Here is an 87,003-nt window from a genome sequence, read left to right as displayed (position 1 = left end):
CATCAAAAACGCCGGAACACGATTCGTGTTCCGGCGTCGGGTCTTTCATAAGGGGCAATCAGCCACACACAGGGGCAATCAGCTGTCGCCAGCGTCGCTCGCGTCGTCCTTCTGAGCGTCGTCGGGGTTGATCGCCAGCAGCTCGACCTTGAACTGGAGTGCCTGGTTCGGACCGATCGGGCCGCCGGTACCGGCTGAGCCATAGGCCAGGTCGGCGGGGACGTAGAGCATCCAGGTGTCGCCGACGTGCATCTTCTTCAGCGCTTCCTGCCAGCCGGGAATCACCTGACCGACCTTGAACGAGATCGGCTCGCCGCGCTTGTAGGAGCTATCGAAGACGGTGCCATCCGGCAGCTTGCCTTCGTAGTTCACCTTGACGGTATCGTCATCGCTCGGCGACTCGCCATCGCCGGATTTCAGCACCTTGTATTGCAGACCGGAATCCGTCGTCTTGACGCCATCTTCCTTGGCAGTCTTGGCGAGGAAGGCCGCACTCTTCTTCTGATTCTCGTCGGCGACTTTCTTCTGCTCGGCTTTCTGCTCGGCGACCTTCTTCTGCTGGTACTGCTGCAGCGTGGTGCGAATGTCGTCCTGGCTCATCTGCATGTCGTTGTCTTCGTAGACATCCTTGATGGCCGCGGAGAACGCATCGACGTCGAGATCCTTGATGTCCTGAGACAGGCCCTGACCGAGCGTGGCGCCGATGCTGTAGCTCAGCTTCGCCTGATCGCCATCGAGGTCGACCTTGTCCTGGGCGACGGCCGTCAGCGGCAGAGTCATGATGCTGCCGAGTGCGACGGCGGTTACCAAACGTTTCATGCAATCTCCTGAATAGCGTGTTGTCTTTCGGGGGTGAATCCGATGCTGGCAGTCGAGCGAAAACGCCTCAAACATCGGTATGGACTCGGTATTAGGACTCTAACAGGTGGGGTTGGGTTCCGCACCCGATGCATCCGGCTCCCAGCGCGCGAACAGCTGGCGTAACAGCGGGTAATCCGGTGCGGTAGATTCGATGGCGCGACCGTCGGTCAGAAATCGGCAAGCTTCGAGCGCGATCTGCCATCGGGGCCTCACTCTTTTGGCTGCCGGCCGGAGTCGCGAGGCGAGAATCTCCAGGCGCGCCAGCGCTTCCCGCTCGCTCTCCAACTCGGCCTGCTTCAGGGCCTGGCGCAGTGCCTGCAGCCTTGGCTCGGCTGCGACCTGTGCCTTGAGCGCACGCCTTCGTTCGCGCAGCGGCCAGGTCATATCTCGTTGCCAGGATCGCACCGGTGCCAGTGCCAGTGCCGGGGCGTCCGGCTCCCTTCCGCGCCCCGTAAGCCAGGCGATCCACAGCAGTTCACAGATATCCCAGCCATGGTCATCCTGCAGCGCCAGGCAGAGCGGCTCGATGCCGGGCCGGGCGTAGCGCGCCAGCGCGTACTCCCACAGTGAGGTCGGACGGTCGATATCGCACATGCTGGCGCGCCGGTGTCGGGATGGCTGGTAGAATGCGCCTCTGTTCGATGCGCGCTTCGGAGCCTAACATGATCGCATTCCGCCAACTCGCCCTGCAACGCGGCACTCGGCGCCTGATCGAAGATGCCGACCTGATGCTGCACGAAGGCCACAAGGTCGGTCTGATCGGCGCCAACGGTGCGGGTAAATCCAGTCTCTTCGCGCTGCTGCGCGGCGAGCTCAGCGCCGACGCCGGCAGCGTCGAGATCGCCGGCGGCAAACGGATCGCGCACATGGCCCAGGAAGTCTCCGCGATCGATCGCGCCCTGGTCGAATTCGTGCTCGACGGCGACGTGGCGTTGCGCGAGGCGGAGCGCGCGCTGTCCGATGCCCAGCGCGCTGGTGACATGGCGCGAGAGGCCGAGCTGCACGGCCAGATCGAGGCACTGGATGGTTACACGGCGCGGGCGCGGGCGGAGCAGCTGCTCGCCGGGCTGGGTTTTGCGCAGCAGGATCTGTATCGGCCGCTGGCGGATTTCTCCGGCGGCTGGCGCATGCGCGTCGGGCTGGCGCGGACGCTGTTCACGCCGTCGGAGATCCTGCTGCTCGACGAGCCCACCAACCACCTCGATCTCGACGCCCTGGTCTGGCTCGAACAGTGGCTCACGCGCTATCCCGGCACTCTGATGCTGATCTCCCACGATCGCGATTTTCTCGACGCCGTGTGCGACCACATTTTGCACATCGATCAGGGCAGGCTCACGCTCTACCGCGGACACTACAGCGCGTTCGAGCGCGCCCGCGCCGAGCGCCAGGCACAGCAGCAGGCGCAGTTCGAGAAGCAGCAGGCGCGGCGCGCCGAGATCGAGAGCTTCGTCGCGCGCTTTCGCGCCAAGGCGACCAAGGCGCGGCAGGCGCAGAGCCGGCTGAAGATGCTGGAACGCATGGAGAATATCGCTGCCGCCCGCGCCGACTCGCCGTTCCGCTTCCGTCTGCCGTGCGCCGACAAGACTTCATCACCGCTGCTGTCATTGAATCAGGCGACGCTGGGTTATCCCGAGCGGGCGATTCTCGAGGGCGTCAATGTCTCGCTGCTACCCGGTGAACGCATCGGCCTGCTGGGGCCCAACGGCGCCGGCAAATCAACGCTGATCAAGACCCTGATCGGCGAATTGCCGCCGCGCGAGGGTGAGCGGGTTGCCGGCGAAAACCTGGCGGTCGGCTATTTTGCCCAGCATCAGCTCGAATATCTCGACTTGCACGCGACGCCCTTCACTCACGTGCAGCGGCTCTCGCCGAGCGCGAGCGATCAGTCGATTCGCGACTTCCTGGGCGGTTTCGGCTTTCGGGGCGACGATGCGTTTGGCGATGTGGCGCTCTTTTCGGGCGGCGAGAAGGCGCGTCTGGCGCTGGCGCTGGTCGCGTGGGAAAAGCCGAACCTCATGCTGCTCGACGAGCCGACCAACCATCTCGACCTCGATATGCGTGAGGCGCTTGCCGAAGCGCTCGCCGAGTACGAAGGCGCGGTGGTGATCGTCTCGCACGACCGCCACCTGCTGCGGGCCACCGTCGACGGTTTTTGGCGGGTCGTCGACGGCAGGGTCGAGCCGTTCGATGGCGATCTCGATGACTATCATCAATGGCTCAAGCAGCGAGAGGCGGCCTCTCGCCAGGCCGCGCGCGAGGAGAAGCGGCCAGCAGGATCGGGCGACAGCGGCGATCGCAAGGCTGCCCGGCGAGCCGCCGCGGAACTGCGGGAACGAACCAAGCCGCTGCGCCGGGAGCGCGATACGCTCGAGAAGAAGCTCGAGAAGGCGCAGGCGACGCTGTCGGGTATCGAGACTCAGCTTGCCGACCCCGAGCTTTACGACGCCGCGCGCAAGGATGAGTTGACTCGTCTGGTCCGCGAGCAGGGCGAATGCCAGGCCGAAGTGGAGTCGCTGGAGAGCGAATGGCTGAAGGCAGAGGAGGCGCTTGAAGCGCTGGAGGCGGAATTGAGTGCGGCAACCTGAGCCGCGGAGGCTACACTGAAAGCGTTTCTTGACGCTCAGGGAGAGAGCCATGCCTTACGATAACCGCGACGATATTCCCGATAGCGCCCGCAAGGTGCTTCCGCCGCATGCTCGCACTATCTACAAGGACGCTTTCAACAGCGCCTGGGAAGAGTACAAGAAGCCCGAAGACCGGCGCGGCGACAGCTCCCGCGAGGAGGTCGCCCACGCCGTCGCCTGGAAAGCCGTCGAAGGCAAATACGCCAAGGGCGACGACGGCAAGTGGCATCCGAAAGACTGAGCTACGAGCTACGAGCTACGAGCTACGAGCTACGAGCTACGAGCTACGAGCTACGAGCTACGAGCTACGAGCTACGAGCTACGAGCTACGAGATTCGAGCTACGAGATTCGAGCTACGAGCTCTGCACTGCCAGATCGGGGCCAGGGTTTAGGCGGAAAACTAGACTCTGGCAGGAATGAGGCGAGCGAAGATCAGACAAGGCAAAAAGCACCGAAGAAGCGGAGTTTACGGGGTGTAAATGAGCATTCTAAGGTGCTTTTTAACGCTGTTTGGTCGAGCGCAGTCCATTACTGGTGAGTCTAGTCGGCGTAGATCATCTTTTTGGTCATCCCCCCATCGACGCTGATGTGCTGGCCGGTGATGAAGCCGGCCTTGTCGCTGGCGAGAAAGGCCACGGTGGCGGCGACGTCGGCGGGTTCGCCGATACGCCCGACCGGATGCTGGCGCCGGTCGATGTCGCGATGCTCGGGCTCGGCGCGCGACTGGGCCTTCTGCCAGGGGCCGGTTTCGATCCACCCCGGGCAGATGGCGTTCACGCGAATCTCCGGGCCCAGGCTGACCGCCAGCGCATGGGTCATCGACAGCAGTCCGCCCTTGGCGGCGGCGTAGGACTCGCAGTGCGGTTCCGACTGCAGCGCTCGGGTCGAGGCGATGTTGACGATCGCACCACGCCGCTCTCGAAGGCCGGGAACGGCCGCGCGCGTGCACAGGAAGGCGCCGGTCAGGTGACTCTCCTGCCAGCGTCTCCAATCCTTCAGCGAGAGGTTCTCGATCGGCCCGCACTCCGGATCGGCGAGGCCGGCATTGTTCACCAGCAGGTCGAACCCTGTCGTCTTGTAATTCTCCTGCTGCCAGCCGGTCAGATGGTGAAACGCCTCCTTCACCTGTAGTTCGTCGCTGACATCCACCACCATGGCCAGCAACGTGGCGTCGGGGAACGCCTCGTCGAGCTCGGCCACGGCCTCGGCGTCTCGGTCCAGGGCGGCGACGCGCCATCCCTCGTTCAACAGCAGTTCGGTGGTGGCGCGCCCGATTCCCTGGGCGCCTCCCGTGATGATGGCAAGCGGTGTCGTCATCTATCGTTCCTTGTCTGGCGGCGGCGAGCCGCGCTTTCCCTGTCGTCATTGCCGTGGTGACGGCATCTATCGTGTCTGATTCACGTCTCGAGCAAGAAAGTCACGGGACCATCGTTGGTCAGCGAAACCTGCATATTGGCGCCGAATCGACCGGTCGCAACATTCGTCCAGGTTGCCTTGGCGGCGGTGACCAGATGATCGTAGATCGCCCTGCCATGCTCGGGCGAAGCGGCACTGGAAAAACTCGGGCGTAGCCCCTTGGTCGTCGAGGCAACGAGGGTGAACTGCGATACCAGCAGCAGGCCACCGTCGACCTGCTTCAAACTGCAGTTCATGCGTCCATCGTCGTCGGCGAAGATCCGGTAATTCAGCAGTTTCTGCAGCAAACGGTCGGCGCGTGCGGTGTCGTCGCCGGCCTCGACGCCGATCAGCGCCAGTATTCCATGGTCGATGCCGCCCACGCGTTCGTCGTCCACATGAACGGCAGCCTGAGACACACGTTGAATCAGCGCTCGCATCGCGTTACCACTCCCTCGCTTTCGTTCGACTCGTCCTGCCCGGCCCAGGGCCGCCAGCGGCGGCTTCTCGATGGATGCGCCGAATGCTCGGCGGCTGTCCGTCCTGGTGGCCAAAAGCGTATCACTTCCTCGGATCGGGATCGCCCAATGAATCGCTAGCAAGCAAACGATTATTGAAAAGGCCCACACCTAGAACGTATGTTTATGTTAACGGCGCGGTCCTGATGGCCTTTTCGCTGGGCGAGGGGGGCATCTCGAGGTCGCTCGGCGCTCGACTGAGCAAGCGCAAGCGCGATTGTCATGATCCAATAAAGGCTTTGACGCCCGCTCTGTGGCGGGTGCTACTATCCTGGCGATAGCGAAAGTCCTTATTGTCATGAGTGCAGAATAATAAATCATGACAATCTTGCCGGAATACGTCAGCCGGATCATGCGCAAGACTGCCAGTTGAGGGCGATTGATAACGCGACAGTTCCGCCCGTCACCGAAACTCGACTCAATGGGCCCGTTCACGGGGCCGAATCTTGCAGACGGAGATCAAGATCGATGCGACACAACACCAATAAAGGCTTCATCAACAAAGCACTGGTTAACAAAGCCCTGGTCGGCAAGGGCGTCAGCCTGATGATCGCCGGTTCCGTGCTTTCATGCCTGACGATCAGCGCCGCTCAGGCCGCGAGCCTCCAGGAGATCAAGGATTCCGGCTCGGTGCGAATCGCCGTGGCCAACGAGATCCCCTACGGCTACATGGACATGAGCGGCGAAGCCAAGGGCGCGGGCCCGGACGTCATTCGCCACATCATGAACGAAATGGGTGTTGACGATATCGAGTGGGTCACCACCAACTTCAGTTCGCTGATCCCGGGGCTCCAGGCCGACCGCTTCGATATTGCCGCAGCCGAGATGGCCGTGCTGCCGGATCGCTGCAATCAGGTGATCTTCTCCGAGCCCAACTCCTCCTACGGTGAAGGCCTGCTGGTCGCCGACGGCAATCCGAAAGATCTGCACGCCTTCTCCGACTTCGTCGACGGCGATGCCAAGGTCGCGATCATGGCCGGCGCCGATCAGCTCGACATGCTGCAGTCGCTTGGCGTGCCGCAGGAGAACATGGTCACGATCTCCAGCAACGCCGATGCCATCTCCACCGTCTCCACCGGGCGTGCCGATGCCTACGCCGCGACCAGCCTGACGGTGAGCGAGCTGGCCGGCAAGAGCGACGATGTCGAATCGGCTGCTCAGTTCAAGGACCCGGTCATCGATGGCGAGGAGGTGCGTAGCTGGGGCGCCTTCGCCTTCAACAGCGACAACACCGAGCTGCGTGATGCCGTCAACGAGGCGCTTGAAGAGTACAAGCAGAGTGACGACTGGAGCCAGACACTGATGGACTACGGTTTCAGCCAGGCCGACGTCGATGGCTCGACGATGCACACCACCGAAGAGCTATGCACCGCGGATTCCTGATCGAATCCCGATAGCGCCGCCGCGCCGGTACTCCGGCGTCGGCGGTCGTGATCGTCGAGGCGGTGACTTCGTTCGACGTGTGAGTCGCCGCCTTTCGTAGACGGTGTCGGTCTGCCCGGCACCGTTTCTCGATTCAAGCGGAGCCTTTTCGATGGAATGGACGAGCTATCTCGCGCCGCTTTCGCAAGGGGCGTGGGTGACCGTGCAGCTCACGGTCTATTCGACGATTCTTGGCGGTCTGTTCGCCTTTCTCTTCGGTCTCGGCAAGCTTTCGCACAACCCGCTCGTCAAAGGGTTCAGCGTTGCTTACATCGAGATCTTTCGCGGCACCTCGCTGCTGGTGCAGCTGTTCTGGATCTATTTCGCCCTGCCGTTGATCGGTCAGGCGATCGGCATTGATCTGCGTTTTCCGCCGGTGGCGGCGGGCGTCGCGGCGCTTGCACTCAACATCGGCGCCTACGGGGCGGAGGTCGTACGCGGCGCGGTTCAGGCAGTGCCCAAGGAGCAGTACGAAGCGGCCACGGCGCTCAACTTCACCTCGCGCAAGCGGCTGTGGCGCATCACGCTGCCACAGGCGATTCCCGAAATGATGCCGACCTTCGGCAACCTCGCCGTACAGAACCTCAAGGACACCGCACTGGTGTCGCTCATCTCGCTGGGCGACATGGCTTTCCGGGCCGAACAGATTCGTAACTTCACCCAGGACAGCGTGACCGTCTATACCCTGGTGCTGTTCATGTACTTCGGCATGGCGCTGGTGGTGACCGCGATCATGAAGCTGCTCGAACGCTACGTTGGCCGCTGGCGCGCGGCGGGGAGATAACGCATGTTTTTCGGCATCGAATGGGACACCAGCAGTCAGTGGGCCTTTGCGGTATCGATCTTCCCGATCCTGCTGCACGGGCTGGTCGTCACCCTGGAGGCGACCGTCGTCGGCTTCTTCATCGCACTCTTGCTGGGGCTGGTGCTGGCGGCGCTTAAGAGCGCGCCGACTCGTTTCGTCCGCTGGCCGGCCAAGGTGGTCACGGAGTTCATCCGCGATACACCGCTGCTGATCCAGCTCTTCTTTCTGTTTTACGTGCTGCCGGAGTTCGGCCTCACGCTGCCGGCCTTCCTGACTGGCGCGCTGGCACTCGGCGTGCAGTACAGCGCCTATACCTCCGAGGTCTATCGTGGCGGCCTTGAAGCTGTCGCCAAAGGTCAGCGCGAGGCGGCTCGCGCGCTCAATCTGGCGCCGGCTCGCACCTTCACGCACGTCATCCTGCCCCAGGCGATTCCGCGCATCATCCCGGCACTCGGCAACTATCTCGTGTCGATCATGAAAGACGTTCCGGTGCTGTCGGTCGTCACGGTCCTGGAAATGCTCGGCGTGGCCAAGATTATCGGTGATCGTACCGGCGGCTATCTGATTCCGATCTCGATGGTCGGCGGTCTCTATTTGATCATGACGATCGTTGCGTCGCTCGGCGTGCGCTACCTGGATACCCACTTGCCCAAGCGAGGCCTCTCCCTCAAATGAACGACGCCAACCCCGATCGTGACACGCATAATGGTCGCGACGTCAACAAAGGCCGCGACCCCATCATCAAGTTCGATAAGGTGGTCAAACGCTTCGGTGACCATGTCGTTCTCGACGAGCTCGATTTCGAGGTCAAGCGCGGCGAGAAGGTCACCATCATCGGCCCTTCCGGTTCCGGCAAGTCGACGGTGCTGCGCATCCTGATGACTCTGGAAGAGATCAACGATGGCGTCGTCTACGTCGGCGGGCAGCCCCTATGGCATCAGTGGCGCCGGGAGCAGCTGATTCCGGCCAGCGAGCAGCATCTGCGGCAGATGCGCAGCCAGCTCGGCATGGTGTTCCAGCAGTTCAACCTGTTCCCGCACATGACGGTGCTGCGCAACCTGACCGAAGCGCCGGTGCAGGTTGGCGGTGTCGCCAAGGCGGAAGCCAGGAAGCGCGGCATGGAGCTTCTCGAGATGGTCGGGCTGGCCGATCAGGCCAACAAGTATCCCCATCAGCTCTCCGGCGGTCAGCAACAGCGCGTGGGCATCGCCCGGGCGCTGGCCATGCGTCCGAAGATCATGCTGTTCGACGAGCCGACCTCCGCGCTCGACCCGGAGCTGGTCGGCGAGGTGCTCAACGTCATCCGGACGCTGGCCGACGAACATGATCTGACCATGCTGCTGGTGACGCACGAGATGCACTTCGCGCGCCAGGTCTCCGACCGAATCTGCTTTTTCGACAAGGGGCGGATCAAGGAGCAGGGCACGCCGGAGGAGATTTTCACCGCGCCCAAGGAAGAGCGCACCCGTGCCTTTCTCAAAGCCGTGCTCGACCCGGACGATTGAGCTACGAGCTACGAGCTACGAGCTACGAGCTACGAGCTACGAGCTACTATCGCGCCGGGTTCGGGGCGCGAATAGGGCAGCTACGATCGCGCCGGTTTCGGGGCGCGGTATAAAGCAGCTATGGAGGGCGTCAGGGGCGTGCGTCACCCGGCGTTCTGGTGACGGGCGTGCTCTCGACGGTGGTCGAGCCACGCCATGGCGATGCCGGAGGTCGTACCGTGCATGAGAATCGAGACCAGCACCACGAACGCGGTTAGCGTCCAGGCGGTATCGATGCCGCCGAACTCCGCCGCCGCGGTGGCGTACGCCAGGTAGTAGAACGAGCCCACGCCCCGGATGCCGAAGAAGCTGACGATCGCCTGCTCGCGCAGCGGCATCGCCGAGCCGAACAGCCCGATCATGCCGGCAAGCGGGCGGATCACCAGCAGGATGACTGCGCCTGCTGCCACTAGCGGCCAGGTCAGCCCGTCGAGCAGCGGTCCGGCCAGACTGCCGCCGAACAGCACCAGCAGCGTCATCATCAGTAGCCGCTCGATCTCCTCGCTGAAGTCGTGCAGGCGGATATGGTAATCGTGTACCTCACGCTGCGTGGTGCGAAGCGCGAGCCCGCCGACGAAGACGGCGATGAAGCCGTAACCATGTATCAGCTCGGCGCTGGCATAGGTGACGAAAGTGCCGCCCAGCGCGACGAATCCTTGCCCCGTGCTGGCAAGCGACAGTCGCCCGGAGCGGAACATCAACAGACCCGAAAGCCAGCCGAGAATCCAGCCGGCGGCAATGCCGGCGACGATGCGCCAGATCACATCCACGGTAAACCAGTGCCAGGTCCAGTCGCCGAGCTCGGTGCCGTTGGCGGCGACCGCGAGGGCGAGAAAAGTGAACGGGAACGCGAGCCCATCGTTGAGCCCCGCTTCCGAGGTCAGGCTGAGCCGTACCTTGTCGGCAGGGCCGGTCCGCGGCGGGCCGACCTGAACCTCGGCCGCCAGAACGGGGTCGGTGGGGGCGAGCACCGCGCCGAGCAGGATCGCGGTCGCCCAGGGCAGATCCAGAAACCCAGCACCCAGCGCGGCAATGGCCGCGATCGTCAGTGGCATGGTGATGCCGAGCAGTCGGCCGGTATCTTTCCACACCGACCACTTGAGCGGGTCGTCGATGCGCAGTCCGGCACCTGCCAGCGAAATGATCACGGTGAGCTCGGTCAGGATCTCGGTCGTCGACGGATAGTCGCGCGGCTGAAGTCCACCCTCATCGAGCCAATAGAAAAGCCCCGCCCCGATGCCGATGCAGATGATCGGCAGCGACAGCGGCAGGCGGTCGATCAGTACCGGAATCCAGGCGACCAGCAGGATCAGCAGCCCAAAGCCACCCAGAAAGATGATGTGCGGTTCCATCCGCCAAGCTCCCTGTATCGGTGCTCTCTCTTCTGTCGTGATGCCCTGTCGGTCGCGGCGAACCGGGGCCGCGTCAGCCAGTGCCCACGCACAGCGCAACCGCAGCCGATCGATACGGCCGCGAAAGCTCAAGGAAGAGAATTAATGGTTCAGTGACAGAAGGTTAGTGGAATAACGTCCGATCGGCGACTGGGGCTCGTCGACAGGCTCTCGAGCGCGTCACCACCAGGCATGAAAATGATGAGGGGGGCCCATTCCATGACCGACACTGAGTCGCTCACCCGCTGCGAGCGCCTGATGCAGCCAGGTTTTTGCCTCGACGATAGCGGTGGCAATGCCGGCTTCCATCTCCCTGGGCGAGGCTTTCACGCGGGCAGAGGCCGAGAACGAGAAATGCGCCAGTTTGGCGGCGATGGCCGAGGAGAGCGCGCAGCCGGCGCCATGCAGGTTACGGTTCGACAGGCGTGGTGCGTCCAGCCAGCGCTCTCCGCTGGGTGTCCAGAGAAGATCCGGGCAGCGCGCGAACGCCAGGTGGCCGCCCTTCAGCAGGCCATTGGGAGATCCGAGCCGGCCGAGCTCGGCCACCGCGCTCTTCATCGTCTCCAGACTTTGGGGCATGTCGCTGTTCAGCAGGGCCGCGGCCTCCGGCAGATTGGGCGTGATCACGTCGGCAAGCGGCACCAAGATATCACGCACGGCGCGTAGCCCCTCGTCGTCGACCAGCCGGTCACCGCTCTTCGCGACCATGACCGGATCGAGCACGACCCAGCGGGGCCGCCGCCGGCTCAGCGCCTCGGCGATAGCTTCCGCGACGTCGCGGCTGGCGACCATGCCGATCTTGACCGCCTCGATCTCGACGTCCTCGAGCAAATTGTCGAGCTGCGTGCGGATCATCGCCGGCGTCACCGGTTCGACTGCGACGACGCCTTGCGTGTTCTGGGCGATGACGGCTGTGATGACGTTGGTGGCATAAGTGCCAAGCGCGGAAAACGTCTTGAGATCTGCCTGCAGGCCGGCGCCGCCGGACGGGTCGGAGCCGGCGATGGTCAGTACGTTGGGGATGGGAGCGGAATCCATGGAATCGACATTGCGTGCGACGAGAAAGCGTCTAGCCTAAAACAAGGTGATGTCTTTACCCAACAGAATGACGTCGGAATCCTGTCCATTGTGATGTGCCGCGACCTGCTGAAGGTGCCGCGCCTTGCCGACGGTTGCAGAGCCAGCGGACATGGCCTGTGCCACGGGTGGAACGGATTCCTCGACAGAGCGCAATTGCACCATTTAGTAAGCTTGCGAACGGCGTGATAAGGCGTAAACTTACGAAATCGTCAGTTCGGATTGTCGACAAGACCCGACTCATTCATACGCGTCGCGAGGGAATGCATGTCCGATCAGGTCTCTGCATGGATCGCCAGCTACTGGGCCACCGGCTTGTTCGTCGTGGCAGTCGTTGCGCTCTGCGGAATCATGATCGGCGCCGCCAGCCTGCTGGGCGGCAAGAGTCGCGGACGCAGCAAATCACTCCCTTTCGAATCCGGCATCGTCGGTGCGGGAACCGCTCGACAGCGGTTCTCGGTCAAGTTCTATCTCGTCGCCATGCTCTTCGTCATCTTCGATATCGAAGCCGTCTATCTGTTCGGCTGGGCCGTCTCCGTGCGTGAGGTGGGCTGGACGGGGTTTGCGGCGGCGGCAGTCTTCATCCTCATTCTACTGGCGGGTCTGGTTTATGACGCGCGCGTCGGTGCTCTGGACTGGGCGCCACGCAAGCGAGGGCGCGAAGACGCCTCGCGCGCTCGTGAACTGGCCGCCGTACCCGGTGTCGGGCGCGATGGGCGCTGAAGCGCCAGCGCTGGCGACGCCGGCCATGCACGACCGCTTGAACGGTCGGCAACAAGATAACGACGAGGGTCCGTCTTCCGTGACGCGGCAGGGCTCTCGCGACCGATTTTCGATCTGGTTTGTTGAGGCTCACTATGCAGTACACCCTGACCCGGGCGGAGGGAGGCGAATCCGCAGCTGATCGTTATCCCCTCGATCAACGCCAACGCGTCGACGACCCCATGAGCGAACAGGTTCACCGCAACCTGTTCATGGGCAAGCTCGAGGACGTGCTCAGCTCTGCCGTGAACTGGGGACGCAAGAATTCGTTGTGGCCCTACAATTTCGGCCTCTCCTGCTGCTATGTGGAGATGACGACGGCGTTTACCGCGCCGCACGACGTGGCGCGCTTCGGCGCCGAGGTCATTCGTGCCTCCCCGCGCCAGGCCGATTTCATGGTCATCGCCGGTACCTGCTTCATCAAGATGGCGCCCGTCATCCAGCAGCTCTACGACCAGATGCTCGAGCCCAAATGGGTCATTTCGATGGGCTCTTGCGCCAACTCCGGCGGCATGTACGACATCTACTCCGTGGTCCAGGGCGTCGACAAGTTCCTGCCTATCGACGTCTACGTGCCCGGTTGCCCGCCGCGTCCCGAAGCGTTCCTGCAGGGTCTTCAGCTGTTGCAGGACTCGATTCAGGAAGAGCGGCGGCCGCTCTCGTGGGTCGTCGGCGATCAGGGCGTCTATCGTGCGGAAATGCCTTCGCAGCGAGAGAAACACCGCGACAGACGCATTGCGGCCACCGAGTTGCGAACTCCGGACAGCATCTAGGGCGTGGTCGACACGCGCCTGATCGAATCGCTGTTTCAGCCGGCCGTTGCCGAGTCGGCCAACTTTTCACCACCGGGGTCGCCTGAATGACCGCAGCCGATGAGTCGTTAATTTCCAACGCTGGCGCCGCCGAGACGCCGGCGGCCTCCAGTGCCGATGTCGTCGCCGAGCTGGCACGTCAGTTCGGCGACGGTGCCGTGACGCCGCAGACGACACTGACCGGCATGCCGGTCATCTGGGTGCCACGGGATCGCCTACGCGACGTCCTCGTCTATCTGCGAGATGTCTCGCGGCCGTTTTCGATGCTTTATGACCTGTCCGCCGTCGATGAACGTCTGCGCACGCATCGCCGAGGCTTGCCTCCGTCGGACTTCACCGTCTTCTATCAGCTGCTGTCGGTCGAGCGTAACGCCGACATCCTGCTCAAGGTGGCACTGGCCGAGCGTGATCTGTCGCTGCCCTCGGTGAGTGACATCTTCGTCAACGCCAACTGGTACGAGCGCGAGGTCTTCGACCTGTTCGGCATCGATTTCGCCGGCCATCCGCACCTGACCCGCATCATGATGCCGCCGACCTGGCACGGCCACCCGCTGCGCAAGGATTATTCCGCCAGAGCGACCGAATTCGACCCCTACACGCTGACGGTGAAAGGGCAGGAGGTCGAGCAGGAAGCGCTGCGCTTCGATCCCGAAGCCTGGGGCATGCAGCGTCAGGGCGAAGAGACCGAGTTCATGTTCCTGAACCTCGGCCCCAATCACCCTTCGGCGCATGGCGCGTTTCGCATCGTGCTGCAGCTCGACGGCGAGGAGGTCGTCGACTGCGTGCCGGACATCGGCTATCACCATCGCGGCGCAGAAAAGATGGCCGAGCGCCAGTCCTGGCACAGCTTCATTCCCTATACCGACCGCATCGACTACACCGGCGGGGTGATGAACAACCTGCCTTATGTGATGGCGGTGGAGAAGCTCGCCGGTATCACGGTGACCGATCGTGCCAAGACGATTCGCGTCATGATGGCGGAGATGTTCCGCATTAACAGTCATCTGCTGTTCCTGGGTACCTACCTGCAGGATCTTGGCGCGATGACCCCGGTCTTCTTCACCTTTACCGATCGTCAGAAGGCCTACGAGGTGATCGAGGCGATTACTGGTTTCCGCATGCACCCGGCGTGGTATCGCATCGGCGGGACCGCCCACGATCTGCCGAAGGGGTGGGACAAGCTGGTGCAGGGATTCGTCGACTGGATGCCCAAGCGGCTGGCCGAGTACGAGAAGGCGATGATGGACAACGCCATCGTCCGCGACCGTACCAAGCACGTGGCGGCGTTCACCACGCAGGAAGCGCTCGACTGGGGCGTCACCGGGCCGAATCTGCGCGCCACCGGGCTCGATTTCGACCTGCGCAAGAAGCGTCCCTACTCCGGCTACGAGAATTTCGACTTCGAGGTGCCCACCGCCGTCAATGGCGACGCCTTCGACCGCGGCATGATGCGTATCGAAGAGATGCGTCAGAGCGTGCGCATTCTGCAGCAGTGCGTCGATCACATGCCCGCCGGCGATTACAAGGCGGACCATCCGCTGACCACGCCGCCGCCGCGCGAGAAGATGCTCCAGCACATCGAGACCCTGATTACCCACTTTCTGCAGGTCTCCTGGGGGCCGGTGCTGCCGGCCAACGAGTCGCTACAGATGGTCGAGGCGACCAAGGGCATCAACAGTTACTACCTGACCAGCGACGGCAGCACCATGAGCTACCGCACGCGCATTCGCACGCCGAGCTTCCCCCATCTGCAGCAGATTCCCGCGGTCATGCGCGGCGGCTTCGTGCCGGATCTGATCGCGCATCTGGGCAGCATCGACTTCGTCATGGCCGACGTGGACCGCTGAGGAGAGATGACGGGATGACTACGACCACCACCATCGCCAGCGACGCCTTCGTGCTCGACCCTGCCGACCGCGAGATGATTCTCGAAGAGCGCGCGCACTATCCCTATCCGCAGGCGGCGAGCATCGAAGCGCTGAAGATCGTGCAGAAGCGCCTCGGCTACGTACCGGATGGCGCCATCCCGGCGATCGCCGAGACGCTGGGCATCCGCCCCGCCGACGTGGAGGGCGTCGCCACCTTCTACAGCCTGATCTTCCGCCAGCCGGTCGGGCGCCACGTCATTCTGATCTGCGACAGCAGCTCCTGCTTTCTGACCGACTATGAAGCACTGCGCGATGCCTTCACCGCGCACCTCGGCATCGGCCTGGGCCAGACCACGGCGGACGGTCGCTTCACCCTGCTGCCGGTCTGCTGCCTCGGCGCCTGCGATCGCGGCCCGGCGATCCTGATCGGCGAGGATCTGCACGGCCCGGTAATGCCGGACGAGATCCCGAGACTGCTGGAGGCCTACGCATGATGTCGATGTCAGAGCCAATGCCAGCGCCGATGCGGACGATACGGGGGAGAGAGACATGAGTCGCATTCTGCAATCGGCCAGCGAACGCCGCGCCGAGACGCATCCGCTCACCTGGCGCCTGCATGACGACCAGAGCCCGGTGCTTTACGACGAGTACCGCAAGACCGAAGGCTATGAGTCGGTGGTCAAGGCGCTGTCGAACTACACGCCGGAGTCGCTGACCGACGAGGTGAAAGAGGCGAATCTGCGCGGGCGCGGCGGCGCGGGATTTTCGGCCGGCTTCAAGTGGAGCCTGACCATGAAAGGCGAGGGCGTGCCGCGGGGCTATGTCGTCTGCAACGCCGATGAGATGGAGCCGGGTACGTTCAAGGATCGTTTGCTGATGGAGCAGCAGCCGCATCTATTGATCGAAGGCATGATCCTTTCCGGCTTCGCCAACCGCGCCAAGCAGGGCTACATCTTTTTGCGTGGCGAGTACCATCTCGCCGCCGAGTCGATTCGTCGAGCGCTCGCGGATGCCCGCGCCAACGGCTGGCTGGGCGCAAGCGTCAACGGCAGCGGCTGGGATTTCGACATTGCCCTGCACACCGGCGCCGGTCGCTACATCTGCGGTGAAGAGACCGCGCTGATCAACTCGCTCGAGGGCAAGCGCGCCAATCCGCGCGCCAAGCCGCCGTTTCCGGGGCAGTCCGGTGCCTGGGGCCTGCCGACCGTGGTCAACAACGTCGAGACGCTCTGCAGTGTGCCCGGCATCATCAATCACGGCGTCGCCTGGTTCCAGAATTTCTCCGGTGGTGCGAGTGCCGACGGCGGCAGCAAGATTTTCGGCGTCTCCGGCAAGGTCAAGAATCCTGGCCTGTGGGAGCTGCCGATGGGCACCACCGGGCGCGAGATTCTCGAGCGCGCCGGTGGCATGCGCGATGGACTGAGTCTGAAAAGTTGGCTGCCCGGCGGCGGCAGCACGGGGTTCCTGCTACCCGAGCACCTGGATCTCGGCATCGATTTCGACACCATCGGCAAGGCCGGTAGCCGCATGGGGACAGGCCTTCTGACCGTCGTTGCCGACAACCAGAGCATGGTGTCGCTTGCGCGCAACCTCGAGGAGTTCTTCGCCCGCGAGTCCTGCGGCTGGTGCACGCCCTGCCGCGATGGCCTGCCGTGGAGCGTCAAGATTCTGCGGGCCCTCGAAGCCGGCGAGGGCGAGCCGGGCGATATCGAACTGCTCGAGCAGATGACCCTCGATCTTGGCCCCGGTCGGACCTTCTGTGCCCATGCACCGGGCGCGGCGATGCCGCTGGCATCGGCCATTCACCATTTCCGTGACGAGTTCGAGCGCGGCATCACCCGGCCGAAGGGTGAAGCGCACGCGGACCCGATTCCGGTCGGCAGCGTGTAGGAGACGTCTCATGGCTACCATTCACGTCGACGGTCAGGACTACGAAGTCGAGAACGGCGACAACCTGCTCCATGCCTGCCTCTCGCTCGGTCTCGACGTGCCCTATTTCTGCTGGCATCCGGCGATGGGCAGCGTCGGCGCCTGCCGCCAGTGCGCGGTGAAGCAGTACAAGGATGCCGACGACGAGCGCGGCATGCTGGTGATGTCCTGCATGGCGCCGGTGAAGGACGATGCCTATATCTCGATCGCCGACGAGGAAGCCAAGGCGTTTCGCGAGCAGGTCATCGAATTTCTGATGGTCAATCATCCGCACGACTGCCCGGTCTGCGAGGAGGGCGGCCACTGCCATCTGCAGGACATGACGGTGATGACCGGACACGATCGGCGCCGTTACCGTTTTCGCAAGCGCACTCACCGTAACCAGAATCTGGGGCCGTTCATCGCTCACGAGATGAACCGCTGCATCACCTGCTACCGCTGCACGCGTTTCTATCAGGATTACGCCGGCGGCGAGGATCTCGGGGCGTTCGGCGCGCATGACAACGTCTACTTCGGCCGCTATGAAGAGGGCACGCTGGAGAGCGAGTTCTCCGGCAATTTGACCGAGGTCTGCCCTACCGGCGTCTTCACCGATCAGACCCATTCGGATCACTACACCCGCAAGTGGGACCTGCAGTTCGCGCCCAGCGTCTGCCATCAGTGCGCCAGCGGCTGCAACATCAGCCCCGGCGAGCGCTATGGCGATATTCGGCGGATCGAGAACCGCTACAACGGCGACGTCAACGGCTACTTCCTGTGCGACCGCGGTCGCTTCGGCTACGGCTACGTCAATCGCAAGGATCGTCCCACGCGGCCTGAACTGAATGTCCGGGATCAGAGCGGGGGGCGCGACATCGAACCGACCGTGCTGGAGGTCGACGATGCGCTCGATCGCGCGGCCGATAGCCTGCGCGAGGCGACGAGGATCATCGGCATCGGCTCGCCCCGGGCCAGCCTCGAGAGCAACCACATGCTGCGGTCCTTGGTGGGCGCCGAGAACTTCTCGACCGGCATCGAGGCCGGCGAGCTCGAGCGTCTGCGGCGCATGGAGACACTCAACCGCGAGAGCGGGTTATCCACACCCAGTCTGCGCGAGATCGAGAAGTGCGACGCCATCTTCGTACTCGGCGAAGACCTGATCCAGAGCGCGGCGCGCGTTGCGCTGTCGGTCCGTCAGGCGGTGCGTGGCAAGGGCATCGAGCTTGGCGCGGAGCGCGGCATCCCGCCCTGGAACGCCGAGGCGGTGAAGACGATCGCCCAGGACGCCGGGCACCCGCTCTATATCGCGACGCCAGAGTCGACCAAACTCGACGGTATTGCCGCCCATGCGAGTCGCCTGGCGCCGGACGATATCGCCCGGCTCGGCTTCGCCGTGGCCAGCGCGCTCGATCCGACCGCGCCGGCAGTCGATGATCTCGATCGCGAGACGCGAGACCTGGCTGGCGGCATCGCCGATGCGCTGATGGCGGCGAAGAAGCCGCTGGTGATCGCCGGCGAATCCCTCGGCTCGATGGCGATTCTCGAAGCCGCCGGCAATGTCGCCCGAGCGCTGGCGCGGCGCCAGAAGCACGAGGCCGGTCTGACGCTGGTGCGCCGTGAGGCGAATTCGACCGGGCTCGGTCTGCTGGGTGGCGAGTCGCTCGACTGGGCGGTGGACGCGCTGGCGAACGGCGAAGCCGACGGTGTCGTCATCCTCGAGAACGATCTCTTCGAGCGGCTGCCGGCCGCGCGAATCGACGCCGCGCTGGCCAAGGCGAGTTCTGTCGTCGTCATCGACCATCAGCGTACGCGGACCTGGGCGAGTGCCGATCTCGGCCTGCCGGCGGGTGCGTTCACCGAGAGCGACGGTACGCTGGTCAGTCTTGAGGGCCGCGCGCAGCGTTTCTATCAGGTATTCGACCCGAGCTACATGCGCCCGGACACCCGCATCCGTGAAAGCTGGCGCTGGCTACACGCGCTCCAGGCGACGCTCGAACGCCTGCCGGTGGAGACGATCCTGCTCGACGATCTTACCGAGGCGGTGGCAACCGACGTCGCCGCGTTCGCGCCGCTGCACCGGACGACGCCCGAGGCGATGTTCCGCATTCATGGGCTCAAGCTCGCCCGCGAGCCGCATCGCTACAGCGGGCGCACCGCGATGCGGGCCAATCTCAACGTCAACGAGCCGCGGGCGCCGGTCGATCTGGACACGCCGTTCGCCTTTTCCATGGAGGGGTATGCCGGCTTCCAGGAGCCGCGTCGCGAGGTCGCCTTCGCATGGGCGCCGGGCTGGAACTCGCCGCAGGCGTGGAACAAGTTTCAGGATGAGGTCGGCGGTCATCTGCGCGCCGGCGATCCCGGTATTCGACTGTTCGCGACGGCATCGGCCGCTGGCGACGATGACTACTGCCGCGACGTACCTGCGCCGTTTACCGCGAGCGACGGCGAATGGCTGGCGGTTCAGCTCCCTCAACTCTTCGGCGGCGATGAGATGTCGCGCCGGGCCGAGCCGATCCAGGCACGAATGACGGCGGCCACGGTCACGCTCAACCGGTCGGATGCCGCCCACCTTGGCATCGCCGAAGGTGCGTCGGTCTCCGTGGCGCTCGATGACCACGCGCGCTTTTCGCTGCCGGCACGCCTGAGCGCCAGTCTGCCGGCGGGGCTGCTCGGCCTGCCATCGGGGACGGTGAACGACGTGACCGATGCGCTCGTGCCGGGCGCCAGCCGTCGGGTGCGGATCGCGTTGCTCGACGGGGCGCCCGATACCAACGAGGAGGGGCGCCCATGAGCTGGTGGACGCCGCAGGTGACGGCAACGCTGATCGCCATGATCCAGGCCGTGGTCATTCTACTCGCGGTCGTCGTGTCCGGTGCGCTTCTGAGCATGATCGAGCGGCGCCTGCTGGCGCTGTGGCAGGATCGCTACGGCCCCAACCGCGTCGGGCCCTTCGGGCTCATGCAGATCGCGGCGGACATGCTCAAGATCTTCTTCAAGGAGGACTGGATACCGCCGTTCGCTGATCGCACTTTCTTCGTGCTGGCGCCGGCGATTGCTATGGCCTCGCTGCTGCTCTCGTTCATGGTGATTCCGATCACGCCGAGCTGGGGCGTGGCGGATCTCAATATCGGCATCCTGTTCTTTTTCGCCATGGCCGGCATCAATGTCTATGCGGTGCTGTTCGCTGGCTGGGCGAGCGGCAACAAGTACGCCCTGCTCGGCGCGCTGCGCGCCTCGGCGCAGACGCTCTCGTATGAAGTCTTCATGGGTCTTGCGCTGATGGGCATCGTCGCCATGACCGGCTCGTTCAACATGCGCGATATCGTCAACGCGCAGGAGAATCTGTGGTTCATCGTGCCGCAGTTCTTTGGCTTCTGTACCTTCGTCATCGCCGGCATCGCGGTCACCCACCGCCACCCGTTCGATCAGCCGGAGGCCGAGCAGGAGCTCGCCGACGGTTATCACATCGAATATTCCGGCATGAAGTGGGGCATGTTCTTCGTCGGCGAGTACATCGGCATCGTGCTGATCTCGGCGCTGCTGGTCACGCTGTTCCTGGGCGGCTGGCAGGGGCCGCTGCTGCCGCCGATCGTCTGGTTCCTGCTCAAGACGGCGTTCTTCGTCATCCTGTTCGTGCTCTTGCGTGCGGCGCTGCCGCGGCCGCGCTACGACAAGGTGATGAGCTTCGGCTGGAAGGTGTGTCTGCCGCTGACGCTGGTCAATCTACTGGTTACCGGGGCGATGATTCTGCTCATCGACCCGGGTGCGTAAGGGGGATCCTCGATGCTCGACACGATCCGCAAGATCATCAATGGCACCGGCACGCAGCTGCGCACGCTGTGGATGGTGTTCAGTCACGCCTGGCGCAAGCGCGAGACGCTCTCGTACCCGGAAGAGGAAGTCTACCTGCCGCCGCGCTACCGCGGCCGCATCGTGCTCACCCGCGACCCGGACGGTGAAGAGCGCTGCGTTGCCTGCAATCTGTGCGCCGTGGCCTGTCCAGTGGCGTGCATTTCGCTGCAGAAGGGCGAGAAGGAGGACGGGCGCTGGTATCCGGAGTTCTTCCGTATCAACTTCTCGCGCTGCATCTTCTGCGGCATGTGCGAGGAGGCCTGCCCCACCTCGGCGATTCAGCTCACGCCGGATTTCGAACTTGGCGAGTACCGCCGCCAGGAGCTGGTCTACGAGAAGCAGGATCTACTAATCGATGGTCCCGGCAAGGACCACAACACCAATTTCTATCGTGTGGCGGGGCTTTCGATCGCTGGCAAGGACAAGGGCGAGGCGCAGAACGAGGCCGAACCGATCGATGTGAAATCCTTGATGCCTTGAATGCCGGGATCGACGTCCTGACGCGTCGGCGACAAAACCCTCCGCTGGTGGGAGTGAAGCATGGAAATCGCGTTTTATCTGAGTGGCCTGGTCGCGATCCTCGCCACCTTGCGGGTGGTGACCGGCACGCATCCGGTGCATGCGCTGCTTTACCTGATCGTCTCGTTGATCGCGGTGGCGATGGTGTTCTTCGCGCTCGGTGCGCCATTCGCCGGGGCGCTCGAGATCATCGTCTACGCCGGCGCGATCATGGTGCTGTTCGTCTTCGTGGTGATGATGCTCAACCTCGGCGAGTCTGCGGTAGAGCAGGAGCGCGCCTGGCTGGCGCCGAAACTGTGGCGCGGGCCGGCAGTGTTGACTGCCGTGCTGCTGGTTCTGATGGTCGTAACACTCTTCGGTGGCCAATACGACGGCACCATCACCGGTGACACCCTGACCGCCAAGCTGGTCGGGACCTCGCTGTTCGGGCCCTATCTGGTGATCGTCGAACTGGCGGCCATGCTGCTGCTGGCGGCGCTGGTGGCGGCTTCCCATCTCGGTCGCAGCGAAGCGCACGAACAGGCAGATCTGGCACGGGAGCAGCAGCACGAGAGCGCTATCGAGGCCGCGACGCCGAAACGCCCGCGTGCCTCTCGGCACGACTCCTCACCCGACAACGACGCGCAGGGGGGCCAGGTATGAACGGGATACCCATGGAGCACGGGCTGATTCTGGCAGCGATCCTGTTCGTGCTTGGGCTAGGGGGACTGATGACGCGGCGCAACATGGTGTTCGTGCTGATGAGCCTGGAGATCATGATGAATGCGGCGGGGCTGGCCTTCATCGTCGGCGGCACGCACTGGCAGCAGGCCGATGGCCAGGTCATGTTCCTGATGATCATCACGCTGGCGGCAGCGGAAGCGAGCGTCGGTTTGGCGCTGCTGATGCAGCTCTATCGCCGCTTCAAGACTCTCGATATCGATGCGGCTAGCAGGTTGCGCGGATGAGCACATTCTACGATTGCCTGTTGACGGGCACCTTCGTCTTTCCGCTGCTGGGATCGCTGGTTCTAGCGCTCTCCTACGGCCGCCTGTCGGAGCGTGCCAGCGCCACCGTCGGCGTCGCTTCCATCGGTCTGGCGGCGCTGTGCACGCTGTGGGTGGGATTCGCCTTCGTCGATCAGGGCAAGGCGGCACAGACGCTGACGCTATGGCACTGGATTTCGGTCGGCGATTTTCAGCCGACCGTCGGGCTGATGCTGGATGGTCTGTCGATGACGATGCTCGGCGTGATCACCGGCGTCGGCTTCTTCATCCATCTGTTCGCGGCCTGGTATATGCGTGGCGAAGAGGGCATCACGCGCTTCTTCTGCCACATGAACCTGTTCGTGTTCAGCATGATTCTGCTGGTGCTGGGCGACAACCTGCTGCTGCTCTACTTCGGCTGGGAGGGCGTCGGGCTCTGCAGCTATCTGCTGATCGGCTACTACTACCGCACGCCGGCCAACGGCTGGGCGGCGTTCAAGGCATTCGTGATCACCCGCACCGGTGATGTCTTTCTTGCCATCGGCATGTTCCTGCTGTTTACCCAGCTCGGCTCGCTCAATATCCAGACGCTGCTGGCGCGCGCGCCGGAGTGGTGGAGCGACGGCGGTCTGATGCCACAGCTGACCGCGCTGATGCTGCTCGGCGGGGCTGTCGGCAAATCGGCCCAGCTGCCGCTGCAGACCTGGCTCGCCGACGCGATGGCAGGTCCCACGCCGGTATCGGCGCTGATTCATGCCGCAACCATGGTGACCGCCGGCGTCTATTTGATTGCACGCATGAATGGCATCTTCCTGATGGCGCCGGACGTGCTGCTGCTGGTCGGTATCGTCGGCGCGGTCACGCTCGTCATCGCCGGTTTCGCGGCGCTGGCGCAGACCGACATCAAACGCGTGCTGGCTTATTCGACCATGAGCCAGATCGGCTACATGTTCTTGGCACTCGGCATCGGTGCCTTTGACGCTGCGATCTTTCACCTGATGATTCATGCCTTCTTCAAGGCGCTGCTGTTCCTCTCCGCCGGCTCGGTCATCGTCTGCACGCACCACGAACAGGACATGCGCAAGCTGGGTGGTCTGTGGAAGAAGCTGCCGCTCACTTACGCCGGCTTTGTCGTCGGCGGGGCGGCGCTGGCGGCGCTGCCGCTGGTGACGGCGGGTTTCTACAGCAAGGATGCGATTCTCGTCTCGGCGCTGGTGTCCGGTCACGATGTGCTGATGCTTGCGGGGCTGCTCGGGGCGCTGCTGACGTCGGTCTACACCATGCGCCTGATTCTCGGCACCTTCCACGGCGCGCCCAAGAGCGATCACGCCCGTGAGGCAGAGGCCGGGAAGGGGCTGGTTCACGGCCTGCCGCTGATCGTGCTGATCGTGATGTCGACGGCCATCGGCGCGCAGATTCACCCACCGCTCGACGAAGTGTTGCCGCCGAGCGTGCACGGGGAAGGATTCGGCGTCGACCTGGTCGAGGGCGTGGCGATGATCGTTGCCGTGGGCGGTGTGCTCTTCGCACTGTGGCTGTTCACTCGCCAGCGCGGGCTGGTGCGACGTGCGGTTGCCGACCCGCGCGGCGCCAGGCTGTGGCAGTTCTGGCACAACGCCTGGGGCTTCGATGCGCTCTACGACTGGCTCTTCGTGCGACCTTACCGCGAGCTGGTGCGCGTCAATCGTGGCGACTGGATCAACACGATCTGCAACGTGGCGCCTTGGCTCGCCAGGCTCTCGCACGATGGGCTGCGGCGCACGCAGACGGGCCGATTGAGACACTACGCGTTCTCGATGGTGCTTGGCTCGACGCTGCTGCTGCTCTTTCTTCTGGTCGGTTGAGGCGGACAGGGATGATACGACGCGCGATACATTCAGCGAGATCTCCCGTCGGGCTTCGGCCGTGGAGGGCAGGTCGCACGCTCTCGGATTTCACACAACCGCGGATGGCTGATTCATGATTCTGGTCTGGCTGATTCTGATTCCTTTCATCGGCGGATTGCTGTGCTGGCAGGCCGAACGCTTCAATGATCAGGCGCCGCGCTGGATCGCACTGGGCACGATGCTGCTGGAGCTGGTCATGGTGCTCGGCGTGTGGGCGGGCAGTGACTTCTCGCTGCCGGCAGAAGGCGCCCGCGAGGCCTGGACGCTCGAATGGCAGATGAGCTGGATTCCGCGCTTTGGCATTCAGCTGCATCTCGCGCTCGACGGTCTGTCGCTGCTGATGATCGCGCTGACCGGTCTGCTCGGCGCGATGGCCGTGGTCTGCTCCTGGCACGAGATCGTGCGTCGGGTCGGTTTCTTCCATCTCAACCTGCTGTGGATTCTGGGCGGCGTGGTCGGCGTCTTCCTCGCCATCGATCTGTTCCTGTTCTTCCTGTTCTGGGAAATGATGCTGGTGCCGATGTATTTTCTCATCGCGCTCTGGGGTCACAGCGGCTCCAAGGGCAGTTCCCGGATCGGCGCGGCGACCAAGTTCTTCATCTATACCCAGGCCAGCGGGCTGCTGATGCTGATCGCGATTCTGGGACTGGTCTTCGCCCACCACGCGGCGACCGGCACCTACACCTTCGCCTACGCCGACCTGCTCGATACGCCGCTGCCGGAAAACGTCGCCTGGTGGCTGATGCTCGGCTTCTTCGTGGCCTTCGCGGTCAAGCTACCGGTCGTGCCGCTGCACGGGTGGCTGCCGGATGCCCACGCTCAGGCGCCCACAGCGGGCAGCGTCGACCTCGCCGGTATCCTGCTCAAGACGGCGGCCTACGGTATGCTGCGCTTTGCCCTGCCGCTGTTTCCGGAGGCCTCTCATGCCTTCGCGCCGGTCGCGATGATCCTCGGTCTGATCGGCATCTTCTATGGGGCGATCCTCGCCTGCGGCCAGCAGGATCTGAAACGACTGATCGCCTACACCAGTATCTCGCACATGGGCTTCGTGTTGATCGGCATCTACGCCGGCACGGAGCTGGCGCTGCAGGGCGTGGTGGCGCTGATGGTGGCCCACGCTTTCTCCGCCGCGGGTCTGTTCATTCTCTCCGGTCAGCTCTATGAGCGTCTGAAGACGCGCGACATGCGCGAGATGGGCGGTCTCTGGGGGCGGATTCGCGGGTTGCCAGGCTTCGCGCTGGTCTTCGTTGCCGCCTCGCTGGGCTTGCCCGGTACCGCGAACTTCGTCGGCGAATTCATGGTGATGTTCGGTAGTTTCGGCGTCGCGCCATGGACGGTATCCATCGCCAGTATCGGCCTGATTCTGGCCGCGATCTATTCGCTGTTCATCATGCAGCGGGTCTATTACGGCCCGCCGAAGGAGGAGAGTTCGTTGGGGGGATTGGATCGACGTGAAACGCTGCTGCTGTTCGGTATCGTGGCGCTGGTGATCTTCTTCGGCGTCTATCCCCAGCCGCTGCTGGAGACTTCTGCCGGCGCCATGCAGGTGGTGCAGCATGCCTTCGCAGCTGGTGCGACCGCGGGAGGTGCACAATGATGCCGGCATTCGTGGCCATCGGCCCGCTGATCATTGTCTGTCTCACCGTCATCGTGGTGATGCTGGCGGTCGCGTGGCAGCGCGATCATGCCATGAGCGCCATTCTCTCCGCGATCGGGCTCAATCTTGCGCTACTGGCGCTGCTCTTTGGCTGGATCGATGGTGACGTCGGCGTCACTTCGCTGCTGGTCGTCGACGATCTGTCGCGCTTCGGCGCTGTGCTGGTGCTGATATCGACTCTCGCCTGCGTGACGCTTGCCCATCACTATCTCGAAGGTTACGACGGGCCGCGGGACGAGTTCTATCTGCTGCTGTTGAGCGCCTGCGCCGGTGGGCTGGTGCTGGTCTCGGCGCGCAACATGGCAACGCTGTTCTTTGGCATCGAGCTGCTGTCGATGCCGCTGTTCGGAATGTTGGCCTATACCTTCCGTGACCGTGGGGCGCTGGAGAGCGGCATCAAGTACATGGTGCTGTCGGCGGCCGCGACCGCGTTTCTGCTGTTCGGCATGGCGTTGCTCTATGCGGTGACCGGCACGCTGGATTTCGCCGAGCTGGGCTCCAAGCTGGCGGACTACGGCAGCGACCCCTGGCTGCTCGCCGGCGCGGGCCTGCTATTGGTCGGGCTCGCGTTCAAGCTCTCCATCGTGCCGTTCCATCTGTGGACGCCGGACGTCTACCAGGGCGGGCCCGGGCCGGCGACGACCTTTCTCGCCACGGCCAGCAAGGTCGCCGTGTTCATCGTGCTGCTACGTCTCTTTCAGTCGACCCTGGCGCTGCACCAGAACTGGTGGCACGACCTGCTCGGATTCATCGCCGTCATCACGATGCTCGTGGGGAATCTCCTGGCGCTGACGCAGAACGATCTCAAGCGGCTGCTCGGGTACTCATCGATCGCCCATTTTGGCTATCTGCTGGTGGCGCTCGTGGTCAACCAGGGGCTGGCGGTCGAGACGGTGGGTATCTACCTGATCACCTACGTGCTGACGACACTCGGCGCCTTCGGCGTGGTCACGCTGGTCTCGAGTCCTTACGTCGCCACCGGCGGCACCGCGGACGCGAGCCCCTTGCACCACTATCGTGGCCTGTTCTGGCGCCGGCCCTATCTGACCGCAGTGATGACGGTCTCGATGCTGTCATTGGCGGGAATTCCTTTCACTGCGGGCTTCATCGGCAAGTTCTACATCATTGCCGTGGGCGTCGAGGCACACCGCTGGTGGCTGGTCGGCAGCGTCGTTCTCGGCAGCGCCATCGGCCTCTACTACTACCTGCGCGTGATGGTCACGCTGTTTCTCCACGAGCCCGGCATGCAGCGCCGTGATGCCACCCACGACTGGGCGGAGCGCGCCGGGGGCATGGTCGTACTAGGCGTGGCGACGCTGATCATCGTGCTGGGGCTTTATCCGACGCCGATGATCAACTGGATGCACTGGGTGGCGTCTTGAGTGCCGACGAGCCTGAGGCCCCCATGCTGGCCGGCAATCAGGTACGCCATACGGCACGCTGGCCAGCGTGCGTCGGGGGCTGTCAGCAGGCAGTGTTTAGTCAGTGCGGGCGCCGGTCAGGCCGAGGCTGAGACGGCAGGCAGCGGGGAGGTGGATGTTGACCGCCACCGGCAGATGATCGGAGAACATCGCGTCGAGCACGCGCGGCTCGCCCGCCTCGAGCGTGGAGGAGAGCAGAATGTGATCCAGCGCGCGTCGGGGCTGCCAGGCGGGGTAGCTGAGTAGCGGCTTGAGAGGATTGAAGTCGAGCGCCTTGAAGAAGTGCGGGTGGCTCAGGAGCTGTTCTGGCGTGGCGTTGAGATCGCCCATGACCACCACATGATTGAGCGGTGCGATGATCTCGCTCAGGTAGTCGAGCTGGCGGGCGCGGCCGCGCTGACTCAGTGCCAGATGCGCGACAAAAACGTGCAGCGCATCCGGACCCTCGCCATAGCGTGCGTGAATCGCACCGCGCCCACGCATGCCCGGCAGACGATGCTCGTCGATCTGGCTGGGCGTCAGGCGCGACAGCAGGCCGTTGCTGTGCTGCGCCATCTTGCCCATGTCACGGTTGAGCTGCTGGAAGTGGAAGCCGAAGGCGGAGCGCCTGGCCAGGTATTCGACCTGATTGACGTGGTTGGAGCGAAAGCTGCCGCCGTCCACCTCCTGCAGGCCGACGATGTCGAAGCCCGCCAGCGTGCTGGCGACGGCATCGAGACGAGAGCTGCGTTTGGGGTGCGGCAGCAGGTGCTGCCAGCTTCGCGTCACGTAGTGATGGTAGGCCGACGTATGAATGCCGACCTGCAGGTTGCAGGTCAGCAGACGAAGCGTCGGCGATATCTCGCTGGCGGGCGTCGAGGCGGCGCGAGCCATGGGGGTTACTCCGCGTCGGCGCGCTCTTGACGGACCTTCTCGATCAGGGCACTGGCGATCTTGGGCATGTTCTCCAGCGAACCGGCAGTGTTCGGCGTCACCACGTAGTGGTTATCGACGATCAGATCCGGCACACCCATCAGCTGGTAGGCGCGCATCTTGGCGCTGGCCTGCTGCAGCTCGCTCTGGACGCCGAAGGAGTTGAGCGCCTTCTTGGCATCGTCTTCGCTCACACCGTAATGGGTGAAGAATTCGGCGATCTCGTCCTCGTCGGTCAGACGTTTGCCTTGCTTGTGGATGGCGTCCATGAAGTCCTGGCGCATGTCGTGTTCGATGCCCAGCTCACGCGCGGCGTAAAACGCCTTGGCGTGCTGTTCCCAGACCTGGCCCAGCGGCGCCGCCATGCGGTCGAACGTCACGTCGTCCGGCAACTGATCGACCCATTCGTTGAGCGGTTTCTCCAGTGCGTAGCAGTGCGGGCAGCCGTACCAGAAAACTTCGGTGACCTCGATCTGGTCGGCGGGAACTTCGGATTTCATCGGGTTGTCGATGACCTGATAATCCTGCCCCTCGACGATATCTGCGGCCATGACGGCGCCGGAAAAGGTGATGCCGGCCAATAGCGCCACTAACGACTTGATCATGCGTTACTGCTCCTGAAGGTTCTCGAAGGCTTGCGATGCGTGCAAAGCGTGTTGATGACAGACTACACGCTTTGGAGTGTCATTGGGCACTCCGGTTCCCCGCCTGACAGGCAGCGCCACGACGCGCGGGAATGACTAGCCTGCTATCGGCTCCTTCGAGGCTAGCGTGCCGCCACGCGCTTGAAAAGCGTTGAAGTGCTCACAGCCTTCGTCATCCCGCCTGGCGCGGTCATTGGATGGCGCGTGCTACACTGCGGCCCGTCCCGCTCCCCATCGCTCAATCGAGTTTGCCATGACCTCGACATCTCCCCGCCTCAACTATCAGACGGCGCGTTTCGTGATCAGCGCACCCAAACTGGCTCAGTGCCCCGCGGATGACGGTGTCGAGATCGCGTTCGCCGGGCGTTCCAATGCGGGTAAATCCAGCGCGATCAACGCGCTGACACAGCAGAAGGCGTTAGCCCGAACCTCGAAGACGCCGGGGCGCACCCAGCTGATCAACTTCTTTGCGCTGGAGAACGACGAGCGCCGGCGCCTGGTCGACCTGCCGGGCTACGGCTATGCCAAGGTGCCGGAGGCGATGAAGAAGGAGTGGCAGAGCCACCTCGCCGACTATCTGAGACGCCGTTACAGCCTTGCCGGGCTGATTCTGCTGATGGATGTGCGTCATCCGCTGAGCGACTTCGACGTGCAGCTGCTCGAGCTTGCCGATGATCGCCAGCTACCGGTCCACATCCTGCTGACCAAGGCAGACAAGCTGAAACAGGGACCGGCCAAGGCCTCGCTGCAGCAGGTCAAGCGTCAGCTGGCCGAGTGGGAGGATCTCGTCAGCGTGCAGCTCTTCTCGTCGCTCAAGCGTCAGGGGCTGGATCAGGCCTACGCGGTGATGGATCGGTGGATGGCCTCGCGTTGAGCCTCGACGCCAGGACTTGTGACGCAACGCTTGTTGCAGTGCTACTCGCTGAATGCGGAGCCGCTCATGGCGGAGGCCATTCGATATAGCATTTGCCAGCTATCGGGAGGATTGCCACTAGCCAGCATCTTGGCAAAAGTCGCGTAAGCATCGTGTTTACTCTCGAACGCGCGCTTCGTGCTTTCATCATTGACCCAAGCGTAAATGATGACCCTGCTTTTGAGATCGTAGCGGAAAAACAGCCGATACTGCTGATAGAACTTGGCTCTGCGCCAGTGCGTGTAATCTGAGCCCAACGTTTTTCCCTGCCGATAGTCCGGACTGGCCGGGTCGTGGGGAATATCTCGAGTTGCCAATTTGATGATCGCTGCCAAGCGTTTGGCTGCCGGCCGACTGTGGTATTCGGCAGGATGTTTATTCGCCAATCGCGCAACGCGATCGGTGAGCGTTGCGACTTGGTCGAGAAATAGCGGGTGGGCAAGAAGGGTCCAACCGTTAACGACCAGCGGGTTAGACGTCATCGTCGTCCTCTGGCAGCTTCTCATCGAGGTCGACTTCGATATTCGCTGTCAGTCGCTGAGCTTCTGCCAGGGTCGCGGTCGTCAAGAATCGCAGATTCTCCGGGTTTTTTTGCATGTCGCTTTGCAGAAAATGGAGAAAACTGGTGATGACGGGATCGGCAGCCGGCGGTTCCTCAGCGCGAGTAAGTACCACTTCACCGTTACTACGGATCGAATAATGGATGCGGTCTCGACGCTTGAGCTGCAGGGCCTTGCGCACTGGAGCCGGTACTGTCGTCTGATATCGTTCCGTCAGCGTGGAGTCGGCTTCATTGGGCATGAATTCGATAGTCATGGTGACGCCCTCTTATCGAGCAATGCGTAGCGCGGACTCCAAAGTAATGCAATTGCATTACTAAGGCAAGGGCCGGCTAATTCAGGTGGCGACAACTTGTACAGGGTAACTGCTATCGACCGTCCAGCCACGCCACGATCTCCGGCAGCTCCCGCACATGCGTGACGCGGTGTACACGCGGCGGTAGTTCGCGCTCGCCTTCGTTCTTGGCGTCGATCCAGACGGCATGCATCCCGAGTCGATGGGCGCCGAGCACGTCCTCTTCCCAGTTGTCGCCAACGTGGAGGGCGCGATGAGGTACGGTGCCGAGCTGAAAGACGGCGGAGAGGAAGGGGCGTGTGTCGGGCTTCGGCGCGTGCATCTCGCCGGCGAGGATGATCGCGTCGAAATGATGATCGAGCGCCAGCCGGCCGACATCGACGTTGCCGTTCGTAATCACGCCGAGTCGATAGCGCCGCGCCCAGGCATCGAACATCGGGGCGACTTCGGGGTGGACGTCGATGGCGTGGCGCAGGCTCATGAACTGCTCGAAGCCGAGCGTAGCCCAGCGCGTCGCCTCGGTCTCACTCAGGCCATGCTCGCGCAAAAGCTCGAACATCGCGCGTTCGCGAATCCAGCTATGATCGCCGCGACTTAAGGGGAAGCGCTGCATCAGCGAGGCCCGCACCTGCTGATAGGCCTCCAGCGGAAACGCCTGGGCCAGCGAGCGGCCGTCGGCATCGGGGCGCGCGTCGATCTGCTCCACCAGCCAGCGATAGTGACCGGGCTCGGCTTCGGCCATCACCGGGCCGTTGTGCCACAGCGTGTCGTCGAGGTCGAAGGTGATCGCATCGAGCGGCATGTCACTTTCTCCGTTCCTGGGCAGAGCCTAGCTCTCGTCGGTTGAGGATGCCGGCTTGCGCCGGGCGCGAGGGTGGGCCTTGTCGTAGACCTCGGCGAGCTGCTGCCAGTCGAGCCGGGTGTAGACCTGCGTCGTGGCGAGGTTGGCGTGGCCGAGCAGCTCCTGGACCGCGCGCAGATCCTGGCTGGATTCCAGCAGATGACTGGCAAATGAGTGGCGCAGCCGGTGCGGGTGCAGGTGCTCCGGCAGCCCGCGCCGCCTGGCGGTGTCGGCCAGGCGCAGCTGGATCGCCCGATGACCGAGCCGGCGTCCGTGTTGACCGACGAACAGGGCCTTCTCGTCGCCGCCTGTCAGCGCGCTGCGAACGCCGAGCCAGTCGTGAATCGCGCTCGCCGCGCGCCGCCCCAACGGCACCTGACGTGGTTTGCCCCCCTTGCCGAGCACGCGCACGTGATGGGCGTCCAGGTTTCCGAGATCCATGGCGGCGAGTTCGGCCAGCCGCAGCCCGCAGGAGTAGAAGAGTTCCAGCATTGCCTGATCGCGCAGGTCGAGCGGCTCGCCGTCGTGGGGCGTGTCGAGAAAACGGCCGAGCTGGTCGACATCCACGGGGCTCGGCAGGTGGCGTGGCTGACGCGGTGCCTGGGTCAACTGCACGGGGTTGTGATCGAGTTCGCCGACATTGACCAGTGAATCGGCGAAGCGCGACAGCGCCGCCCGGCGCCGGGCGAGCGTGCGCGGCGCCAGTCCGCGCGTACGCTCATGGGCCAGGAAGCGTCTGAGCAGGGTGACATCGAGTTCGTGCCAGGCGACGACCTCCTGCGTCTGCAGATAGTCGATCAGCGTCTGGATGTCGCGCCGATAGGCGTCCACGGTCGCCGGGCTGGCGCGCTGCGCCAGTCGACGAAGAAAGGCGTCAAGCGCGGCCTGCACGGGGGCCCTCGGCACGCTTGAGCAGGCGGCTGACCACCTCGCCCAGATACTCGGTAAACAGCGTATCCAGCGTGGCCCGGAAGTGCTCGCCATCATGGCTGGCGAGAATCAGGTAGCCCAGCGACTCCCCCTGCGTGAGCCGGGTGATGGCACAGGAGCCTGAGGCTGCCGGTGCCTCGCACTGGGGCAGCAGCGCCTGCCACTCGTCACGATCGAGCGTCGTGCAGCGACTGGTCTGCTCGTTGAGCAGCAGTTCCAGGCGCTGGCGGGCGTCGTCGGTGAGCACGAACCGTGGCGGCTGCCAGTCGGCCGGGTGACGCGGTGCGGCGTGGCTTTCGGGTTCCGCCTCCAGCCACAGGCCGATGGCCTGCGTGCGGAAGCGTTCCGAGAGCTGCGTCGCCAGCGCCTGGGCGAGAGAGTCGGCATCTTCGGCCTCGATCAGGCCGAGCACCAGCTCCCGCGTGCGTCGGTACTGGGCTTCGTTGTAGCGCGCCGACTCGAGCAGATTCTCGAGGCGCCATTCCGCATCTTCGGCGCGTCGACGCAGGTCGAGCACCAGCCGCTCGAGCAGCGAGACGGCGCCAGGAATGTGGGGATGTGGCACCTTCAGCTGCTGCAGCAGCCCCTCACGCCCGACGAAGAAATCGGTGTGCTGTGCCAGCCACTCGGCAACCCGATCGGGGTCGAGTGTCTGGCGCGGCTCGGGAGCCCGGGCACTAGGCATGATGTGATTCTCCTGGTTGTCCCTGGGAGGCCGTTCACGATGCCGCGTGGGAGATCGTGAGCGGACTCCTGTCGATCCTGGCTTCGCGACTTGTCAGTCGTCGCGTTTAGGAAACGCTGCATAAATGTCTGCGCTAGCGAATCGCTGCGTTGCGTGGTGCTGGGGCGCCAGTCCGATCGACACTCGCCTAACCTCATGTTATGTCTCGTGTTCTGTGCTCCATGCGCCTTGCGGCGGAACGCCGCCCCGGTTATCTCTCTCGTCGATTTATTCAGCGTTTCCTTTATTGTGGTCGGTCGGCTGGCCGCCGGCTGACTTTCTCTGGTAGTTCAGTTTCAGTCTCTGGTGATCCGGTTGTCAGCTCAGCGCGATGCGTCCTTCGAAGACGCGCTCCGCCGGGCCGGTCATGATCATTGGCGTTTCGCCGCCCGGCCATTCCAGAGTCAGTCGTCCGCCACGCAGCTCGACCTCCACCGGGCTCTGCAGCAGCCCGCGGCGGATGCCGCAGGCAACTGCCGCACAAGCGCCGGTGCCGCAGGCGAGCGTCTCGCCGCTGCCGCGTTCGAACACGCGCAGGCGAATGGCGTGGGGCGAGTCGATCTGCATGAAGCCGACGTTGGCCTGACGCGGAAAACTCGGGTGCTGCTGAATCCGCGGCCCCAGTGTCTCGACCGGCGCCATATCGACATCGTCGACCTGCAGCACGGCGTGCGGATTGCCCATCGAGGCGACGGAGAGCTCGAGCGCCTGGCCGTCGAGATCGATGCGATGCAGTGGCTGGTCACGGTCGGCGACGAATGGAATCGCCGCCGGGCCGAAACGGGGCGCCCCCATATCGACGCGCACCCGATCGTCCTCATCGACCTTGAGCGTCAGCGGCCCGCCCAGCGTCTCGACCTTGAACTCGCGCTTGTGGGTCAGGCGCTGATCGATCACGAAACGCGCGAAGCAGCGCGCGCCGTTGCCGCAGTTCTCGACCTCGCCGCCATCGGCGTTGAAGATCCGGTAGCGGAAGTCCATGTCAGGCTGACGCGGCGGTTCGACCAGCAGTAGCTGATCGAAACCGATGCCGAAATGGCGATCGGCGAGCTGACGGATCTGGTCGTCGCGCAGATGCGCGCGCTGGCTGATAAGGTCGACGACCATGAAGTCATTGCCGAGGCCGTGCATCTTGGTGAAGTTCAGCAGCATCAGCCGTGCTCCGTCTGGCTCGACGCTGTCGGTAGACGCGATTCGAGTGCCCACAGCGAGGCGACCGATTCGCGCTGGCGCACCAGATGGCTGACATCGCCGTCGACCAGCACTTCAGGCGGCCGACCGCGGCTATTGTAGTTCGAGGCCATGGCGAAACCGTAGGCGCCGGCGGATCGCACCGCCAGAAGATCGCCTTCCGCTACCGCCAGCTCGCGCGCCTGCCCGAGGAAATCGCCGCTTTCGCAGATTGGACCGACCACATCGTAGAGGGCGCTCTGTCGCAGTTCGCGGGTGTCGACGCGCTCGATCCGCTGCCACGCCTGGTAGAGCGAGGGGCGAATCAGATCGTTCATGCCGGCATCGACGATGGCGAAATTCTTGGTCTCGCCCGGTTTGAGGTACTCGATCCGCGTCAGCAGCAGGCCGGCATTGGCGGCGATCGAGCGTCCCGGTTCCAGCAGCAGGGTCAGCTCACGCCCGGCCAGGCGCTCACGCACCGCACTAACGAAATCGCCGGCGGCCGGTGGCTTCTCGTCGGCGTAGGTGACGCCCAGGCCGCCGCCGAGATCGAGATGCTCGATGGCGATGCCGTGATCGGCAAGCCGGTCGATCAGCGCCAGCAGGCGGTCGAGGGCATCGAGGTAGGGCGACAGCTCGGTCAACTGGGAGCCGATGTGGCAGTCCAGCCCCACGACCTTGAGGTTGGGACGTTCGGCGGCCCAGGCGTAAAGTTCGAACACCTCGTCGGCGGCGACGCCGAACTTGTTGGCCTTGAGTCCGGTGGAGATGTACGGATGTGTTTTGGCATCGACATCCGGATTGACGCGGATGGAGACGTTGGCGACCTGGCCTCGCTCGGCGGCGACCCGGTCAAGGCGTTCGAGCTCCGGGCGTGACTCGACGTTGAAGCACTTGATGCCGACCTCGAGTGCGCGTGCCATCTCGTCGGCCTGCTTGGCAACGCCGGAGAAGACGATCTTGGCGGGGTCGCCGCCAGCGGCGATCACCCGCTCCAGCTCACCGACGGAGACGATGTCGAAACCGGCGCCGAGTCGTGCCAGCACGTCGAGCACGGCCAGATTGGAGTTGGCCTTCAGCGCGTAGCAGATCAGATGCGGCATCTCGCCGAGCGCATCGCGGTAGGCGAGAAAGTGGCGCGTCAACGCGGCCCGGGAGTAGACGTAGCAAGGCGTACCGTACTCACGCGCCAGGCGGTCGAGCGGAATGGCTTCGGCGTGGAGCACGCCGTCGCGTTCGGGAAAGGCGTCGAACGTCACGGTAGCTCCTCGGCGTTCGGCTGCTCGGCAGCGGGCATCGGTGTCGACTGCGGCGCGCCGGCATCGGAAGATGTCGCCGAGTCCGACGAGTCATCCTGTCCCGTGGTGCCGCGTTCCTCGTAGGCGCCTTGAGGGTCGTAAGCCTTGGCCGACTGGCTATCGCCCGGTTCGTAGAGCGGTCCCTTCTGGCCGCAGCCGCCGAGCGACAGTGCCATTAGCGCGCAGAGCGAAAGCCCTGCGGCAAGCCGAATGGCCGGCGTGCGAAAGTTCTCAGACATGGTCGCCTCCCGAACGATTGTCTCCATTCAGCGCTGCGAGCGCTTCGCGAGCGCGTTGTGCCGCGGCGCGAACCTGATCCGGCGCGGTGCCGCCGATGTGATTGCGGGCGGCAACGGAGCCCTCCAGCGTCAGGACGTCGAAGACGTCCGCATCGATGACAGTGGAGAAGCGCTTGAGCTCGTCGAGCGACATCTCGGAGAGATCCTTCTTCTGCTCGATACCGTAGGCAACAGCCTTGCCGACGACTTCATGCGCATCGCGGAAGGCGACACCGGCCCTGACCAGGTAGTCGGCCAGGTCGGTGGCGGTGGAGAAGCCCCGGCGCGCCGCTTCGAGCATGCTGTCCGGCTTGGCCACCAGCGCCGGTGCCATGTCGGCGAAGGCGCGCAGGCAGCCCTTGACCGTATCGAGCGTATCGAACAGCGGCTCCTTGTCCTCCTGGTTGTCCTTGTTATAGGCCAGCGGCTGGGATTTCATCAGCGTCAGCAGGCTCATCAAATGACCATAGACACGGCCGGTCTTGCCGCGTACCAGTTCCGGCACGTCCGGATTCTTCTTCTGCGGCATGATCGAGGAGCCGGTGCAGAAGCGATCCGGCAGATCGACGAAGTCGAACTGGGCGCTGGCCCACAGCACCATCTCTTCGCTCATGCGCGAGAGGTGCATTAGGAGAATGCTGGCAAACGCCGTGAATTCGATCGCGAAGTCGCGATCGCTGACGGCATCCAGCGAGTTTTCGGCCGGACGCGAGAAGCCGAGCATCTCGGCGGTGACGTGGCGGTCGATCGGATAGGTGGTGCCGGCCAGCGCCGCGGCGCCGAGCGGCAGCACGTTGACGCGTTTGCGACAGTCGTAGAGGCGTTCGTGGTCGCGCGCGAGCATCTCCTGCCAGGCTAGCAGGTGATGGCCGAAGGTGACCGGCTGCGCCGTCTGCAGATGCGTGAAGCCGGGCATGATGGTATCGGCTTCGCGATCGGCGAGCTCGATGAGGCCGCTTCTCAGTCGGGCGAGTTCGGCGGCGACCGCGTCGATCTCGTCACGCAGGTAAAGGCGGATATCTGTGGCGATCTGATCGTTGCGCGAACGCCCGGTGTGAAGCTTCTTGCCGGTGATGCCGATCTTGTCGGTCAGGCGCGCTTCCACGTTCATGTGGATGTCTTCCAGCGCGACCGACCACTCGACCTCACCGCGTTCGATCTCGGCCTCGATCTCGGTCAGGCCCTCGATGATGCGATCACGCTCCTCCTCGGTCAGCACGCCGACGCGTGCCAGCATCGTCGCGTGGGCGATCGAGCCGCGAATGTCGTGATGATAGAGACGCTTGTCGAAGTCAATCGAAGCGGTGAATGCGGCGACGAATGCGTCGGTGGGTTCGCTGAAGCGTCCGCCCCAGGATTGATTGGTAGCCTGCGTCATCGAAAATCGAACTCTGCCAAGGGTTGCGAAGGGGTTGTCAAACGATGCGTCGAGTGTATCAGAGTCCGCCAGGGGATAGAGACGCTCTCTGGCGGCGGCGGTGGAGCGGTTTTTCCTCGCTCGGCGACTGCTTTATCATGCTTGGCAAGGTTCGCGAACCGCGAACATTCATTCGGCTGGGCGTGCAGCGATCGAGAACACCGCCGCACGCGCCGCCCTCGACCCGGAGATCGGCGTGCTCGACGCTAACAGATTGAGAATCGCAACCCGCAAGAGCGCGCTGGCGCTGTGGCAGGCAGAACACGTCAAGGCGCTGCTCGAGCGCCATCATCCGCATCTGCAGGTCGAGCTGGTACCGCTGTCCACCCGCGGCGACAAGATTCTCGATACGCCGCTGGCGAAGATCGGCGGCAAGGCGCTGTTCGTCAAGGAGCTAGAGGAAGCGATGCTCGACGGGCGCGCTGATCTCGCCGTGCATTCGATGAAGGATGTGCCGATGCAGTTTCCGGAAGGGTTGGGGCTGTCGGTCATTCTGGAAAGCGGGGCGCCGACTGACGCCTTCGTCTCCAACACCTATTCGAGTTTCGACGAGCTCCCGCAGGGGGCGCGCGTCGGCACCTCGAGCCTGCGACGAGGGCTGCAGGTGAGCGCGCGGCGGCCGGATCTGGAAGTGCTGTCGCTGCGCGGCAATGTCCAGACCCGCCTGGGCAAGCTCGACGCGGGCGACTTCGAGGCGATCATTCTGGCCACGACCGGTCTGCAGCGGCTGAAGCTGGCCGATCGCATCACTGTCGAGCTGACGCCGGAAGAGAGCCTGCCGGCTTGCGGGCAAGGCGCGCTGGGCATCGAATGTCGTCATGACGACGCCGAGCTGGTGGCGTTGTTGGCGCCGCTCGACCACGCGGCCTCGGCGACTCGCGTGCGCGCAGAACGGGCGATGAACACTCGCCTCGATGGTGGCTGTCAGGTGCCGATCGGCGGCTATGCCGTGCTCGAGAACGGTGGCGACACGCTCTGGCTGCGTGGTCTGGTCGGCCACCCTGACGGCTCACGCGTGCTGAGAGCGGAGAGTCGCGGCTCGGCGATGGAGCCGGAAGCGCTCGGTATCCGGGTGGCGGAGTCGCTGCTGGATCAGGGGGCCGGCGAAATTCTGGCCGAGGTCTACGGCGAGGCGTGAAGGCCACCCCGGTACTGCTGACCCGCCCCGGACCGAGAGGCGAGGTGCTGGCCGCGGTCGTTGCCGCCGCTGGCCACGCGGTCGAGCGGCTCGATCTCGTGGATCTCGAGCCATTGGCACTCTCTCCGGCCGCGCGAACCGCCCTGCTCGATCTCGATCTTTTTCAAGGCATTATCGTCATCAGTCCGCAGGCAGCGACGTGTCTTGCCGAGGCCATTGCGTCATACTGGCCGCAGCTACCTCGCGGCATGCGCTTCTATGCGGTCGGCGAGGCGACCGCACAGGCGCTGCATGAGGAATTGGGCGTACCGGCGGTGCTTCCCGGGAAAGGCGCCGGCGAACACAGCGAGGGGCTTCTGCAGGTGGCATCGCTGCGCGCGGTCGCCGGCAAACGGCTGCTGCTGGCGCGGGGCGAGACGGGGCGCGAAGTTCTCGGCGAGACGCTCACGGCTCGCGGGGCCGAGGTCGTTTCGTTGCCGCTCTATCGGCGCCGTTTTTTGCCGCTCGCCGAGGCGGCAAGCGCCAGGCTCACCGCCGGCAACTATGCGGCACTGGTGGTGAGTAGCGGCGAAATATTGCAACATTTGATCACAGTATGCGGGTCGTCAGCGTTGCACCAACCGCTAATCGTCTCGAGCCGGCGGTTGGCTACACTGGCGGAGTCTCTGGGATTTGGCTCGATTCATGTGGCATCGGGCGCGTCGCCGACGGCACTTAGCGCGGCGGTCGATGCGGCTCTCGAGGCGCGGAGCGCCACTTTCGATCAGGGCGATCACGACAAGGGCAAGCGTAGATGAGCAAGCAACGCAAAGATCAACAACCGCAGTCGGCTGCCGACGCCGGCACGTCAGGGGCCGGTGACGACAGCTCGCGGGCGACATCATCGCCGGCGGCATCGAGCGCGAAGTCGAGCGAGGGCGATAGCCAGAAGTCGCCCACTCCCGGCAACACCGATCCGATCAAGCCCGACGTGACTCAACCTGCCGGCAGCAGCGAGCCTGATGCCAAATCAAACTCTGCCAAGCCCGTGACTTCGGACTCGGGAGACGCAGGCGCGAAAACGCCGAGCGCCGATCAGCGCGGCAACGCCGGCGCCGGCAAGAAGGAAACAGCCGGCGTGAAGGCATCAGGTGGAACGAGCGGGGCATCTCGAAGCGGCAACGAGAAGAAGTCCGGAAGCCGTGACGGCAAGCCCAGTGCGGCTGCTACGACGGTCACTGCAAACGCCTCGAGCAGCACGGCAGGATCTTCTCGCAGCGATAAGGGCGCCGGCACCTCCTCGCCGGGCGGTGGCGGCGCTGCTGGCAGCGGTGGCTCAGGCGGGTCAAGTGGCTCGTCCGGGAGAGGTGGCTCATCCGGCAAAGGCGGCAAGCTGGGGCTGCTCGCGCTACTGCTGGTCATCGTTCTGGCAATTCTCTGTGCCATCGGCGGTTACTGGGGCTGGCAGAAGCTGCAGCGCCAGCAGGCTCAGCTGGATCAGGTCAACGCCAATCGCGCTTCGCTCAACGATCTCGAATCCCGCGTCGGGGATCTCGATCAGGATCGTCAGCAGTCGCTGAAGATGATGCGCGGCGAGTTCGACCAGTACCGTCAGAACCTCGACAAGACGCTCGACAAGGTGCTGAAGGAGTTGGCTCAGCAGCAGCAGGCCGACCCACGTGAATGGCTGCACGCCGAGGCCGAGTATCTGTTGAGACTGGCGAATCAGCGGTTGCAGCTCGAGCGTGACGTCAAGGGCGCGAAAGCGCTGTTGAACGCCGCCGACGATCGCCTGCGCGAGGCGGATAACCCGGCGCTGGTGCCCGTGCGCCGTGCGATTCAGTCCGAACTGGCCGCGCTCGATTCGGTGCCCGAGGTCGACCGCACCGGCATCTACCTGGCGCTGATGGCCCAGCAGGAGCAGCTCGCCAAGCTGCCGCTGAAACAGGACATCGAGCAGATCGCCGCCGGCAAGGGCGATGCCAAACCGACCGGTGGCTGGCGCGAGCAGCTGGCGACGCTGGGTAGCGAGCTGAAGGATCTGGTCACCGTGCGCCGTCACGACCAGCCGCTGGAAGCGCTGATCACGCCGGAGCAGGAGTCCTATCTGCGCCAGAACGTGCGGCTGCTGCTCGAGCAGGCCCAGCTGGCGGTGCTCAAGGCGGAGCCCAAGCTCTATCAGGCGAGTCTCGACAAGGCGCGCGAGCTGATCCAGGGCTACTACGCGCCTGATAGCGACGGCGTCAAGAACGCACTCGACAAGCTCCAGAGTCTGCGAGACCAGAGCATTCGCCCGGAGTTGCCGGATATCAGTGAATCGTCCCAGGTGCTGAAGCGCTTCATCGAGCAGCGCTTCGGCGGCAGCGGCGATGGAAATCGCGGCCAGGGCTCGCAAGGCGGTTCGGCACAGGGAGAGGGCGCATGAGGAAGCTGATCCTGCTGATCGTCTTCGGTCTGGCGGTCGGCGCGCTATTCGGGCAGTTGATGCAGTCGCTGCCCGGCTACTGGTTCGTGCGCGTCGGCGACACCTCGATTCAGACCTCTTTCTGGTTCGGCTGTGTCCTGCTGCTGGCCGCCTTCCTGATCCTGCACTTTCTGCTGCGTGCGCTCATGCGCCTGCGGCGCCCGGTCAATCGGCTCAAGGTGTGGAACAGCCGGACGCGTCACCGCACGGCGATGAAGCGCACCGTGCGCGGCCTGGTCGCGCTGGCCGAAGGGCGCTGGAAGCGTGCCGAGAAAGCCCTGACCAAGGCCGCCGACGACTCGGGAACGCCGCTGGTCAACTACCTTTCGGCAGCGCTGGCTGCCCACTACCAGGGCCGCTACGAGCAGGCGGACGTGCTGCTCAAGCAGGCGCATCACAGCACGCAGGGCGCCGATACCGCGGTCGGCCTGGTGCAGGCACAGCTGATGCTGGATCGTCAGCAGTTCGAGGAGGCGCTGGCGACGTTGACCCGACTCGAGCAGCAGCTACCCGAGCATCCGCAGGTGCTGAAGCTGCTCAAGCAGGCCTATCTCAGCGTTAATGACTGGGATGGCATTCGCCGGCTGCTACCGCGTCTCGACAAGCACCGCTTGATCACCGAAGACGAGCGTCGCGAGCTCGAGCTGCGTGCCTATCGTCAGCTGCTGATTCAGGCAGCCCAGCAGGATGGCAATCTGGTTCGCGTGCGCTCGCTGTGGGCGGACATGCCGGACGCGCTGCGCAGCGATGTCGAACTGGTTCTGCTCTACGCCGATGCTCTGATCAAGGGCGGCGAGGAGGGCGATGCCGAGCGCCTGCTGCGCAACGCCCTCAAGGAGCACTGGGACACGCGGCTGGTGCTGCGCTACGGCCTGCTCAACGTCGATGCGGCGCGCCAGCTGGTCTACGCCGAGAAGTGGCTGCAGGAACGCCCCAACGACCCCGATCTGCTGCTCACCCTGGGTCGCCTCTCGCTGCGCAACGCCTACTGGGGCAAGGCGCAGGAGTACTTCGAAGCGAGCCAGCGCCAGCGCCCGAGCGGCGTGGTCTGTGCCGAGCTGGCGCGGCTCTACGCCAACCTCGGCGATCACAGCAAGAGTCAGCTCTATTATCGTCAGAGCGTCACGCTGCTCGACAAATCGCTGCCTGCGCTGCCGCAGCCCAGCGACATGACGCGCTGAACGACGTCGCTGTCACGATCGATTGCTCTCCTGGGCGCCTGCGGGCGCCCTTTTTTATACCACGGCGATGGCTGATCGCCTCGAGCGCCGCGACGGATGCAGACTGACGCAGCGGCAAATCCGCGGGAGAACGAGATGCACTACGGGGTCGATATTGGTGGCACCAAGACCGAAATCGCGCTTTTCGATGCTCGCTGGCAGTGTCTTGATCGCTGGCGCGAACCGACACCCACCGACGACGGCGAGCGCTTTTTAGCGATGCTCGACCGGATGACGCAAGAAGCGGATCGTCGCAGTGGCGAGCGGGGCTCTCTGGGGCTCGGCTTTCCCGGCGTTCTGAACGAGCGCGGCTGTCTTGTCGCCGCCAACCTGCCGGGGCTGAGAGACTTTCCTCTAGCAGCGACGCTCGAGGCGCGTATCAAACGACCGTTGGCTATCGATAACGACAGCCGCTGCTTCATCGTCTCGGAAACGGGACCCGGTGGTGCGGCGGCGGGGGACCGGCATGCGTTCGGCGCCATTCTCGGCACCGGTGCTGGCGGCGGCGCGATCATCGAGGGGCGACTGCTCGAGGGTGCCGGACGCTTCGCCGGGGAGTGGGGGCATCTGCCGCTGCCCGCGTCGGCGCGCGAGCGTTACGGCCTGCCCGTTCTGGCCTGCGGCTGCGGATTGAGCGACTGTCTCGAGAGCTGGATCGCCGGGCCGGGACTGGTCAGGCTCCACCACCACTTCGGCGGCGCAGCGGATACCGCCGAGCAGTGGCACGCGGCGCTCATCGCCGGCGAGGATGCGGCCGAGCGCGCGCACCGTTGCCATCTGGATCTGCTTGGCGGCGCCCTGGCCAACGTCGTCAAGCTGCTCTCGCCGCAGACCATCGTGATGGGCGGCGGCCTGTCTCGCGTCGACGAAGTTCTGGCAGCGCTACCTGCCGCGCTCTCTTCCCATCTCTTTCCGGGCGTTGCGGTGCCGCACATCGTTCGCTCCCGCTTCGGCGATGCCAGCGGCGTTCGCGGTGCCGCCATGCTGGGCGCTCGGCAAAGCGTCTCGGAGACGAGTCCCTCACCATGAAAAAGGCCGCCCGGAGGCGGCCTTGAAGCATCGGTTCGTCGAGAAGATCAGCGCTCCCCTTCCGAATCGTCATCCACATCGTCGTGGGTCGGTTTACGGTGCGTCTCGTCCCTTGGCGTCGTATCCGGTTCGGCGGCGTCCGTCTTGTCTTCCGCCGTGCCGGGGATATCGCGCTTGTCGTCACGCAGCACGCGGACATGGGCGGGCGGCGCGGAACCGTCGCGATCTTCGCCGAAGTAGAGCGTGGTATGCGGGAATGGAATCTCGATACCGGCCTTGTCGAAGTAGAGCTTGACCAGTCGGTTGTAGGCGCGTCCGACGCCCCACTGATCGCCCGGCGTGGTCTTGATCAGCACACGGATGTTGACCGAGCTGTCGGCCAGCGCCACGACGCCGGCAACGGTGAGCGGTGCCAGCAGCTTGTGGGCGTGCTCTTCGTTCTCCTTGAGCTCGTCGAAGGCCGCCTGCAACTGCTCGATCGCGTAGTCGATGTCCTCGCGGTAGGCGATACCGTACTCACCGACGTGGTTACCGAAGTCACGCATGAAGTTGGAGACGGTATCCACCGAGGAGAACGGCACGATGTGGTAAGTGCCGGACAGATCGCGGATCGCCACCGAGCGGATGCTGACCCGCTCGGCAGTACCGGTGATGCCGCCGGCGGTGACCACGTCGCCGGTATTCATGGCGTTTTCGAGCTGGATGAAGACACCGGTGATGACGTCCTGTACCAGCTTCTGGGCGCCGAAGCCGATGGCCAGGCCCAGTACCCCGGCGCCGGCGATCAATGGGCCGATATTGATACCGATCTGCGACAGCACGATCATCACCGTCATGATGATCAGCGTGATCGCGAGCGCATTGCGGAACAGGCTCATCAGCGTCTTGGCGCGGGCCGTCGGCGCGCCGCCGCCGGTTTCCGGATTGAGATAGTTCTCGATCAGGCTGGCGAGACCGATCCAGACCGCAGCGGCGACGACGAGAATCAGAATTACCTGAACGACGGTAGCGACGGTGTGCGCCCCGGCATCGGTGGCGTACCAGGCGGCCAGATCGAAGGTGCCCCAGGCGTCGAGCACGTACATCACCACGGCAATCAGAATGATCGCGCGAATGATCTTCAGAAGCGTCGGTATGTAGGAATTCAGGCGCCCTTCGAGCAGCGGCAAGCGCTGACGCAGGTCATCGGAGAGTGTGATCTGATTGCCGATCAGCTGCGCCAGCAGCCCGGAGACGAGCATGCCGAGACCGATGTAGATGACCGTCTTGACCGTCGCGACGAGTACGAACGGTAGCGCGGTTTCCGGATGCAGAAGCGTGACGGCAAACACCATCAGCGCGTAGAGCAGGGCGATGATGTGCCAGACCTTCGAGAGAAGGCGCAGTGCCATGCGCGAGGCAGCCATCTGCGCGGCATCGGCCTTGGCGGCGATCATGTCGCGTACCGCGATGCGTTTTTTCAGGATGACGCGAATGGCCCAGATCAGTGCAACCAGCATGATGACGACGCTGACGGCCTTGCCGAACGCCATGGAAAGATTGGCGTTGATGATCGGCACCGCCACCAGCATGCCGTAGCCGATCAGTCCTGCCATGGTGGCCAAAAACCGGTTGGCATAGCTGGCCTGCGCGGCTTCGATGCTGACCAGCCGGAGCCCTTCGTGGCGCGAGGAGAAGATCACGCGCAGCGCGCACTTGAACAGCTCGATCAGCAGGAAGGCGTTGAGGAACAGCGACAGTCGCGTGTCGAGGTTGCCACTCTCGCCGACCAGGAAGGTGGCGACCAGATTGCCGGCCACATAGGCCAGCACGACGACGATGACGTCGACGATGGCGGCGAGGATCACGCCGATGATGACCCGCAGCAGATGGCCGCGGCCTTCCCCCTTGAGCGCCCACTGGCTGCACTTGGCAAAGAGCGGGCTGGCGATCTTGCGCAGGATCATGAAGGCGACGACGGTAGCGGCAATGACCAGCACCAGATCGATGGCGGCGCTGATGAAGTCGCTCATGCTGAAGGCGGGACCGCTGGCGGCGCTGGCATCACCACTGGAGAAGAAGCCGCCGATCATGGTGGCGAGCGCGGTCAGCTGACCGCCGATGTCGCTGGCGAAATCACTGGTGACCTGCGCCATGCGGCGAGGAAACGAGACGGCGGTCTGCGCGCTGTCACCCTCATCGGCCTGGGCCGAGCTCTCGCTCGAGCCGCTCGTGTCAGCGGCGGCTTCATCGCTCGACGGTGGCGCATTGTCACCGCTTTCCGCTGCCTGTTCTGAGTTACCGGATTCCTGCTGCGCGGCGAGCTGGCGCAGTTGGTCGATCAGCGCCTGGCGAGAATCCTGGTTCTCCAGCAGGTCGGCCATGGTCGAGTAGGCCGGTCCCTCCTGGGCATTCTGTCCGTTGCCGGCGCTGCTCTCCTGGGCCAGCACGGGTGCGCAGAACACCAGTAACATCAATAACAGCCAGCGACCAAGCCAGCGATCAGGGCGAAGGGTTGTCACGCGTCAACCTCCTTGTCGTATGGGCAATTCGATACGGCAGCTCAGCGCCGACTTAAGCTCTCTTAGGGTAACACTTTATTGGCAGTAGGAAATTTGCCCTTCCCGAGACGAACGGGCTTAACAGAGGCTAGCCAATCTCGCCGCTATTGCCATGGCGCACCGACGACGGCGCGCATAAAGCTCATCCATGGAGACTGAGTATTTTCACGCTCGTGGAGCGATACCCCGGCTCATCCCTTCAACGTTACAGTCAATGTCAGGGCGCCAGCCGAGCGGCCATTGTCTATCTACTGCCAAGACGCGAGGGCTACTGTCATGGGATCACTGCTGGAATCCAACGCGGCGGCCGCCGTTTCCGAGCCCTCTTCTCAGGAGCGGGTCGAGCGCCTGATCGCACAGCAGCCTCAAGCGGTCGTCGCGCTGCTGGAGCCGGGTTTTCGGGCCGGTGACGATTCGCGCGAGCTGCTCATGCTGCTGTCCAGAGCCTACGCGGCGAGCGGGAGCCGGGAGCGCTGCGAGAGCGTTACCACGCTGGCGGTCCAGAAATATCCGGATTCTCTCGCGGTCCGGGTCGCGCACGCCGAGTCGGCCATGGCGTGCCGCGACTGGACGGCGGCCGATGAGCGCTGGCGAGTCATCGAGTCCGGCTGGGACGAGTTTTCGGACTTCATCTTTCTGCGTCACGCACGGGTCTGTGTCGAGCGTGACGATCTCGAACAGGCGTCGACGCTGCTCGCGCGATTCCTGCGCTATCGGCCCGGTCACGCTGGCGCAACCGCACTCCAGGATATCGTCGCCAGCCGGCGGGCGAAGAAGTATCGCGTCGAGCTCGTCAAGATCGACGAGGCATCGCCGCTGTCGCTCGAGTTGGCGGCCGATCAGCGCCGCATCGGCAATCGCCGTGCGCTGAGCCGGATTTCGGTGGAGGCCACTATGGCGGCGAGCGCACCGGCATCGCTCATCGTCCGCCGGGGCGAGGCGGCCGAAGCCTATCCCATGGTACCGGCATCGCAAGGTCACGCGGAGGCGCTCGAGGGGTGGCGCTTCTCCGGCCAGCTCGAACTCACACCGGGTGCCGAGATCGGCGTGGAGTGCAGCGGGGTCGAGCACTGGAGCTACCGCCTCAAGCTGGAACCGGTCATGGAGGTGCTGGTCGGGCAGCAGAATTGGCTGTTTCTGGCCAACGATGTGAACGCCAGTATCGATCTCTTTACCGGTCAGCGCCTGTTGAGCCAGGAGGAGCGGCAGCGTTGGGAGCGATTCGCGGAGGGCTTCAAGGCGCTGCAGCGCGAGCGCTCGCTGCTGTTTCTGATCGCCAATGCCAAGGAGAAGGTCAGACCCGAGCGCTATCCCTACGACAAGGCGGATGTCACGGTCACCGAGCAGGTCAAGGCGATATTCGAGGCCGCCGCGCTGGAGTATCTCGATCCGTTGGCGACGATGCAGGATGACGCCGCCAGCTACTATCCCACCGACACGCACTGGAGTGGGCGAGGGGCTTATCTGGCGTTTCGCGACTGTCTGCGACGCTTCGGCTACGACGACGATGTCGACAGTCAGTTTCGATTCGTGGCGCAGGATGTCGTCGGGGATCTCGGCTCCAAGATCGACCCGCCCGCGACGTCGGCCACAACGGTGGTCAGCTTCATTGGTGAGAGCGCCGTCCGCCGCGCCTTTGCCAATGACATACCGGGTACCGGCAATATCACGATGTTTACCAACGAACTGGCCCGGTACCGCAAGACGCTGGTGATCTTCGGGGGGTCGTCGGTGGGCGCCGGTGGCTTCGCGCGGCTGTTCGCCTATCTTTTCCAGCGGGTGGTCACGCTCAATCTTCCCGGCTCCTACGTCAGCGAGGTCGTCGAGCTGGAGCGGGCGGCTCATGTGATCGTGCAGACCAACGAGCGCTACCTGACGCAGGCCGGCAAGTTGATGGAGAGCCTGGATGAGGCCAATCCCGTTGCCATTGGTGGCAAGCTGGCTCCCGCAGCCAAAGCCGAGCTGAAGGCTAACCTGGCTTCTCAGCCGGTTGCCGAGCCCTATTTCTCCTTCTCGCAGGCGATACTCTCGCCACCAGAGCGGTCCTGAGCAGCACGAGACTCTCGTCATTAGCGCGATGGCGGTCGTCAGGTCGAGGCAAGGCCGGTGACCGCGGGCGGCGCTTATCGACATCCTCCCTGTCAGTGGCGAGTTACAAGGTGTTTGTCGGCGGTGACAAAGTCTGCCAAGGTAGGCGCGCGACGATCAGGACCGATGCCACTCGAGAAGCCAAGGAGGGAGTCTCATGCATCACATCGAATGCCCGCGCTGCGGTGGCCATCAGACCGCGTCAGCCGAGGCCCTCTCGTCACCGGAAGCGATCGACTGCCAGATCTGTGGTGAATTTCTCGCCACCCGTCAGGCGCTTTCCGAACGCGAGTCCCCTTCGCTATTCGTTCAGTCTTGCCTGCGTTCTCACGCCCTTCTGCGGGTGATGACGCCGGCGTGACCTTGCGCCCGGCAGGCACAGCATCACGACCATACCAAAACCAAAACCAACGCTAGGCGGCCTCGGTCCTCGAGCGCTGCCGGTTATCGACTCAGGGAATTGTTTCGACATGCTCAAGGTGACACTCGATCTCAGCTGCAACGTCTGCGGCAGTGATCAGTTCATGCTGCCGACGCTGGCAGATGACGTTCAGGATGTTCGCTGCGCCGACTGCGCGGCATTCAAATGCAAGAGCGACGATCTGGAGCGCGCCATGTCCGCCGTGCACCAGAAGGTGCCTGCTCGCCCCGGCCTCTGAGCTCGGGAAGGCCCGACGCCATAGGCAAACGAGAAGGGCCCCGATCAGTGATCGGGGCCCTTCTCGTTTCGGTGTTTGGTGGAGGCGGGGGGAATTGAACCCCCGTCCGCCGACACTCGCCCATCGGCTCTACATGCTTAGTTCCGTCTTTTGATTTAACTCAATGCTCTCCGACGGGCAGGATAGCATCTCGCGATCTCTCTAAGGTTTAACGAATGTCAGGAGAGCGCTGACATCCGCGGTCCCATCAATCTGAGCTCATCTCCTCGCCACGATGAATGGGCACATCGCTTTGAGGCCAGGCTAACAGCTAGCAGTTTTTACGCTGCCAGTGCGCCCTGAGCGTAGTTTTCGTCGTTTGCGACTATTCAATTGTAACGTTGGATTTACGAGATACGTTACGCTCTCGGCATGCACCTCAGGGATTGTCATCGGCGTCGAAGCCATGTCGCCCCCGTAACGCGTCATCATTCTATCAGGTGGTGGCGCTCTCACGCCATATCAACCGCAAGATCAAACCTTTGCGACAGCTACGCCGGTTCAGGCGTGATCGCGCATGACGCGAGCTTTCTCGCGGTTCCAGTCGCGCTCTTTCTGCGTGGCGCGCTTGTCGTGCAGCTGCTTGCCGCGCACCAGCGCCAGCTCGCACTTCACCATGTTCTTCTTCCAGTAGAGCTTGAGCGGGACACAGGTGTGTCCCTTCTCCTGCGTTCGGGAGAATATCCTCGCAATCTCCTTGCGATGCAGCAGCAGCTTGCGCGTCCGCGTCGGGTCCGCGAGGACGTGGGTGCTGGCCGTATTGAGCGGCATGATATGACTGCCGAGCAACCACGCCTCGCCGTTCTTGACGAGAATGTAGGTGTCGGTCAGCTGCGCCTTGCCTGCGCGCAGGCTCTTGACTTCCCAGCCGGCCAGCGACAGGCCCGCCTCGAAGGTCTCGTCGATGTGATACTCGAAGCGAGCCTTCTTGTTCTGGGCAATCGTGTTGTCGCCTGGCGCGTTGGTCTTCTTCTTACCCATGCAACCTCTTCACGGCAGTGGCCTCGGCTTGACGATGGTGAACTCCGCTGTCCCGCAGACGTGGGGGCTGGCGTGATATCATTCAAGCATTCGAGAAACGCAGCCCATGATACGCGCATCGGGGCGATAAATCAGTGGAGAGACCCATGCCAAGCGTGAACCGATCCGCATTCGTTCGGCATACCCCGGAGCAGATGTTCGAGCTGGTCAATGATTTCGAACGTTACCCTGAATTCCTGCCGGGCTGCCGACGTGCCAACGTGGTCGAGCGGGGCGATGACTATCTGATCGGCAAGATGACGCTGGCCAAGGGTGGCGTCGAGCAGAGCGTGACCACGCGCAACGATCTGGAGCATCCCGAGCGCATCGATCTGTCGCTCGTCGATGGCCCGTTCAAACGACTGAGAGGGCGCTGGCATTTCCGGCGCATGGGCGAGGAGGCCTGCAAGATCGAGCTGGAGATGGAGTTCGAATTCAGCAATCGCCTGCTCGGCATGGCATTCGGCCGGCTGTTTCAGCAGGTGGCCGGGCAACTGGTCGACGCCTTCACGCGGCGCGCCGACCAGCTCTACGGCCATTGAGCGTGACGACGCCTTTCGTCGAGGTGGCGTTCGCGACGCCGACGCGGCAGGTCATCGTCGACGTCGCGCTGACACCAGGCATGACCGCGAAAGAAGCGGTCATTGCCGCCGACCTGCCGGCACGCGTGCCCGCCTGGGATGCGACAGCGATCGAGCGCTTGCCGATCGGGATCTTCGGCGCCCGACTGCGCGACCCGGCACGTCATGAGCTGAGCCCCGGCGATCGCGTCGAGGTCTATCGCCCGCTGGAGATCGATCCTAAGCAGGCGCGGCGTGATCGCGCCGCGCGGACCTCAGACTAGGCGATCCACGGCTGCGCGATCGGTGGCCTCGCGACGGGCGACCTGGTCTACGGGTCAGATGCCGCTGGGGCCGATTCGCGGCGTGGCAGTGCCCTCGCCAGCGCCTTCCACGGCCGGTCCGGGCCCGCTGTCCTGGTTGAGCTCGACGTTGGAGTCCATGTCGCCGGATTTGGCGATATCGACGACCTGGTCGTTCTGGAAGGTCAGCGTCAGACGCTTTTCGACCGTATCGCCGTAGGCTTCGTCGAGATAGAACACGTAATCCCACTGATCGGCAGAGAAAGGTGCCTCGAGCAGTGGCGTTCCCATGATCTGTGCGACCTGAGCCTTGCTCATGCCGGTGTGCAGCTGGGAGACCATTTCCTGGGTAATGAGATTGCCTTGGGGGATGTCTCTTTTGTAGACGCCAAAGTAGCTGCAACCGGTGATGAGAGTGGCTGCGGAGAGGAGTACGACCGTTCTGATCAGGTTTTGCATTTGAGTCCGTCTTTCACTATCGTTGCGTGGATTGATCATACCCGACACGAGACGCTACTGCGAAGAGCGACCATGGCCGACGAAAACCAAGAATTGCGCAAGGCGGGGCTGAAGGTCACTCTGCCACGTGTCAAGATTCTGCAGATCCTCGAAGCGACTCGGATGGAAGAAGAGCTCCACATGAGCGCCGAGGACGTCTATAAGGCACTGCTGGAATCGGGAGAAGACGTCGGATTAGCCACGGTATACCGTGTTTTGACTCAGTTCGAGGCCGCTGGTCTGGTGGTGCGGCACAATTTCGACGGCGGTCACGCCGTTTTCGAGATGTCGCAGGAAGAGCACCACGACCATATGGTCGATCTGGAATCCGGCGAAATCGTTGAGTTCTTCGATGAAGAGATCGAACGGCGTCAGCGCGAGATCGTCGAAGAGCACGGCTACGAGCTCGTCGAACACGCGTTGGTGCTCTACGTTCGCCCGCGCGGCTCCAAGGCGACACGTCAGGATGGCGTAAAGAAGTAACCGTTCCCGACGGCACTTGCCGAGAGCGGCGGCAGCACAATCGCAGTCCCCGAACAATAGAACGCCGACCTTTCGAGGTCGGCGTTCGTCGTTTCAGCGGCGTCGGTTCTGGGGCGTCGGCTCTGGGACGCCAGGGTGACGCCAGGGTAGAGGGGCGCCATTGTCGAGGGGCGTCATGGTTGAGGGGCGCCGTGCTCGTAAGGCATCGCCGTCGGATGCACGGTCTTGCCAATCAGTGTGCCGCACTCTGACTGGCGTCGAGCATTTCGCGAGCGTGCGCCAGTGTCCGGTCCGATAGCTTGACCCCACCCAGCATGCGAGCCAGCTCGCGCACGCGGCCGGCCTCGTCGAGCTGGGACATCTGCGTACGCGTGGCGCGGTCGTTGGAACGTTTCTCGATGTGCAGGTGCTGGTGTGCCTGCGCCGCGACCTGCGGCAGATGGGTGACCGTCATCACCTGAGCCTGACCGCCGAGGCGGCGCAGCAGCTGGCCGACGATCTCGGCCGTGGCGCCGGAGATGCCGACGTCGACTTCGTCGAAAACCAGCGTTGCCAGCGTGCTGTGGCTCGCTGCCACGACCTGGATCGCCAGGCTGACGCGAGAGAGTTCGCCGCCGGAGGCGACCTTGGCAAGCGGTCTTGCAGGCTGGCCGGGGTTGGCGCTCATCTGCAGGCTGACTCGGTCGAGGCCGTGAGGCTGCGGGTTTTCCAGCGGCGAGACATCGACCGCAAAGCTCGCTTTTTCCATGCCGAGAAACGCCAGCTGATCCTGCACCTGCCTGGCGAATCGCTTGGCGGTGCGTTGGCGTGTCTCGCTGATCTTTCTTGCCGCTTCTCGGTATTGCTGGCGCAGCTCCTCGAGCTTCCCGCGCAGGGTTTCGAGGTCGTCGTCGCCATTCTCGAGGACGGCGAGGTCGGCAGCGAGACGCTGGTGAAGCTCGGTCAGCTCTTCCGGCATGACGTGATGCTTGCGCGCGATGCGGTGAATCTCCCCCAGACGATCCTCGACCCATGCCAGGCGCTGCGGGTCCATCTCTGTCGACTCGACGAAGTGGTGCAGCTCGCGGGCGGCTTCTTCGATCTGGATCTGGGCGTCGTTGAGCATGCCCAGCGCCTCCGAGAGCCCGCCGCGATCGCTGCCCGGTACCTTGGAGAGCCGCTGCGTGGCCTGTTGCAGCAGCGTCAGCGCACCACCTTCATCGTGATCGCAGCTGTCGGCAGCGAACTGCGCCTCGCGTAGCGTCTCCTCGAGGTGGGCGAGCGTTTCCTGCTCCTGTTCCAGCTGGGCCAGCTCGTCGGCGTGCAGGTCGAGCTGATCGAGCTCCTCGACCTGATAGCGCAGAAGCTGACGCTTGGCCTGGCGCTCTTCATCGTTCTCGCTGCGCTCGCGATACTGGCGGCGCAGTGCGTGCCACTCTTTATACAGGGCGGCCAGCTGGATCACGGCGGCCTGGTGCCCGGCAGCGTCGTCAAGCAGGCGTCGGTGTGTCTCTTCGTTCAAGAGTGCCTGGTGGGCGTGCTGACTGTGGACATCGATGAGATGTTCGCCGAGCTCGCGCAGGTCGGTGACCGTGGCGGGTTGACCGTTGATCCACGCCTTGGAACGGCCGCTCGCGGTGACGACGCGGCGCAGCAGGCAGTCATCGACGGGAAGTTCGCGCGCGGCGAGCCATGCCCGCGCGTCGGCTCGCTCGGTGATATCGAAGCGAGCGCTCAGGTCGGCGCGCTCGGCGCCATGGCGCACGCCACCCGCATCGGCGCGTTCACCCAGGCAGAGCCCCAGCGCGCCAAGCAGTATCGATTTACCGGCGCCGGTCTCGCCGGTGATGGCGGTCATGCCGGAATGGAACTCCAGGTCGAGGGTGTCGACGATGGCGAAATCACGGATCGCGAGCTGAATCAGCATGCTGCCTCCCGAGCGTCGATGGCGGCCGGCCGGTGAAGGGTGACCGGAAATCCGCCGATGGCGGTCTGGTTGTTTATACAGTAGTCGATGATCCCCTTCAATGAATTGCCGGGTCCGGGAACAGGTTTGGCGACCGGGTGCTTGAGATCGCATTCTCGGGCCCCATATAGCGTGGGACTTTGCTTCTTTCCGATCCGTTGCCAGAACACGCTGCCAGGAGGGGTACATGGCCAGAGATCCGCAAAAGCCCGTAGACGAAGAGATCGAACGCGCCCAGCGCGATGTCGAGCCGCAGCCCGTCGAAGCGCCGGTCGAAGGCACCATCGAAGAGTTCGCCGAGGAGATCGAAAACGATCTCGACACGGCCGAGGGTGAAGCCAACCCGGAGGCCGAAGTGCTGGCGGCCAAGGTCGAGGAACTCGAGCAAGCGCTCACGGATGCCAAGGATCAATCCATGCGTGCTGCCGCCGAGGCGCAGAACGCGCGCCGCCGTGCCGAACAGGATGCGGACAAGGCGAAGAAATTCGCGCTCGAAAAGTTCGTCAAGGAGCTGCTGCCGGTCGTCGACAGTCTCGAGAAGGGGCTGGAGAGCATGCAGGACGTCGAAGAGACCCACCGCGAGGGGGTAGCCATGACGCTCAAGATGCAGCTCGACGTGCTGGGCAAGTTCGGCGTCGAACCGATCGACCCGCAGGGCGAGCCATTCGACCCGCAGTTCCATGAAGCGATGACCATGGTGCCCAACCCGGAGCTCGAGCCGAACACGGTGATGGATGTGATGCAGAAGGGCTACACGCTCAACGGTCGTCTGGTGCGGCCGGCGATGGTCGTGGTCAGCAAGGCCGCCGGCTGAGGCGAGGGCGCATGCCGGTGCCATCGGGACTTGAAAGGCGCCGGCAAGACCCCATCTAGCATTCAAACGCGCTATCGGCGCCATCACGAAATCGAATCGTCAACGCATTTTAGAGGTGAGGAATTATGGGACGCATCATTGGCATTGACCTGGGTACGACCAACTCCTGTGTCGCTGTTCTCGATGGTGACAAGACTCGCGTCATCGAAAACGCCGAAGGCGCACGCACCACGCCGTCGATCATCGCTTACACCGATGATGGCGAGACGCTGGTCGGTCAGGCCGCCAAGCGCCAGGCCGTGACCAACCCGACCAACACGCTGTATGCCATCAAGCGTCTGGTTGGCCGCAAATTCAAGGACGACGTCGTCCAGAAAGACATCAAAATGGTGCCTTACGAGATCGTCGAAGCCGATAACGGCGATGCCTGGGTCAAGGTCGGTGACAGCAAGCTGGCGCCGCCGCAGGTCAGCGCCGAAGTGCTGAAGAAGATGAAGAAGACCGCCGAAGACTATCTCGGCGAGACCGTGACCGAAGCCGTGATCACGGTGCCGGCCTACTTCAACGACTCCCAGCGTCAGGCGACCAAGGACGCCGGTCGTATCGCCGGTCTCGAAGTCAAGCGTATCATCAACGAGCCGACGGCCGCGGCACTGGCCTACGGCATGGATCGCTCGCAGGGCGACCGCACCATCGCGGTCTATGACCTGGGTGGCGGTACCTTCGATATCTCCATCATCGAAGTGGCCGATGTCGACGGCGAGAAGCAGTTCGAGGTGCTGGCCACCAACGGGGACACCTTCCTCGGCGGCGAAGACTTCGACCTCAAGCTGATCGACTATCTCGTTCAGCAGTTCAAGAGCGATTCCGGTATCGACCTGTCCGGCGACAGTCTCGCCATGCAGCGCCTGAAGGAAGCCGCCGAGAAGGCCAAGATCGAGCTCTCTTCCGCGCAGCAGACCGAGGTCAATCTGCCGTACATCACGGCCGACAATACCGGGCCCAAGCACTTGGCGGTCAAGGTCACGCGTGCCAAGCTCGAGTCGCTGGTCGAAGACCTGGTTCAGCGCTCGCTCGGCCCCTGCAAGACGGCGATGGAAGATGCCGGTCTCTCCAACAGCGAGATTCACGACGTCATCCTGGTCGGCGGTCAGACCCGCATGCCGCTGGTGCAGCAGAAGGTTGCCGACTTCTTCGGCAAGGAAGCGCGCAAGGACGTCAACCCGGACGAAGCCGTCGCCATGGGTGCGGCCATTCAGGGTGGCGTGCTGGGCGGTGACGTCAAGGACGTGCTGCTGCTCGACGTGACGCCGCTGACGCTGGGTATCGAGACCTTGGGTGGCGTCATGACGCCGCTGATCGAGAAGAACACCACGATCCCGACCAAGAAGACGCAGACCTTCTCGACGGCCGAAGACAACCAGACGGCCGTGACCATTCACGCGCTGCAGGGTGAGCGCAAGCAGGCCGGTCAGAACAAGTCTCTGGGCCGTTTCGATCTGGCCGACATTCCGCCGGCGCCGCGCGGCGTGCCGCAGATCGAGGTCGCGTTCGATCTCGACGCCAACGGTATCCTGAACATCACCGCGAAGGACAAGGCGACCGGCAAAGAGCAGTCGATCGTGATCAAGTCCTCCGGCGGTCTCTCCGATGACGAGATCGATCAGATGGTCAAGGACGCCGAAGCCCACGAGGCCGAGGACAAGAAGTTCGAGGAGCTGGTGCAGCTGCGCAACCAGGCCGACGGCATGATCCACGCCGCGCGCAAGACGCTGGAAGAAGCGGGCGACAAGGTCGAAGCCGACGAGAAGAGCAAGATCGAGACCGCCATCAGCGAACTCGAGGAAGCGCTCAAGGGTGACGACAAGGATCAGATCCAGGCCAAACTCGATGCGCTGACCGAAGCGTCCGGCAACCTGGCACAGAAGATGTATGCCGAGCAGGGCGAAGGCGCGGAAGCGGCTGGTGAGCAGGACGGCGCGCAGCAGTCCGGCAAGAAAGAGGATGACGTGGTTGACGCTGAGTTCGAAGAAGTCAACGACGATCAGAAAAAGCAATAAACACGACGTCTGACGTCGTGTAGACGCTGGCAGCGCGGGAGCCTTGTGACTCCCGCGCTGCTGTTTGCACGGCTTCGACACGGAGGCGGACTCAGTAATGTCCCAACGTGACTACTACGAAGTGCTCGGCGTCGACAAAGGCGCCGATGGCAAGGAGATCAAGAAGGCCTACCGTCGGCTGGCGCAGAAGTATCATCCGGACCGCAATCCGGACGACCAGCAGGCAGCGGAGAAATTCCGCGAGGTCTCCGATGCCTACGAAGTGCTCTCCGATGACCAGAAGCGCGCGGCCTACGACCAGTTCGGCCATGCCGGCGTCGATGGTCAAGGCGGAGGTTTTGGCGGCGGCGGCTTTGGTGGCGCCGGTGCGGGTGGCTTCAGCGATATCTTCGGTGATGTCTTCGGTGACATCTTCGGCGGCGGCGGTGCGCGCCGCAATCCGAACGCGCCGCAGCGCGGCAGCGATCTGCGCTACAACCTCGAGCTCGATCTCGAGGACGCGGTGTTCGGTACCACCGTCGACATTCGCGTGCCGCGCCATGTGGAGTGCGGCCATTGTGACGGCAGCGGCGCCGAGCCGGGCTCGAGCAAGGAGACCTGCCCGACCTGTCACGGTGTCGGCCAGGTGCGCATGCAGCAGGGCTTTTTCGCCGTGCAGCAGACCTGCCCGACCTGTCATGGCAGCGGTCAGTCGATCAAGGTGCCTTGCCGCAAGTGCCACGGCGAAGGCCGCGTTCGCGAGACGCGTACCCTGTCGGTCAAGATTCCGGCCGGTGTCGACACCGGCGATCGCATTCGTCTCAACGGCGAGGGCGAAGCGGGACTGAACGGGGGCCCGGCGGGCGACTTGTACGTGCAGGCCGATATCAAGGCGCACCCGATCTTCGAACGTGACGGGCGCCATCTGCACTGCGAAGTGCCAATCAACTTCGTCGACGCCGCCCTTGGTGGCGAGCTGGAAGTGCCGACGCTGGAAGGTCGGGTCAAGCTCAAGATTCCCGCGGAGACGCAGACCGGCAAGCTGTTCCGGCTGCGCGGCAAGGGTGTCAAGCCGGTACGCGGTGGCCCGGCCGGCGATCTGATCTGCAAGGTGGTAGTGGAAACACCGGTTAACCTGAACGACGATCAGAAGGCGCTGCTGCGGCAGTTCCAGGAGAGTCTGGGTAGCGCCAGTCGTCACTCGCCGAAGAAGGAGGGCTGGTTCGACGGCGTGAAGCGCTTCTTCGAGGATATGAAGCCCTAGGCGAGACGGCGAAACAGGCCTTGATGAACCCCGTGCGGCCAGCCGCGCGGGGTTTTTCGCGTGGGGTCACGGGCCACTCAGCGATCCTACTGTACCTCGAAGCAGCTCAGCAGCGTGCGCTGCAGCACGCTGAAGTTGTCGTCGCTGACCATCAGGTAGCGGTTGTCACCAATCCGCGTTAGCCCCTCGAAGTTGTCCAGCGACCACCCGCTGCCGTTGGAGAGTCTCGCCAGGTCGCTGACCTCCACGCGACCACCGGACTCGAGGTGCGCGCGACGCAGGCGGATGACGATGGAAGTCGGTGGCGTGTAGGCGCGCTCGAGGGCCAGCAGATCGCCATTGTCGAGCACTTCCAGCGCGGTCAGCGCGCTATTGGCGTTGCTGGCCAGCGGGTAGCGCCACTCGTTCGCGCCATCCAGCGTGAACAGTCGCGTCATCTTCTCGGGCCAGCCGTGCGGCGGGCGCTCGATCCCGCCGATGAGGCCCCGGTCGGGAAGGGCCGTCAGCGCCTCGAGGCCGCCGTTCTTCTCGACATCGCTCAGCGCCGCCGGGCGTCGAGCCGGCTCGCTGGCGATGCCGGAAGGGAGGAAGCGCTGCCAGCGGACGTTGCCCTCGAAGCCGATGACCAGCTGAGTGTTGCCGCGAACGCCATCATTGGCGTTCTCGAGCGTCAGCGCCTCGGCGTCGCTCTCGGCGCTATCGAGAATGGCGCCGTCCTCGCCGCGCAGGGGATAGGTATCGAGCGGCACGTAGTCGCGCAGTTCGCCGCTGCCGCTGAAGACCAGGCGCGCGCGGTGCAGCCAGCCACGGTCGGAAACCAGAAACAGCATCGATTCATCGGCGTCCCAGCCGAGACCAGACAGGCCGCCGACCGGCGTGCCGTCCTGCCACTTGGCCGGCAGTGCCAGCGTGCCGCACCACTCGACCGGTGACGTACTCGCCAGAAGGTCGCTCGGGGCAAGCGCCGTGCGGTGAGGAACGGCGCTGCAGCCGGCCAGCAACGTGGCACCGGCAATCCAGGTCAAAGCGTGAAGATGGCATGGCATGCGTATCGGCTCCGGCGAACGGTGACGTCATCCAGTGTAGTGGCGCGATCGGCAAGTGGTGGCTGATATAATGCCGCCATCAACGATCAATCGAGAGCAAGGGAGGCGTGATGACGCGCATAGCGATCATGGGAGCGGCAGGCCGCATGGGGCGAATTCTGCTTGAAGCGGTGCACAAGTCGGAGACGGCCGAGCTGGGTGCGGCGATCGTGCGTCCGGAGAGTTCGCTGATCGGCAGCGACGCCGGCGAGATGGCGGGTCTCGGCAGGGTCGGCGTGGCGCTCGTGGGGTCGCTGGACGAGGCGAAGTCCGACTTCGAGGTGCTGATCGACTTCTCGTCACCGGCGCTGACACTCGACAACCTGGCCTGGTGTGCGGATAACGGCAAGGCGATCGTGATCGGTACGACCGGATTCGACGAGTCCCAGCTCGATGCGCTGAACGGCTATGCCGCGCGGCTTCCGATGGTGTTCTCTGCCAACATGAGTACCGGCATCAACCTGACCGTGAACCTGCTCAAGACGGCCGCCAAGGCGCTAGGCGATGCCGGGTATGACATCGAGGTGATCGAGGCGCATCATCGCCACAAGGTCGATGCGCCCTCCGGCACGGCGCTGATGCTGGGCGAGGCCGTGGCCGAGCCGCTCGGGCGGGATCTGAAAACGCACGGCGTATTCGAGCGCGTCGGCCAGGTCGGGCCGCGCGATCCGAAGGAGATCGGCTTCGCCACGATTCGCGGTGGCGACATCGTCGGTGAGCACACGGTGCTGTTTGCTGCCGAGGGCGAGCGTATCGAGATCACTCACAAGGCATCGAGCCGGCTGACGTTTGGCAACGGCGCGGTGCGCGCAGCGACCTGGGTCGATGGGAAGGCGCCGGGGCGCTACGACATGCAGGACGTGCTCGGCCTCAAGCCATCGGAAGGATAAGCCGGGACAGATTTGGCTTGTGCCGTCGTCAGGGGTAGAGCTCGGAACGACTTTCCGGTACCATTTCGCCAATTTGGCCGGGCGAAGCCGCACAGGCATGGCGTTATCGGCAGGTTTTCTCTTGTGATGCGGATCCTTGTGATTCAGATCCCTCTCGCTATCAGATCGATGATGGCGATGACATGAAGAGAGCCATCCACCGAGCAATCGAGAGCCACCGAACGCGATGCAGCAGTCAGACACATCAAGCGGGATGAAACCGGTACGCCGATTTCGTCCCGCTTTTTTACGACCTGACGTCTGATGGTGTATCGCCCGGGCAACGAGAATTTGGGTGACGGGTTTGACCCGTTGCAGCACAGTTGGTGACCAGTGAGGAGGATGTTGCCTTGAACAGACCCGCGATACTGGCTCTCGAAGACGGTAGTGTATTTCACGGTACTGCGATCGGAGCCGATGGGCAAACCAGCGGGGAGGTGGTGTTCAACACCGCCATGACCGGTTATCAGGAAATCCTCACCGATCCTTCCTATTCCCGCCAGATCGTCACGCTGACCTACCCGCATATCGGCAATACCGGCATCAATGCCGAGGATATCGAGTCGACGAGCATCGCCGCCGCCGGCCTGGTCATTCGCGATCTGCCGCTCATGGCCAGCAGCTTCCGCAGCGAGCAGAGCCTTTCGGATTATCTCGCCGCGCAGAACGTGCTCGGCATTGCCGATATCGATACCCGCAGGCTGACTCGCCTGCTGCGCAGCAAGGGCTCGCTCAACGGCGCGATTCTGGCCGGTGATGCCGCGACCGGCGACGATGCCGTCGAGCGCGCGCTAGCGGCAGCGCGAGAGTTTCCCGGCCTCAAGGGCATGGATCTGGCCAAGGTCGTCTCCTGCAAGGCGACCTACGAGTGGAGCGAGGGCGAGTGGGCGCTTGGCAGTGGTTACGCAGACACCGGCCGAAATAGTCGCCCATACCATGTGGTTGCCTACGACTACGGCGTCAAGCACAACATCCTGCGCATGCTCGCCTCGCGCGGCTGCCGCTTGACCGTCGTGCCGGCCGAGACCCCAGCGGCCGACGTGCTGGCAATGAACCCGGACGGCGTTTTCCTGGCCAACGGCCCGGGCGACCCGGAACCCTGCAACTACGCCATCGCGGCCATTCGCGAGATTCTCGAAACCGATGTGCCGGTCTTCGGTATCTGCCTGGGCCATCAACTGCTGGCGCTGGCTGCCGGGGCGAAGACGGTCAAGATGAATCATGGCCACCACGGTGCCAACCATCCGGTGCAGGATCTCGACAGTGGCCACGTCATGATCACCAGTCAGAACCATGGCTTTGCCGTCGACGAGACCAGCCTGCCGGCCAACGTGCGCGCGATCCATCGTTCGCTGTTCGACGGCACGCTGCAGGGCATCGAGCTGACCGATCGCCCCGCGTTCAGTTTCCAGGGGCACCCGGAAGCGAGTCCCGGGCCGCAGGACGTCTCGCCGCTGTTCGATCGTTTCGTGACGATGATGCAGGCGCGCCGACCGGCTGCGGCCTGAGTCGGCCAGCGCCGAGCTCTGGCGGTCGCGATCGAACGGCGACCGCACTTTAACTACTGAACCCTATTTCGGGGTGGCGCGAGTCGCCGCCCCCTCTTCTCGACGAGTGTTAGCGCATGCCAAAACGTACGGATCTCGACAGCATTCTGATCATCGGCGCCGGCCCCATCGTCATCGGGCAGGCGTGCGAATTCGACTACTCCGGGGCCCAGGCCTGCAAGGCGCTGCGTGAAGAGGGTTACCGCGTCATTCTGGTCAACTCCAACCCGGCCACCATCATGACCGACCCGGTCATGGCCGATGCGACCTACATCGAGCCGATCACCTGGCAGGCGGTGGAGAAGATCATCGAGAAAGAGCGTCCGTCGGCGATTCTGCCGACCATGGGCGGCCAGACCGCACTCAACTGTGCGCTGGATCTCGACAAGCACGGCGTGCTCGACAAGTACGGCGTCGAGATGATCGGTGCCAATGCCGATGCCATCAACAAGGCCGAAGATCGCGATCTGTTCGACAAGGCGATGAAAAATATCGGCCTTCAGTGTCCCAAGGCGAAGGTCGCTCACACGATGGACGAAGCCTGGGAGATCCAGGCATCGCTCGGTTTTCCGGTCATCATCCGCCCCTCCTACACGATGGGAGGCTCCGGTGGCGGTGTCGCCTACAACAAGGAGGAGTTCGAGGAGATCTGCGGTCGCGGCTTCGAGCTCTCCAACAATCACGAGCTCCTGATCGACGAGTCGCTGCTCGGCTGGAAGGAGTACGAGATGGAGGTCGTTCGCGACAAGAACGACAACTGCATCATCGTCTGCGCCATCGAGAACTTCGATCCGATGGGCGTGCATACCGGGGACTCGATTACCGTCGCGCCGGCACAGACGCTGACCGACAAGGAGTATCAGATCATGCGCAACGCATCGCTTGCGGTGCTGCGCGAGATCGGTGTCGAAACCGGCGGCTCCAACGTCCAGTTCGGCGTTGACCCGGATTCCGGACGCATGGTCGTGATCGAGATGAACCCGCGGGTGTCGCGCTCCTCGGCGCTCGCCTCCAAGGCGACCGGCTTCCCGATCGCCAAGATCGCCGCCAAGCTGGCTGTCGGCTATACCCTGGACGAGTTGCAGAACGACATCACCGGCGGCGCGACGCCGGCCTCGTTCGAGCCGTCGATCGACTATGTCGTCACCAAGATTCCGCGTTTCACGTTCGAGAAATTTCCCCAGGCCAACGACCGCCTGACGACGCAGATGAAGTCGGTCGGCGAGGTGATGGCGATCGGGCGGACCTTCCAGGAGTCGATGCAGAAGGCGCTGCGCGGTCTCGAGATCGGTGTCGACGGTCTCGACCCGAAGGTGACGGATTTCTCGACCGAGAACATGGCGCTGATCAAGGGCGAGCTGCAGGCAGCCGGTGCCGAGCGCATCTTCTACGTGGCGGATGCGATGCGCAGCGGCATGAGCGTCGACGAGGTCTTCGCGCTGACCAATATCGACCGCTGGTTCCTGGTTCAGCTCGAGGAGCTGATTCGGCTCGAGAGCGAAGTCGCCAAGCGCTCGCTCGGAGATTTCAGTGCCGATGAGCTCTTCCGCCTCAAGCGCAAGGGTTTCTCCGATGCGCGGCTGGCGAAACTGATCGGTGTCTCCGAAGGCGAGTTCCGCAATCGCCGGCGTGAGTTCGACATTCGCCCGGTCTACAAGCGGGTCGACACCTGCGCGGCCGAATTCGCCTCGGACACCGCCTACATGTACTCCACCTACGAGGAGGAGTGCGAGGCCGAGCCGTCCGACCGCCAGAAGATCATGGTTCTCGGTGGCGGGCCCAACCGGATCGGCCAGGGTATCGAGTTCGACTATTGCTGCGTCCACGCCGCGCTCGCCATGCGCGAGGATGGCTACGAGACGATCATGGTCAACTGCAACCCGGAGACCGTCTCCACCGACTACGATACGTCCGACCGTCTCTACTTCGAGCCGGTAACGCTCGAGGATGTGCTCGAAATCGCCGACAAGGAGAAGCCGGTTGGCGTGATCGTGCAGTTCGGCGGCCAGACGCCGCTCAAGCTGGCGCGTGCGCTGGAGGCCGCCGGCGTGCCGATCATCGGCACCACACCGGACGCGATCGATCGCGCCGAGGATCGCGAGCGCTTCCAGAAGATGATCGACAAGCTCGGTCTCAAGCAACCGCCCAACGCGACGGCGCGCAGCTTCGATGAGGCGTTTTCCAAGGCCGAGAAGATCGGCTATCCGCTGGTGGTGCGCCCGAGCTACGTGCTTGGCGGGCGGGCGATGGAGATCGTCTACAGCGCCGAGGAGCTCGAGCGCTACATGACCCATGCGGTCAAGGTCTCCAACGACTCGCCGGTGCTGCTGGATCACTTCCTGAAAGCGGCCGTCGAAGTCGACATCGACGCGGTCTCCGACGGTCAGCAGGTCGTGATCGGCGGCATCATGCAGCACATTGAGCAGGCCGGCGTGCACTCCGGAGACTCGGCGTGCTCGCTGCCGCCCTACTCGCTGCCGAAGGATGTCCAGGACGAGATGCGCGATCAGGTCAAGCGTATGGCGGTGGAGCTCAATGTCGTCGGTCTGATGAACGTTCAGCTCGCCTGGCAGGATGGCGAGATCTACGTGATCGAGGTCAACCCTCGCGCCTCGCGCACGGTGCCGTTCGTTTCCAAGTGCATCGGGACTTCGCTGGCCCAGGTGGCGGCGCGCTGCATGGCTGGCAAGACGCTCGCCGAGCAGAACTTCACGCGCGAGCTGATTCCGGGCTATTTCAGCGTCAAGGAAGCGGTCTTCCCGTTCAACAAGTTCCCCGGCGTCGACCCGATTCTGTCGCCGGAAATGAAATCCACCGGCGAGGTGATGGGCAGCGGTACCACCTTCGCCGAGGCGTTCTACAAGGCACAGCTGGGTGCCGGCGAGGCAATCCCGCGCCTGACCGGCGAGCGCAAGGCGTTCCTGTCGGTGCGCGATCCGGACAAGCAAGGTGTTATCGAGGTGGCCCAAACTCTGCTAGCCTTGGGTTTCACTCTCGTGGCAACGCGCGGCACGGCCCAGTCTCTGGAAGAGGCGGGCCTCGACGTTGCCGTCGTCAACAAGGTTTACGAAGGCCGCCCGCATATCGTCGATCTGCTCAAGAACGACGAGATCGCCTATATCGTCAATACCACGGAAGGCCGCCAGGCGATCAATGATTCCTCGGTCATTCGGCGCACCGCGCTGGCGCGCAAGGTTCCCTATGCCACGACGCTGGCAGGGGCCAAGGCCGTCTGCATGGCGCTGGAGTACGGTAACGAGATCACGGTGCGGCGGCTGCAGGAACAGCACGCAGGAGCATTTCATGAATAAGGTCCCGATGACCGTCCACGGCGAGCAGGCGCTTCGCGACGAGCTCAACCATCTCAAGGGTGAGGAGCGCCCGCGTGTCATTGCCGCCATCGCCGAAGCGCGCGAACATGGCGATCTCAAGGAGAATGCCGAGTATCACGCGGCGCGCGAGCAGCAGGGCTTCATCGAGGGGCGTATTCAGGAGATCGAGGGCAAGCTGTCGCTGGCGCAGGTCATCGATGTCACCAAAATGCCCAAGAGCGGCAACGTCATCTTTGGTGTGACCGTCGAGCTGATCAACCTCGAGACCGATGAAGAGGTGCGCTACCAGATCGTCGGCGAGGACGAAGCCGACATCAAGGCGAGCAAGATTTCCGTGACTTCACCAATCGCGCGGGCGCTGATCGGCAAGGCGGAGGGCGACGTGGTCAATGTGCGCACGCCGGGTGGTGATGTAGAGTACGAGATCTCGAGCGTCGAGCATCTCTGATCGCCGCGCTGCTGCGCGTCGGTCAAACGGCGTTGAAAGCGGCCTCGGCATGCTCATTTACACCCCGTAAACTCCGCTGCCTCGGCCGCTTTCGCCTTGTTTGTGCCTAGCTCGCAAGCGCTTGCAAAACAGGCAGCTGTCAATGAGAGAAGCCGCGACACTGTCGCGGCTTCTCTCGTTCAGGAGCATTGCGATTTTCGCGGCTCGCGGCTCGCGGCTTTCGCGCTCAGTGCCGGCCGTGATGATTTTCGGCGCGGGTGATGTTGGAGAGCTTCGGGTTGGCCTTGGGGTTGTGGCGGTAGAGTAGCGCGACCTTGCCGAGTGCCTGGACCAGTTCGGCGCCAGAAACTTCGACGAGCGCTTCGATCATGGCGTGGCGATCGTCGCGTTCCGGTAGCGCCAGCTTGACCTTGATCAGTTCGTGGTCGCGCAGAGCGCGCTCGAGTTCCTGCTGGGCGCCTTCGCTGAGGCCATTCTCGCTGACGGTGACAACCGGCTGCAGATGGTGGCCGATACTGCGGTAGGCTTTCTTTTGTGCGGGTGACAAGCTCATGATAGTGTGACCGTTGGAGTTCGCCCAGCGTTGGCCGCTAGCGGTTCTGGATGGAGTCGTTGACGGTCTTGGCGCTCAGCGATGCCTCGGCCTTCACCGTCGAATCGCGCCATGGTAAGGCTTTCGGCGTTCCCGGGAAAGGTGGGTCGAATTGTCGTGCTGGTGCGCTTCCGCTGCCATGCCTCCCGGTCAGCCGGTGTGGTGCATCCCGATTCCCTCTCCATTCGTATATTTCCATATCTTGACCGTCAGGTGATCGTCAGTGGCTCGCCCCTCGAATTCCGACAAGACGAGCTCTGCTTCCAGGCAGAGCAAGAGTAGTGCCGGGTGGTTGAAGGAGCACTTCGACGACCGCTATGTTCAGCAATCCTGGAAGGATGGCTATCGCTCGCGCGCCAGCTACAAGCTGCTCGAACTCGACGAGCGCGACAAGCTGCTCCGCCCCGGTATGTCGGTAATCGATCTCGGTGCGGCCCCCGGTGGCTGGAGCCAGATCGCGGCCGAGAAGGTCGGCCCGCAGGGCATGGTGATCGCTTCCGACATTCTGGAGATGGACGCGCTGGCCGGCGTCAGCTTCATTCAGGGCGATTTCACCGAGGAGCCGGTGTTGAATGCGATCCTCGCCGAGCTGGGTGAGCGCCCCGTCGACCTGGTGCTGTCCGATATGGCGCCGAACATGAGCGGAATGGCAGCGATCGATCAGCCGCAGGCGATGTACCTGGTCGAGCTGGCACTCGATTTGGCCCGGCAGACGCTCTCACCGGGCGGCCATTTTCTGGCCAAGGTGTTTCAGGGCGAAGGTTTCGACGACTACCTGCGTGATCTGCGATCGAGCTTCCGCAAGGTGGTCACACGCAAGCCGGAGGCGTCTCGCGCCCGTTCGCGAGAAGTCTATCTGCTCGCGCAGGGATTTCAGGGCTAGGCTTGCAAGCATGGCCGTGCGGCCCCATATGAGATAGGGTCGAACCATGATAAGCGCTGGCAGCAGGATTCGTACTACGAGGGTGGTGTCTTGAACGACATGGCGAAGAATCTAATTCTATGGTTGGTCATCGCGGCGGTCCTGCTGACGGTGTTCAACAACTTCAGTGTGGATAGCTCGCCGCAGACGATGAGCTACTCCCAATTCGTGGAGCAGGTCCAGAACGACCAGGTCCGCAGCGTCACCATCGACGGTTATACCGTCAATGGTGAGCGCAATGACGGCACGCAGTTCCAGACCATCCGGCCTGCTGCGCAGGATCCAAAGCTGATGGATGACCTGCTTTCTCATGACGTGACGGTGGTCGGTCAGAAGCCGGAACAGCAGAGTCTGTGGACACGACTGCTGATCGCCAGCTTCCCGATTCTGCTGATTCTCGGCATCTTCATCTTCTTCATGCGGCAGATGCAGGGCGGTGGCAGTGGTCGCGGCGGGCCAATGAGCTTCGGCAAGTCGAAGGCCAAGCTGCTGAGCCAGGATCAGATCAAATCTACCTTTGCCGATGTCGCCGGTTGCGACGAGGCCAAGGAGGAGGTTGTCGAACTGGTCGACTTCCTCAAGGATCCGTCGAAATTTCAGCGCCTGGGTGGCCAGATTCCGCGTGGCGTGTTGATGGTCGGCCCGCCGGGTACCGGCAAGACGTTGCTCGCCAAGGCGATCGCCGGCGAGGCCAAGGTGCCGTTCTTTTCGATCTCCGGTTCGGACTTTGTCGAAATGTTCGTCGGCGTGGGGGCGTCACGCGTTCGTGACATGTTCGAGCAGGCCAAGAAGCAGGCGCCCTGCATCATCTTCATCGATGAGATCGATGCCGTGGGCCGACATCGTGGCTCCGGCATGGGCGGTGGACATGACGAGCGCGAGCAGACCCTTAACCAGCTGCTGGTCGAGATGGACGGCTTCGAGGCCAACGATGGCATCATCGTGATCGCCGCGACTAACCGTCCCGACGTGCTCGACCCGGCGCTGCTGCGTCCCGGCCGATTCGACCGTCAGGTCACCGTACCGCTGCCCGATATTCGCGGGCGCGAGCACATCCTAAACGTGCACCTGCGCAAGGTGCCGATGGGCGACGGTGTTCAGGCGAGCATCATTGCGCGTGGTACGCCGGGGTTCTCGGGCGCGGATCTGGCCAATCTGGTCAACGAGGCGGCGCTGTTCGCGGCGCGGCGCAACCGGCGCACCGTCGGCATGGAAGAGCTGGAGCTGGCCAAGGACAAGATCATGATGGGCGCCGAGCGCCGGTCGATGGTTATGTCCGAAAAGGAAAAGCTCAACACGGCATATCACGAATCCGGGCACGCCATTATCGGGCTGCTGATGCCGGAGCATGATCCGGTCTACAAGGTGACCATCATTCCGCGTGGTCGCGCCCTGGGCGTGACGATGTTCCTGCCGCTCGAGGATCGTTACAGCTATTCGCGCCAGCAGATCATTAGTCAGCTGTGCTCGCTGTTCGGCGGCCGTATCGCCGAAGAGATGACGCTGGGTCCGAACGGCGTCACCACGGGCGCGTCCAACGACATCAAGCGGGCGACCGAGCTGGCGCACAGCATGGTCGCCAAGTGGGGGCTCTCCGAAGAGATGGGCCCGCTGATGTACGACGAGGATGAGTCGCACCAGTTCCTCGGCGGCCCGGGTCAGGGCGGCGGCAAGCTCACTTCCGGCGAGACTTCGACGCGTCTCGACAAGGAAGTGCGACGCATCATCGACGAGTGCTACGCCACGGCGCGCAAGCTCCTTGAGGAAAACCGCGACAAGCTCGACCTGATGGCCGAAGCGCTGATGCAGTACGAGACCATCGACTCAGATCAGCTCAAGGACATCATGGAAGGGCGCAAGCCGAAGCCGCCGAAGGATTGGGACGACAACGGCCCGACCACCGGTTCAGGCCATGGCCAGCCAGTCGGAGATCCCGAGCCGCAGCCCGGTGAAGAGGGTAGCGACGACGAAGCCGGCGGGCGTCGGCCTTCCGACCCGCTGGGCGGACCCGCCGGGCCCTGACAGCATCGGCAGCAACGAGAGCAGGGCGTCATGATTGGCGCCCTGCTTGTTTTTTGGGCGCTCCTTTTACGGATCGTCCGGCATGATTCAACGAGCGACGACGTCCATGCGTGACACCGAGTCCGCGGCTTCGCTGCGCTGCGGCAAGCACCTTCTCGATCTCTCCCGGCCCCGTGTGATGGGCATTCTCAACGTGACGCCCGACTCCTTCTCCGACGGCGGTCGTCATGACCGGCTCGACGATGCCAGGCGTCATGCCGAGCGGCTGCTGGTGGAGGGTGCGGCGATCATCGACGTCGGCGGCGAATCCACTCGCCCGGGGGCCGAGCCGGTGTCACTTGAGGTCGAGCGCGAACGCGTGCTGCCGGTCGTGGAGATGCTGGTGCAGGAGTTCGATGCGCTGGTCTCGGTCGATACCAGTAGCCCGGAGTTGATGACGGCAGTCGCCGAGGCGGGCGCCGGATTGATCAACGACGTGCGTTCGCTGTCGCGCCCCGGCGCGCTGGCGGCCGCGTCGGCGACCTCGCTGCCTGTCTGTCTGATGCATATGCTGGGTGAGCCGAGCACGATGCAGCAGGCGCCACATTACGACCAGCCCATCGAGGTCGCAGTGGCGAATTTTCTGCGTGAACAGGTGGCGCGCTGCGAGTCCGCCGGTATCGCGCGCGAGCGTCTGCTGCTGGATCCTGGCTTCGGCTTCGCCAAGACACTTGAGCATAATCTCGAACTGCTCAATCGCATGGCCTCGCTCGAGACGCTCGGGCTGCCGCTGCTGGTCGGCATGTCCCGCAAGAGCATGATCGGCAAGACTCTCGGCCGCGCTGTCGAGGAGCGGCTGCCGGGCGGGTTGGCACTGGCTGTGATGGCAGTGGAGCGAGGCGCTAGAATCATCAGAGTGCACGATGTCGCGCCGACCAAGGACGCGATAGACATGGCCTGGGCCGTGCTTCAGGAGCGAAGCGATTCATGAGTAGACGTTATTTTGGGACCGATGGCATTCGCGGCACCGTGGGTGAAGCGCCAATCACGCCGGACTTCATGCTCAAGCTGGGCTGGGCCGTCGGTCGCGTGCTGGCACGCAAGCTGTCGTGCCACGAGGTTCGTCAGCGAGCCATTGGTGCCTCGCGGCCCAAGGTTGTGATCGGCAAGGATACGCGTATCTCGGGTTACATGTTCGAGTCGGCGCTGGAGGCCGGGCTCTCCGCTGCCGGGGCGGATGTCTCGCTGCTTGGCCCGATGCCGACGCCTGGCATCGCCTACCTGACGCGGACGTTTCGCGCCGATGCAGGCATCGTGATCTCCGCATCGCACAATCCGTATCAGGACAACGGCATCAAATTCTTCTCCGCCGAGGGGCTCAAGCTTGCCGATGATGTCGAGAGCGAGATCGAGGCAGAACTCGACAAGCCGCTCGAGACGCTCGCGCCGGATCAGCTCGGCCGCGCCGTGCGCATCAACGACGCCGCCGGCCGCTACATCGAATTCTGCAAGTCGACGGTCCACAACCGGCTGGAGCTGCATGGGCTGCGGATCGTGCTCGATTGCGCGCATGGCGCGACCTACCACATCGCGCCGAACGTCTTCCGCGAGCTCGGCGCCGATGTCAGCGTGATCGGTGCCGAGCCCGACGGCCTCAATATCAATCGTGATGTCGGTTCCACGCATACCGAGCGACTGCGGGAGCGGGTGCTGGAACGGCGCGCGGATATCGGCGTCGCCTTCGATGGTGACGGTGATCGAGTGCTGATGATCGACCGTCACGGCAACCTGATCGATGGCGACGAGATTCTCTACATCATTGCGCGCGATCTCCACGGTCGCGGGAAGCTCAACGGCGGCGTCGTCGGTACCCTGATGAGTAATTTCGGACTGGCGGCAGCGTTCGAAAAAGCGGACATTCCCTTCGAGCGGGCCAAAGTGGGCGACCGTTACGTCACCGAGCGTCTGTTCGCCAACGACTGGCTGCTGGGCGGCGAATCATCGGGGCACATCGTCTGCCGTCATGTGCAGACGACCGGTGATGGTATCGTCTCCGCGCTGCAGGTGCTGGCGGTCATGGTGCGTGAGGGCGTCGCCCTCGATGCACTGCTCGAAGGCTTCGAGAAAGCGCCGCAGGCCTTGATCAACGTCCGCCTTCCCCATCGAGACGCTGCTGCGGCGGTCATGCAGAGTGAGACCCTGCAGCAGAGCGTGGCTGCAGTGGAGGATGAGCTCGCCGGCGCCGGTCGCGTGCTGCTGCGGCCCTCTGGCACGGAGCCGCTGATTCGCGTCATGGTCGAGGGCCGCCCGCGGTTCGACGTTCAGGCCATGGCGCGACGCATCGCCGACAGCGTCGAAACCCTGATCGCCTGAGTCGTTCGAGTCCCGGTGATCGGATTCCGGCCGAGGCGGTAAGCAACATTTGTTGTCTTGCTGTCAAGGCTCTTATACCATGTCGCACCACCGACGGGAGGTAGCATGCGCAAGCCGCTGATCGCGGGTAACTGGAAGATGAATGGCTCGAAGGAACTGGTCGAGTCGTTCGGTCGGGCATTTACCGATATCGACCTGCCGTCGCCACTGGAAGTGGTGATTCATCCCCCGTTTCCCTACCTGGATGCTGCCCGCGAGGCGTTCGCGAACTCGGCCATCGAGCTGGGGGCGCAGACGTTGAACCCGCTTCATTCCGGTGCCCGCACTGGTGAAGTCAGTGGACAGATGCTCAAGGAATTCGGCGTTGCCTACGTGCTGGTCGGTCACTCCGAGCGGCGTCAGCTCTATCGAGAGGATGACGAGCAGGTCTATGACCGGGTCATCGCGGCACTCAGTGTCGGCATCAAGCCGATTCTCTGCATTGGCGAGACCCTCGAAGAGCGCGATGCCGGGCGTACCGAGGAGGTCGTGCTGCGTCAGGTGGGGTATGTCATGGCGAGGCTCGAACCCGAGCAGCGTCGTGAGATGACTCTTGCCTACGAGCCGGTCTGGGCAATCGGCACCGGTCGTACGGCGACACCGGAACAGGCGCAGCAGGTCATGGCGGCCATTCGAGGCTACCAGGCCGGCTTCGACCGTGAACTGGCAGCGGGGTTGCGTCTGCTTTACGGCGGTAGCATGAATGCGGCCAATGCGCGCGAGCTGCTTGCCCAGCAGGATATCGACGGCGGCCTGATCGGCGGAGCGTCGCTCAAGGTCGATGATTTTACAGCGATTTGTCAGTCAGCAGGTTGATTTCATGCAGATAGCAGTTTTGTTATGTCACGTTCTGGCCGCCATCGCCTTGGTGGTCCTGGTTCTGCTGCAGCAGGGCAAGGGCGCCGAGGCCGGGGCGGCATTCGGCGGCGGCTCGTCGCAGACGGTTTTCGGGTCTCAGGGTAGCGGCGGCTTCATGTCGAAGCTCACCGGTGGCCTGGCGGCCCTGTTCTTCGTCACGTCGCTGGCGTTGGCTTACTTCGCCTCGCACAGTGCCGATGCGCCGCAGAGCGGTGTTCCGGACGCGCAAGTGATCGAGCAGCAACATAATGGTGCGCCGACGCTTGACGATGGCGATCAAAGCGGGAATAATGCTGCGCCAGCACTCGAGGAAGGCGGCGATCAGTCATCGTCAAATCCTTGAGTGAGAAGGAAAACTCGCTGTCATCTAGAAGATTGAAGTGATGGCGAGTCGCATGTCGGTGATGCAGTCTGGTTTCGTTGCCGCCATGTCCCCCGATGCCGAAGTGGTGGAATTGGTAGACACGCTATCTTGAGGGGGTAGTGACCTTACGGTCGTGCGGGTTCAAGTCCCGCCTTCGGCACCATCGTCAAGTCCATCGGTACTCTATTTGCCCGGACCGCTGAACGATCTGAATGGTCTGCTGCGGTTGCGCAGGAGACGGGCGATAAAGAGGCTGCCTTGACCCATCTCGGGGCCGTTTCTATAATCGCCAACCTGATGTTGCGGGGTGGAGCAGTCTGGTAGCTCGTCGGGCTCATAACCCGAAGGTCGTCGGTTCAAATCCGGCCCCCGCTACCAAGTTTTTCGAAAGGCCCCTTCCTGAGAAGGGGCTTTTTGTTAGCAGCCATGTCAACTCGGCGCTTCGCCGCCATTGATGCTGCTGACGCCAACGCCAGTCAGCCACCTAGTACCTTGCACTTCTCTCTACTCCCGGTCAGGTGCCTGATGCAACTGCTGCAGGAGTCGTCTGTGGTCACCAAGGACGCAGCACTATATGCAATCATCGAACCCGTGGTCAGCGCCATGGGCTTCGAGCTGTGGGGCCTCGATTATCTGGCTCAGGGCAAGCACTCCAAGCTGATGATCTACATCGATAGCCCCAACGGCATTTCGGTGGACGATTGCGCCAGTGTCAGTCGTCAGGTCAGCGGTGTCATGGACGTCGAGGACCCGATCTCGGGCAACTACACGCTCGAAGTGTCTTCGCCGGGCATGGATCGGCCGCTCTACACGCTGGATCACTTCGCGCGTTTTCGGGGGCATGTCGTGCAGCTCAAGCTGCGTACTGCCTTCGACGGGCGGCGCAAGTTCCAGGGGCTGCTGGCCGGCATCGACGGCGACGAGGTGCTGCTGCACATCGACGGGGAGGAGTTCTGCTTCCCGATAGAGAGCATTGACCAGGCGCGGGTCGTCCCGCAGTTCGACGATTGATCTCGATCACCTGCGACTCGACGACCTCGGTGGCATGACTTCCGACAGTCGAGACCAAGAATTCGAAACCCAGAACCGGTTTGTCGGCAAGGTCCGGAATCGGTTGTTCGGCGAGGCATAGGCATGAGCAAAGAAATTCTGCTGGTCGTTGACGCCATCTCCAACGAGAAAAGCGTCCCCCGGGACGTGATCTTCGAGGCCGTCGAGGCAGCTCTGGCCAGCGCGTCGCGCAAGCGCTTCGAGGGCCAGGACGTCAGCGTCCGCGTTCAGATCGACCGCAACACGGGCGAGTACGATACCTACCGTCGCTGGGTCGTCGTCGAGGACGAAGAGTACCTCAGTGAAGACCGCGAGATTCCGCTGTCCGAAGCCGAACAGCGCGATCCGCCGCTCGCGCTCGGTGACGTGGTCGAAGAGCAGATCGAATCGGTCGCTTTCGGCCGCATTGCTGCGCAGACGGCCAAACAGGTCATCGTGCAGAAGGTGCGAGAGGCCGAGCGTGCGCAGATCGTCAAGCAGTACACCGAGCGCGAGGGCGAGCTGGTCGCCGGCATCGTCAAGAAAACGACGCGCGACGGCCTGATCATCGACCTGGGCGAGAACGCCGAGGGGTTTCTGCCGCGTGGTGAGATGATCCCCGGCGAACGCTACCGCATGAACGAGCGTGTCCGTGCCCTGCTGTGGAAGGTCGACGCCGAAGCGCGTGGCTCCCAGCTGATTCTTTCGCGTACCAAGCCCGGCATGCTGATCGAGCTGTTCAAGATCGAAGTGCCCGAAATTGCCGAACAGCTGATCGAGATCAAGGGTGCTGCCCGCGATCCGGGCGCGCGCGCCAAGATCGCGGTCAAGACCAACGACAAGCGCATCGACCCCGTCGGTGCCTGTGTCGGCATGCGCGGTTCGCGCGTGCAAGCGGTGTCCAACGAGCTGCGTAACGAGCGCGTGGACATCATTCTGTGGGACGACAACCCGGCGCAACTGGTGATCAACGCCATGGCGCCAGCGGAAGTCGCCTCCATTCTCGTCGACGAGGACGCCCATTCGATGGATGTCGCGGTCGGTGAGGATAATCTCGCTCAGGCCATCGGTCGTAGCGGCCAGAACGTCAGACTCGCCAGCGAGCTGACCGGATGGACGCTCAACGTCATGACCGAAGACGAGGCCGAGGGCAAACGCGAGCAGGAAGTCGACAGCCTGGTCGAATATTTCATCAACCATCTCGAGATCGACGAAGAGGTCGCCCGCATCCTGGTCGAGGAAGGGTTCACGACGATCGAGGAGCTGGCCTACGTGCCACTCGAGGAGATGCTGGAGATCGAAGAGTTCGATGAGGATCTGGTCGAGGAACTGCGAGCGCGTGCCAAGGATGAGCTGCTCAACCTGGCAATCGCCTCGGAAGAGGAACTGGACGGCGCTCAACCCGCCGAAGACCTTCTCACGATGGACGGCATGGACCGCCACCTGGCTTTCATTCTTGCCAGTCGTGGCATCGTCACCATGGAGGACCTCGCAGAACAGTCCATCGAGGATCTGAAGGATATCGACGACGTGGACGAGGAGCGCGCAGCGGCATTGATCATGACTGCCCGTGCGCCTTGGTTTCAGAGCGAAGAGTAACGTGGTCACGGGTTCAGGAGGGTCGTAATGTCAGACATGACCGTAAAAGAGTTTGCCGGCAAGGTGGGACGCGATGTGTCCCGTCTGCTTGAACAGATGAAGGATGCGGGTCTGCCGCATCAGCAAGAGAGCGACGCCGTCTCCGAAGAGGACAAGCAGCGTCTGCTCGATCACCTGACGAAGAGTCACGGTGGCGGCCGCGGTCCGCGTAATCGCATCACGCTGACGCGCAACACGCGCAGCAAGATTCGCTCCGGTGAGCGCGGCAAGACGATCGAGGTGCAGGTGCGCAAGAAGCGTACCTACGTCAAGCGTGAAGCCGAGCCCGCTGAAGAGCCGCAGGTCGAGGAGAGCGGTCCGCGTCAGCTGGTCGGCGATATGGCCGACAAGGCCCAGCAGGCCGAGCAGCAGGCGAGTGCCGAGGCTGCGCAAGCCGCAGCCGAGACCGCAGGTCAGCAGGCTTCCGACAAGGCGGCCGCGCCGGCTGCCTCGCCGCAGGCCCCGGGCGACGACATTCCGCAGGAGCCGCAGGTCGAGGACGACGAGCCGACATCGAACAGTCAGCCGTTCGTCGAGCCGCCGCCCAAGGAGCCGCGTACCGAGAACCGTCGCGCCCATCCGAAGAAGGACAAGGAGCGCGATCAGGGTCGCCGTGGTCGTCGAGACGATAACGACGATCGCTCCGAACGTCGTCGCGGTGGCGGGGCCAAGAAGGTCAAGCGCGCCGAGCGTCGCGGCAGCCGTCGCGGTCGCAGCGATAACGAGCATGGCTTCCAGAAGCCGACTCAGCCGATCGTGCGTGAAGTCGCCATTCCGGAATCGATCAGCGTGGCCGAGCTGGCCGACAAGATGTCGATCAAGGCCAACGAAGTGATCAAGGCCATGTTCACCATGGGCGCGGCCGTGACCATCAACCAGACCATCGATCAGGATACTGCCGCGATCGTGGTCGAGGAGATGGGGCACAAGCCCAGATTGGTCAAGGAAGATGCGCTCGAGACCGAAGTGCTCGAGAACATCTCCTATGAAGGTGACGAGATCGTGCGCTCGCCGGTCGTGACCGTCATGGGTCACGTCGACCACGGCAAGACCTCGCTGCTCGACTTCATTCGTCGCACCAAGGTCGCGACCGGGGAAGCCGGCGGGATCACCCAGCACATCGGTGCCTATCACGTCGAAGGCGAGCACGGCGGTGTCACCTTCCTCGATACGCCCGGACACGCTGCCTTTACCGCCATGCGTGCCCGCGGTGCGCAGGCGACCGACGTGGTCATCCTGGTGGTGGCTGCAGATGACGGCGTCATGCCGCAGACGATCGAAGCCGTCGAACACGCCAAGGCGGCCGAAGTGCCGCTGGTGGTCGCGGTCAACAAGATCGACAAGGAAGGTGCCGATCTCGACCGGATCCGCAACGAGCTGTCTCAGCACGGCGTGATTTCGGAAGAGTGGGGTGGCGACACCCAGTTCGTGCCGGTGTCGGCCAAGACCGGCGAAGGGATCGATCAGCTGCTCGAATCCGTGCTGCTGGTCTCCGAAGTGCTCGAACTCAAGGCGGTTCCGGAAGCGCCGGCCAAAGGCGTCGTGGTCGAATCCCGTCTCGACAAGGGGCGCGGTCCGGTCGCTACGGTGCTGGTCCAGAACGGTACGCTCAAGCGTGGCGACATCGTTCTGGCCGGCCTGCACTACGGTCGCGTCCGTGCGCTGACCAACGAGCTCGGCAAGCAGGTCGAGTCGGTCGGTCCGTCGATGCCGGTCGAGATCCAGGGTCTCGATGGCACGCCGGAAGCCGGTGAAGACTTCATGGTTCTGGCCGACGACAAGAAGGCGCGCGAGATCGCCAACTTCCGTCAGGGCAAGTACCGCGAGGTGCGCCTGGCACGTCAGCAGAAGGCCAAGCTGGAGAACATGTTCAGCCAGATGGGCCAGGACGAGGTGGCCAAGGTCAACATCGTGCTCAAGGCCGACGTGCAGGGCTCGCTGGAAGCGATTCGCGGCGCGCTCGAGGAGCTTTCCACCGAGGAAGTCCAGGTGGCCGTGGTCTCTTCGGGTGTCGGCGGCATCACCGGTACCGATGCCAATCTGGCGCTCGCCAGTGAGGCGATTCTGGTCGGCTTCAACGTCCGTGCCGATGCCTCCGCTCGCGAGATCGTCGAGCGCGAAGGGCTGGATCTGCGCTACTACAGCGTCATCTACCAGCTCATCGACGAAGTCAAGCAGGCTATGAGCGGCATGCTGGCGCCGGAGTGGAAAGAAGAGATCGTCGGTATCGCCGAAGTCCGCGATGTGTTCAGGGCACCGAAGATCGGCGCCGTGGCGGGCTGCATGGTCGTCGAGGGCACCGTTCACCGCAACAAGAAGATCCGTGTTCTGCGCGAGAACGTGGTCATCTACGAAGGCGAGCTCGAGTCGCTGCGCCGCTTCAAGGATGACGTCAACGAAGTGCGTAACGGCATGGAGTGCGGTATCGGCGTCAAGAACTACAACGACGTCCAGGTCGGCGACAAGATCGAGGTCTTCGATCAGGTCAAGGTCGAGCGGACTCTGTAAGCGACGACGGGCCCGGCGTTAACGCCCGGGCCCGCGGGAGCGGATCATGCGCGAATTCAAACGTACCGATCGAGTTGCCGACCAGCTGCAGCAGGAGCTGGCCGTGCTGATCCAGCGCGAGATCAAGGATCCGCGCCTGGGCATGGTCACCGTCAGCTCGGCCAAGGTCAGTCGCGATCTGGGCTACGCCGACGTCTACGTGACCTTGCTGGGCGAGAACGACCCGGCGCGTATCAAGGAAAACCTGGCCGTGCTCAAGCGCGCGTCCGGGTTTCTGCGTTCGCAGGTCGCGCGGCGAATCCAGCTTCGCCACGTCCCGGAACTGCGCTTTCACTACGACGAAAGCGTGGTGCGCGGTCACGAGCTGTCGGCGCTGATCGACGAGGCGGTGGCCAGCGACAAGCGTCAGGAGGGTGCCGACGAGGCGTCCGACGCCGATGTCTCCTCGCAGCGTGATGGAGAGCCTCAGCGGGGTGATGGAGAGCCTCGCTGATGGCGCGACGCCGCAAAGGGCTGCCGATCAATGGCGTGCTGCTGCTCGACAAGGCCGCCGGCATGTCGAGCAACCATGCGCTGCAGCGGGCGCGACGCCTCTATCAGGCTCGTAAGGCCGGGCATACGGGGACGCTGGACCCGATGGCCACCGGCCTGCTGCCGGTCTGCTTCGGTGAAGCGACCAAGTTCTCCGCCCATCTGCTCGATGCCGACAAGGTCTACCGCACGCGCGTCAAGCTGGGCGAGACGACCGATACCGGCGATGCCGAGGGCGAGATCCTCCAGCGTCGGGCACTGCCCGACGCGCTGGATCGTGGTGCCGTCGAGAGCGTTCTCGAGCGTTTTCGTGGAGAGATCGATCAGGTGCCGCCGATGTACTCGGCGCTCAAGCATCAAGGGCGCAAGCTCTACGAACTCGCCCGCGAAGGCAAGACGATAGCGCGTGCCCCGCGCCGCGTGACGGTGTATGATATGCGGCCGTTTGGCTGGGCCGATGACGGGTTCTGGCTCGAGGTGCGCTGCAGCAAGGGTACCTACATCCGCACGCTGGCCGAAGACATCGGCGAAGCGCTTGGGGTCGGGGCGCATATCAACGCGCTGGAGAGACTCGAGACAGGACCGTTCGATAGCGCGCGCCGCATCTCGCTCGAGACACTCGAACAGATGGACGAGCCCACGCGACTGGCGCAGTTGCTGCCGGCCGACGTGATGCTCGAGCACCTGCCGAAGCTCGGTGTTTCGGATGCCGTGGCAACGCGGCTTCTGCACGGGCAGCCGGTGACGGTGCCGGAGACGGCGCTGGAGGCCGGTGCGCAGGCCAGACTGTATCGCGACCAATCCTTTCTGGGGTTGGTCGAGTTGACCGGGCAGTGTGAGATAACCCCTCGCCGCCTGATCGACACGGCATCGATCTGATGCCAATTGCCGGCCCAGTGCCGGCATCGACCGGGAGACTGCAAATATGCGTGGTCTCCGACATTCATCATCCAAGCATATTGCTTACTGGAGAGTTGCATGGCACTGACTGCTGAAAAGAAGGCCGAAATCGTCAAGGAGTTCGGTCAGGGCGAGAACGACACCGGTTCCCCGGAAGTCCAGGTCGCACTGCTGAGCGCCAACATCGATGGCCTGCAGGGTCACTTCAAGGATCACAAGCAGGATCACCACTCTCGTCGTGGCCTGATCCGCATGGTCAACCAGCGCCGCAAGCTGCTGGATTACCTCAAGGGCAAGGACTTCGATCGTTACCAGGCGCTGATCAAGAAGCTCGGCCTGCGTCGCTGATCGACACCGCCGACACTCTTGTCGGCGGCCTGTTGCCAGAAGGATCCGCGGTCTCCAACCGCAGATCGAAAAGCGCCTCTCCGGCAACGGAGGGCGCTTTTTCTTTGCGCGGTGTCAACGCAGCTGTGATCGCCTTCTCTTCGCGCCTGCCCTCTTTGACTCATCCCCTGCCTTGAGCGAACACGTCTTCTACCAAAGGCGAATACGCACGAATCATTAAAGCGCCTATCGTTAGCCACATAAGTATGATGTATGACGATAGGATATGGCTGCGTACTTCTTGCTCGTTACGCATTTCCTACCTGCTCCGTCGCATCGACCTCTTCACCCCGAGAGGACCGCGTTTTCCCGTTCGTCCTCCCGCGTCATCTGCCGATCAGGAGTTTTGACATGAGCACCTCCGGTTCTGCCTCTCAACCGGTCGACGACCCGATACTCGCCAGCGCCGTCAAGAAAGTGAAGTGGCACATTCTTCCGCTGTTCGTCGCCGCTTTCATCGTCAATTACATCGACCGGGTCAATATCGGTTTCGTGCGTGAACACCTGAATGCCGATCTCGGTATCGGTGTGGCGGCTTTCGGCCTCGGCGCCGGCCTCTTCTTCGTGGGCTATGCCATCTTCGAAGTGCCCTCGAACATGTTGCTCGAGCGCTTCGGCGCGCGCGCCTGGCTGACCCGTATCATGTTCAGCTGGGGCATCGTCGCGACGTTGATGACGTTTATCCAGAGCGAGACCCATTTCTATATTCTGCGCTTCCTGCTGGGTGTGGCCGAGGCCGGCTTCTTTCCTGGCATCATCTATTACTTCACTCGCTGGCTACCGGCCGGCGAGCGTGGCAAGGCGATGGCGATCTTTCTCAGTGGCTCGGCCATAGCGTCGATTCTCTCGGGCCCGATCTGTGGTGCGCTGCTGTCGATCGATGCTTTCGGATGGCATGGCTGGCAGTGGATGTTCTTCCTCGAGGGCATTGCCGCACTGGCGCTGACGCCGCTGTTCTGGTTCTACCTGCGCTCGAACGTCCACGATGCAGAATGGCTTAGCCGCGAGGAGCAGGATGTCCTCAAGGCGACCATCGAGCACGAGCAGGCGGAGCGCGAAGCGCAACAGGGCGAGAAGATACCGACCTGGCGTCTGTTGATGGACCCGAAGATCGTGCTGTTCTGCCTGATCTTCTTCTCCATCTCGCTGACGATCTACGGCATGACCTTCTGGCTGCCGACCATCATTCACCGGATGGGCAATATCAGCGATTTCGACACGGGGCTGTACAACTCGATCCCCTGGATCATCTCGATTGCGGCCATGTATGCGTTTGCTGCGCTGGCACAGCGCTTCCGCTTTCAGCAGGGCTGGGTGGCCGCGTCTCTAGTAATCGCCTCGCTTGGCATGTTCCTGTCGACGACTGCCAACCCGGTGTTCGCGTTCGTCGCGATCTGCTTCGCCGCGCTCGGATTCAAGGCATCAGCCTCGCTGTTCTGGCCGGTACCGCAGAACTATCTGGATGCCCGCATTGCGGCGCCGGTCATCGCGCTGATCAATTCGCTTGGCAACCTCGGGGGCTTCGTGGCGCCGACGACCTTCGGTTTCCTGGAGGCGAGAACCGGGTCCTACGAAAACGGCCTTTACATGCTCGGTACGGTCACGCTTGTCGCCGCCGTTCTGGTGCTGCTGACGGCGAAAAAGCGTGGCGGCGGGCGAGGCGAGCCTCGACGGGTCGAAGCGCCGAGGCGTCCGGCCGAGAAATTCGCCGGCTGACGATCCTGTCGAACCCCGCTTTCAGCGGGGTTCTCCGTTGTCGGCTTGCGAGTCGGCGGCGGATTACCTAAGCTCCTCGGTCACAATCTCTCGGCGCCTTCATGGCGCCGACGTAAGCGTTCAACGTCAACCAACGCATTCACCTGCCGGTATCCGGTGGGGAGTGCGTTGCGTGCTTTCTCCCATCGGCTATCGGCTCTGCAAAGGAGTCCTCTCGATGGCCGAAGCTGTCAGTGCAGATACCCCGCTGGATACCGGCACCTTGCGCCGGCTGGTGCTTCTGACGATATCCCTGTTTCTCTCCTATCTCTGCGTGGCCATGGCGCTGCCGGTGGTATCGGTTTACGTCAACCACGAGCTTGGCATGAGCGATACGCTGGGCGGGCTGGCGGTCGGCATCGCCTTTCTCTCGACCATTCTGACCCGCAATCTCGCCGGGCGGACCAGTGATCGGCGCGGTGGCCGGGTCAGCATGTTCTACGGATTGGCGCTCTATGTGCTGGCGAGCCTGGTATGCCTGGGCTCGACCTGGTCTTCGCTGTCGCCAGGTCTCGCCTACGCGGTACTGATCGTCGGCAGGCTGATTCTCGGTCTCGGCGAGAGTCTGACCGTGATCGGCATGGTGAGCTGGGGCATCGGCCTGACGGGACATGCGCGCTCTGGACGCGTGCTGTCGCTGATGGGCATGGGGATGTACGGCGCCTTCGCCGTCGGTGGCCCGCTTGGTTTGGCGCTGTTTGAGCAGCTGGGGTTTTCCGGGCTCATGGCGATCGCCTGCGTGCTGCCGCTCGCCGGCATGCTGCTCGTGCGTCCGGTGCCGGCTGACCAGCCGCAGCCCGGTGAACGCCAGCCGTTCTGGCACATCATCGGCCGTATCTGGCGCCCGGGGCTGGCAGTCTGTCTGCAGGGGGTGGGTTTTGCCGCACTGGGCGCTTTCGTCTCTCTCTATTTCCATGCCGAGGGTTGGCCGCACGCCGGGTGGGGACTGACCGGCTTCGGCATCGGCTTCGTGTTGATGCGTCTGCTGTGTGGTCATCTGCCCGATCGGATCGGCGGCACGCGGGTCGCGATGGCGTCACTGGCAGTGGAGGCCTGTGGTCAGGCGCTGCTGTGGCTGGCCGTCGGTCCATGGATGGCGCTGGTGGGCGCCTTTCTGACCGGTGTCGGCTGCTCCATGGTGTTTCCGGCCATGGGCGTCGAGGTCGTGCGTCGCGTACCCGCCTCCGAGCGGGGCACGGCGATGGGCGGCTTCGCGGCTTTTCAGGATGTCGCTTATGGTGCCACCGGGCCGATTGCCGGCCTATTCGCGGGCGCTTTCGGCTACGCCAATATCTTCCTGCTCGGTCTGTTGGCCGCGCTGCTCGGCCTGGTGATGGCCTGGCTTGCGCACCGAGAGCCCGAGCTCGCGACCTGAGGGTGATTCGGAAAGGATACCGCCGCCCCATCGGGCGGCGGCTTGGGTCATCCCGATGACGCCAGCACCATCAGACTGGCGTCACGGGCGCCTTGCCGTCGAGCACGTTGAGTGTATTTTCGGCGGCGAGATCGCACATCGCGCCGCGCGTCTCGTGTGTGGCGGAGCCGATGTGCGGCAGGCAGACGACGTTATCCATCGTCATCAACGGTGAATCCTTCGGCAGCGGCTCCTTCTCGAAGACATCCAGGCCAGCGTAGTAGAGCGTGCCGTCCCGCAGGCACTCGATCAGTTCCTGCTCGCGCACGACCTTGCCGCGGGCGATATTGACGAAGATCGCCTTGGGCTTGGTCAACGAGAGCAGGTCGCGACCGATCAGGCCCTCTGTCTCCGGCGACAAGGGCACGGTGACGCAGATGAAATCCGCCTCCGTGAACAGCGTCTCGAGATCGACCTGGCGGGCGCCGAGCGTCTTGTCCGCTTCCGGCTTGGCGGAGCGGTTCTGATAGATCACCTTCATGCCGAAGCCGAAATGGCCGCGGCTTGCGACGGCCTGGCCGATGCGACCCATGCCGACGATGCCGAGCGTCTTGCCCTTGAGATCGACCCCGAACTGATCGCGACCCGGCGAAACGTTCCAGCGGCCGTCGAGCACCATGCGGTTCATTTCCGAGGCGCGCCGCGCGGTCATCATCAGCAGCAGGAACCCGGTGTCGGCCGTGGCTTCGGTGAGCACATCCGGCGTGTTGGTCAGCACGATGCCGCGGTCGTGGATGGCGGCGACGTCATAGTTGTCGACGCCAACCGATACGCTGGCGATCACCTTGAGATTAGGAGACTGCTCCAGCAGCGCCTTGTCGAACGCCACGTTGGAGCCGATGAAGGCGACGGCGCGGGTCATGGCCTCCTTGAAAGCGGCGCGATCCTCGTCGCTGCCGAGGCGTACGAAATGGACGACGTCGAAGGTCTGCTTGAGTTTGTCGAGCAGCTCCGGATACAGCTCATGCACGATCACGAGGGTGTCTTTCATGCGGCGACTCCTTGCGGTGAGTTGGCTTGGCGGCGCTAAAGCCGACGGTCATCGGTATTCAGCGTAGGAAAGGATCGCGGCCGTCTGCGGCATGTTTTTAATCATACATCGTACAAGAAGTGTGGGCGTCATCGATGACGTTATGCCTTAGTCGCACGCGAGCGGCGGGCGATGGCATACACTGTTTCTACCCTCACCGGGTTTTCCCGCTGACAACGACAACGTTCTAAAGTCAGGTAATCGATCATGAGCGAGCACTTTATCGACCTCGGTGGCCGGCGCTACCGATTCGACGATCTCGGCGCGCTGATGGCCGCGGCTTCTCCGCGGCGTTCCGGCGACGAGCTCGCCGGCATCGCCGCGGCCAGTGCCGAGGCGCGTGCGATAGCGCAGATGGCGCTGGCAGAGCTGCCGCTGGCAACTTTTCTCGAAGAGCCGCTGATTCCTTACGAAGATGACGAGGTCACGCGGCTGATCCTCGATCGACATGACCGTGATGCCTTCGCGCCGGTGGCGGGGTTCAGCGTCGGCGAGTTCCGCAACTGGCTCCTGTCGGAGCGAGCCGACGCGACATCGCTGGCCCGGCTCGCACCGGGGCTGACGCCGGAGATGGTCGCGGCGGTCTCCAAGCTGATGCGCGTACAGGATCTGGTGCTCGTCGGGCGCAAGTGCGAGGTCGTCACGCGCTTTCGCAATACCCTCGGGCTGCCGGGACGACTATCGACGCGGCTGCAGCCCAATCACCCCACGGATGACGCCGCCGGCATTGCCGCCAGCATTCTCGATGGGCTGCTCTATGCCAGCGGCGATGCGGTGATCGGCATCAACCCGGCCACCGATAATACCGGCACGGTGGTAACGCTTCTGAAAATGCTCGACGAGATCATCGCGCGCTACGAGATACCGACGCAGAGCTGTGTGCTGACGCATGTCACCACCGCGATCGAGGCGATCGAACGCGGGGCGCCGACCGACCTGGTGTTTCAGTCGATCGCCGGCACCGAAGCGGCCAACCGTGGCTTCGGCATCGATCTCGCGCTGCTGCGCGAAGGGCGTGAAGCAGCACTTTCGCTGGGTCGCGGCACGGTCGGCGACAACGTCATGTATTTCGAGACCGGGCAGGGCAGTGCGCTGTCGGCGGACGCCCATCACGGGCTCGACCAGCAGACGCTGGAGGCGCGAGCCTACGCTGTCGCGCGCGAATTCGAGCCGCTGCTGGTCAACACGGTGGTCGGTTTCATCGGACCGGAGTATCTGTTCGACGGCAAACAGATCATCCGCGCCGGTCTGGAGGATCACTTCTGCGGCAAGCTGCTCGGCGTCCCGATGGGCTGCGACATCTGCTACACCAATCACGCCGAGGCGGACCAGGATGACATGGATATGCTGCTGACGCTGCTCGGCGCGGCGGGCTGCAACTACATCATGGGCATTCCGGGCGCCGACGACATTATGCTCAACTATCAAACCACGTCGTTCCACGACGCGCTCTATCTGCGTCAGCTGCTCGATCGTCGCCCGGCGCCGGAGTTCGAGGCCTGGCTGGATGCGAGCGGCATCTATCGCCACGGCCAGGGGATCGCCTTCGCCAATGAACTGCCGGCGCGCTTTCAGCATGTGCTTGCCGACCTCGGGGAGCAGACATGACGCAGCGAGACGACGATTCCGTGGTCGTAGCCAATCCCTGGCAGCGTCTGCGTGAGCTGACCGATGCCCGCATCGGGCTTGGGCGCTCGGGTGGCAGTCTGACCACCCGCGCGCAGCTCGCATTTCAGCTCGATCATGCCCGCGCCCGCGATGCCGTTCACATGGCGCTGGATACCGAACGCATGATGCCAGAGCTCGACGAGCGGTTTCCGCTGGCGCTACGACTTCACAGTCGGGCGGCGGATCGCGACGAGTATCTGCGCCGTCCCGACCTCGGTCGTCAGCTCTCAGAGACGGCCGCCGCAGAGATCGGGGCGCTGAACGCCGATGCCTGCGATGTGTCGATTTGCATCGTCGATGGGCTCTCGGCCCGGGCCATCCACGAGCAGGCGATCCCGTTTCTCGAGGCTTTAGCGCCGGAGATCGAATCGCTCGGACTGACGCTCGGCCCGGTGGCGCTGGTCGAGCAGGGGCGCGTGGCCATCGGCGATCCGATCGGCGAGGCGCTCGGTGCGCGCATGAGCGTGGTGATGATCGGCGAACGCCCCGGCTTGAGCTCGCCCGACAGCCTCGGGCTCTACTTCACCTGGGCGCCCAGAACGGGGCGTCGTGACAGTGAGCGAAACTGCATTTCCAACGTGCGTCCGCGGGGGCTCTCCTATCGCAATGCCGCGAAGCTGCTCGCCTACCTGATGCGCGAGGCGCAGGTGCTCGGCGCGTCAGGCGTCGCGCTCAAGGATGATAGCGAGGTCGACTCTCGCCTGGGCGACGGCCGTCAGGGCAACTTCCTGCTACCGCCGCAGGCGTGACCCCCAGCTCGGCTGGGCCTCAGCCCCCGAATCGATCGTTTGCGCCAGATCAGACCCGGCGCGCATGCTGGGAAGACAATCGCCAACGACGCAGGGAGAACCATGTCTCGACCCAATATTCTGGTGCTGATGGCCGACCAGGTGAACGGCACGCTGTTCGAGGACGGCCCGGCGGATTTCCTGCAGACGCCGCATCTCAAGGCGCTGGCCGCGCGCTCGGCGCGTTTCGCCAACGCCTACACGCCGAGCTATCTGTGCGCACCCGGCCGGGCTGCGTTCATGTCCGGTCAGCTGCCGTCGCGCACCGGCGTCTATGATAATGCCGCCGAATTTCCTTCCAGCATTCCGACCTGGGCACACCACCTGCGTCGTGCCGGCTACGAGACCTGCCTCTCCGGCAAGATGCACTTCGTCGGACCGGACCAGCTCCATGGCTTCGAGTCCCGTCTGACCACCGACGTCTATCCCGCCGATTTCGGCTGGACGCCGGATTATCGCAAGCCGGGCGAACGCATCGACTGGTGGTATCACAATCTGGGTTCGGTAACCGGCGCGGGCGTCGCCGAGATCTCCAACCAGATGGAGTACGACGACGAGGTCGCCTTTCTCGCCGAGCAGAAGCTCTACGATCTGGCTCGGGGACAGGACGAGCGCCCATGGGCGATGTGCGTCAGCTTCACCCATCCGCATGATCCCTACGTGGCGCGGCGCCAGTACTGGGACCGGTATGAAGATTGCGAACACCTGGAGCCGACACTGCCCGAGGTCCCCTACGCGGCGCAGGACCCGCACTCCCAGCGGCTCTACGTCGCCAATGACTACACGCAGTTCGATATCCAGCCCGAGAACGTGAAGCGCGCCCGCCGCGGCTATTTTGCCAACCTCTCCTATGTCGACGACAAGATCGGTGGAATTCTCGATGTGCTCGAGCGCACCCGCATGCTCGACAACACGATTATCCTGTTCGTCTCCGATCATGGCGACATGCTCGGCGAGCGCGGGCTGTGGTTCAAGATGAGCCCGTTCGAGGGCTCCTCCCGCGTGCCGCTGATGATGGCGGGGCCGGGCATCGCGCCGGGGCGCATCGACGATCCGGTCTCGTCGCTCGACGTCAATGCGACCCTGGCCGATCTGGTCGGTATCGATCTCACCGCCATCGAACCCTGGACCGACGGCGAATCGCTGCTGCCGCTGACGCGCGGCGAGCGGCGTGAGACGCCGGTCTACATGGAGTACGCTGCCGAGGGGACCTATGCGCCACTGGTGACGATTCGCCAGGGACGTTACAAGTTCAATCACTGCGAGCTCGATCCGCCCCAGCTCTTCGATCTCGAGACGGACCCGATGGAGCAGCGCAATCTGGCCGAAGATCCTGACCATGCCGAGCTGCTGGCGGACTTTCAGCGCCAGTGTCGCGAGCGCTGGGACATGACGCGGTTCGATGCCGAGGTACGCGAGAGCCAGGCACGCCGGCTGATCGTCTATGAAGCGCTGCGCAACGGTGCCTATTACCCATGGGATCATCAGCCGCTACAGGTCGCCTCCGAGCG

At 63.6% G+C, this 87,003-nt stretch carries 78 protein-coding genes, 2 tRNA genes, 1 other RNA gene and 2 pseudogenes; 58 read left to right on the top strand and 25 right to left on the bottom strand.

The genetic code is table 11. The features are described 5' to 3' along the window. Nucleotides 1–78: 78 nt before the first annotated feature. Both bamJ and IE125_RS04020 read right to left on the bottom strand, forming a co-directional pair. A complete protein-coding gene (gene bamJ, locus IE125_RS04025; RefSeq protein WP_189443313.1) occupies nucleotides 79–819 on the bottom strand; it encodes a BamJ family beta-barrel-assembly machinery protein in 741 nt (246 codons plus the stop codon). 99 nt (nucleotides 820–918) lie between these two features. Next, on the bottom strand, nucleotides 919–1,455 hold the full coding sequence (locus tag IE125_RS04020; RefSeq protein WP_189443312.1) for a TIGR02444 family protein: 537 nt from the start codon (nucleotides 1,453–1,455) through the stop codon (nucleotides 919–921). A gap of 68 nt (nucleotides 1,456–1,523) precedes the next feature. Between IE125_RS04020 and IE125_RS04015 the strand changes: the two genes are divergently transcribed. Beyond that, nucleotides 1,524–3,446, top strand: a complete 1,923-nt coding sequence (locus tag IE125_RS04015; RefSeq protein ID WP_189443311.1) for an ATP-binding cassette domain-containing protein — start codon at nucleotides 1,524–1,526, stop codon at nucleotides 3,444–3,446. A gap of 49 nt (nucleotides 3,447–3,495) precedes the next feature. Next, nucleotides 3,496–3,726 (top strand): putative cation transport regulator ChaB, encoded by a 231-nt coding sequence (chaB, locus tag IE125_RS04010; RefSeq protein ID WP_189443310.1) that lies wholly within the window; start codon nucleotides 3,496–3,498, stop codon nucleotides 3,724–3,726. A gap of 300 nt (nucleotides 3,727–4,026) precedes the next feature. On the opposite strand, the gene IE125_RS04005 is transcribed toward chaB, so the two are convergent. Both IE125_RS04005 and dtd read right to left on the bottom strand, forming a co-directional pair. After that, entirely contained in the window at nucleotides 4,027–4,803 is a 777-nt protein-coding gene (locus IE125_RS04005; RefSeq protein ID WP_189443309.1) for an SDR family NAD(P)-dependent oxidoreductase, read from the bottom strand. A gap of 80 nt (nucleotides 4,804–4,883) precedes the next feature. Next, complete coding sequence (gene dtd, locus IE125_RS04000) at nucleotides 4,884–5,321, bottom strand: D-aminoacyl-tRNA deacylase (RefSeq protein WP_189443308.1); 438 nt, start codon at nucleotides 5,319–5,321, stop codon at nucleotides 4,884–4,886. A 546-nt stretch (nucleotides 5,322–5,867) separates the two neighbouring features. On the opposite strand from dtd, the gene ehuB reads away from it, so the two are divergent. The 4 genes from ehuB to ehuA all read left to right on the top strand — a co-directional run bounded on the left by ehuB (nucleotide 5,868) and on the right by ehuA (nucleotide 9,131). Further along, the gene (gene ehuB / locus IE125_RS03995; protein WP_229808916.1) at nucleotides 5,868–6,782 is read left to right on the top strand and encodes an ectoine/hydroxyectoine ABC transporter substrate-binding protein EhuB; all 915 of its coding nucleotides are present in this window, start codon (nucleotides 5,868–5,870) and stop codon (nucleotides 6,780–6,782) included. A 151-nt stretch (nucleotides 6,783–6,933) separates the two neighbouring features. Then, nucleotides 6,934–7,605, top strand: coding sequence for an ectoine/hydroxyectoine ABC transporter permease subunit EhuC (gene ehuC, locus IE125_RS03990; RefSeq protein WP_189443307.1), 672 nt, complete (start codon nucleotides 6,934–6,936; stop codon nucleotides 7,603–7,605). Between the two features lie 3 nt (nucleotides 7,606–7,608). Then, a complete protein-coding gene (gene ehuD / locus IE125_RS03985) occupies nucleotides 7,609–8,301 on the top strand; it encodes an ectoine/hydroxyectoine ABC transporter permease subunit EhuD (protein ID WP_189443306.1) in 693 nt (230 codons plus the stop codon). Beyond that, nucleotides 8,298–9,131, top strand: coding sequence for an ectoine/hydroxyectoine ABC transporter ATP-binding protein EhuA (gene ehuA, locus IE125_RS03980; RefSeq protein WP_189443305.1), 834 nt, complete (start codon nucleotides 8,298–8,300; stop codon nucleotides 9,129–9,131). The genes ehuD and ehuA overlap by 4 nt, the downstream gene beginning before the upstream one ends. A 143-nt stretch (nucleotides 9,132–9,274) precedes the next feature. Here the strand turns inward: ehuA and IE125_RS03975 are convergent, their stop codons facing one another. Continuing rightward, entirely contained in the window at nucleotides 9,275–10,522 is a 1,248-nt protein-coding gene (locus IE125_RS03975) for a cation:proton antiporter (protein ID WP_189443304.1), read from the bottom strand. Between the two features lie 219 nt (nucleotides 10,523–10,741). Then, the gene (gene thiD, locus IE125_RS03970) at nucleotides 10,742–11,599 is read right to left on the bottom strand and encodes a bifunctional hydroxymethylpyrimidine kinase/phosphomethylpyrimidine kinase (protein WP_189443303.1); all 858 of its coding nucleotides are present in this window, start codon (nucleotides 11,597–11,599) and stop codon (nucleotides 10,742–10,744) included. Nucleotides 11,600–11,905: 306 nt separating this feature from the next. Between thiD and ndhC the strand changes: the two genes are divergently transcribed. The 13 genes from ndhC (at nucleotide 11,906) to nuoN (ending at nucleotide 27,249) form a co-directional block, all read left to right on the top strand. Continuing rightward, nucleotides 11,906–12,361, top strand: a complete 456-nt coding sequence (gene ndhC, locus IE125_RS03965; RefSeq protein WP_189443302.1) for an NADH-quinone oxidoreductase subunit A — start codon at nucleotides 11,906–11,908, stop codon at nucleotides 12,359–12,361. Nucleotides 12,362–12,495: 134 nt separating this feature from the next. Beyond that, complete coding sequence (locus IE125_RS03960) at nucleotides 12,496–13,173, top strand: NuoB/complex I 20 kDa subunit family protein (RefSeq protein WP_189443301.1); 678 nt, start codon at nucleotides 12,496–12,498, stop codon at nucleotides 13,171–13,173. An 86-nt stretch (nucleotides 13,174–13,259) separates the two neighbouring features. Further along, nucleotides 13,260–15,059, top strand: coding sequence for an NADH-quinone oxidoreductase subunit C/D (nuoC, locus tag IE125_RS03955; RefSeq protein WP_189443300.1), 1,800 nt, complete (start codon nucleotides 13,260–13,262; stop codon nucleotides 15,057–15,059). Between the two features lie 14 nt (nucleotides 15,060–15,073). After that, complete coding sequence (nuoE, locus tag IE125_RS03950; protein ID WP_189443299.1) at nucleotides 15,074–15,574, top strand: NADH-quinone oxidoreductase subunit NuoE; 501 nt, start codon at nucleotides 15,074–15,076, stop codon at nucleotides 15,572–15,574. Between the two features lie 55 nt (nucleotides 15,575–15,629). Continuing rightward, nucleotides 15,630–16,970: an NADH-quinone oxidoreductase subunit NuoF gene (gene nuoF / locus IE125_RS03945; RefSeq protein ID WP_189443298.1), complete on the top strand. Its 1,341-nt coding sequence runs from the start codon at nucleotides 15,630–15,632 to the stop codon at nucleotides 16,968–16,970. A 10-nt stretch (nucleotides 16,971–16,980) separates the two neighbouring features. After that, on the top strand, nucleotides 16,981–19,779 hold the full coding sequence (nuoG, locus tag IE125_RS03940; RefSeq protein WP_189443297.1) for an NADH-quinone oxidoreductase subunit NuoG: 2,799 nt from the start codon (nucleotides 16,981–16,983) through the stop codon (nucleotides 19,777–19,779). Next, nucleotides 19,776–20,759 (top strand): NADH-quinone oxidoreductase subunit NuoH, encoded by a 984-nt coding sequence (gene nuoH / locus IE125_RS03935; protein WP_189443296.1) that lies wholly within the window; start codon nucleotides 19,776–19,778, stop codon nucleotides 20,757–20,759. The genes nuoG and nuoH overlap by 4 nt, the downstream gene beginning before the upstream one ends. Nucleotides 20,760–20,771: 12 nt before the next feature. Then, a complete protein-coding gene (nuoI, locus tag IE125_RS03930; protein WP_189443295.1) occupies nucleotides 20,772–21,320 on the top strand; it encodes an NADH-quinone oxidoreductase subunit NuoI in 549 nt (182 codons plus the stop codon). A gap of 60 nt (nucleotides 21,321–21,380) precedes the next feature. Next, on the top strand, nucleotides 21,381–22,001 hold the full coding sequence (gene nuoJ, locus IE125_RS03925; protein WP_189443294.1) for an NADH-quinone oxidoreductase subunit J: 621 nt from the start codon (nucleotides 21,381–21,383) through the stop codon (nucleotides 21,999–22,001). Further along, entirely contained in the window at nucleotides 21,998–22,306 is a 309-nt protein-coding gene (gene nuoK / locus IE125_RS03920; protein ID WP_189443293.1) for an NADH-quinone oxidoreductase subunit NuoK, read from the top strand. Before nuoJ ends, nuoK begins: the two co-directional genes overlap by 4 nt. Then, nucleotides 22,303–24,168, top strand: a complete 1,866-nt coding sequence (gene nuoL, locus IE125_RS03915) for an NADH-quinone oxidoreductase subunit L (protein ID WP_189443292.1) — start codon at nucleotides 22,303–22,305, stop codon at nucleotides 24,166–24,168. Before nuoK ends, nuoL begins: the two co-directional genes overlap by 4 nt. A gap of 115 nt (nucleotides 24,169–24,283) precedes the next feature. Beyond that, nucleotides 24,284–25,807, top strand: a complete 1,524-nt coding sequence (gene nuoM / locus IE125_RS03910) for an NADH-quinone oxidoreductase subunit M (protein ID WP_189443291.1) — start codon at nucleotides 24,284–24,286, stop codon at nucleotides 25,805–25,807. Next, on the top strand, nucleotides 25,804–27,249 hold the full coding sequence (gene nuoN, locus IE125_RS03905; RefSeq protein ID WP_229808915.1) for an NADH-quinone oxidoreductase subunit NuoN: 1,446 nt from the start codon (nucleotides 25,804–25,806) through the stop codon (nucleotides 27,247–27,249). The genes nuoM and nuoN overlap by 4 nt, the downstream gene beginning before the upstream one ends. A gap of 96 nt (nucleotides 27,250–27,345) precedes the next feature. Here the strand turns inward: nuoN and IE125_RS03900 are convergent, their stop codons facing one another. Next, nucleotides 27,346–28,161 carry an endonuclease/exonuclease/phosphatase family protein gene (locus IE125_RS03900; protein WP_189443290.1) on the bottom strand — a complete coding sequence of 272 codons (816 nt, stop codon included), beginning with the start codon at nucleotides 28,159–28,161 and terminating at the stop codon, nucleotides 27,346–27,348. 5 nt (nucleotides 28,162–28,166) lie between these two features. Beyond that, nucleotides 28,167–28,805 carry a thiol:disulfide interchange protein DsbA/DsbL gene (locus IE125_RS03895; RefSeq protein ID WP_189443289.1) on the bottom strand — a complete coding sequence of 213 codons (639 nt, stop codon included), beginning with the start codon at nucleotides 28,803–28,805 and terminating at the stop codon, nucleotides 28,167–28,169. 292 nt (nucleotides 28,806–29,097) lie between these two features. Here IE125_RS03895 and yihA point away from each other — a divergent pair, with 292 nt between their 5' ends. Next, entirely contained in the window at nucleotides 29,098–29,718 is a 621-nt protein-coding gene (gene yihA / locus IE125_RS03890; RefSeq protein WP_189443288.1) for a ribosome biogenesis GTP-binding protein YihA/YsxC, read from the top strand. A 41-nt stretch (nucleotides 29,719–29,759) separates the two neighbouring features. On the opposite strand, the gene IE125_RS03885 is transcribed toward yihA, so the two are convergent. From IE125_RS03885 to IE125_RS03870, 4 genes are all read right to left on the bottom strand, one after another. Further along, on the bottom strand, nucleotides 29,760–30,239 hold the full coding sequence (locus IE125_RS03885) for a type II toxin-antitoxin system YhaV family toxin (protein ID WP_189443287.1): 480 nt from the start codon (nucleotides 30,237–30,239) through the stop codon (nucleotides 29,760–29,762). After that, complete coding sequence (locus tag IE125_RS03880; protein ID WP_229808914.1) at nucleotides 30,229–30,573, bottom strand: type II toxin-antitoxin system PrlF family antitoxin; 345 nt, start codon at nucleotides 30,571–30,573, stop codon at nucleotides 30,229–30,231. Before IE125_RS03880 ends, IE125_RS03885 begins: the two co-directional genes overlap by 11 nt. Before the next feature lie 112 nt (nucleotides 30,574–30,685). After that, a complete protein-coding gene (locus tag IE125_RS03875; RefSeq protein ID WP_189443286.1) occupies nucleotides 30,686–31,414 on the bottom strand; it encodes an HAD family hydrolase in 729 nt (242 codons plus the stop codon). Nucleotides 31,415–31,441: 27 nt separating this feature from the next. Beyond that, nucleotides 31,442–32,344 (bottom strand): tyrosine recombinase XerC, encoded by a 903-nt coding sequence (locus IE125_RS03870; protein WP_229808913.1) that lies wholly within the window; start codon nucleotides 32,342–32,344, stop codon nucleotides 31,442–31,444. Here IE125_RS03870 and IE125_RS19395 point away from each other — a divergent pair. Next, nucleotides 32,295–32,408 (top strand): annotated as a pseudogene (locus tag IE125_RS19395) (hypothetical protein); the annotation flags it as partial. The gene IE125_RS03870 and the pseudogene IE125_RS19395 overlap by 50 nt on opposite strands. Here IE125_RS19395 and IE125_RS03865 read toward each other — a convergent pair. The 5 genes and pseudogenes from IE125_RS03865 to argH form a co-directional block, all read right to left on the bottom strand. Then, a pseudogene (locus tag IE125_RS03865) lies at nucleotides 32,358–33,068 on the bottom strand (DUF484 family protein); the annotation flags it as partial. The pseudogenes IE125_RS19395 and IE125_RS03865 sit on opposite strands and share 51 nt — an antisense overlap. 357 nt (nucleotides 33,069–33,425) lie before the next feature. Then, nucleotides 33,426–34,259, bottom strand: coding sequence for a diaminopimelate epimerase (gene dapF, locus IE125_RS03860; RefSeq protein ID WP_189443284.1), 834 nt, complete (start codon nucleotides 34,257–34,259; stop codon nucleotides 33,426–33,428). Then, on the bottom strand, nucleotides 34,259–35,539 hold the full coding sequence (gene lysA, locus IE125_RS03855; RefSeq protein ID WP_189443283.1) for a diaminopimelate decarboxylase: 1,281 nt from the start codon (nucleotides 35,537–35,539) through the stop codon (nucleotides 34,259–34,261). The genes dapF and lysA overlap by 1 nt, the downstream gene beginning before the upstream one ends. After that, nucleotides 35,536–35,817, bottom strand: a complete 282-nt coding sequence (lptM, locus tag IE125_RS03850; protein ID WP_229808912.1) for an LPS translocon maturation chaperone LptM — start codon at nucleotides 35,815–35,817, stop codon at nucleotides 35,536–35,538. The genes lysA and lptM overlap by 4 nt, the downstream gene beginning before the upstream one ends. Next, entirely contained in the window at nucleotides 35,810–37,234 is a 1,425-nt protein-coding gene (argH, locus tag IE125_RS03845; RefSeq protein WP_189443282.1) for an argininosuccinate lyase, read from the bottom strand. The genes lptM and argH overlap by 8 nt, the downstream gene beginning before the upstream one ends. Nucleotides 37,235–37,469: 235 nt before the next feature. Here argH and hemC point away from each other — a divergent pair, with 235 nt between their 5' ends. From hemC to IE125_RS03820, 5 genes are all read left to right on the top strand, one after another. After that, nucleotides 37,470–38,411, top strand: coding sequence for a hydroxymethylbilane synthase (gene hemC / locus IE125_RS03840; RefSeq protein ID WP_189443281.1), 942 nt, complete (start codon nucleotides 37,470–37,472; stop codon nucleotides 38,409–38,411). Further along, complete coding sequence (locus tag IE125_RS03835) at nucleotides 38,408–39,208, top strand: uroporphyrinogen-III synthase (protein WP_189443280.1); 801 nt, start codon at nucleotides 38,408–38,410, stop codon at nucleotides 39,206–39,208. The genes hemC and IE125_RS03835 overlap by 4 nt, the downstream gene beginning before the upstream one ends. Next, nucleotides 39,205–40,815 carry a uroporphyrinogen-III C-methyltransferase gene (locus IE125_RS03830; protein WP_189443279.1) on the top strand — a complete coding sequence of 537 codons (1,611 nt, stop codon included), beginning with the start codon at nucleotides 39,205–39,207 and terminating at the stop codon, nucleotides 40,813–40,815. The genes IE125_RS03835 and IE125_RS03830 overlap by 4 nt, the downstream gene beginning before the upstream one ends. After that, complete coding sequence (locus IE125_RS03825; RefSeq protein ID WP_189443278.1) at nucleotides 40,812–42,035, top strand: heme biosynthesis HemY N-terminal domain-containing protein; 1,224 nt, start codon at nucleotides 40,812–40,814, stop codon at nucleotides 42,033–42,035. The genes IE125_RS03830 and IE125_RS03825 overlap by 4 nt, the downstream gene beginning before the upstream one ends. A gap of 96 nt (nucleotides 42,036–42,131) precedes the next feature. After that, complete coding sequence (locus IE125_RS03820) at nucleotides 42,132–43,103, top strand: ROK family protein (protein WP_189443277.1); 972 nt, start codon at nucleotides 42,132–42,134, stop codon at nucleotides 43,101–43,103. Nucleotides 43,104–43,150: 47 nt separating this feature from the next. Here the strand turns inward: IE125_RS03820 and IE125_RS03815 are convergent, their stop codons facing one another. Then, nucleotides 43,151–45,604: a mechanosensitive ion channel domain-containing protein gene (locus IE125_RS03815; protein WP_373297362.1), complete on the bottom strand. Its 2,454-nt coding sequence runs from the start codon at nucleotides 45,602–45,604 to the stop codon at nucleotides 43,151–43,153. Between the two features lie 315 nt (nucleotides 45,605–45,919). Between IE125_RS03815 and IE125_RS03810 the strand changes: the two genes are divergently transcribed. The 3 genes from IE125_RS03810 (at nucleotide 45,920) to IE125_RS03800 (ending at nucleotide 48,390) form a co-directional block, all read left to right on the top strand. Continuing rightward, nucleotides 45,920–47,692 (top strand): alginate O-acetyltransferase AlgX-related protein, encoded by a 1,773-nt coding sequence (locus IE125_RS03810; protein WP_189443276.1) that lies wholly within the window; start codon nucleotides 45,920–45,922, stop codon nucleotides 47,690–47,692. Between the two features lie 196 nt (nucleotides 47,693–47,888). Further along, complete coding sequence (locus IE125_RS03805; protein ID WP_189443275.1) at nucleotides 47,889–48,092, top strand: hypothetical protein; 204 nt, start codon at nucleotides 47,889–47,891, stop codon at nucleotides 48,090–48,092. Between the two features lie 109 nt (nucleotides 48,093–48,201). Then, on the top strand, nucleotides 48,202–48,390 hold the full coding sequence (locus IE125_RS03800; protein WP_189443274.1) for a hypothetical protein: 189 nt from the start codon (nucleotides 48,202–48,204) through the stop codon (nucleotides 48,388–48,390). A gap of 76 nt (nucleotides 48,391–48,466) precedes the next feature. Here the strand turns inward: IE125_RS03800 and ssrA are convergent. Both ssrA and smpB read right to left on the bottom strand, forming a co-directional pair. Continuing rightward, nucleotides 48,467–48,846: a transfer-messenger RNA gene (gene ssrA, locus IE125_RS03795) on the bottom strand. An 84-nt stretch (nucleotides 48,847–48,930) separates the two neighbouring features. Continuing rightward, nucleotides 48,931–49,410, bottom strand: coding sequence for an SsrA-binding protein SmpB (gene smpB, locus IE125_RS03790; RefSeq protein WP_189443273.1), 480 nt, complete (start codon nucleotides 49,408–49,410; stop codon nucleotides 48,931–48,933). Between the two features lie 146 nt (nucleotides 49,411–49,556). Between smpB and IE125_RS03785 the strand changes: the two genes are divergently transcribed. Both IE125_RS03785 and IE125_RS03780 read left to right on the top strand, forming a co-directional pair. Next, nucleotides 49,557–49,991 (top strand): type II toxin-antitoxin system RatA family toxin, encoded by a 435-nt coding sequence (locus tag IE125_RS03785; protein WP_189443272.1) that lies wholly within the window; start codon nucleotides 49,557–49,559, stop codon nucleotides 49,989–49,991. A 2-nt stretch (nucleotides 49,992–49,993) separates the two neighbouring features. Then, entirely contained in the window at nucleotides 49,994–50,293 is a 300-nt protein-coding gene (locus IE125_RS03780; RefSeq protein ID WP_229808911.1) for an RnfH family protein, read from the top strand. Between the two features lie 54 nt (nucleotides 50,294–50,347). Here IE125_RS03780 and IE125_RS03775 read toward each other — a convergent pair whose 3' ends face one another. Beyond that, nucleotides 50,348–50,770, bottom strand: a complete 423-nt coding sequence (locus tag IE125_RS03775; protein ID WP_189443270.1) for an outer membrane protein assembly factor BamE — start codon at nucleotides 50,768–50,770, stop codon at nucleotides 50,348–50,350. Nucleotides 50,771–50,842: 72 nt separating this feature from the next. Here IE125_RS03775 and fur point away from each other — a divergent pair, with 72 nt between their 5' ends. Beyond that, the gene (gene fur / locus IE125_RS03770) at nucleotides 50,843–51,292 is read left to right on the top strand and encodes a ferric iron uptake transcriptional regulator (protein ID WP_189443269.1); all 450 of its coding nucleotides are present in this window, start codon (nucleotides 50,843–50,845) and stop codon (nucleotides 51,290–51,292) included. Between the two features lie 232 nt (nucleotides 51,293–51,524). Here fur and recN read toward each other — a convergent pair whose 3' ends face one another. After that, nucleotides 51,525–53,198 carry a DNA repair protein RecN gene (gene recN, locus IE125_RS03765; protein ID WP_189443268.1) on the bottom strand — a complete coding sequence of 558 codons (1,674 nt, stop codon included), beginning with the start codon at nucleotides 53,196–53,198 and terminating at the stop codon, nucleotides 51,525–51,527. Between the two features lie 226 nt (nucleotides 53,199–53,424). On the opposite strand from recN, the gene grpE reads away from it, so the two are divergent. The 3 genes from grpE to dnaJ all read left to right on the top strand — a co-directional run bounded on the left by grpE (nucleotide 53,425) and on the right by dnaJ (nucleotide 57,354). Then, nucleotides 53,425–54,051, top strand: a complete 627-nt coding sequence (gene grpE, locus IE125_RS03760; RefSeq protein ID WP_189443267.1) for a nucleotide exchange factor GrpE — start codon at nucleotides 53,425–53,427, stop codon at nucleotides 54,049–54,051. A 125-nt stretch (nucleotides 54,052–54,176) separates the two neighbouring features. Further along, nucleotides 54,177–56,111, top strand: a complete 1,935-nt coding sequence (gene dnaK / locus IE125_RS03755) for a molecular chaperone DnaK (protein ID WP_189443266.1) — start codon at nucleotides 54,177–54,179, stop codon at nucleotides 56,109–56,111. A gap of 97 nt (nucleotides 56,112–56,208) precedes the next feature. Beyond that, nucleotides 56,209–57,354: a molecular chaperone DnaJ gene (dnaJ, locus tag IE125_RS03750; RefSeq protein WP_189443265.1), complete on the top strand. Its 1,146-nt coding sequence runs from the start codon at nucleotides 56,209–56,211 to the stop codon at nucleotides 57,352–57,354. A gap of 86 nt (nucleotides 57,355–57,440) precedes the next feature. Here the strand turns inward: dnaJ and IE125_RS03745 are convergent, their stop codons facing one another. Beyond that, nucleotides 57,441–58,400, bottom strand: a complete 960-nt coding sequence (locus tag IE125_RS03745) for an esterase-like activity of phytase family protein (protein ID WP_189443264.1) — start codon at nucleotides 58,398–58,400, stop codon at nucleotides 57,441–57,443. Between the two features lie 110 nt (nucleotides 58,401–58,510). On the opposite strand from IE125_RS03745, the gene dapB reads away from it, so the two are divergent. From dapB to greA, 4 genes are all read left to right on the top strand, one after another. Next, nucleotides 58,511–59,329 carry a 4-hydroxy-tetrahydrodipicolinate reductase gene (gene dapB / locus IE125_RS03740; protein ID WP_189443263.1) on the top strand — a complete coding sequence of 273 codons (819 nt, stop codon included), beginning with the start codon at nucleotides 58,511–58,513 and terminating at the stop codon, nucleotides 59,327–59,329. A gap of 389 nt (nucleotides 59,330–59,718) precedes the next feature. Next, nucleotides 59,719–60,876 carry a glutamine-hydrolyzing carbamoyl-phosphate synthase small subunit gene (gene carA, locus IE125_RS03735; RefSeq protein ID WP_189443262.1) on the top strand — a complete coding sequence of 386 codons (1,158 nt, stop codon included), beginning with the start codon at nucleotides 59,719–59,721 and terminating at the stop codon, nucleotides 60,874–60,876. Between the two features lie 116 nt (nucleotides 60,877–60,992). Next, on the top strand, nucleotides 60,993–64,226 hold the full coding sequence (gene carB, locus IE125_RS03730; protein WP_189443261.1) for a carbamoyl-phosphate synthase large subunit: 3,234 nt from the start codon (nucleotides 60,993–60,995) through the stop codon (nucleotides 64,224–64,226). Then, complete coding sequence (gene greA / locus IE125_RS03725) at nucleotides 64,219–64,695, top strand: transcription elongation factor GreA (protein ID WP_189443260.1); 477 nt, start codon at nucleotides 64,219–64,221, stop codon at nucleotides 64,693–64,695. Before carB ends, greA begins: the two co-directional genes overlap by 8 nt. Before the next feature lie 226 nt (nucleotides 64,696–64,921). Here the strand turns inward: greA and yhbY are convergent, their stop codons facing one another. Further along, the gene (yhbY, locus tag IE125_RS03720) at nucleotides 64,922–65,248 is read right to left on the bottom strand and encodes a ribosome assembly RNA-binding protein YhbY (protein WP_189443259.1); all 327 of its coding nucleotides are present in this window, start codon (nucleotides 65,246–65,248) and stop codon (nucleotides 64,922–64,924) included. Nucleotides 65,249–65,510: 262 nt separating this feature from the next. Between yhbY and rlmE the strand changes: the two genes are divergently transcribed. The 16 genes from rlmE (at nucleotide 65,511) to IE125_RS03640 (ending at nucleotide 81,967) form a co-directional block, all read left to right on the top strand. Then, complete coding sequence (gene rlmE, locus IE125_RS03715) at nucleotides 65,511–66,170, top strand: 23S rRNA (uridine(2552)-2'-O)-methyltransferase RlmE (RefSeq protein WP_189443258.1); 660 nt, start codon at nucleotides 65,511–65,513, stop codon at nucleotides 66,168–66,170. A 90-nt stretch (nucleotides 66,171–66,260) separates the two neighbouring features. Next, nucleotides 66,261–68,231 (top strand): ATP-dependent zinc metalloprotease FtsH, encoded by a 1,971-nt coding sequence (gene ftsH, locus IE125_RS03710; RefSeq protein WP_189443257.1) that lies wholly within the window; start codon nucleotides 66,261–66,263, stop codon nucleotides 68,229–68,231. Between the two features lie 106 nt (nucleotides 68,232–68,337). Next, nucleotides 68,338–69,201, top strand: coding sequence for a dihydropteroate synthase (gene folP, locus IE125_RS03705; RefSeq protein WP_229808910.1), 864 nt, complete (start codon nucleotides 68,338–68,340; stop codon nucleotides 69,199–69,201). Then, nucleotides 69,198–70,583, top strand: a complete 1,386-nt coding sequence (glmM, locus tag IE125_RS03700) for a phosphoglucosamine mutase (protein ID WP_189443256.1) — start codon at nucleotides 69,198–69,200, stop codon at nucleotides 70,581–70,583. The genes folP and glmM overlap by 4 nt, the downstream gene beginning before the upstream one ends. 105 nt (nucleotides 70,584–70,688) lie before the next feature. Further along, nucleotides 70,689–71,438, top strand: coding sequence for a triose-phosphate isomerase (tpiA, locus tag IE125_RS03695; RefSeq protein WP_189443255.1), 750 nt, complete (start codon nucleotides 70,689–70,691; stop codon nucleotides 71,436–71,438). Nucleotides 71,439–71,442: 4 nt separating this feature from the next. Next, nucleotides 71,443–71,823 (top strand): preprotein translocase subunit SecG, encoded by a 381-nt coding sequence (gene secG, locus IE125_RS03690; protein WP_189443784.1) that lies wholly within the window; start codon nucleotides 71,443–71,445, stop codon nucleotides 71,821–71,823. A 97-nt stretch (nucleotides 71,824–71,920) separates the two neighbouring features. Further along, nucleotides 71,921–72,007 (top strand) — tRNA-Leu (locus IE125_RS03685). Between the two features lie 138 nt (nucleotides 72,008–72,145). Continuing rightward, nucleotides 72,146–72,222: transfer RNA gene (locus IE125_RS03680), tRNA-Met, on the top strand. A gap of 171 nt (nucleotides 72,223–72,393) precedes the next feature. Further along, a complete protein-coding gene (gene rimP / locus IE125_RS03675) occupies nucleotides 72,394–72,855 on the top strand; it encodes a ribosome maturation factor RimP (protein ID WP_189443783.1) in 462 nt (153 codons plus the stop codon). Nucleotides 72,856–72,978: 123 nt separating this feature from the next. Beyond that, nucleotides 72,979–74,472: a transcription termination factor NusA gene (gene nusA, locus IE125_RS03670; RefSeq protein ID WP_189443254.1), complete on the top strand. Its 1,494-nt coding sequence runs from the start codon at nucleotides 72,979–72,981 to the stop codon at nucleotides 74,470–74,472. Nucleotides 74,473–74,499: 27 nt separating this feature from the next. Then, nucleotides 74,500–77,019 carry a translation initiation factor IF-2 gene (gene infB, locus IE125_RS03665; protein ID WP_189443253.1) on the top strand — a complete coding sequence of 840 codons (2,520 nt, stop codon included), beginning with the start codon at nucleotides 74,500–74,502 and terminating at the stop codon, nucleotides 77,017–77,019. A 46-nt stretch (nucleotides 77,020–77,065) separates the two neighbouring features. After that, the gene (gene rbfA / locus IE125_RS03660; RefSeq protein ID WP_189443252.1) at nucleotides 77,066–77,512 is read left to right on the top strand and encodes a 30S ribosome-binding factor RbfA; all 447 of its coding nucleotides are present in this window, start codon (nucleotides 77,066–77,068) and stop codon (nucleotides 77,510–77,512) included. Then, nucleotides 77,512–78,429, top strand: coding sequence for a tRNA pseudouridine(55) synthase TruB (gene truB / locus IE125_RS03655; RefSeq protein WP_189443251.1), 918 nt, complete (start codon nucleotides 77,512–77,514; stop codon nucleotides 78,427–78,429). The genes rbfA and truB overlap by 1 nt, the downstream gene beginning before the upstream one ends. 99 nt (nucleotides 78,430–78,528) lie before the next feature. After that, entirely contained in the window at nucleotides 78,529–78,798 is a 270-nt protein-coding gene (rpsO, locus tag IE125_RS03650) for a 30S ribosomal protein S15 (protein ID WP_189443250.1), read from the top strand. 390 nt (nucleotides 78,799–79,188) lie between these two features. Then, the gene (locus IE125_RS03645; protein ID WP_189443249.1) at nucleotides 79,189–80,553 is read left to right on the top strand and encodes an MFS transporter; all 1,365 of its coding nucleotides are present in this window, start codon (nucleotides 79,189–79,191) and stop codon (nucleotides 80,551–80,553) included. A 217-nt stretch (nucleotides 80,554–80,770) separates the two neighbouring features. Beyond that, the gene (locus IE125_RS03640) at nucleotides 80,771–81,967 is read left to right on the top strand and encodes an MFS transporter (RefSeq protein WP_189443248.1); all 1,197 of its coding nucleotides are present in this window, start codon (nucleotides 80,771–80,773) and stop codon (nucleotides 81,965–81,967) included. A 70-nt stretch (nucleotides 81,968–82,037) separates the two neighbouring features. Here IE125_RS03640 and IE125_RS03635 read toward each other — a convergent pair whose 3' ends face one another. Next, nucleotides 82,038–82,997 carry a 2-hydroxyacid dehydrogenase gene (locus tag IE125_RS03635; RefSeq protein ID WP_189443247.1) on the bottom strand — a complete coding sequence of 320 codons (960 nt, stop codon included), beginning with the start codon at nucleotides 82,995–82,997 and terminating at the stop codon, nucleotides 82,038–82,040. A gap of 246 nt (nucleotides 82,998–83,243) precedes the next feature. Here IE125_RS03635 and IE125_RS03630 point away from each other — a divergent pair, with 246 nt between their 5' ends. From IE125_RS03630 to betC, 3 genes are all read left to right on the top strand, one after another. Beyond that, the gene (locus tag IE125_RS03630) at nucleotides 83,244–84,644 is read left to right on the top strand and encodes an ethanolamine ammonia-lyase subunit EutB (RefSeq protein ID WP_189443246.1); all 1,401 of its coding nucleotides are present in this window, start codon (nucleotides 83,244–83,246) and stop codon (nucleotides 84,642–84,644) included. Continuing rightward, on the top strand, nucleotides 84,641–85,453 hold the full coding sequence (eutC, locus tag IE125_RS03625; protein ID WP_189443245.1) for an ethanolamine ammonia-lyase subunit EutC: 813 nt from the start codon (nucleotides 84,641–84,643) through the stop codon (nucleotides 85,451–85,453). Before IE125_RS03630 ends, eutC begins: the two co-directional genes overlap by 4 nt. Nucleotides 85,454–85,555: 102 nt before the next feature. Then, nucleotides 85,556–87,003 (top strand): choline-sulfatase (betC, locus tag IE125_RS03620; protein WP_189443782.1); only part of this gene is annotated, 1,448 nt, incomplete at its 3' end.

Origin of the sequence: Salinicola rhizosphaerae, assembly GCF_014652715.1 — a bacterium.
Lineage (GTDB): Bacteria > Pseudomonadota > Gammaproteobacteria > Pseudomonadales > Halomonadaceae > Salinicola > Salinicola rhizosphaerae.
The sequence above is the reverse complement of the archived record's forward strand: the minus strand, read 5'-3'. Positions and strand labels throughout refer to the sequence as shown.

Coding starts and splice junctions, on each gene's coding strand:
- bamJ (WP_189443313.1), bottom strand. CDS start 819: ATGAAACGTTTGGTAACCGCCGTCGCACTCGGCAGCATCATGACTCTG.
- IE125_RS04020 (WP_189443312.1), bottom strand. CDS start 1,455: ATGTGCGATATCGACCGTCCGACCTCACTGTGGGAGTACGCGCTGGCG.
- IE125_RS04015 (WP_189443311.1), top strand. CDS start 1,524: ATGATCGCATTCCGCCAACTCGCCCTGCAACGCGGCACTCGGCGCCTG.
- chaB (WP_189443310.1), top strand. CDS start 3,496: ATGCCTTACGATAACCGCGACGATATTCCCGATAGCGCCCGCAAGGTG.
- IE125_RS04005 (WP_189443309.1), bottom strand. CDS start 4,803: ATGACGACACCGCTTGCCATCATCACGGGAGGCGCCCAGGGAATCGGG.
- dtd (WP_189443308.1), bottom strand. CDS start 5,321: ATGCGAGCGCTGATTCAACGTGTGTCTCAGGCTGCCGTTCATGTGGAC.
- ehuB (WP_229808916.1), top strand. CDS start 5,868: ATGCGACACAACACCAATAAAGGCTTCATCAACAAAGCACTGGTTAAC.
- ehuC (WP_189443307.1), top strand. CDS start 6,934: ATGGAATGGACGAGCTATCTCGCGCCGCTTTCGCAAGGGGCGTGGGTG.
- ehuD (WP_189443306.1), top strand. CDS start 7,609: ATGTTTTTCGGCATCGAATGGGACACCAGCAGTCAGTGGGCCTTTGCG.
- ehuA (WP_189443305.1), top strand. CDS start 8,298: ATGAACGACGCCAACCCCGATCGTGACACGCATAATGGTCGCGACGTC.
- IE125_RS03975 (WP_189443304.1), bottom strand. CDS start 10,522: ATGGAACCGCACATCATCTTTCTGGGTGGCTTTGGGCTGCTGATCCTG.
- thiD (WP_189443303.1), bottom strand. CDS start 11,599: ATGGATTCCGCTCCCATCCCCAACGTACTGACCATCGCCGGCTCCGAC.
- ndhC (WP_189443302.1), top strand. CDS start 11,906: ATGTCCGATCAGGTCTCTGCATGGATCGCCAGCTACTGGGCCACCGGC.
- IE125_RS03960 (WP_189443301.1), top strand. CDS start 12,496: ATGCAGTACACCCTGACCCGGGCGGAGGGAGGCGAATCCGCAGCTGAT.
- nuoC (WP_189443300.1), top strand. CDS start 13,260: ATGACCGCAGCCGATGAGTCGTTAATTTCCAACGCTGGCGCCGCCGAG.
- nuoE (WP_189443299.1), top strand. CDS start 15,074: ATGACTACGACCACCACCATCGCCAGCGACGCCTTCGTGCTCGACCCT.
- nuoF (WP_189443298.1), top strand. CDS start 15,630: ATGAGTCGCATTCTGCAATCGGCCAGCGAACGCCGCGCCGAGACGCAT.
- nuoG (WP_189443297.1), top strand. CDS start 16,981: ATGGCTACCATTCACGTCGACGGTCAGGACTACGAAGTCGAGAACGGC.
- nuoH (WP_189443296.1), top strand. CDS start 19,776: ATGAGCTGGTGGACGCCGCAGGTGACGGCAACGCTGATCGCCATGATC.
- nuoI (WP_189443295.1), top strand. CDS start 20,772: ATGCTCGACACGATCCGCAAGATCATCAATGGCACCGGCACGCAGCTG.
- nuoJ (WP_189443294.1), top strand. CDS start 21,381: ATGGAAATCGCGTTTTATCTGAGTGGCCTGGTCGCGATCCTCGCCACC.
- nuoK (WP_189443293.1), top strand. CDS start 21,998: ATGAACGGGATACCCATGGAGCACGGGCTGATTCTGGCAGCGATCCTG.
- nuoL (WP_189443292.1), top strand. CDS start 22,303: ATGAGCACATTCTACGATTGCCTGTTGACGGGCACCTTCGTCTTTCCG.
- nuoM (WP_189443291.1), top strand. CDS start 24,284: ATGATTCTGGTCTGGCTGATTCTGATTCCTTTCATCGGCGGATTGCTG.
- nuoN (WP_229808915.1), top strand. CDS start 25,804: ATGATGCCGGCATTCGTGGCCATCGGCCCGCTGATCATTGTCTGTCTC.
- IE125_RS03900 (WP_189443290.1), bottom strand. CDS start 28,161: ATGGCTCGCGCCGCCTCGACGCCCGCCAGCGAGATATCGCCGACGCTT.
- IE125_RS03895 (WP_189443289.1), bottom strand. CDS start 28,805: ATGATCAAGTCGTTAGTGGCGCTATTGGCCGGCATCACCTTTTCCGGC.
- yihA (WP_189443288.1), top strand. CDS start 29,098: ATGACCTCGACATCTCCCCGCCTCAACTATCAGACGGCGCGTTTCGTG.
- IE125_RS03885 (WP_189443287.1), bottom strand. CDS start 30,239: ATGACGTCTAACCCGCTGGTCGTTAACGGTTGGACCCTTCTTGCCCAC.
- IE125_RS03880 (WP_229808914.1), bottom strand. CDS start 30,573: ATGACTATCGAATTCATGCCCAATGAAGCCGACTCCACGCTGACGGAA.
- IE125_RS03875 (WP_189443286.1), bottom strand. CDS start 31,414: ATGCCGCTCGATGCGATCACCTTCGACCTCGACGACACGCTGTGGCAC.
- dapF (WP_189443284.1), bottom strand. CDS start 34,259: ATGCTGCTGAACTTCACCAAGATGCACGGCCTCGGCAATGACTTCATG.
- lptM (WP_229808912.1), bottom strand. CDS start 35,817: ATGTCTGAGAACTTTCGCACGCCGGCCATTCGGCTTGCCGCAGGGCTT.
- argH (WP_189443282.1), bottom strand. CDS start 37,234: ATGACGCAGGCTACCAATCAATCCTGGGGCGGACGCTTCAGCGAACCC.
- IE125_RS03830 (WP_189443279.1), top strand. CDS start 39,205: ATGAGCAAGCAACGCAAAGATCAACAACCGCAGTCGGCTGCCGACGCC.
- IE125_RS03825 (WP_189443278.1), top strand. CDS start 40,812: ATGAGGAAGCTGATCCTGCTGATCGTCTTCGGTCTGGCGGTCGGCGCG.
- IE125_RS03820 (WP_189443277.1), top strand. CDS start 42,132: ATGCAGACTGACGCAGCGGCAAATCCGCGGGAGAACGAGATGCACTAC.
- IE125_RS03810 (WP_189443276.1), top strand. CDS start 45,920: ATGGGATCACTGCTGGAATCCAACGCGGCGGCCGCCGTTTCCGAGCCC.
- IE125_RS03805 (WP_189443275.1), top strand. CDS start 47,889: ATGCATCACATCGAATGCCCGCGCTGCGGTGGCCATCAGACCGCGTCA.
- IE125_RS03800 (WP_189443274.1), top strand. CDS start 48,202: ATGCTCAAGGTGACACTCGATCTCAGCTGCAACGTCTGCGGCAGTGAT.
- smpB (WP_189443273.1), bottom strand. CDS start 49,410: ATGGGTAAGAAGAAGACCAACGCGCCAGGCGACAACACGATTGCCCAG.
- IE125_RS03785 (WP_189443272.1), top strand. CDS start 49,557: ATGCCAAGCGTGAACCGATCCGCATTCGTTCGGCATACCCCGGAGCAG.
- IE125_RS03775 (WP_189443270.1), bottom strand. CDS start 50,770: ATGCAAAACCTGATCAGAACGGTCGTACTCCTCTCCGCAGCCACTCTC.
- fur (WP_189443269.1), top strand. CDS start 50,843: ATGGCCGACGAAAACCAAGAATTGCGCAAGGCGGGGCTGAAGGTCACT.
- recN (WP_189443268.1), bottom strand. CDS start 53,198: ATGCTGATTCAGCTCGCGATCCGTGATTTCGCCATCGTCGACACCCTC.
- grpE (WP_189443267.1), top strand. CDS start 53,425: ATGGCCAGAGATCCGCAAAAGCCCGTAGACGAAGAGATCGAACGCGCC.
- dnaK (WP_189443266.1), top strand. CDS start 54,177: ATGGGACGCATCATTGGCATTGACCTGGGTACGACCAACTCCTGTGTC.
- dnaJ (WP_189443265.1), top strand. CDS start 56,209: ATGTCCCAACGTGACTACTACGAAGTGCTCGGCGTCGACAAAGGCGCC.
- IE125_RS03745 (WP_189443264.1), bottom strand. CDS start 58,400: ATGCCATGCCATCTTCACGCTTTGACCTGGATTGCCGGTGCCACGTTG.
- dapB (WP_189443263.1), top strand. CDS start 58,511: ATGACGCGCATAGCGATCATGGGAGCGGCAGGCCGCATGGGGCGAATT.
- carB (WP_189443261.1), top strand. CDS start 60,993: ATGCCAAAACGTACGGATCTCGACAGCATTCTGATCATCGGCGCCGGC.
- greA (WP_189443260.1), top strand. CDS start 64,219: ATGAATAAGGTCCCGATGACCGTCCACGGCGAGCAGGCGCTTCGCGAC.
- yhbY (WP_189443259.1), bottom strand. CDS start 65,248: ATGAGCTTGTCACCCGCACAAAAGAAAGCCTACCGCAGTATCGGCCAC.
- folP (WP_229808910.1), top strand. CDS start 68,338: ATGCGTGACACCGAGTCCGCGGCTTCGCTGCGCTGCGGCAAGCACCTT.
- glmM (WP_189443256.1), top strand. CDS start 69,198: ATGAGTAGACGTTATTTTGGGACCGATGGCATTCGCGGCACCGTGGGT.
- tpiA (WP_189443255.1), top strand. CDS start 70,689: ATGCGCAAGCCGCTGATCGCGGGTAACTGGAAGATGAATGGCTCGAAG.
- secG (WP_189443784.1), top strand. CDS start 71,443: ATGCAGATAGCAGTTTTGTTATGTCACGTTCTGGCCGCCATCGCCTTG.
- nusA (WP_189443254.1), top strand. CDS start 72,979: ATGAGCAAAGAAATTCTGCTGGTCGTTGACGCCATCTCCAACGAGAAA.
- infB (WP_189443253.1), top strand. CDS start 74,500: ATGTCAGACATGACCGTAAAAGAGTTTGCCGGCAAGGTGGGACGCGAT.
- rbfA (WP_189443252.1), top strand. CDS start 77,066: ATGCGCGAATTCAAACGTACCGATCGAGTTGCCGACCAGCTGCAGCAG.
- truB (WP_189443251.1), top strand. CDS start 77,512: ATGGCGCGACGCCGCAAAGGGCTGCCGATCAATGGCGTGCTGCTGCTC.
- rpsO (WP_189443250.1), top strand. CDS start 78,529: ATGGCACTGACTGCTGAAAAGAAGGCCGAAATCGTCAAGGAGTTCGGT.
- IE125_RS03645 (WP_189443249.1), top strand. CDS start 79,189: ATGAGCACCTCCGGTTCTGCCTCTCAACCGGTCGACGACCCGATACTC.
- IE125_RS03640 (WP_189443248.1), top strand. CDS start 80,771: ATGGCCGAAGCTGTCAGTGCAGATACCCCGCTGGATACCGGCACCTTG.
- IE125_RS03635 (WP_189443247.1), bottom strand. CDS start 82,997: ATGAAAGACACCCTCGTGATCGTGCATGAGCTGTATCCGGAGCTGCTC.
- IE125_RS03630 (WP_189443246.1), top strand. CDS start 83,244: ATGAGCGAGCACTTTATCGACCTCGGTGGCCGGCGCTACCGATTCGAC.
- eutC (WP_189443245.1), top strand. CDS start 84,641: ATGACGCAGCGAGACGACGATTCCGTGGTCGTAGCCAATCCCTGGCAG.